Source organism: Actinomyces sp. HPA0247 (assembly GCA_000411415.1).
Classification (GTDB): domain Bacteria; phylum Actinomycetota; class Actinomycetes; order Actinomycetales; family Actinomycetaceae; genus Pauljensenia.
In genome coordinates this window covers 45,055-160,397 of sequence record KE150450.1, presented here as the reverse complement: position 1 = coordinate 160,397, position 115,343 = coordinate 45,055, and the positions used below count along the sequence as shown (strand labels likewise).

General features: G+C 65.4%; 89 protein-coding genes, 1 tRNA gene, 1 other RNA gene and 1 pseudogene (1 of these 92 running past the window's edge). 68 read left to right on the top strand and 24 right to left on the bottom strand.

Annotation, left to right across the window (positions count from 1 at the left end; translation table 11 throughout):
• The 6 genes from HMPREF1478_RS00590 to galE all read left to right on the top strand — a co-directional run.
• Window positions 1–682: the 3' portion of an adenylate/guanylate cyclase domain-containing protein gene (locus HMPREF1478_RS00590; RefSeq protein ID WP_016460150.1), read on the top strand. 353 nt of this gene lie to the left of the window's left edge; the window shows 682 of its 1,035 coding nt (coding positions 354–1,035); its start codon lies off the left edge, out of view; the stop codon is at window positions 680–682.
• 93 nt (window positions 683–775) lie between these two features.
• Complete coding sequence (locus tag HMPREF1478_RS00585; RefSeq protein WP_003790196.1) at window positions 776–1,453, top strand: response regulator transcription factor; 678 nt, start codon at window positions 776–778, stop codon at window positions 1,451–1,453.
• A 22-nt stretch (window positions 1,454–1,475) separates the two neighbouring features.
• Window positions 1,476–2,804 (top strand): HAMP domain-containing sensor histidine kinase, encoded by a 1,329-nt coding sequence (locus tag HMPREF1478_RS00580; RefSeq protein WP_016460148.1) that lies wholly within the window; start codon window positions 1,476–1,478, stop codon window positions 2,802–2,804.
• Between the two features lie 32 nt (window positions 2,805–2,836).
• Window positions 2,837–3,991: a 5-(carboxyamino)imidazole ribonucleotide synthase gene (locus tag HMPREF1478_RS00575; protein ID WP_016460147.1), complete on the top strand. Its 1,155-nt coding sequence runs from the start codon at window positions 2,837–2,839 to the stop codon at window positions 3,989–3,991.
• A gap of 65 nt (window positions 3,992–4,056) precedes the next feature.
• Window positions 4,057–4,611 (top strand): 5-(carboxyamino)imidazole ribonucleotide mutase, encoded by a 555-nt coding sequence (gene purE, locus HMPREF1478_RS00570; protein WP_016460146.1) that lies wholly within the window; start codon window positions 4,057–4,059, stop codon window positions 4,609–4,611.
• Window positions 4,612–4,674: 63 nt separating this feature from the next.
• Window positions 4,675–5,670 (top strand): UDP-glucose 4-epimerase GalE, encoded by a 996-nt coding sequence (gene galE, locus HMPREF1478_RS00565; protein ID WP_016460145.1) that lies wholly within the window; start codon window positions 4,675–4,677, stop codon window positions 5,668–5,670.
• Window positions 5,671–5,765: 95 nt separating this feature from the next.
• Here galE and HMPREF1478_RS00560 read toward each other — a convergent pair whose 3' ends face one another.
• The 4 genes from HMPREF1478_RS00560 to HMPREF1478_RS00545 are packed head-to-tail and all read right to left on the bottom strand — an operon-like array spanning window position 5,766 to window position 9,616.
• Window positions 5,766–7,160, bottom strand: a complete 1,395-nt coding sequence (locus tag HMPREF1478_RS00560) for an LCP family protein (RefSeq protein ID WP_016460144.1) — start codon at window positions 7,158–7,160, stop codon at window positions 5,766–5,768.
• Entirely contained in the window at window positions 7,157–8,476 is a 1,320-nt protein-coding gene (locus tag HMPREF1478_RS00555; protein WP_016460143.1) for an LCP family protein, read from the bottom strand. The genes HMPREF1478_RS00560 and HMPREF1478_RS00555 overlap by 4 nt, the downstream gene beginning before the upstream one ends.
• Window positions 8,469–8,939, bottom strand: coding sequence for a DUF2304 domain-containing protein (locus tag HMPREF1478_RS00550; protein ID WP_016460142.1), 471 nt, complete (start codon window positions 8,937–8,939; stop codon window positions 8,469–8,471). Before HMPREF1478_RS00550 ends, HMPREF1478_RS00555 begins: the two co-directional genes overlap by 8 nt.
• Window positions 8,936–9,616: a glycosyltransferase family 2 protein gene (locus HMPREF1478_RS00545; RefSeq protein WP_193393950.1), complete on the bottom strand. Its 681-nt coding sequence runs from the start codon at window positions 9,614–9,616 to the stop codon at window positions 8,936–8,938. Before HMPREF1478_RS00545 ends, HMPREF1478_RS00550 begins: the two co-directional genes overlap by 4 nt.
• Window positions 9,617–9,710: 94 nt before the next feature.
• On the opposite strand from HMPREF1478_RS00545, the gene HMPREF1478_RS00540 reads away from it, so the two are divergent.
• From HMPREF1478_RS00540 to HMPREF1478_RS00530, 3 genes are read left to right on the top strand one after another with little or no spacing between them, the layout of a single operon-like run.
• A complete protein-coding gene (locus HMPREF1478_RS00540) occupies window positions 9,711–10,379 on the top strand; it encodes an acyltransferase (RefSeq protein ID WP_016460140.1) in 669 nt (222 codons plus the stop codon).
• The gene (locus tag HMPREF1478_RS00535; RefSeq protein WP_016460139.1) at window positions 10,376–11,476 is read left to right on the top strand and encodes a DegT/DnrJ/EryC1/StrS family aminotransferase; all 1,101 of its coding nucleotides are present in this window, start codon (window positions 10,376–10,378) and stop codon (window positions 11,474–11,476) included. The genes HMPREF1478_RS00540 and HMPREF1478_RS00535 overlap by 4 nt, the downstream gene beginning before the upstream one ends.
• Window position 11,477: 1 nt before the next feature.
• Complete coding sequence (locus HMPREF1478_RS00530; protein WP_016460138.1) at window positions 11,478–12,461, top strand: Gfo/Idh/MocA family protein; 984 nt, start codon at window positions 11,478–11,480, stop codon at window positions 12,459–12,461.
• Between the two features lie 9 nt (window positions 12,462–12,470).
• On the opposite strand, the gene HMPREF1478_RS00525 is transcribed toward HMPREF1478_RS00530, so the two are convergent.
• The gene (locus tag HMPREF1478_RS00525) at window positions 12,471–13,577 is read right to left on the bottom strand and encodes a glycosyltransferase (RefSeq protein WP_016460137.1); all 1,107 of its coding nucleotides are present in this window, start codon (window positions 13,575–13,577) and stop codon (window positions 12,471–12,473) included.
• A gap of 90 nt (window positions 13,578–13,667) precedes the next feature.
• On the opposite strand from HMPREF1478_RS00525, the gene HMPREF1478_RS00520 reads away from it, so the two are divergent.
• A complete protein-coding gene (locus HMPREF1478_RS00520) occupies window positions 13,668–14,948 on the top strand; it encodes a lipopolysaccharide biosynthesis protein (protein WP_016460136.1) in 1,281 nt (426 codons plus the stop codon).
• Window positions 14,949–15,153: 205 nt separating this feature from the next.
• Here HMPREF1478_RS00520 and HMPREF1478_RS00515 read toward each other — a convergent pair whose 3' ends face one another.
• The gene (locus HMPREF1478_RS00515) at window positions 15,154–16,299 is read right to left on the bottom strand and encodes a glycosyltransferase (protein ID WP_016460135.1); all 1,146 of its coding nucleotides are present in this window, start codon (window positions 16,297–16,299) and stop codon (window positions 15,154–15,156) included.
• A 45-nt stretch (window positions 16,300–16,344) separates the two neighbouring features.
• On the opposite strand from HMPREF1478_RS00515, the gene HMPREF1478_RS00510 reads away from it, so the two are divergent.
• The 3 genes from HMPREF1478_RS00510 (at window position 16,345) to HMPREF1478_RS00500 (ending at window position 21,105) form a co-directional block, all read left to right on the top strand.
• Window positions 16,345–17,649: a nucleotide sugar dehydrogenase gene (locus HMPREF1478_RS00510; protein ID WP_016460134.1), complete on the top strand. Its 1,305-nt coding sequence runs from the start codon at window positions 16,345–16,347 to the stop codon at window positions 17,647–17,649.
• Entirely contained in the window at window positions 17,643–18,842 is a 1,200-nt protein-coding gene (locus HMPREF1478_RS00505) for a glycosyltransferase (RefSeq protein WP_016460133.1), read from the top strand. The genes HMPREF1478_RS00510 and HMPREF1478_RS00505 overlap by 7 nt, the downstream gene beginning before the upstream one ends.
• A gap of 202 nt (window positions 18,843–19,044) precedes the next feature.
• Complete coding sequence (locus tag HMPREF1478_RS00500) at window positions 19,045–21,105, top strand: N-acetylmuramoyl-L-alanine amidase (RefSeq protein WP_016460132.1); 2,061 nt, start codon at window positions 19,045–19,047, stop codon at window positions 21,103–21,105.
• Between the two features lie 614 nt (window positions 21,106–21,719).
• Here HMPREF1478_RS00500 and HMPREF1478_RS00495 read toward each other — a convergent pair.
• Complete coding sequence (locus tag HMPREF1478_RS00495; protein ID WP_016460131.1) at window positions 21,720–23,147, bottom strand: sugar nucleotide-binding protein; 1,428 nt, start codon at window positions 23,145–23,147, stop codon at window positions 21,720–21,722.
• Between the two features lie 195 nt (window positions 23,148–23,342).
• Here HMPREF1478_RS00495 and rfbA point away from each other — a divergent pair, with 195 nt between their 5' ends.
• From rfbA to HMPREF1478_RS00480, 3 genes are read left to right on the top strand one after another with little or no spacing between them, the layout of a single operon-like run.
• Window positions 23,343–24,215 carry a glucose-1-phosphate thymidylyltransferase RfbA gene (rfbA, locus tag HMPREF1478_RS00490; RefSeq protein ID WP_016460130.1) on the top strand — a complete coding sequence of 291 codons (873 nt, stop codon included), beginning with the start codon at window positions 23,343–23,345 and terminating at the stop codon, window positions 24,213–24,215.
• On the top strand, window positions 24,216–24,971 hold the full coding sequence (locus HMPREF1478_RS00485; protein WP_016460129.1) for a glycosyltransferase family 2 protein: 756 nt from the start codon (window positions 24,216–24,218) through the stop codon (window positions 24,969–24,971).
• Window positions 24,968–25,360, top strand: coding sequence for a DUF2304 domain-containing protein (locus HMPREF1478_RS00480; RefSeq protein ID WP_016460128.1), 393 nt, complete (start codon window positions 24,968–24,970; stop codon window positions 25,358–25,360). Before HMPREF1478_RS00485 ends, HMPREF1478_RS00480 begins: the two co-directional genes overlap by 4 nt.
• A gap of 118 nt (window positions 25,361–25,478) precedes the next feature.
• Here HMPREF1478_RS00480 and HMPREF1478_RS00475 read toward each other — a convergent pair whose 3' ends face one another.
• A complete protein-coding gene (locus tag HMPREF1478_RS00475) occupies window positions 25,479–26,660 on the bottom strand; it encodes a phosphotransferase (RefSeq protein ID WP_016460127.1) in 1,182 nt (393 codons plus the stop codon).
• A gap of 144 nt (window positions 26,661–26,804) precedes the next feature.
• Here HMPREF1478_RS00475 and HMPREF1478_RS00470 point away from each other — a divergent pair, with 144 nt between their 5' ends.
• The 16 genes from HMPREF1478_RS00470 to ssrA all read left to right on the top strand — a co-directional run bounded on the left by HMPREF1478_RS00470 (window position 26,805) and on the right by ssrA (window position 42,935).
• Window positions 26,805–28,019, top strand: coding sequence for a TadA family conjugal transfer-associated ATPase (locus tag HMPREF1478_RS00470; protein ID WP_016460126.1), 1,215 nt, complete (start codon window positions 26,805–26,807; stop codon window positions 28,017–28,019).
• Complete coding sequence (locus HMPREF1478_RS00465; protein WP_016460125.1) at window positions 28,016–28,882, top strand: type II secretion system F family protein; 867 nt, start codon at window positions 28,016–28,018, stop codon at window positions 28,880–28,882. The genes HMPREF1478_RS00470 and HMPREF1478_RS00465 overlap by 4 nt, the downstream gene beginning before the upstream one ends.
• Window positions 28,879–29,775 (top strand): type II secretion system F family protein, encoded by an 897-nt coding sequence (locus tag HMPREF1478_RS00460; RefSeq protein ID WP_016460124.1) that lies wholly within the window; start codon window positions 28,879–28,881, stop codon window positions 29,773–29,775. The genes HMPREF1478_RS00465 and HMPREF1478_RS00460 overlap by 4 nt, the downstream gene beginning before the upstream one ends.
• Before the next feature lie 16 nt (window positions 29,776–29,791).
• Window positions 29,792–29,962: a hypothetical protein gene (locus HMPREF1478_RS10660; protein ID WP_016460123.1), complete on the top strand. Its 171-nt coding sequence runs from the start codon at window positions 29,792–29,794 to the stop codon at window positions 29,960–29,962.
• Between the two features lie 28 nt (window positions 29,963–29,990).
• The gene (locus HMPREF1478_RS00450) at window positions 29,991–30,335 is read left to right on the top strand and encodes a hypothetical protein (RefSeq protein ID WP_016460122.1); all 345 of its coding nucleotides are present in this window, start codon (window positions 29,991–29,993) and stop codon (window positions 30,333–30,335) included.
• A complete protein-coding gene (locus tag HMPREF1478_RS00445) occupies window positions 30,332–30,730 on the top strand; it encodes a hypothetical protein (protein WP_016460121.1) in 399 nt (132 codons plus the stop codon). Before HMPREF1478_RS00450 ends, HMPREF1478_RS00445 begins: the two co-directional genes overlap by 4 nt.
• A complete protein-coding gene (locus tag HMPREF1478_RS00440) occupies window positions 30,723–31,163 on the top strand; it encodes a hypothetical protein (RefSeq protein ID WP_016460120.1) in 441 nt (146 codons plus the stop codon). Before HMPREF1478_RS00445 ends, HMPREF1478_RS00440 begins: the two co-directional genes overlap by 8 nt.
• A gap of 72 nt (window positions 31,164–31,235) precedes the next feature.
• Window positions 31,236–32,597 carry an NADP-specific glutamate dehydrogenase gene (gdhA, locus tag HMPREF1478_RS00435; protein WP_016460119.1) on the top strand — a complete coding sequence of 454 codons (1,362 nt, stop codon included), beginning with the start codon at window positions 31,236–31,238 and terminating at the stop codon, window positions 32,595–32,597.
• A gap of 135 nt (window positions 32,598–32,732) precedes the next feature.
• Window positions 32,733–33,854, top strand: coding sequence for a peptide chain release factor 2 (prfB, locus tag HMPREF1478_RS00430; RefSeq protein WP_016460118.1), 1,122 nt, complete (start codon window positions 32,733–32,735; stop codon window positions 33,852–33,854).
• A 191-nt stretch (window positions 33,855–34,045) separates the two neighbouring features.
• Window positions 34,046–34,735, top strand: coding sequence for a cell division ATP-binding protein FtsE (ftsE, locus tag HMPREF1478_RS00425; protein WP_016460117.1), 690 nt, complete (start codon window positions 34,046–34,048; stop codon window positions 34,733–34,735).
• A gap of 5 nt (window positions 34,736–34,740) precedes the next feature.
• Window positions 34,741–35,655: a permease-like cell division protein FtsX gene (gene ftsX / locus HMPREF1478_RS00420; protein ID WP_016460116.1), complete on the top strand. Its 915-nt coding sequence runs from the start codon at window positions 34,741–34,743 to the stop codon at window positions 35,653–35,655.
• Between the two features lie 5 nt (window positions 35,656–35,660).
• Window positions 35,661–36,935, top strand: coding sequence for a M23 family metallopeptidase (locus HMPREF1478_RS00415; RefSeq protein ID WP_016460115.1), 1,275 nt, complete (start codon window positions 35,661–35,663; stop codon window positions 36,933–36,935).
• 85 nt (window positions 36,936–37,020) lie between these two features.
• Window positions 37,021–37,548 (top strand): SsrA-binding protein SmpB, encoded by a 528-nt coding sequence (smpB, locus tag HMPREF1478_RS00410; RefSeq protein WP_016460114.1) that lies wholly within the window; start codon window positions 37,021–37,023, stop codon window positions 37,546–37,548.
• Between the two features lie 18 nt (window positions 37,549–37,566).
• A complete protein-coding gene (locus HMPREF1478_RS00405) occupies window positions 37,567–40,257 on the top strand; it encodes a YhgE/Pip domain-containing protein (RefSeq protein WP_016460113.1) in 2,691 nt (896 codons plus the stop codon).
• The gene (locus tag HMPREF1478_RS00400) at window positions 40,254–42,458 is read left to right on the top strand and encodes a YhgE/Pip domain-containing protein (protein WP_016460112.1); all 2,205 of its coding nucleotides are present in this window, start codon (window positions 40,254–40,256) and stop codon (window positions 42,456–42,458) included. Before HMPREF1478_RS00405 ends, HMPREF1478_RS00400 begins: the two co-directional genes overlap by 4 nt.
• A 99-nt stretch (window positions 42,459–42,557) precedes the next feature.
• Window positions 42,558–42,935: a transfer-messenger RNA gene (ssrA, locus tag HMPREF1478_RS10145) on the top strand.
• 139 nt (window positions 42,936–43,074) lie between these two features.
• Here ssrA and HMPREF1478_RS00395 read toward each other — a convergent pair.
• Window positions 43,075–43,335 (bottom strand): hypothetical protein, encoded by a 261-nt coding sequence (locus HMPREF1478_RS00395; protein ID WP_034474755.1) that lies wholly within the window; start codon window positions 43,333–43,335, stop codon window positions 43,075–43,077.
• Window positions 43,336–43,784: 449 nt separating this feature from the next.
• On the opposite strand from HMPREF1478_RS00395, the gene HMPREF1478_RS00390 reads away from it, so the two are divergent.
• From HMPREF1478_RS00390 to HMPREF1478_RS00365, 7 genes are all read left to right on the top strand, one after another.
• On the top strand, window positions 43,785–45,179 hold the full coding sequence (locus tag HMPREF1478_RS00390) for an SNIPE associated domain-containing protein (RefSeq protein ID WP_016460110.1): 1,395 nt from the start codon (window positions 43,785–43,787) through the stop codon (window positions 45,177–45,179).
• A 172-nt stretch (window positions 45,180–45,351) separates the two neighbouring features.
• On the top strand, window positions 45,352–47,028 hold the full coding sequence (locus HMPREF1478_RS00385) for an FAD-dependent oxidoreductase (protein WP_016460109.1): 1,677 nt from the start codon (window positions 45,352–45,354) through the stop codon (window positions 47,026–47,028).
• Window positions 47,029–47,242: 214 nt separating this feature from the next.
• The gene (locus tag HMPREF1478_RS00380; RefSeq protein ID WP_016460108.1) at window positions 47,243–47,422 is read left to right on the top strand and encodes a DUF8730 family Cys-rich protein; all 180 of its coding nucleotides are present in this window, start codon (window positions 47,243–47,245) and stop codon (window positions 47,420–47,422) included.
• 123 nt (window positions 47,423–47,545) lie between these two features.
• The gene (locus HMPREF1478_RS00375; protein ID WP_016460107.1) at window positions 47,546–47,911 is read left to right on the top strand and encodes a hypothetical protein; all 366 of its coding nucleotides are present in this window, start codon (window positions 47,546–47,548) and stop codon (window positions 47,909–47,911) included.
• Between the two features lie 273 nt (window positions 47,912–48,184).
• The gene (locus tag HMPREF1478_RS00370; protein WP_016460106.1) at window positions 48,185–48,406 is read left to right on the top strand and encodes a hypothetical protein; all 222 of its coding nucleotides are present in this window, start codon (window positions 48,185–48,187) and stop codon (window positions 48,404–48,406) included.
• 194 nt (window positions 48,407–48,600) lie between these two features.
• Window positions 48,601–49,245 (top strand): DarT1-associated NADAR antitoxin family protein, encoded by a 645-nt coding sequence (locus HMPREF1478_RS10140; RefSeq protein ID WP_016460105.1) that lies wholly within the window; start codon window positions 48,601–48,603, stop codon window positions 49,243–49,245.
• 312 nt (window positions 49,246–49,557) lie between these two features.
• On the top strand, window positions 49,558–50,169 hold the full coding sequence (locus HMPREF1478_RS00365) for a class I SAM-dependent methyltransferase (protein ID WP_016460104.1): 612 nt from the start codon (window positions 49,558–49,560) through the stop codon (window positions 50,167–50,169).
• On the opposite strand, the gene HMPREF1478_RS00360 is transcribed toward HMPREF1478_RS00365, so the two are convergent.
• Window positions 50,166–50,660, bottom strand: coding sequence for a hypothetical protein (locus tag HMPREF1478_RS00360; protein WP_016460103.1), 495 nt, complete (start codon window positions 50,658–50,660; stop codon window positions 50,166–50,168). The genes HMPREF1478_RS00365 and HMPREF1478_RS00360 overlap by 4 nt on opposite strands.
• A 215-nt stretch (window positions 50,661–50,875) precedes the next feature.
• Between HMPREF1478_RS00360 and HMPREF1478_RS00355 the strand changes: the two genes are divergently transcribed.
• Complete coding sequence (locus HMPREF1478_RS00355) at window positions 50,876–51,193, top strand: YbjQ family protein (RefSeq protein ID WP_016460102.1); 318 nt, start codon at window positions 50,876–50,878, stop codon at window positions 51,191–51,193.
• Between the two features lie 313 nt (window positions 51,194–51,506).
• Window positions 51,507–58,019, top strand: a complete 6,513-nt coding sequence (locus HMPREF1478_RS00350) for a leucine-rich repeat protein (protein ID WP_016460101.1) — start codon at window positions 51,507–51,509, stop codon at window positions 58,017–58,019.
• 104 nt (window positions 58,020–58,123) lie between these two features.
• On the opposite strand, the gene HMPREF1478_RS10765 is transcribed toward HMPREF1478_RS00350, so the two are convergent.
• Together HMPREF1478_RS10765 and HMPREF1478_RS00345 are read right to left on the bottom strand one after the other, a co-directional pair.
• The gene (locus HMPREF1478_RS10765; protein WP_016460100.1) at window positions 58,124–58,423 is read right to left on the bottom strand and encodes a transposase; all 300 of its coding nucleotides are present in this window, start codon (window positions 58,421–58,423) and stop codon (window positions 58,124–58,126) included.
• Window positions 58,353–59,140 (bottom strand): annotated as a pseudogene (locus HMPREF1478_RS00345) (IS256 family transposase). Before HMPREF1478_RS00345 ends, HMPREF1478_RS10765 begins: the two are co-directional and overlap by 71 nt.
• On the opposite strand from HMPREF1478_RS00345, the gene HMPREF1478_RS10960 reads away from it, so the two are divergent.
• The 6 genes from HMPREF1478_RS10960 to HMPREF1478_RS00315 all read left to right on the top strand — a co-directional run bounded on the left by HMPREF1478_RS10960 (window position 59,060) and on the right by HMPREF1478_RS00315 (window position 78,128).
• Window positions 59,060–59,812: an integrase core domain-containing protein gene (locus HMPREF1478_RS10960; protein ID WP_353579737.1), complete on the top strand. Its 753-nt coding sequence runs from the start codon at window positions 59,060–59,062 to the stop codon at window positions 59,810–59,812. The pseudogene HMPREF1478_RS00345 and the gene HMPREF1478_RS10960 sit on opposite strands and share 81 nt — an antisense overlap.
• A 253-nt stretch (window positions 59,813–60,065) precedes the next feature.
• Complete coding sequence (locus HMPREF1478_RS00335) at window positions 60,066–63,497, top strand: S8 family serine peptidase (RefSeq protein ID WP_016460096.1); 3,432 nt, start codon at window positions 60,066–60,068, stop codon at window positions 63,495–63,497.
• A 187-nt stretch (window positions 63,498–63,684) separates the two neighbouring features.
• On the top strand, window positions 63,685–66,477 hold the full coding sequence (locus tag HMPREF1478_RS10910) for a leucine-rich repeat protein (protein WP_016460095.1): 2,793 nt from the start codon (window positions 63,685–63,687) through the stop codon (window positions 66,475–66,477).
• 519 nt (window positions 66,478–66,996) lie between these two features.
• The gene (locus HMPREF1478_RS00325) at window positions 66,997–69,612 is read left to right on the top strand and encodes a leucine-rich repeat protein (protein WP_016460094.1); all 2,616 of its coding nucleotides are present in this window, start codon (window positions 66,997–66,999) and stop codon (window positions 69,610–69,612) included.
• Between the two features lie 201 nt (window positions 69,613–69,813).
• Window positions 69,814–73,728 (top strand): S8 family serine peptidase, encoded by a 3,915-nt coding sequence (locus HMPREF1478_RS00320; protein WP_016460093.1) that lies wholly within the window; start codon window positions 69,814–69,816, stop codon window positions 73,726–73,728.
• A gap of 443 nt (window positions 73,729–74,171) precedes the next feature.
• Window positions 74,172–78,128, top strand: coding sequence for a S8 family serine peptidase (locus HMPREF1478_RS00315; RefSeq protein WP_016460092.1), 3,957 nt, complete (start codon window positions 74,172–74,174; stop codon window positions 78,126–78,128).
• Window positions 78,129–79,177: 1,049 nt separating this feature from the next.
• Here HMPREF1478_RS00315 and HMPREF1478_RS00310 read toward each other — a convergent pair.
• The gene (locus HMPREF1478_RS00310; RefSeq protein ID WP_016460091.1) at window positions 79,178–81,118 is read right to left on the bottom strand and encodes a solute carrier family 23 protein; all 1,941 of its coding nucleotides are present in this window, start codon (window positions 81,116–81,118) and stop codon (window positions 79,178–79,180) included.
• A gap of 595 nt (window positions 81,119–81,713) precedes the next feature.
• On the opposite strand from HMPREF1478_RS00310, the gene HMPREF1478_RS00305 reads away from it, so the two are divergent.
• On the top strand, window positions 81,714–81,995 hold the full coding sequence (locus HMPREF1478_RS00305; RefSeq protein ID WP_003790058.1) for an HU family DNA-binding protein: 282 nt from the start codon (window positions 81,714–81,716) through the stop codon (window positions 81,993–81,995).
• Between the two features lie 209 nt (window positions 81,996–82,204).
• On the opposite strand, the gene HMPREF1478_RS00300 is transcribed toward HMPREF1478_RS00305, so the two are convergent.
• The 4 genes from HMPREF1478_RS00300 to HMPREF1478_RS00285 all read right to left on the bottom strand — a co-directional run bounded on the left by HMPREF1478_RS00300 (window position 82,205) and on the right by HMPREF1478_RS00285 (window position 87,998).
• Window positions 82,205–84,256, bottom strand: a complete 2,052-nt coding sequence (locus tag HMPREF1478_RS00300) for an ABC transporter ATP-binding protein (protein WP_016460090.1) — start codon at window positions 84,254–84,256, stop codon at window positions 82,205–82,207.
• Window positions 84,257–84,266: 10 nt separating this feature from the next.
• Window positions 84,267–85,166 carry an ABC transporter permease gene (locus HMPREF1478_RS00295; protein ID WP_016460089.1) on the bottom strand — a complete coding sequence of 300 codons (900 nt, stop codon included), beginning with the start codon at window positions 85,164–85,166 and terminating at the stop codon, window positions 84,267–84,269.
• Window positions 85,163–86,122, bottom strand: coding sequence for an ABC transporter permease (locus HMPREF1478_RS00290; protein WP_016460088.1), 960 nt, complete (start codon window positions 86,120–86,122; stop codon window positions 85,163–85,165). The genes HMPREF1478_RS00295 and HMPREF1478_RS00290 overlap by 4 nt, the downstream gene beginning before the upstream one ends.
• A gap of 79 nt (window positions 86,123–86,201) precedes the next feature.
• Window positions 86,202–87,998, bottom strand: coding sequence for a peptide ABC transporter substrate-binding protein (locus HMPREF1478_RS00285; protein ID WP_016460087.1), 1,797 nt, complete (start codon window positions 87,996–87,998; stop codon window positions 86,202–86,204).
• A gap of 249 nt (window positions 87,999–88,247) precedes the next feature.
• Here HMPREF1478_RS00285 and HMPREF1478_RS00280 point away from each other — a divergent pair, with 249 nt between their 5' ends.
• The 7 genes from HMPREF1478_RS00280 (at window position 88,248) to HMPREF1478_RS00250 (ending at window position 95,511) form a co-directional block, all read left to right on the top strand.
• Window positions 88,248–89,396, top strand: coding sequence for an ROK family protein (locus HMPREF1478_RS00280; protein WP_016460086.1), 1,149 nt, complete (start codon window positions 88,248–88,250; stop codon window positions 89,394–89,396).
• Window positions 89,393–90,850 (top strand): M81 family metallopeptidase, encoded by a 1,458-nt coding sequence (locus HMPREF1478_RS00275; protein ID WP_016460085.1) that lies wholly within the window; start codon window positions 89,393–89,395, stop codon window positions 90,848–90,850. Before HMPREF1478_RS00280 ends, HMPREF1478_RS00275 begins: the two co-directional genes overlap by 4 nt.
• Entirely contained in the window at window positions 90,847–91,779 is a 933-nt protein-coding gene (locus tag HMPREF1478_RS00270; RefSeq protein WP_016460084.1) for an ROK family protein, read from the top strand. The genes HMPREF1478_RS00275 and HMPREF1478_RS00270 overlap by 4 nt, the downstream gene beginning before the upstream one ends.
• Complete coding sequence (locus HMPREF1478_RS00265) at window positions 91,776–92,456, top strand: copper homeostasis protein CutC (RefSeq protein WP_016460083.1); 681 nt, start codon at window positions 91,776–91,778, stop codon at window positions 92,454–92,456. Before HMPREF1478_RS00270 ends, HMPREF1478_RS00265 begins: the two co-directional genes overlap by 4 nt.
• A 75-nt stretch (window positions 92,457–92,531) precedes the next feature.
• Window positions 92,532–93,305 (top strand): glucosamine-6-phosphate deaminase, encoded by a 774-nt coding sequence (gene nagB, locus HMPREF1478_RS00260; RefSeq protein ID WP_007590223.1) that lies wholly within the window; start codon window positions 92,532–92,534, stop codon window positions 93,303–93,305.
• 134 nt (window positions 93,306–93,439) lie between these two features.
• Window positions 93,440–93,772, top strand: a complete 333-nt coding sequence (locus tag HMPREF1478_RS00255) for a DUF3039 domain-containing protein (RefSeq protein ID WP_009647810.1) — start codon at window positions 93,440–93,442, stop codon at window positions 93,770–93,772.
• Window positions 93,769–95,511, top strand: coding sequence for a DEAD/DEAH box helicase (locus HMPREF1478_RS00250; protein WP_016460081.1), 1,743 nt, complete (start codon window positions 93,769–93,771; stop codon window positions 95,509–95,511). The genes HMPREF1478_RS00255 and HMPREF1478_RS00250 overlap by 4 nt, the downstream gene beginning before the upstream one ends.
• Before the next feature lie 106 nt (window positions 95,512–95,617).
• Here the strand turns inward: HMPREF1478_RS00250 and HMPREF1478_RS00245 are convergent, their stop codons facing one another.
• Complete coding sequence (locus tag HMPREF1478_RS00245; RefSeq protein WP_016460080.1) at window positions 95,618–96,961, bottom strand: nicotinate phosphoribosyltransferase; 1,344 nt, start codon at window positions 96,959–96,961, stop codon at window positions 95,618–95,620.
• 81 nt (window positions 96,962–97,042) lie between these two features.
• Between HMPREF1478_RS00245 and clpS the strand changes: the two genes are divergently transcribed.
• Genes clpS through HMPREF1478_RS00225 form a run of 4 tightly spaced genes read left to right on the top strand, consistent with a single transcriptional unit; the run spans window position 97,043 to window position 99,551 of the window.
• Entirely contained in the window at window positions 97,043–97,330 is a 288-nt protein-coding gene (gene clpS, locus HMPREF1478_RS00240; protein ID WP_016460079.1) for an ATP-dependent Clp protease adapter ClpS, read from the top strand.
• A 3-nt stretch (window positions 97,331–97,333) separates the two neighbouring features.
• Window positions 97,334–97,906 (top strand): DUF2017 family protein, encoded by a 573-nt coding sequence (locus HMPREF1478_RS00235; RefSeq protein ID WP_016460078.1) that lies wholly within the window; start codon window positions 97,334–97,336, stop codon window positions 97,904–97,906.
• 17 nt (window positions 97,907–97,923) lie between these two features.
• Entirely contained in the window at window positions 97,924–98,754 is an 831-nt protein-coding gene (gene murI, locus HMPREF1478_RS00230) for a glutamate racemase (RefSeq protein WP_016460077.1), read from the top strand.
• Window positions 98,751–99,551 (top strand): MBL fold metallo-hydrolase, encoded by an 801-nt coding sequence (locus HMPREF1478_RS00225; protein ID WP_016460076.1) that lies wholly within the window; start codon window positions 98,751–98,753, stop codon window positions 99,549–99,551. The genes murI and HMPREF1478_RS00225 overlap by 4 nt, the downstream gene beginning before the upstream one ends.
• Before the next feature lie 48 nt (window positions 99,552–99,599).
• Here HMPREF1478_RS00225 and HMPREF1478_RS00220 read toward each other — a convergent pair whose 3' ends face one another.
• The gene (locus HMPREF1478_RS00220; RefSeq protein ID WP_016460075.1) at window positions 99,600–100,517 is read right to left on the bottom strand and encodes a LysR family transcriptional regulator; all 918 of its coding nucleotides are present in this window, start codon (window positions 100,515–100,517) and stop codon (window positions 99,600–99,602) included.
• A gap of 86 nt (window positions 100,518–100,603) precedes the next feature.
• Between HMPREF1478_RS00220 and HMPREF1478_RS00215 the strand changes: the two genes are divergently transcribed.
• Both HMPREF1478_RS00215 and HMPREF1478_RS10905 read left to right on the top strand, forming a co-directional pair.
• On the top strand, window positions 100,604–100,936 hold the full coding sequence (locus HMPREF1478_RS00215; protein WP_016460074.1) for a CBU_0592 family membrane protein: 333 nt from the start codon (window positions 100,604–100,606) through the stop codon (window positions 100,934–100,936).
• Between the two features lie 280 nt (window positions 100,937–101,216).
• Entirely contained in the window at window positions 101,217–101,339 is a 123-nt protein-coding gene (locus HMPREF1478_RS10905; protein ID WP_016460073.1) for a hypothetical protein, read from the top strand.
• 75 nt (window positions 101,340–101,414) lie between these two features.
• Here HMPREF1478_RS10905 and rdgB read toward each other — a convergent pair whose 3' ends face one another.
• Window positions 101,415–102,029: an RdgB/HAM1 family non-canonical purine NTP pyrophosphatase gene (rdgB, locus tag HMPREF1478_RS00210; protein WP_016460072.1), complete on the bottom strand. Its 615-nt coding sequence runs from the start codon at window positions 102,027–102,029 to the stop codon at window positions 101,415–101,417.
• Complete coding sequence (rph, locus tag HMPREF1478_RS00205; RefSeq protein ID WP_016460071.1) at window positions 102,026–102,793, bottom strand: ribonuclease PH; 768 nt, start codon at window positions 102,791–102,793, stop codon at window positions 102,026–102,028. The genes rdgB and rph overlap by 4 nt, the downstream gene beginning before the upstream one ends.
• Window positions 102,794–102,829: 36 nt before the next feature.
• On the opposite strand from rph, the gene nudC reads away from it, so the two are divergent.
• Together nudC and HMPREF1478_RS00195 are read left to right on the top strand one after the other, a co-directional pair.
• Window positions 102,830–103,765 (top strand): NAD(+) diphosphatase, encoded by a 936-nt coding sequence (gene nudC, locus HMPREF1478_RS00200; protein ID WP_016460070.1) that lies wholly within the window; start codon window positions 102,830–102,832, stop codon window positions 103,763–103,765.
• Between the two features lie 26 nt (window positions 103,766–103,791).
• Entirely contained in the window at window positions 103,792–105,807 is a 2,016-nt protein-coding gene (locus HMPREF1478_RS00195; RefSeq protein ID WP_082157761.1) for an ATP-dependent DNA helicase UvrD2, read from the top strand.
• On the opposite strand, the gene HMPREF1478_RS00190 is transcribed toward HMPREF1478_RS00195, so the two are convergent.
• On the bottom strand, window positions 105,785–106,687 hold the full coding sequence (locus HMPREF1478_RS00190) for a hypothetical protein (RefSeq protein WP_016460068.1): 903 nt from the start codon (window positions 106,685–106,687) through the stop codon (window positions 105,785–105,787). The two genes, HMPREF1478_RS00195 and HMPREF1478_RS00190, sit on opposite strands and share 23 nt — an antisense overlap.
• A gap of 110 nt (window positions 106,688–106,797) precedes the next feature.
• Entirely contained in the window at window positions 106,798–108,264 is a 1,467-nt protein-coding gene (locus HMPREF1478_RS00185; RefSeq protein WP_016460067.1) for a zinc-dependent metalloprotease, read from the bottom strand.
• A gap of 136 nt (window positions 108,265–108,400) precedes the next feature.
• Between HMPREF1478_RS00185 and HMPREF1478_RS00180 the strand changes: the two genes are divergently transcribed.
• Complete coding sequence (locus HMPREF1478_RS00180; RefSeq protein WP_016460066.1) at window positions 108,401–109,579, top strand: YlbL family protein; 1,179 nt, start codon at window positions 108,401–108,403, stop codon at window positions 109,577–109,579.
• A gap of 99 nt (window positions 109,580–109,678) precedes the next feature.
• Here HMPREF1478_RS00180 and HMPREF1478_RS00175 read toward each other — a convergent pair whose 3' ends face one another.
• The gene (locus HMPREF1478_RS00175) at window positions 109,679–110,248 is read right to left on the bottom strand and encodes a PPA1309 family protein (RefSeq protein WP_034474752.1); all 570 of its coding nucleotides are present in this window, start codon (window positions 110,246–110,248) and stop codon (window positions 109,679–109,681) included.
• A 176-nt stretch (window positions 110,249–110,424) separates the two neighbouring features.
• Here HMPREF1478_RS00175 and HMPREF1478_RS00170 point away from each other — a divergent pair, with 176 nt between their 5' ends.
• The 4 genes from HMPREF1478_RS00170 to HMPREF1478_RS10750 all read left to right on the top strand — a co-directional run.
• Entirely contained in the window at window positions 110,425–113,466 is a 3,042-nt protein-coding gene (locus tag HMPREF1478_RS00170; RefSeq protein WP_034474995.1) for a UPF0182 family membrane protein, read from the top strand.
• 483 nt (window positions 113,467–113,949) lie between these two features.
• Complete coding sequence (locus HMPREF1478_RS00165) at window positions 113,950–114,576, top strand: hypothetical protein (protein WP_232207393.1); 627 nt, start codon at window positions 113,950–113,952, stop codon at window positions 114,574–114,576.
• A 103-nt stretch (window positions 114,577–114,679) separates the two neighbouring features.
• Window positions 114,680–114,756 (top strand) — tRNA-Met (locus HMPREF1478_RS00160).
• A 147-nt stretch (window positions 114,757–114,903) separates the two neighbouring features.
• A partial coding sequence (locus HMPREF1478_RS10750; protein ID WP_016460062.1) for a variant leucine-rich repeat-containing protein occupies window positions 114,904–115,343 on the top strand: 440 nt, incomplete at its 3' end.

Here is a 115,343-nt window from a genome sequence, read left to right as displayed (position 1 = left end):
GCGTCGTTTCATGCTGGATGACACGACGGCTCGCATGTACGTGCTCGACCATATGCGTGAGTACATCGATGTCTTCCAGGAAATGTTCACCTACGCGTGGCGGCGTCAGCTTGAGGCGACGCTGTCCCGTTTCGACCGCGAGGTGTCGCAGCGTGGGCACGAGGAACGCCATAATCGTTTCCCGCTCAACCGCTGCCTTGGTTTCGTGGACATGGTGTCCTACACGTCCTCCTCGACGATCCTCGGTGACGCTCTCGTGGGGCTCATTGAGCGCTTCGAAGAGGAGAGTCGTAACGCCGTCATTGAGGAGGGCGGTCGCGTCGTCAAGATGATCGGCGATGCTGTTCTCTATATTGCGGACGATCTGTCGACGGGCCTGCGGGTGGCGACGTCCCTGGTCGAACGCCTCAATGCTGACGATGAGATGCTGCCGGTGCGCGCCTCGTTTGTGCGCGGCGATGTGTTCTCGCGTTCGGGCGATGTCTTCGGCCCCACCGTCAACCTTGCATCTCGCCTCGTGGACATCGCGCCGGTGGGTAAAATCCTGACGGATCCGACCACCGCCGCCGCCATTGCCGCCGGCGAGGTCGGTGACGGTTATGAGCTTGAAGAGTTCCCGACCGCGGACTTGCGCGGTTTCGGTCCGGTCTCGCCGTACCTGCTATCAAGCGTTGTTAACTAACGTTCATCTCGCAGTGTGAACGAGTGCCGGATTGGCTCGGAGAACGGGTCAAGAAAGGTGCAAGTTTTGGTTCGGAATTGCTAAGATGAACGCGTGACTACAGTTCTCCTCGTTGAAGACGATCCGGCCATCTCTGAGCCCCTTGCCCGCGCACTGGGCAGGGAGGGTTACGACGTGCGTGCGCACGCGACGGGCGCTGAGGCCCTCGCGGATGTCCGTGGTGTTGACCTGGTCGTCCTGGACCTCGGCCTGCCGGACATGGACGGCCTGGATGTCGCTCGCGAGATCCGTTCCTCCGGCAACCGAGTCCCGATCCTGATCCTCACTGCCCGCACGGACGAAGTTGACATGGTCGTCGGCCTCGACGCCGGTGCAGATGACTACGTGACGAAGCCCTTCCGTCTGGCCGAGCTTCTTGCCCGTGTGCGTGCGCTGCTGCGCCGCCAGGCCGCGGAACCGGTCGAGGGTGAGCTGCGTGCGCAGGACATCCGCATGGATGTCGCCGCGCATCGTGCCTTCGTCGGTGATGTGGAGCTGAGCCTGACGGCGAAGGAGTTCGATCTTTTGCGCGTCCTGCTGCGTGAAGCCGGTTCCGTCGTCGCTCGCGACACCCTCATGCGCGAGGTGTGGGGTTCGGATCCGACCGGCTCCACGAAGACCCTCGATATGCACGTGTCGTGGCTGCGCCGCAAGCTCGGCGACGATGCGACTGACCCGCACTACATCACAACCGTCCGCGGGATGGGTTTCCGCTTCGAAAACGCTCGCTGAGCGTCGCTGAGGGAGGCTCGTCATGCGCGCACGCGCGGTGAGGATGATCGTCTCGGTCGTCGCCGTCGTGTGCCTCCTGATGGGGCTTCCCGGCGCGTTTTTCGCGTCGGTATCCATCTGGACCTCCGAACAGCGTAGCCTCGACGTTCAGTCGCAGCTCATCCTGCAAAATATTGAGCGCCGACGCGCTGCGGGGGAGGGGAATGACCCTGCGACCCTGGCGTCGCTGGTGGCGGATCAAGCGAATAGTCGCGGTGGTGAACTGAGCTATCGCATCAAGGTGCCCGACTCCAACATCGCGACCAACGGCAAGGTTATTTCGGGACGCACGTTGACCGCTGTGGCGTCCTCACCCTCTGGAGTGTCTGTCCAGCTCACAGCATCGGCATCCAACGCGCTGGGGCGCATTGTGTGGACGTGTTCGCTCTTTGGCGGTGGCATGGCCCTGTCGATGCTGATCGGCTGGCTCATGGCGCGTGCCTTGTCGCGTGATCTGTCCGCACCCCTCATCTACCTGGCTGCACAGGCCGAGCAGATCGGATCGGGTGGCGTGCGCGCCCGCGTGGAAAAGTCCGGCATTGAGGAAATCGACCTGGTCTCCGAGGAACTTGCGCGCACCGGCGAACGCATGGCCGGACGTCTGGCGGCAGAACGCCAGGCGGCCGCCGATGCGTCGCACCAGCTGCGTACCCCTCTGACGGCGCTGTCCATGCGCCTGGAGGAGATCGAATTGATCTCCACAGAGGACGAGGTGCGTGCCGAAGCCCGCACCTGCCTCGAACAGGTTGAACGCATGACGAACGTCGTGACGGAGCTTCTCGACGTCTCCAAGCGCCAGACCAGCCAGACCGAAGCCATCCACATTCTCGAGGTCTTCAACACGGCCCGCGAGGAGTGGGAGGACCAGTTCGAGGCGGCCGGGCGCTCGCTCGTTTTCCTCGACGAAGCTGAGCGCCCGATCCTCGCTGACGCCGGGAAGCTCGGTCAGGTCCTGGCCACCCTCATCGAAAACTCGCTGCGCTACGGCGATGGGACGACGCGCGTGTGGGCGCACGCGGGCACGTCCAAACGCGGAGTCGTCATTGAGGTGAGTGACGAAGGCGAGGGCATCGATGAGAGCCTCGCCCCCGATATCTTTGAAAAAGGCGTCTCTGGGCATGGCTCGACCGGCATCGGCCTAGCCCTCGCCCATGACCTTGCGCAGGCGATGGGCGGGCGCCTCGAGCTGAAGACGAACAAGCCCCCCGTTTTCACGGTGTCGGTCGCGGCGATCCCCGCATCGCTGGACCCCGATCGCGTGATGCCCGAAGGGCCCCTCATGTCCATGGGACGCCGCTCGCGGCGCTTCTAGCGGCGCGGTAGATTGAAGGAGTGGAACACAAGATGCGCACACCTCCCACCGTTGCCGTCATTGGCGGCGGTCAGCTGGCACGGATGATGCAGGAGAGCGCGATCGCGCTCGGGATTAACCTGCGCCCTCTTGTCGAGGCCGAGGACGGCTCAACCGGACAGGTGACGGTTGATAAGGCCGTTGGGGCTCCCGCCGACCTGGACGCGGTTCGCGCGCTCATCGACGGCGCGGACGTCCTGACCTTCGAGCATGAGCACATTCCCGCAGCCACTATGGAGGAGGCCGCGCGTCTCGTCTCCGTTCAGCCCCCGGCGAGCGCCCTGCTGTATGCGCAAGACAAGCTCGCCATGCGTGAGCGCCTGACCGAGATGGGGATCCCGTGCCCTGCGTGGGCACGCGTCGAGGATGAGGCGCAGCTGGAGCAATTTGGCGCCACGATCGGTTGGCCGCTCATCGTCAAAACCCCGCGCGGCGGCTACGACGGGCACGGTGTGGCTGTCGCCCACAGTCCCGCGGACGTGGCCTCGTGGTGGGGCAATGGTCCCCTCTTGGCCGAAGCCCTGGTTCCCTTCACCGGAGAGGTTGCTGCTCTGCTGGCGCGCACCCCGTCGGGTGACATCGCCTCGTGGCCCGTGGCCTCCACCGTGCAAGTGGACGGCGTGTGCGCCGAGGTGAGCGCCCCCGCCGTGGGAATCCGACCTGAGACGGCTGCGCAGGCCCGTCGCATCGGCGAGCGTATTGCGTCCGAGCTGGGCGTCACCGGCGTCCTCGCCGTCGAAATGTTCGTCGTCGGGGAGGGTGCAGACGAGCGCGTCCTCGTCAACGAGCTCGCCATGCGTCCGCACAATACGGGGCACTGGACCATCGACGGAGCTGTCACCAGCCAGTTCGAGCAGCACCTGCGCGCCGTCCTCGACCTGCCGCTCGGTTCGACCGACCTGCGCGCACCGGAGACCTACTCCGTCATGGTGAATCTCCTCGGTTCCTCCTATGACCAGCCAGCGCGTGCCCTCGCCGAAGCCTTCAGGGCCGGGGGAGCGGGCGCGAAGATCCACCTGTACGGCAAGGAAGTGCGCCCGGGCCGCAAGCTCGGGCACGTCACCGTCGTCGATCAGGACCCCGCTCTCGCTCTCGAGCGCGCTCGGGCTGCCGTGAGTGCCCTGCGCGGCGACGCGCCCACCGACTGACCTTCTCCCCACTGACGGCTGAGGGATAGGTACCCCGGCCTCGTTCCCTCCCGAAAGGACCGCTCATGACCACCGAGCTCGACATTCAGCTGACCGCCACCGGCGAGGCCCCGCTCGTCGGCGTCGTTATGGGGTCCGACTCTGACTGGCCGACCATGGAGCCCGCTGTTGCTGCTCTCGCAGAGTTCGGCATCGCCTGCGAGGTCGGCGTCGTCTCAGCCCACCGCATGCCCGAGGACATGGTCGCCTACGGGAGGAGCGCCTCGGCGCGCGGTCTGCGCGTCATCATCGCCGGAGCCGGCGGTGCCGCTCACCTGCCCGGCATGCTCGCGGCTCTCACCGAGCTGCCCGTCGTAGGCGTGCCCGTGCCCCTCAAGCACCTCGACGGCGTGGATTCCCTGCACTCCATCGTCCAGATGCCCGCCGGCGTGCCCGTCGCGACCGTCTCCATCGCGGGCGCGCGCAACGCGGGTCTGCTCGCTGCCCGGATCCTCGGCGCGGGTGAGGGTGAGCAGGCCGAGGCCCTACGCGCGAAGATGCGTTCTTTCCAGAAGGACCTGCGCGATGTGGCCAGTGCGAAGGGTGTGGCCCTCGCCCAACGCGTCAGTCAGGCACGCTGAGCGAGGCGAACACAAGGACTGCGCGGGTAGCCCTGAAGGGGCGGCGCGTCGTATCCTGGAGCCATGAGCATTCTCGTTTGTGGCGGCGCCGGCTACATCGGCGCGCATGTTGTCCGTCTCCTGCGTCAGCGCGGGGATCGCGTCGTTGTCGTCGACGACCTGTCGAGTGGCAAGGCATCGCGCGTCGGCGACGCCAAGCTCGTGAAGCTTGACGTGACGCTGGACGAAGCCCGCTCCGCGCTGTCTACCCTCATGGTGGACGAAGACGTGACCGCGGTCATTCACTTCTCCGCACGCAAGCAGGTCGGCGAATCCGTCGAACGCCCCGCCTGGTACTACCAGCAGAACATCGGCGGTATGGCCAACGTTCTCCTCGCAATGGAGGACGCCGGAGTCGACCAGATGATCTTCTCGTCCTCGGCCGCAGTGTACGGAACTCCCGAGCTGCCGGTGGTCACCGAGGATATGGCCGGTCACCCCATCAACCCCTACGGCGAGACGAAGCTGATCGGCGAATGGCTGATGGCTGACTGCGAGCGCGCCTGGGATCTGAAGTGGATCGGCCTGCGCTACTTCAACGTTGCGGGTGCCGGGTGGCCTGACTTGGCTGACGACGCCGTCATGAATCTGATTCCGATGGTGCTGGACCGCGTTGAGCGCGGCGAGAGCGCCAAGATCTTCGGCACTGACTACGACACCCCCGACGGCACCTGCATCCGCGACTACATCCACGTCCTGGATCTGGCGGAGGCACACATCGCGGCCCTCGACGTGCTGGCCGAGGGGCGTCAGCCCGACCACCACACCTACAACGTGGGGACCGGCCTGGGCACCTCCGTCCGAGAGATTGTCGACGGCCTGCGCCGCGTTATCGGCTGGGACTTCCCCGTTGAGGAGCTGGACCGCCGCGCCGGCGACCCGCCCAAGCTGATCGGTGATCCGCTGTCGATTGGTGTAGACCTGGGCTGGAAGGCGAACAACGGGGTCGAGGAGATCCTCACCTCCGCCTGGGAAGGCTGGCAGGCGGGTCCTCGCCCGATCACCGTCCCCGGCGCCTGAGCGCGTTGTCGCACAGATAAAGCCCCCGGCCTCGTTCCCTCACAGAGGAACGAGGCCGGGGGCTTTTGTCACCCATTGGAGGACTGCAGGCCGACTTAGAACCCGTCGACCTGGTTGAGGTCCGACGTCGTCAGCGTACCGGCACGCAGCTTGGCGAAGAAGTCGTCGGCGGTCGTATCGCGCAGCAAAACAGCAGATGCTCCCGCGTTCGTTGTGAAGTTCAATGACTCGATCGGCGGGACGCCCATCATCTGATTCGACGAAGCGGAGCGCAGCGCCCACACGAGCGACGCCACCGTGAACACAGAGGAGTCTTCGTCAACCGTGAAGGACTTGGAGCCCGCGCGCTCCACACGCAGGGTCTTCGCGGGATTAATGAGGGTTGACGGCGAGGCCGCCGAGGAAATGACCTTCGAAATCACCTGGCGTTGACGCTTCGTGCGGCCGATATCGCCCTCGGGGTCCTGGTAGCGCATACGCGAGAACTGCAGGGCCGTCGTGCCGTCAACCGTGTGGCAACCCGCGGTCCACTTCAGGCCGGAATACTGGTCGTCGGCGTCGTTGTCGTAGCACAGCTCAACGCCGCCGACGGCATCCACCATGTCGGGCACGGCACCCATGCCGATCTGAACAAAGTGATCGACCGTCAGGCCCGTCAGCTTCTCGACGGTCTCGACGAGCAGCTGCGGCCCGCCATAAGCGTAGGAGGCGTTGATCTTGTCCCAGCCGACGCCCGGGATCTCCGCGTACGTGTCGCGGGGAATCGAGAGCGCAACCGTCTGCCCGTTCGGGGCGACGTTGACGAGCATGATCGAGTCAGCGCGCTCGGATTCGTCGAAACCATCCTTCACGGCGCCGTCCGCGCGCGAGTCCGAGCCAGCCAGCAGGTAGGTCGTGCCGGGCGTATCGGCGGCGCCCGACAGCGCGCTCACGCGACCCATGTACGTGTTGGCGTCCCACAACAGGAAGCCGCCCCACGCCAGGACGATGACCAGGAAGAGGCACAGGGTCTTCAGGATGGGGTGACGGCGCTTGCGTCGCCTCGGCTTCGCAGCCGGGACCGAAGGGCCCGCAGGGACAGCAGTCGGCGCGGGGGCGGCCGCGGGCGCACCCTGGGCGCGATTGATCGTCACCTGACGAGGCCCGTTCCCGGAGGGCGCGTAGGTGTTCGCACCCGAGGAACGGCCAGAGCCCGGCGCGTAGGACGGGGGATTGGAGGCCGACGCCGGCTGGAACGACGGCGGCTGCTGGGCGGGGGTGCGGCGCGGGAAAATCGACTGAGAGTCGCGCTGTGGCTGGTCCAGCGTGCGCGGCATCAGGGGACGCGAGGCGTCGGCCTCGTCGTCGGAGATCCTCCACATCTGTGGCGCGAGGGCCTCAGGTGGGGGAGTGGGGGCGCTGCCGCGCACCTCTTCACCGATGACGTGAGCGTCGTCGGATCCTGGGCGGCGTCGTTTCGGATCCGGTGTAAACGAGGGGGGAGTGCTCATTGGTCCTTCGGCGGGCAGGTGGCGGCTGTCTGCTTAGCAGCTTCCTCGTTCGCCGCGTTATTCGCGACGGAAGCGGACTGCTCGGTGTTATCCGTGGTGGTCTCCTCGGAGCTGGGATCGGTCGTGGGAGCCTGCGTCGGATTGGGCGTCGACGGTGCCGTTGTCGCGGTCGGATCGGGCACCACCAGCTGCGCGCCGTTGCCGTCCGTGAACGTCGTGCCCACGGGCAGAGCCTGATCGTTCTTCAACGCGGTCCACACGTTGCGAGCCATTGGCTCGGAGGGGATACGGCGATTCGGATCCCAGGACGGCTCCTCGACCGGCATGGTGATGAACTGGATGTTGGTGCGATCCACCTTTTGCAGCACGTTGATGAGCAGGGATGCGTCCGAGCTGGCGTTTCCGAGGTTATCGGAGACGTTCACGGCGGAAATCGCGGCCTGCAGGAAGTTAATGAGCGCGCCGGGATCGGTCACGTAGTTTTTCTCCTGCAGTTCGCGCAGCATCGCGGAAATCAGCTGCTGCTGGCGGCCGATGCGCGAAATGTCGGAACCGTCGCCCTGCCCCTTGCGCGAGCGCATGTAGGCCAGCGCGTGAGTGCCCGACAGCTTCCAACAACCCGCATCGATGTAGAGCTGGGCGGACTCATCTTCGATGTGCTCGGGGATGTTGAACCAGACGCCGCCGAGCGCATCGATCATGTTAATAAAGCCCGCGAAATCAACGACCATGAAGGCGTCGATGGACATACCAGAGAGCTTTTCAACGGTCGACTTCACGCAGGCGATGCCGGGGGCGATGTCCTCCTGATCATCCCCGCCGTTCGAACCATAGACCATCGCGTTGTTAAACATGTCGTCGCTGGTCGGCTCGCTGGTGGTGCCGTCGCGATGCTTGCACGCGGGGATGTCAACCAGCGTGTCACGGGGGATGGACACGATCTGCACGCGGGAGCGGTCCGCGCTGACGTGAATCACCATCGTCGAGTCATTACGCAGGCCGGGGACATCATCTGCGTCGCCTGCACCCAGCTCGCCGCTGGCGCCGTTGCGCGAGTCGGTTCCGACCACGAGGATGTTGACGGCACGCCCCTCGAAGGAATCGGGGGTCGCCTTGCTCTGCCCATCAACCGAGTATGCGTCGATGTTGACGACGCGGTTGGCGAACTGGCTACTCAAACTGGCGTACACGAAACCCGCCGATGACACCACGAAGAGCACGCCGGCCAGGAGCACGGCGAGCGCGCCGCGCAGGAGGCCGAAGCGTCCGTAGTTGACGGCCGAGTGCTGGATCGGTCGCAGATTCACGTTACTCATCGTTTGTAACCATATCGTTATCTGGAGGGTTTGTCGGGGAATCAGGGCCGTTAGCGGCGCGTTCCACTTCCGGGTCATCAGTGTGAACAAGAGGGTCGATGGCGTTTTCAGGGGTTGTGTCCTCGGGCGGAAGGACGTGTGCGAGGGCGAGCGAGCGGGCCAGCCTCGCCATGCGTGCCTCGGCCCGGGCCTCGCGCCGGTACCCGGTCACCATCTGCGCAATCAATGCGATGACGAGCCCGTAGACGATCAGGTTGACGCCACGCTCCACGCCGATGGCGCGGGCGACCGTGTTGGCCAGCGACGGCACGAGGATCGCCACGATGGCCGCCGCCACGAGGACGCCGATGCCGATGCGGCGCAGAGCCAGGGACGAGGCCGAGGATACCGGGCGCACGAGCCACCACGCGGTGAGTGCGAGGGCGAGGAGTAGGAGGACACGGATAGCGATGTAGGCGCTCATCGTCCCCCCAACGCCAGGTCGACGGCGATATTGACTGAGTTGAGCAGGGGCTGGCCCTTCGCCCGTGAATAGTCCGTGTAGGAGATCGTCACGGGGTGTTCCGCGCCGGGCAGGCCACAGGCCGCCAGCTGGGAGACGATCTGCGAGGCGTGGGCCATGCGTGAGTGGGTCAGGTGCACATGAGCGAGGGCATCGGCGCGTATCACGCGCAGCCCGTTATGTGTGTCCGTCAGAGCCATGCCGGTGCGCAGGCGGGCGATGAGGGCTCCGAGGCGCAGCATCGCGCGCTTGACGGAGCCGACCTGTGCATGCGCGCCGTCGCGGAAGCGAGATCCGAGGACGAAAGCGAGGTCCTCCTCGCGCGCCCGATCAACCATCGCCGCCGCATCCGACGGATCGTGCTGGCCATCGGCATCGAAAGTGACGACGTAGCGGGCCCCACGCGCGAGCGCCGCTTCGAATCCGGTCTGCAGGGCAGCGCCCTGACCGAGGTTGAGAGGGTGGGTGGCCGTGTAGGCGCCGGCCGCGCGGGCCAGGGCCGCGGTGTTATCCGTTGACGCGTCATCGACGACGAGGACATACGGGAAAAGGGTGCGAACGCCCGCGACGACGCCCCCGATGACGGGCGCCTCGTTGAACGCGGGGATGACGACCCACGTGTCGGAGCGCATCTGCATTCGATTAGTGTCGCACATCGGGGTGGGCACGCGCCTATAGTGAGGGTATCTGTGAGCGCGCCCGCGCGTGCAGCAACAAGGAGAGGGAAGCACCGTGATCGAGCCCAGCGCCGACGTGGCGCCCAGTGCGATGGTGGCCCCCAGCGCCCGCGTGTGGCATCTCGCCCAGGTTCGAGAAGATGCAACTATCGGCGAGGAGACGATCGTCGGTCGGGGTGCATACGTCGGCGAAGGCGTGTGCGTCGGGAATCGCTGCAAGATCCAGAACTACGCCCTCATCTATGAGCCCGCCTCCCTGGCCGACGGTGTATTCGTCGGGCCCGCGGCCGTCTTCACGAACGACCATTGCCCCCGCGCGATCAACCCCGACGGGAGCCTCAAGAGCGCGAGTGACTGGCAACGCGTCGGTGTCACTGTCGATCGAGGCGCTGCCATCGGTGCTCGCGCCGTGTGCGTCGCCCCCGTGCGCATCGGCGCGTGGGCGTCGGTCGGCGCGGGCGCGGTCGTCACGTCGGACGTGACCCCCTACGCCCTCGTCGTCGGCGTGCCCGCACGCCGCATCGGGTGGGTCGGCGAAGCCGGCGTGCCTCTCGTGGCCGCCGATGAGGAACCGACGAACGAGGCCGGGGACCGCACGTGGGTGTGCCCGGCCACGGGACGCCGCTACGTCGAGCGTGGCGGTGCCCTGTCGCCCAAGGAGGCCCACGCCTCGTCCCCGAGCGCACCCGCGACACCCGCCCAGACCCGTGAGGACCAGCCATGACGCAACCGTTCATCCCGCCCGCTCGCCCGCTGATCGGCGAGGAGGAGATCGACGCGGTCGCGGCCGTCATGCGCACCGGCATGATCGCCCAGGGCCCGCAGGTGGCAGCCTTCGAGGACGAGTTTGTGGCCGCCCTCGTGCCCGGAACCCGAGCCGTCGCGGTCAACTCGGGGACCTCCGCCCTGCACCTGGGCCTGCTCGCCGCGGGGATCGGGCCGGGCGACGAGGTCATCGTCCCCTCCTTCACCTTCGCGGCCACAGCGAACTCGGTGGCCATCACGGGCGCGACCCCCGTCTTCGCCGACATTGACCCGCTCACCTTCACGCTCTCCCCGGCCGCCGTCGAAGCCTCGATCACCCCGCGCACGCGCGCCATCATGCCCGTCCATCTTTACGGCCACCCCGCGCCCATGGACGCGCTCCAGGCGATTGCCACTGAGCACGGACTCATGATTTTCGAGGACGCCGCCCAGGCCCACGGCGCGACCCTGCACGGGACGGCGGTCGGCTCCTTCGGCAGCTTCGCTGCCTTTTCCTTCTACCCGACGAAGAACATGACCAGCGGCGAGGGCGGCATGGTCACCTCCGCCGACCCCGGCATCATCCGAGGCGTACGCCTCGCGCGCAACCAGGGCATGGAGACGCGCTACGCCAACGAAATTGTGGGCCTCAATAACCGCATGACCGACATCCATGCGGCGATCGGGCGCGTTCAGCTCACCAAAGTCGGGGCCTGGACAGCCAAGCGCCGCGAGAATGCCGCGTTCCTGAACGCGCACCTGCGCGGCGTCACCGTCCCTCACGTCGCTCCCGGCGCCGTGCACGTCTACCACCAGTACACGATTCGCGTGCCCGAGGATCGCGACGGCTTCGCCGATGCTCTGCGCGACGAATACGGCATCGGCTCGGGCGTCTACTACCCGATCCCGAACCACGAGCTGCCCTCCTTGGCCCGTTTCGCCCCCGACGCGGAGCTGCCCGCCACCCGTGAGGCCGCCGCCCAGGTCCTCTCCCTGCCGATTTACCCCTCGCTGACTCCCGGCGAGCTGGAACGCATCGCACAGGGCGTCAACGCGCTCGCGGAAGCGGGGGCCTGACATGACTATTCGCCTGGGAATCCTCGGTATCGGCTCGATGGGCCGGCACCACGTGCGCAACGCGCGCGCGACCGCCGGCGTGGACCTCATTGCGCTCGCTGACCCGGGCGGCGACCGCTTCGGCGTCGCCGGTGACCTGCCCGTCCTGGGCGGCGTCGAGGAGCTGATCGAGGCCGGTATTGACGCCGCGATCGTCGCCGCTCCCACCGCCCACCACGAGGCCGCAGCCCTCGCGCTCGCCGAGGCCGGGGTACACACCCTCGTCGAAAAGCCCCTCGCCACGAGCGTCGAGGCGGGTCGGCGCATCCGCGATGCCTTCGCGGCCGCGGGCCTCGTCGGCGCCGTCGGCTACGTCGAGCGCTGCAATCCCGCGCTCATCGACATGCGGCGGCGCATCGCGGAGGGCCAGCTTGGCGAGATCGAGCAGATCGCGACGCGTCGCCAGTCGCCCTTCCCCGCGCGCATTAGTGACGTCGGCGTCGTGAAAGACCTGGCCACGCACGACGTAGACCTGGCCGCGTGGGTTGCCGGCGCCCCGTACGAGAGCATCTACGCGCGCACGTCCGCGCGCTCGGGGCGCCCCCACGAGGACATGATGGTCGCCTCGGGCGTGCTTCGTGGCGGCATCCTCGTCAACCACCTCGTCAACTGGCTCACCCCCTACAAGGACCGCACGACGATCGTGACGGGGGAGCGCGGCGCGCTCGTCGCAGACACCGCGATGGGGGACCTGACCTTCTACGAGAACGGCCACGCGCCCCTGCAGTGGGACGCTATCGCCGCCTTCCGCGGGGTCAGCGAGGGACAGGTCGTACGCTACGCGCTTACCAAGCGCGAACCCCTCGCCCTCGAACACGAGCGCTTCCGCGACGCGATCCTCGGCGTGGGCGCCGAGCACGTCACGATGGACGAGGCCCTGGAGAACCTGCGCGTCGTCGAGGCCATTCTGACATCGGCTGACACCGGACGGTCCGTCGAGCTTTAAGATGCGGCGCTACCGTGTGAGGTCGTCGTAGATCGCACGGAGCTGGCGGGTTGCACCACGCAGTGATCGCTCGCGCGTCACCCACGCCCGGCACGCCGCCGCCCGATCCGCGCGTTCATCCTCCGACCAGGCCAAGGCCTCGTCGATCGAACGGACGAGGGCATCCGGCGAGCGTCCGGCCGTGAGCAGCGAGGCACCGGGCGCGACCATCTCCGGCGTGCCGCCCGTGGAATACGCGATGATGGGAACGCCGCACGCCTGCGCCTCAAGCAGGACGAGGCCCGCGGCCTCCTGCCGTCCCTGCGTCGGTTTCGTGGGCAAGACGAGGACGTGGGCGCGGCGCATCCAGCCGCGCACGCCCTCGCGATCCAGCCTGCCCGTGAACGTCACGTGGGTGGGCGCGTGCGCGCGCAGTGCGGGGGCCAGCGGTCCCTCGCCGACGAGGACGAGGCGATGCGGGCGGCGCCCCACGAGGTCGGCGGACGCCCGGGCCAGATCATCCACACCTTTCAAGTGGCTCAGAGCGCCCACGAACAGGACGATGGGCTTCTCGCGTAAATCCGTGGACTTAGGGGTGAACGGTGCCCAGAAGTCGGTGTCCACGCCCTGATAGTGCACGCTCAGCCGCTGCGGATCGGCCCCCGCTCCCAGTGCGACATCCGCCAGGTAGCTCGAGACGGCGAGTAGTCGCGACGCACCCTCGAAGGCCGCCCGCCGATTGCGCGCGTTCCACGCGGCACCCGCGCCGCGCCCGAGCCTCGGGTAGGCGTCCCCGCCGTGCAGCGTCACCACCAGGGGCACGCCCGTCTCCCGCGCCGCCGCCACGGCAGGCAGCGACCATGTTGCCTGGTGCTGGTGAATAACGTCCGGATCCCACGCGCTGATTGCGCGGCGCATCCGTCCCAGGCCTCGTGCCTGCGCGGCCACGCGAAGCGGGAGAGGGCCACCGAGTGCGCGCGGTGCGGCCTCGTCAATGGGAATCGTGACGGTCGGATCGGCGATGCGTGCCGCGAGCGCGAAAACCCGCCAATCGAGCTGGGGTATCGCCAGGGCGTGCGAGAGTGCGAAGTAGGTCGGGGGAACCAGCAGGGTTCCCTTCGTCAGGGCGACCCTCACGAGTTCCACCCGAGTGTGGGCGCGGAGCGGGGAGCGGGCATGCCACCATCCTAGGGGCAAGCCGCACGCCCCAGGTGATTAAATGAGTTCATGACGAACGCACCTGCCCGCCCCGCCCGCTCGGGCGTCCTCGCGCAGGTGCTCACCCTCCTCGGCGGCACTCTCCTCGCCCAGGTCATCGCCTTCGTCGCCCAGATCGGCATCGCCCGCCTCTATACGGACACGGACCTGGGCTACCTAGGAATCTTTACCTCCGCTGCCACGCTCGGCGCGGCCGTCGCGGGCGCCCGCTTCGACCTCAGCATCGTCCTGCCTGCTCCCGGCGACGAGGCCTCGGCCCGGTCCCTGGCCCGCCTCGCCTCGCGCTGCGTGCTGCTTACCTCCGCGCTGGCCACCCTCTGTGCGGCCGCCGCATGGCCGTGGGTGAGCGGGCGCTACGGAAGTGCGCTCTCGGGCTGGATGCTTGCCGTTGGCGTGTCCGTCCTGTTCCTGGCGCAGGGGCAGGTGTGCTCCTACTGGCTGACTCGCCACCGCCGTTTTCAGGCGATTGCGAGCTCGTCGGTCGTGCGCTCTCTGGGGATCGCAGCCCTGCAGCTGCTGTGCGGTTTCCTGGCTGGTGGTGGCCTGGGGGCCGCCATCGGTGCGACGATCGCTGGCCAGGGCCTCGCCGTCGCCTACCTGTCGTGGCGCGCCCGCGACGCCCGCGTGCGCGGGGCTACGGATCCGACCCTGCGCGAGGTGGCCTCGCGCTACCGGAAGATGGCGCTCGTCGGCGTGCCCAACGTTGTCGTCGATGCGGTGCGCACGAGCGCGATCCCTCTGCTGATTGCTACCTATTCCGTGGCCTCGCTCGGCCAATTCAACATGGCGTGGCTGGCCCTGCAGGCCCCGGTCGCACTCATCGCGGGGGCCTTGTCGCAGGTGTACTTGCCGCGCCTGTCGGATACGCCCGCTGGGCAGATGACCCGCGTGGTAGTGCGTATCGGTGGCATCGCCCTGGCTTGCTCGATCCCCGTCTTCGCGCTGCTCGCGTGGGCCAGCCCGGCGCTCTTTCCCCTCGTGTTCGGGGCTCGCTGGGAGGCAGCCGGATACTTCGCGCGCTCCCTGGCTCCGTGGCTGGCCTTGACGGTGGCGACCTCGCCGCTGTCAAACGTGTTCGTCGCGACCTACCACCAGCGGCGTATGCTGGCCTTCGCGTGCGCGTACTGCGCGGCGCCGCTGATCTGGCTCGCGTGCAGCCCCTACCGCGTCGAGACAACGGTCGCCGTGCTGGGGGCCCTGATGGCCGTGTTGTTGGTGGGGATGCTCGTGATGGCTGTCCTGACGGCGCGCGCTTACGACCGCGGGGATGGTGCGCGCCCGACGGCGTAGTGCGCGACCGCGTGAAACCTTTGTGAAACGAGCGATTGTGAAACAGGTGATCTCGTCGCCTCCTGACACGCCTCTCCCCCAAAAGTCGCATGCAATTCCCATGTGGTCCATTTCTGTGTAAGGTCAAAAACCTTGATATTCCGCCATTTTTAGGAATGCTAAGAAAAGTTAGTGAACCCAAATTGCATGCGAGATTTTGGGGGAACTATTGATGTGTCGCTCGCGCGGCGAGGGCTTGCTCGTAGGCCTGCCGCAAGCGCGCCGCGCCCTCCTCCCACGTCGGGATTTCCGGGGCTGAAAAAGCCTCGATGTCCTCTCGCGTGATGGATTCCAGGGCCCCAATGAGGTCGCGCTCCGGGTCCTCCAGCACCCACGTGTCGGCCTGATCGCCCAGGTAACGGCGGGCCTCGGCCAGGGGAGAACACAGCGCGGGCACCCCGGCCGCGAAGGCCTCCATCATCTTGTTGGGCGTGGACATGCGGTGCGACAGGCACCCGGACTCGATGAGGCACAACGCCACGTCAGCCCCGCGCGTCATCGCCAAGACCTGATCCGGCTCCACGGGAGGCAGACGGTGGATGTTCGCGTGTTCCGCTGCGGCCCGCTCGACCTCGGGCAACAGGGCACCCGCGCCGACGAAGACCACGTGCGCGCTCTTCACCTGCTCAAACGCCCGCAGAATCAAGGGAATGTTACGCCCAGGCGCCAGGTAGCCCGAATGGAGGTACAGGAGCGCGTCCTGCGGGATTCCCAGCTGCCCGCGCAGGTCGATGACCCCATCCGAGCCCGTCGGAGCGTTCGTCACGACCACCGGATCCACGCCCGGGTAGGCCTCGCGGTACCACTGGGCGATCGACTCGTTGACCACGGACACCACGTCCGCGCGGCGGATGTAGCGGCGCTCAATCACGCGCTGGAGGCGCTGGCGCAGCCCCGCCGACCCCACCGTCTCCGTCTCCAACTCGTGCGCGTTGTAGGCAAACACCGCGCCCGTTCGCCGCGCCAACGCGTGCGCGAGCGGCAGCAGGAACAGGTTCTGCGCGGAGACGGCCGCGACGCGTTGCCTCGCGAACCGCCGGTATACGCGCGCCCCCCACGCCACGACGACCCTCACCCCGCCCAGGTGCGCACCCAGGGACGCGCCCCGGATCCGGGTGAGGTGCACGGTGGGGGCCATGGCCTCGTCCGTAGGCAGACCGCCCTGATCGATGCCGACGACGTGCGTGCCCGAGAACAACGGGGACAGCGAACGCGCGATCTTCACCAGCCGGCCGGGCGAGGCCAGGTTCGACGGGTAGAGCAGGAGGTTGAGCGCGCGATCCACGCCCCCATTGTAGGTGGGGCGGGGCACTACACTGGAGGGGAACAACGAGGCCGGAGACGGAAAGGGGACCCCATGCGCATCGCGGTCGTCGGCATGGGCAAGATCGGTTTGCCGCTGGCGGTGCACTACGCGCGCGGCGGGCACACCGTCGTCGGCGTGGACGTGAACCCCCGAGTGGTTGACCTGATCAACGGGGGAGAAGAACCCTTCCCGGGCGAGGCGCACCTCGCCGAGTATCTGCCCTCGCTCGCTTCCTCCGGCGCCCTGCGGGCTACGACCGAGTACGCCGAGGCGATCCCCGGAGCCGACGCGGTCGTCATGGTCGTGCCCCTCGTCGTCGATGACGAGAGTCGACCCGACTTCACCATCATGGATGCCGCGACCCACTCCATGGCCGAGCACCTGACCCCCGGTACTCTCGTTTCCTACGAGACGACCCTGCCTGTGGGGACGACGCGCGGACGCTATAAGCCCCTCATCGAGGAGGTCTCCGGCCTGGTTGAGGGCCGCGACTTCGATGTCGTATTCTCGCCCGAGCGCGTCCTCACCGGCCGCGTATTCGCCGACCTGGCGCGCTACCCGAAGCTCGTGGGGGGCCTGAGCGAATCCGGCGAGGCACGCGGCGTTCGCTTTTACGAGGTCGTCCTCTCCTTCGACGAGCGCGACGACCTGCCGCGCCCCAACGGCGTGTGGCCCATGGGCAGTGCCGAGGCCGCCGAGATGGCTAAGCTCGCCGAAACCACCTACCGGGACGTCAATATCGGCCTGGCCAACCAGTTCGCACGCTACGCGGACGCTGTTGGCATCGACGTCGCGCGTGTCATTGAGGCCTGCAATTCCCAGCCCTACTCCCACATCCACCGGCCCGGCATCGCGGTCGGCGGCCACTGCATCCCCGTCTACCCGCGCCTGTACCTGGCCGGCGACCCGGAGGCGACCGTCGTATCCGCAGCCCGCGCCGCCAACGCCGCGATGCCCGCCTATGCGGTCGCGCGCGCCGCCGCCCTGCTGGGATCCCTTGCGGGCCTGCGCGTCGCGGTCCTGGGTGCCGCCTACCGCGGCGGGGTGAAGGAAACCGCGTTCTCCGGCGTCTTTGGTGTCGTCGATGCCCTGCGCGAGGCCGGGGCGCGGGTGCGCGTCCACGACCCCCTCTACAGCGATGAGGAGCTCGCCGACTTCGGGTGGGACGCCTACCACCTCGGAGAACCGGTGGATGTCGCCATCGTCCAGGCCGACCATGCCGGCTACCGGAACCTGATGCCCGCGGACCTGCCCGGCGTGCGCCTCCTCGTCGACGGCCGCGCGATCACCTCGCCCGAAGCCTGGGCGGGCACGCCGCGCATCACGATCGGCGGGGGAAGCGCTCCCGCATGCTAGTCACTCTGGCGACCCGCACCTTTACACCCGAGCCCACAGCCGCCGCGCTGCGCCTCGGGGCCCTCGCCCGCGCGCTCGCCGTGGGCGGCGATACGGTCCGTGTCCTCACCTCACGCCTGGCGTCCTCCGTCGCCCGCGACGCCCGAGAAACCGAGGAAACCCAGGCTCCCGAGGGCGTTAGCGCTCACGCAGGGGAGGGCCCCGGCCTCGTCGAGGTGCGCCGTGCCCCCGTCCTGCGCGACCGCACGGGTGCGGTGCGAGGATACGTCTCCTACATGTCCTTCGACCTGCCCCTCCTCGCCCGGCTCCTCGGCGGCCCCCGCCCCGATGTCGTCGTCTGTGAGCCCCCGCCGACGACCGGCGTCGCCGTGCGCCTTGCATGCGCGCTCCGCCGCGTTCCCTACGTGTACTACTGCGCCGATATTGTCTCGGACGCGGCCGCGCTCGCGGGGGTTCCCGGCTTGGTCGTGCGCACGGTCGCTGGCCTGGAGTCCTTCGCGCTGCGCGGTGCGCGCCGCGTCATCGCCGTCTCTGACGGGGTAGCGCTCCGTGCCCGTGAGTTGGGTGCCCGCGACGTCGCCGTCGTCCCCAACGGTGTTCGCGTGCCCGAGGCTGTGGCCACCGGCGTGCCCGACGGCTTTCCCGCCTGCTCGGGTCCCGTCTTCGTCTACGCGGGAACGGTCGCCCAGTGGCTGGCTCCCGAGGTCTTCGTCGACGCCTTCGAGCGTGCGCGAGCACAGCTCGGGGATGCGCGCCTGGTGTTCGTGGGACAGGGGAGTGGATGGGACGGCCTCGCTGAGCGTGCGAAGGGCGTGGCCGGCGTTGATCTGATTCCTGCCGTCAGTGCCGACGAAGCTGACCGGTGGATGGCGCGAGCCACCGCCACGCTCGCCTCGCTGCGCCCGGGCGGATACGACTACGCGTACCCCACGAAGATCCTCGCCTCCCTCGCGCAGGGAACTCCCGTCATTTACGCCGGGCCCGGGCAGGCGGCTCGAGACGTCGAGGAGAGCGCCCTCGGTGTGGCGTGTTCTCTCGACGTCGATGAGATTGCCGAGGCCATGGTCGCCCTCGCATCGGGGGCCGCCTCGTGGGTCGGACGCGATGGTGCGCGCGCGTGGGTGCGCGAGCACCGGTCGGTCTTAGCTTCGTCGCGCGCGGCGGCTGCGGTGGTGCGTTCGGCGCTCGCGTAGGACTGGCGGTTTCTCTTCTCTGTGACGCTGACACGGCGGCGATGCCGCGCGGTGTTCTCTGGGGGACTCGGCCTCGTCTCACATGCGGAAAAGCAATCGTTTTAGTTCGTATTAGTTCATGCATGTAACCATTCTCATGTTTACAGTTACATCATAAGTACCTACAATCACGACTGTCACATCAGCAACTCGAAGGATCACTATGCGCTCCTCGTGGAGGACCATCGTCGCCGGGCTCGTCCTGGCCCTCGGTGCCGCCGTATCGGCCCTCGTGCCGCCGGCGCACGCAGCTGGCATCACGATCGCCATTGACCCCGGTCACGGCGGCTCAGACCCCGGTGCGGTCGCCAACGGCCTGCGTGAAAAGGACCTGACCCTCGCGGTCTCCCTGGCCCTGAAGGAAGAACTGGAAAGCTACGACGGCGTGCGCGTCGTCATGACCCGCACGACGGACACCCGTCCCTCGGAAAACACCAGCGCCGACCTGTCGAGCCGCGTCGACATGGCAGCTGCGGCGGATGCGGACGCCCTCGTCTCCATCCACTTCAACTCGGGCTCGCCCATCGCGAAGGGCGCCGAGGTCTGGTACGGAAACTCTTCCTCGTACAATTACGCCACCCACACGCAGGGACGTACCTTGTCCAACGCCATCCAGAAGCAGCTCACCAGCCTCGGGCTGGCTGACCGCGGCATCAAGACACGCGACAACCCCTACTACGACTACCCGGACGGCTCCACTGGCGACTACTACGCGATCATCCGCCAGGCCCGCGAAGAGAACATGACCGGCATTATCGTCGAGCATGCCTTCGTGACCTCCGCGTCCGACGCCGCACTCCTGCACGACGCGAACTTCGTGCGCTCACTCGGCATCGCCGATGCCACCGGCATCGCCCAGGCGTACGGCCTGAGCAAGGGCACCTGGCGCGCAGACGGCAACTCCTGGAGCTTCATCTCCAATGGCACCGCTAAGACCGGCTGGTTCTCCACCGGCGGTCGCTGGTACTGGGCGGGTGCTGACAAGCGGACGATCCGCGGCTGGTCCACGATCAATGGACGCCGCTACTTCTTCGACGACTCCACCGCCATGGTGACGGGTTGGAAGCAGGAAGACGGCAAGTGGTACTACCTGCGTCCCGACGGCGATATGGCCACTGGATGGGTGAAGGACGGCGGCTCCTGGTACTTCCTCGGCTCCGACGGTGTCATGGCCACCGGCTGGCTCAAGGACGGTAACAACTGGTACTGGCTGCGTGCCAACGGCGCGGCAGCTATCGGTTGGGCCAACGTCGGCGGCGCCTGGTATCTCTTCGAAGACGACGCGCGCATGCTCACCGGCTGGCAGCTGACTGAGGATGATAACCGCTGGTACTACATGCGGCCCAATGGTCAGATGGTCACCGGCTGGCTCCTCGACGGCGGCACGTGGTACTACCTGGACGGGGACGGCGCCATGGTGACCGGCTGGGTCAAGGTCGGCGGCACCTGGTACCACATGCAGTCCTCCGGCGCGATGAGCACCGGTTGGCTCCTCGATGGCGCCTGGTACTGGCTGGACCCGAACTCGGGTGCTATGGCGACCGGCACGGTCACCGTTGAGGGCCGCGCATCCAACTTCGCGTCCTCCGGCGCGTGGTTGGGCTATGCGGATGGTAGCGGTGCTCCTGCGGCTTCTCGTTCGGCCGATCGTAACGCCTCCGTGACGAACGCCGCGGGTCAGCGCCTCATCATGAGTGCACCCACCGCCTCGCGCTCCGAGGTCATCGATGAGATGGAAGACGCCTGGGATCAGGCGGGCTACAGCTATCCGAGTGCGCTTGCCGCTGGCGGTGCGCCGACGATCCGTGACTTCGCGTCCATCGTTTACGACGAGGCCGTGGCCGAGGGTGTGTCCCCCGAGCTGGTCTTCGTGCAGGCCATGAAGGAGACGGGCTGGCTGCGCTTCGGCGGTGACGTGAGCGTGAGTCAGTACAACTTCTCCGGCATCGGCGCTGTCGGCGGCGGCGCGACGGGGGCCTCCTTCCCAGACGTGCGCACCGGCATCCGCGCCCAGGTCCAGCACCTGCGCGCCTACGCGGACTCCTCGGTGACCACGGCGTCGCTCGCGAACGCGGTCGTCGACCCGCGCTTCACCTACGTGCGCAAGGGTGCGGCACCCGTCGTCGAGTACCTGGGCATCCAGGAGAACCCGAGCCATACCGGTTGGGCCGCTGCCAAGAACTACGGCTACGACCTGGTGTCTATGATGAAGGCCTACTTCTGAGAGTTGTTCCGTGACGAGGCCGGGGCCAGCCGCGCGTGTGAGTGCGGCTGGCCCCGGCCTCGTTGGTGTATGTGCAAGATCCCTCGCGCTTTATGCCGCCTCCCATTTCGCATGCAATTCCCATCAGGTCTGTTTTGCAGTATCGAGAAAACGTTGGAATACCAACGTTGTGATTTCAAAAGTTGAAAGAGGTGTCGGGGAATTGCATGCGAAATTGGTGGGGACGCGTAGTGGTGCTCTGGAGTGTCCCGGTGTTGTGGGGTGCTCCGGTGATGCTGCGCTCCGGTGGTTGAGCGTCCACAGCTACCCCTCGATCGTGTGCATCCGGATAGGTTGTGCGCATCCGGATAGGTTGTGCGCATGCGGATAGGTTATTCAGATGTGGATAGGTTACTAACCTATCCGCATGCTTCTAACCTATCCGTATCGTCGTTACCTATCCGGATGTTGGGTGCACATCCGCGTGTGTGCGCCCGGCTGTGCGACAGTCGGCGTTCAGACGCGTGTGGGGCAGCGTCAACGGTGAGAACAGGCGAGCGGGGGCAACACTGAGCCACATACAGCGAGGCCCCGAGTGCTCGCCGTGAGCAACCGGGGCCTCACTGCAACACAAGTCAGCCGCGCAGGGATGCGACGTAGGAGTCGATGTGCTGCGAGGAATCTTCGGGGGTGAAGCCGGTGGCCTTGATCTTCGTCAGGTCCAGGACGGAGGACAGGGGACGCGGTGCCACCTCGCGACCAGCGAAGTACTCTTCCGTGGTCACGGGCGTGACGTCTTCCGGATCGCGGCCGCACAGCTCGAACACCCGCTTGGCGACCTGCGCCCAGCTCATGACCGGGCCTTCACCAGAGAGGTTGTAGGTGCCAAACTCGGCGCCGGTGGTCAGCAGGTGAATGATGCCGCGCGCCAGGTCGGACGTGAAGGTCAGGCGACCCACCTGGTCGGACACGACCGAGGGGGAGATGCCCTGATCTGCCAGGGATGCCATGGTCTTCAGGAAGTTCTTGCCGTCGCCCACGACCCAGGAGGTGCGCACGATGTAGTGCTTCGGCGTCGAGGCCACCGCAGCGTCGCCGCCCGCCTTCGACTGGCCGTACGCGCCCAGGGGAGAGGGGGCCTCATCCTCAAGGTGCACATCCTGAGTGCCATCAAAGACATACTCAGTCGAAATGTGGACCATCGTCACGCCGTGAGCCGTCGCCTCGCGCGCCAGGACGGCCGGGCCGGTCGAGTTCGCCTGCCAGGTCGCACGGCGTCCCTCGGGCGTCTCGGCGCCGTCCACGTTCGTCCACGCGGCAGCGTTGATGACCACGTCGATGTCGTCCCACGGCAGCGCGGCCACCTGCTCGGCGTCGGAAATCGAGACCTCGGGCAGGTCCACGCCCGTGACCGTGAAGCCGGCCTCGGGCAGGGCGCGCATGAGCTCGCGGCCCAGCTGACCATTCGCACCCGTCACGAGCGCACGGCGACCCACCGGGGCGGGAGCCGGGAAGGGGGTCACCTCCGCCATGCGCGGGTGAGCCTTATCTTTGTCCGACAGGATGGCGCGCTCAAGCGGGATCGGCCAATCCACGGCGGCCGTCTCGTCAGCCAGGTTCAGGAAGGTGTAGCGCGCGTCCGGCGACCAGTGGTCGTTGACCAGGTACGTGTATGCCGTGTTCGGCTCCAGGGTCTGGTAGGAGTTTCCTACGCCCTTAGGCACGAAGACCGCGACACCCGGATCAATGATCGTCGTGTAGACGGTGCCGAACGAAGGGCCTTCGCGCAGGTCCACCCATGCGCCGAACACGCGGCCGGTTGCGACCGACACGAACTTGTCCCACGGCTCCGCGTGAATGCCGCGGGTTACCCCAACCTCGTCGTTGAACGAGATGTTGTTCTGCACGGGGCCGAAATCCGGCAGGCCCAGCGCGACCATCTTTTCGCGCTGCCAGTTCTCCTTGAACCAGCCTCGATTATCGCCGTGAACAGTCAGATCAATGCGCAAAAAGCCGGGGATCGGCGTGGTCGTAATCCCCAGGGGCTTAGCGGTGGGCGCCATGGTTCTTCCTTACGTGCGTGGATTGTGTGCGGACGTAACATTCCATGTAAATACTATCCGATCTACACCCTCGCGGCGGTGTGCGCCGCCCCATGGGCGCGCGCAGGGGCAAAGTTGTGGAAAAATACTCGGTGATAGGGATAATTGTCAACGACGCGCGACCCACTCGAGGGCGCGCCGGGAAGCGGAGGCAACATGAAAGGCATCATCCTGGCGGGCGGCTCGGGCACCCGTCTGAACCCGATCACGCTGGGGACATCGAAGCAGCTCGTCCCCGTCTATGACAAGCCGATGATCTACTACCCGCTGTCAACCCTGATGCTGGCGGGTATTTCCGAGGTGCTCGTCATCACCACGCCGCATGACGCGCCCTCCTTCCATCGCCTGCTGGGCGACGGCAGCCAGCTCGGCGTCAACATCTCCTACGCGGTCCAGCACGAGCCCAACGGCCTCGCGCAGGCTTTCGTGCTCGGTGCCGATCACGTGGGCAATGACAGCGCCGCCCTGGTCCTGGGCGACAACATCTTCTACGGCCCCGGCATGGGCGCCCAGCTGCGTCGCCACGTCGACCCCGACGGCGGCGCGGTCTTCGCCTACCACGTGTCCAATCCGCGTGCGTACGGTGTCGTGGAATTCGACGAGGAGTACAATGCTCTGTCGATCGAGGAGAAGCCCGAGAACCCCAAGTCGAACTACGCGGTGCCCGGCCTGTACTTCTACGACAACGACGTGGTCGAGATTGCCCGCAACCTCAAGCCGAGTGCGCGCGGCGAGTACGAGATTACCGATGTGAACCGCTCCTACCTCGAGGCCGGCAAGCTTAAGGTCGAGGTCCTGCCGCGCGGCACCGCGTGGCTGGACACGGGCACGTTCGACTCCCTCGCCGACGCCACGGCTTTCGTGCGCACGGTTGAGGCCCGCCAGGGCATGAAGATCGGCGCCCCCGAGGAGGTCGCGTGGCGCATGGGCTTCATTGACGACGAGGGGCTGCGCCAGCGCGCCGAACCCCTGGTGAAGTCCGGCTACGGTGCGTACCTGCTTGAGCTGCTTGAGCGCGAGGGGCTCTGAGTGAGCCGTCCCAGCGCTCAATCCCGCCTGCTCATCGTCATCCCTGCGTGGAACGAGGAGGAGGTGCTCGGTGATGTCCTCGAGATGGTGAAGGTTGAGAAGCCTTCTTTCGCGGACATTCTCGTGGTCTCCGACGGGTCGACGGATGCGACCGCCGATATCGCGCGCGCCGCGGGCGTCGCCGTCCTTGACCTGCCCCTCAATCTGGGTGTCGGCGGCGCCATGCGCGCCGGCTTCCAGTACGCCCAGCGCATGGGGTACGAGTACGCGTGTCAGCTCGACGCGGATGGCCAGCATGATCCGCGCGAGATTGAGACCCTGATCGAGACGGCTTCGCGCGAGCATGCGGACGTCGTGATCGGTTCGCGTTTTGCGGGCAAGGGCGACTATCGTGCGCGGGGTCCTCGTAAGTGGGCAATGAACCTCTTCTCGTTGATCCTCTCGCGCGTGTGCAAGACTCGCCTCAGTGATACGACGAGTGGCTTCAAGCTCTACGGTCCCCGGGCGTTGGCGCTGTTTGCGCACAATTACCCGGCTGAGTACCTGGGTGACACGATTGGTGCGCTCGTCATTGCGGCGCGCTCGCACCTGGTCGTGCGTGAGGTTGGCGTGCAGATGCACCCGCGGGCCGGCGGGGAGCCCTCGCATAATCCGATTAAATCGGCGCTGTTCCTGGTGCGTGCGACGATGGCCCTCGCGGTTTCTCTCTCGCGCCCCGGTGAGAAGGTCGCCCAGGCGCCGGAGGAGAACGCATGAGCCCCACCTATGTGCTTGGACTGGTGTTCGCGATCATCATCTTGGTGATGGTGTTCGTCAAGATGCGTAACTCGGGTCTGAAGGAGCGCTACGGTCTGTGGTGGTATTGCATCGCGTTCTTTACCGCGCTGCTCTCCATTTTCCCGCAGACACTGAAGTGGACGGCGATGCAGCTGGGTGTCGTTGTTCCGCTGAATTTGGGCTACTTTGTGGCCGGCGTGGTGTTGCTGCTCCTGTCGCTGCGTTTTTCGGTGGATCTGTCGCGTTCGGATGAGGATCGTCGTCGCCTGACGGAGGAGGCTGCGATCTTGCGCCTCCAGCTGGAGGATCTGCAGCGCCGTGTTGATGCTCTCGAGGCATCGGGTGAGGGGGATGATCGCTCCCGCTGAGGCGCTCGCCTTCAAGGCAATCAACGAGGTCGGGGCCCGTCAGGTGGAAACCTGGCGGGCCCCGGTTTGTGACGTCGGAGCGCTCCCGGGCGGGTGGTCCGCGGGCGGCTCGGTGCGGTTAGCGCAGCAGCGTGCCGTCAGGGCCGAGGCTGAGGCGCTCGGTGGGGGCTGCGGGGTCGACTTCGCCTTGTGCGAGCTTGCGCCTGAGTGCGGAGGCGGGGCGCGAGACGGGGACGGTGGGTTCGCCGGTGGCGTCCTCGTCGGCTTCGTCCGCTGCGCTCGGCGTGGGTTCCGAGGCCTCGATCGGCGAGGCGGAGGGAGACTCGACGGGGGTCAGGGAGATGCGGGCCCCCATCGCGGATGCGTGCGAGGGCAGGAGGGGTTCGCCGTCGAGGTCCTTGGCGAGGTCGTCGAGCATGGCGCGTGCCTCGTCGACGACGGAAGCGTCTTCGGCGTGGAGGCCGTGGACGAGCCAGCGGACGAGGGCGATCTCGCTCATGAGCTGTGCGCGTGTAAAGACGTGCAGGTCGGTAGCGCGGCGCTCGTGGCCGTAGGTTTCGCGGAAGCGTTCGAGGAATGCATCGGATGCGGTGGCCTGGATCCATGCGATGTCGAGGGCGGGGTCGCCCACGTGCGCGCTGGTCCAGCCGCTGATGGCCAGGAGTGAACCGCGTTTGACGGACAGGCAGTGTTCTTGGATGTCGCCGTGGACGGGGGCGGCGGGGAATCGCCAGAGGGAGACGTCTTCGAGGGCGGCTTCCCAGCGGCTCCACAGGGCGGCGGGAATGGTGACCTCGCGGGCGGCCTCGTCGAGGAGTGCGAGGTTGCGGTCGCGGCATTCGATGGCCGTGTAGGTGGGCAGTCCGATCGCGGAAAACACGGTCTCGGGGAGGTTGTGGAGAGCTGCGAGGGCGCGTCCGAGAGAGGCGGGCAGGAGCGGGTCCGTGTCGAGGTCCTCGTCCGTGGGGGCGGTGCCGCCCGGATCGCGGTGGACGTAGACGCTTCCGCCATGTGCAAGCTTGGCTTGCCCGGCCAGTCGGGGCACGTCGAAGGGGATGTAGTCGTGGTCGTGTGCCTGCCCGAGGCGGTCGAGGATTCCGGAGGTCGCTTCGAGGGCGGGGCCGGAGACCTCCTCGTGGGGGCAGGTGACGATCCAGCGGTTGCCTGCGGCGTCTTCGATGCCGGTCACGGTAGAGAGCTCGTCGCTGTAGGAGGGCGGGCGCAGGGCGGTGACGCGCATACCGGGGACGGCGGCGGTGGCCAGGGCTGCCAGTTCGAGGGGGCTCTTCGGGGAGGTCATTGACTTAACGTATCGCGTGTGGGGGCGCGCGAGTGCTTCCCCGCGCGGAGTCGGGGGAGATTGGGTGGGTGTGGGTTTGCTCCTTTCCGAAAAACTCTGTTACTTTCGACACATTGGCTTGGTCTGTAGCAAGGAGGCGCAGCGATGGAAGCCATGACGCGTTCTCTCGCGGCACGTGTCCGAGAGGGATTGGCTGCGGGCGGCATTGACGCGGCTCGCGATCCTGCGGCGGTGCGCGCGCTCATCGAGCGTGCCATCGATCGGCATGCACCCGACCTGTTGCCCGCTGCGCGCGCGCAGATCGAGGCAGACCTCATGGACGACATCTGCGGCCTCGGGCCGCTCCAGGCGCTCATGGACGATCCGTCGGTGGAGGAAATATGGATTAACGCCGCCTCGCGTGTGTTTGTCGCGCGCGGCGGTGTGGCCGAGTTGACCAGCCTCATCCTCACGGACGAGGATGTGCGGGCCCTCGTGGAGAGGATGCTCCACCATTCGGGACGCAGGCTCGACCTGTCGAGTCCCTTCGTGGACGCGATGCTCGCGGGCGGCGAGCGCCTCCATGTCGTCATTCCGCCGGTGACGGGTGCGTCGTGGAGCGTGAACATCCGCAAACATATCCAGCGGGCACGCACCCTGGAGGATCTGGTTGCGGTCGAGATGGTCGCTGCCCCGATGCGCGACTTCCTCTCGGCCGCCGTCAGTTGCGGGCTGTCCGTGCTCGTTTCGGGAGGAACTCAGGCGGGCAAGACGACGCTGCTGCGCGCCCTGGCGGGGGAGCTTCCGCGTTCGCGCCGCGTTATCTCCTGCGAGGAAGTCTTCGAGCTGGGGCTGGCCAACTGGGACCACGTTGCGATGCAGACTCGTCCGGCGGGCGCGGAGGGGACGGGTGAGATTACCCTGCGTGATCTCGTGCGCGAGTCCCTGCGTATGCGCCCCGAATGCCTGATCGTCGGCGAGGTGCGAGGCCCTGAGGCCCTCGATCTGCTGGTCGCTCTCAACGCAGGCGTGCCGGGCATGGCGACCGTGCATGCCAATTCGGCGCGCGAGGCCCTCGATAAACTCTCGATTCTGCCTCTCCTCGCGGGAGAAAACGTCACGACGGCGTTCGTCACACCGACCCTGGCCTCGTCGATCGACCTCGTGTGTCACGTTGAACGAGGAGCCGATGGGCACCGCCACGTCGCCGAGATTCTCGCGGTTCCCGGGCGCGTTGAAGGTGATCGGATCGAAACTGCGTCGCTCTTTACGTACGACGGGATCCGCTGTGAACGCGGCAGCGGCGGACTGGACCTGCATGATCGTTTTGCTGCGGCCGGGTTCGACCTGGCGTCCCTGCTCGAGTGGGGGACGCTGTGATCGCCATTGTGTGTGGGCTCGTATTCGGGATCGGGATCGTTGTGGCCCTGTCCCCGTGGTTCCTCCCCGCGCCCGTGTGGAGGCCGTGGGGGCCGTGGAAGCGCGTGCGTGAGGACGTTGCGCGCGCACGCGTTCCGGGGCTGACGGCGGGGCGCCTCGTCTTGCTCAGCGGTGCGATCGGGGCGGTCGTCGCGGTGCTCGTCCTCGTTGTTACCAGCGCATGGCCGGTCGCCCTCATTGTGTCGCTCGGCGTGTCGTTCCTCCCCTACGCCTGGGTCGTCTCCCGGGTGCGTGCCCACGCCAAGACCGTTCGTGCCGCATGGCCAGAGGTCATCGATGCGATGGTGTCCGGCGTGCGCGCGGGCACCTCGTTGCCCCAAGTGCTGTGCGACCTCGCGCAGGAGGGCCCCGTCCCCATCCGCTTTGCCTTCGAGGCCTTCTCCCGGGACTACAGTGCTCACGGGCGTTTTGCTCCCGCGCTCGATCGGATGAAAGAAGAAGTCGCAGACCCCGTCGCCGATCGCATTATCGAGGCGCTGCGGATTGCGCGTTCCGTCGGCGGTGCCGACCTGACGCGCCTCCTGCAGGACCTGGCCACGCTCCTGCGCGAGGATGCGCGCGTGCGCGGTGAGCTCGAGGCCCGCCAGTCCTGGACGGTTGGGGCGGCCCGTCTCGGAATCGCCGCGCCGTGGGTCGTCCTCCTGCTCCTGTCGGGAGGAGGCGCCAGCGCGAGCGTCTGGAACTCCCCGGGAGGCATCGCCGTCCTGTGCTCCGGTGCCGGGATCTGCGTCATCGCCTATCTGGCGATGAAGGCAATGAGTCGGCTGAGCTCCGATCCGCGCAACCTGGGGGGTGGATCGTGAGCCCCTGGACCGCGCGCATCCTCGACGTGGCAGTCAGTGCGCTATTCGTGGGAGGCATTGCCCTCCTCGTGGCGGCATGGTTCGCACGCCGTCCCTCCTTCGCGGCCCGAGTGGCGCAGGGGCGCGTCAGCGAGGAGGCCCCGTCCCCCGTGAGCGCATGGGCTCGGCGCGTCAGTGCGGCCGCCCTCGAATCCCTGGGGTCGACCACGGATTCCGTCTCGCGCCGTCTCGCCCTGGCGGGAATGACACCGGAGGTCTCCGTCTTCCGGCTACACCAGGCACTGGCGGGTATCGCCGGTTTCATCCTCGCCTGCCTCACCCTCACGGCGCGCCCAGCCTCCTCGCTGCGCGCCTCGCTCGTGCCCCTGTGCGCGTGCGCTCTTGTCGGCACACTGCTGGGAGTCGCGGGGATGGACCGTTTCCTCACGCTGCGGGCCCACGCCAGGCAGCGCGCGATCGACGTCGCCGTTCCCGACTGTGCGGAGCTGCTGGCGCTCGCGGTTGCGGCGGGGGAGTCGATTCCTGCTGCCATCGAGCGGGTTGCGGGGTGTGCGGGTGGGCCACTGGGGGTGGAACTGTCCCTCACCGCTGGTCATATCCGCAACGGTACGCCCTCCGTGCGTGCGCTCTCTGACCTCGTTGAGCGCACCGAATCGCCTGCTCTCACGCGCCTGAGTCGAACACTCACGACCGCGATTGAGCGTGGCTCGCCCCTGGCCTCGGTCCTGCATGACCAGGCGCGCGATCAGCGAGAACGATCCCTCGCCGCCCTGATGGAGGAGGGAGGCAGGCGTGAGATCGCCATGCTGTTGCCCGTCGTCTTTCTCATCTTGCCCGTCACCGTCATGTTCGCCCTCTACCCGGGACTCATCGCCCTGGATTTCACACCGTGAAGGAAGGAAAACAGTCATGAAGAAACTATTCCTGAGGAAAACTCCCCTCGGGGAGCGCGGTGACGTGCCCGGATGGGTGCTTATCACGCTGATGACGGCCGCCCTCGTCGTCCTTATTTGGGGAGTCGCCTCGGAGCGCCTCGTGGAGATATTTAATCGTGCGATGGATTCGATTTCAGGAATCTGACGCGCATCCCGAGCGAGGCTCCGAGGTCGTGTCGACAGTCCTCGTCCAGGGCCTCGTCGTCCTCGTGATTCTCCTGCTCGCCCAGATTGCCTTCGCCTCGCACGTGCGCACGATGAGTGTGAGCGCTGCGTCCGAGGGTGCGCGCCGCGGCGGTCTCCTCGGCGGCGATGAAGACGAGGCGAGGGCTCGGACGGGAGAACTCCTCGATTCTCTCGTGGGTGCTCCGAAGGATCGTGAGATCGACGTCGGGCGCGAGGATGACGGCGGAGTCGACGTGCTCGTTGTCACTGTTCGTACGCGCCTGCCCCTCGTTGGAGGCTTTGGGCCGCGGTGGCTCACCGTGCACGGTCGTGCTCTCGTGGAGGGGCCGTGAACGAGCGCGGGGACGCCAGCGTGGAATTCCTGGGCATCCTGGTCGTCCTCGTCATTCCAGTCCTCTACATTGTTCTCGCGGTTGGGCAGGTGAGTGCCGGTGCGATGGCGGTGGACGCGGGGGCGCGTGAGGCCGCGCGGATTCTCGCTGAGGACCCCGCTCGCGAAGCCGACGCGTCCCATGCCGTTGCGCTCATCGTGGAGGACTTTGGGATCGATGCTCAGGCGGACGTGTCCCCAAATTGCGTTGGGTGCGAGGGCGATGGGGGCGTCGTCGACGTGCGGGTGTCCGTGCGCGTCCCCCTGCCCTTCGTGCCCGCGTGGCTGGGAAGCGCAGGTGTGGGTGTGTCCTCGAGTGCGCGCGTGCCCGTCCGGGAGGTGGTGGCCCATGGGTGATGAGGGGCGCGTCGGCGTGGTGATGGGGGCAGGTTGTGCGTTCGTCTGTCTGTTTCTCTTCGTCTCCCTCGCGCTGACCGAGGTCGCGATGCAGGATCGCAGGCTTGTGTCGTGCGCTGACGCCCTGGCGAGCGTTGGAGGTGGCAACGCCTCAAGCGGCTCGTTCTTCGTGGAAGGGGACGCGCTCGAAGTCGACGAGGCGGGGGTGCGTTCTCGGGTCGAGGAGGGCCTTGCGGCGCTGTCGGACACCACGTGCAAGGTGGGTGATGGCGTGACTGTGAGCGCGGTGAATGTCAGTGATACCGAGGTGGAGGTCACAGTGAGTGCACGGCCGACCGTGTCGTTGGTGCCTCCTGTCCTGCGTACGACGGCGGTTCCCGAGCTGATGCGGACCTCGAGTGCGCGTCTTCGAGAGGCTCACGGGCAGCGCTAAAGTGGCGTCCGCTACGGTCACATTGTGGGACGGCGAGGGACGCTCGGGTAAACGAAACGTAAACTTTAGGCCATGAGCAGCTTTGATACATCTCGTCTTTCCCCCGCGCTGGCCTCCGTTTTCGAATCCGTTCAGCGCCGTGATCCCGCCCAGGCCGAGTTCCACCAGGCCGTCTACGAGGTCCTCCTGACCATCGCGCCCCTCGCCGAGCGTCACCCCGAGTACGCCGACCTGGCCATCATCGACCGCATCGTGGAGCCCGAGCGTCAGCTCCAGTTCCGCGTCCCGTGGGCAGACGACAAGGGCAACATCCACGTGAACCGCGGCTTCCGTGTCCAGTTCAACTCTGCGCTCGGCCCCTACAAGGGCGGCCTGCGCTTCCACCCCTCCGTGAACCTGTCCATCATCAAGTTCCTCGGTTTCGAGCAGATCTTCAAGAACGCCCTGACCGGCCTGCCCATGGGTGGCGGCAAGGGTGGCGCGGACTTCGACCCCAAGGGCAAGTCCGATGCCGAGGTTATGCGCTTCTGCCAGTCCTTCATGACTGAGCTCTCCCGCCACATCGGCCCCGACACCGACGTGCCCGCTGGCGACATCGGCGTGGGCGGCCGCGAGATCGGCTACATGTTCGGCCAGTACAAGCGCCTTAAGAACCGCTTCGACGCGGGCGTCCTGACCGGCAAGGGTCTGACCTGGGGCGGTTCGTTCGCGCGTACCGAGGCCACCGGTTACGGCCTCGTCTACTTCGCCGCCGAGATGCTCGCCGCGAAGGGCACCAGCTTCGACGGCAAGCGCGTCGTGGTGTCCGGCTCGGGCAACGTGGCGATCTACGCGACCGAGAAGGCCCAGCAGCTGGGCGCGACCGTCGTCGCCGTCTCCGACTCCTCCGGCTACGTCGTGGACGAGGCCGGCATTGACGTCGCGCTGCTCAAGGACGTCAAGGAGGTGCGTCGTGGACGCGTCTCCGACTACGCTGCCGAGCGCCCCGGAGCCGTCTTCGTGGCCGACGGCTCCATCTGGGACGTCCCCTGTGACGTGGCCCTGCCCTGCGCGACCCAGAACGAGCTGCCGCTGTCCGGCGTTCAGAGCCTCATCAAGAACGGCGTCCAGCTGGTCGCCGAGGGCGCGAACATGCCGACCACCCCCGAGGCGATCGAGGCCCTGCAGGCGGCGGGCGTCGCCTACGCCCCCGGCAAGGCTTCCAACGCGGGTGGCGTGGCCACCTCCGGCCTCGAGATGCAGCAGAACTCGGGCCGCACCCAGTGGCCTTTCGAGGAGACCGACGCCAAGCTCCACCAGATCATGGTCGACATCCACGCGAACACCGTCGCCACCGCCGAGGAATACGGTGTGGCTGGCGACTACGTGGCCGGCGCGAACCTGGCGGGCTTCCGCAAGGTGGCCGACGCGATGGTCGCGATGGGTCTCATCTGATCCGCTTCTTGTTGGTGCCCCGGCGTCTTACTGGCGTCGGGGCACCGTCGTCTCTGCCGCTGGCGGGGGAGTAAGCCCTGCCACCACAGCGCCGTAGCATTCCTCGTTGGCGGCCCGATCCGCTACCCTGGATGGGTGGCCATTGAATTTTCTGAAGAGATCCCGTCCCTGCGCACCACCATGGAGAACATCCTCGCGGTCGTGCAGCCGGACAAGCTGCGCGCGCAGATCGCCGAGCTGAATGAGAAGGCGGCCGCGCCCGACCTGTGGGACGACCCGAGCGCCGCCCAGGCTGTCACGAGCGCGCTCAGCCACCGCCAGAGCGAGCTCGATCGCGTCACGCAGATGAGCGAGCGCATCGACGACCTGGAGGCCATGGTGGACATGGCCGCCGAGGACCCGGACGAGAGCGCCGACATCCTGGCCGAGGCCGAGGCTGATCTGGAGAAGCTCCGCAAGGACTTGAGTGACCTGGAGATCCGCACGCTGCTGGACGGCGAGTACGACGAGCGCAATGCCGTCATTACGATCCGAAGCGGCGCGGGCGGCGTGGATGCCGCCGACTTCGCCGAGATCCTCCTGCGCATGTACCTGCGTTGGGCGGAGCGTCACGGCTACCCGACGAAGGTCATGGATACGTCCTACGCTGAAGAAGCCGGCCTGAAGTCGGCGACCTTCGAGGTCCAGGCCCCCTATGCCTACGGCACGCTGAGCGTCGAGGCCGGCACCCACCGCCTCGTGCGTATCAGCCCCTTCGATAACCAGGGCCGCCGCCAGACGTCTTTCGCTGCCGTCGAGGTCATTCCTCTGATCGAGACGACGGACCACATCGAGATTCCCGAGTCGGAGCTGAAGGTCGACGTCTTCCGCTCCTCGGGCCCCGGTGGTCAGTCCGTGAACACGACCGACTCGGCCGTGCGTATGACCCACATCCCGACGGGCATCGTCGTGTCCATGCAGGATGAGAAATCGCAGATCCAGAACCGCGCGGCCGCTCTGCGCGTCCTGCAGTCCCGCCTCCTCGTCCTGCGCCACGAGGAAGAGCAGGCGAAGAAGAAGGAGCTCGCCGGCGACGTCAAGGCGTCGTGGGGCGACCAGATGCGCTCCTACGTCCTCCAGCCGTATCAGATGGTCAAGGACCTGCGCACCGAGTACGAGTCCGGCAATCCCCAGTCCGTCTTCGACGGCGACATCGACGGCTTCATCAACGCCGGTATCCGCTGGCGCAAGAACGAGCAGAACGCCGCCCAGGACTGAGCAGCGCGTCAACGCATCACCCGGCCCCGGCCTCGTCAATCTATGCACGAGGCCGGGGCCGCGTGCGTGTCCAAGGCATCCCAGGCGGAGGGCTGAGTGACACACCGGCGGTTTTCCGCGTGTCGCAGCCGGGTCGTGACACGATCGTTACCTAATCTGACAGGGACTATTGACCCCGATCGGACGGTCCCATGATTCGTTTTGAAGATGTCACCATGGTGTACACGCCAGGTGCCCAGCCCGCGCTGGACCACGTCTCGCTGGAGGTGGAACGCGAAGAATTCGTGTTCCTCGTCGGCAAGTCGGGTTCCGGCAAGTCCACGTTCCTGCAGCTCGTCATGCGCGAGATGAAGGCGACCAGCGGCAAGGTGTGGGTGCTCGGCAAGGACGTGTCCAAGCTGTCCACGTGGGCGGTCCCGAAGCTGCGCCGCCAGATCGGCACGGTCTTCCAGGACTTCCGACTGCTGCCTTCTAAGACCGTGTACGAGAACGTCGCGCTGGCCATGCAGGTCATCGGAAAGCCGCGTCATGCGATCGAGACGGCCGTCCCGGACGCCCTCGATCTCGTGGGTCTGTCCGGCAAGGAGTCGCGTCTGCCGCACGAACTCTCCGGCGGTGAGGAGCAGCGCGTCGCTATCGCGCGCGCCATGGTGAATCGTCCCGAGCTGCTGCTGGCGGATGAGCCCACCGGCAACCTGGATCCGGAGACGTCGCTGGGCATCATGCGTCTCCTGGATCGAATCAATCGCACGGGCACGACCGTCGTCATGGCCACCCACGACGCGGACATCGTCAACCAGATGCGTAAGCGAGTCATCGAGCTTGAGGCCGGCGACGTCGTTCGCGATCAGAACCGCGGCGTCTACGGGGCCGGGAGGTAACACCAGTGAAACTTCGTTTTATTCTGTCCGAGGTCGGCAAGGGCCTGTCGCGTAACCGCGCGATGAGCGTTGCCGTCATCCTCGTGACCTTCGTGTCCCTCCTCTTCGTGGGCATCGCGGGCCTGACCCAGATGCAGGTGTCCAAGATGAAGTCGGAGTGGTACGACAAGATCGAGGTCACCATCTACATGTGCGCCATCAACGACGCAGCCCCGAATTGCAACGCAACCGAGGCGACCGATGCGCAGATCGACGCGGTGCGCCAAAAGCTGGCTTCCGCCGAGATGAGCCCGTACGTGGCGAACGTGTACGAGGAGACGAAGGAAGAGGCCTACGAGAACTTCAAGCGTCTCAACGGTAACGATGCGCTGACCCAGTGGACCACGCCGGACATGCTCCAGTTCGCGTTCCGCATCAAGCTGGTCAACCCCGAGCAGTACTCGGTGGTCAAGGAGGAATTCTCCGGGACTCCCGGCGTGTCCGAGGTCCGCGACCAGCGCGAGGTCGTTGAGCCCCTGTTCCGCGTCCTGGGCGCCGCTCGCACGGCCGCCCTGGGCCTCGGCGCGATCATGGTCGTCGCGGCGATCCTGCTGATCTCGACGACGATCCGCCTGAGCGCGATGAGCCGCGAGCAGGAAACGCAGATCATGCGATACGTCGGTGCCTCGAACCTGTTCATTCAGGCCCCCTTCATGATTGAGGGCGCGCTGGCCGCGCTGGTGGGCGCTGTGTTCGCGATCGGCTCGCTGTTCGCCGGCGTCCACTTCATCGTCCAGGGGTGGATGGCCCCCTCCTTTAAGTGGACGAACTTTATCGGTATGGGCGAGGTGGCGATCATGACGCCGATCCTCGTCCTGGCAGCGGTTGCGCTGGCGGTTATCGCGTCGGCGTTCTCGCTCGCGAAGTACACGAAGGCGTAAGTCTCATGTCCCGTTTCCTGCATCATCGTGGCCGTCGCGCGCTGCGTGTCGGCGCGCTCGCTCTGGCGGTGGCGTCCTTCGCGGCGATGAGTCAGGCGTTGCCTGCTCGTGCCGACGACGAGCGCGACGCCGCCGCGAACGCAGCCGCAGAGGCTGAGGCGACGGTCAATGCTTTGCAGTCACAGCTGGAGGGCATCGACGCGTCGCTCGCGCAGGTCTTCATCGACCTGCAGGCTCTCAACGGGCAGATTCCGGTGGCGCAGGCCGCCTACGAGAGTGCGACCGCGACGTACGACGCGAAGTCGCGTGAGCACGCGACGATCCTGGGCGAGCTGAATGCCGCCCAGGGCGAGCAGAACCGCATCGACCAGTCGCTAACTGCGGCCACCACGCAGGCCGACGACGCTCAGCGTGCGATTGCCGATCTGGTGCGTCGCAAGTACCGCGAAGGCAACGTTGATCCTGTCGCCGTGGCCCTGACCGCGGGTGGTACGGAGTCGATTACCGACCGTGCGGCGGCCGCCGACATGGCGCTGCGCACGGAGAGCCAGACGATGACCGCCGCGCTGGATGTCTCCTCGTCCCAGCGCACGCAGGCCACTCGTCAGAACGCGATCACGGACCGTATTTCCGACCTGGAGGAGAAGGCCGCGCAGGCCGAGGCCGAGGCGAAGGCTGCGAAGAGCGAGGCTGACTCCAAGCTCACGGAGCTCAATAACCTGAAGACGCAGGCGCAGGCCAAGCAGGCCGAGTGGGATGCCCAGAAGGGCCAGGTTCAGGCCTCGCTCGACCAGGCCGAAGCGGACTATCAGGCGCGCAGCGCGGAGCTCGCGGCGATTGATGCCGCAAACATCGCGTCGGGGGCCTCCTACGTGTCGGCCTCGGGCTTCCGTAGCCCGCTCGACATTCCGATCGTCGTGACCAGCCCCTTTGGCATGCGCTACCACCCGGTCCTGGGCGTCATGAAGGGCCACTCGGGCACCGACATGGCCGCCGACTGTGGCACGATCATTCGCGCCGTGGCCTCGGGCTACGTCAACGCGGTGTCCTCGGACTACTCGGCGGGCAACTACGTGGACATCAACCACGGCCTCGTCGGTGGTAACTCCGTCATCACCGAGTACCTGCACATGCAGGCCCAGTACGTGTCTCCGGGGCAGTACGTGAACGCGGGCGACGCGCTGGGTGAGGTCGGCTCGACCGGCTACGCGACCGGATGCCACCTGCATTTTGGTGTCATTCAGAACGGAAGCTACGTTGAACCGATGGATTATTTGTAATCCGCGTTAGGATGGACCCTCGTAGCGTTTTGCTACGGGGGTCTTTCCGCACGTTGCGCGGAAAACGAGTCTGAAAGGAGGCAGCATGCCCAAGGATTGGAAGAAGCCCAAGCCCACGGAGGGGCAGCGCGCTAAGGCTGCCTCCGACGCGAAGAAGACGATTGCCCGCAACAAGAAGGCGCGCCACGACTACACGATTGAGGACACGTGGGAGGCCGGCCTGGCTCTCATGGGCACCGAGGTGAAGGCGCTGCGCATGGGGCGCGCCTCCCTCGTGGATTCGTGGGTCGAGATCAACGGGGGAGAGGCGTGGCTCTACGGCGCCAATATTCCCCTGTACTCGCAGGGCTCGTGGACGAACCACGCGCCCACGCGCAAGCGCAAGCTGCTGCTGCACCGCGCGGAGATCGACCGTATGCAGGACCGGGTGGCCGCGAAGGGCTACACGATCGTGCCCCTGGAGCTCTACTTCATCGGCGGCCGCGTCAAGGTCGAAATCGCCCTGGCCAAGGGCAAGCAGGAGTGGGATAAGCGTCAGGCGCTGCGCGAAAAGCAGGATCAGCGCGAGGCCGAGCGGGCGATGCGCCGCTACGTGAAGCAGGCCCGCCGATAGGGGAAAGAAGGCGATTCCGTGCGGGGTCCCGTCAGGATTTTTCGTCGTGATCTGCTGAGGCTGGTACGTGTACCGGCCGCATGGATTGTCATCATCGGTATGGCGTTCGTGCCCGCGCTCTACGCGTGGTTCAACATCGTCGGGTTCTGGAATCCGTACTCGCAGACCTCCCACATCCGCGTGGCGGTGGCGAACGAGGACGAGGGCGCGACCAAGGACCGGATCGGCACCGTGAACGTGGGTGCGATGCTGGAAACTCAGCTGAAGCAGAACGATCAGCTGGGCTGGCACTTCGTGAGCGCGGACGAGGCCCGCGCGGAGGTCGAGCGCGGCGATTCCTACGCGGCCTTCATCATCCCGGCGTCTTTCTCGCGCGACCTGACGGGCATCGTTGACGGAACCTACGTCAAGCCAAATATCCAGTATTACGTCAACGAGAAGAACAACGCGGTCGCCCCGAAGATCACGGGGGCGGGTGCGACGGCGCTGGATCGCCAGATCAATTCCGCGTTCGTCTCGACGGTGGCCAAGGTTTTGTCGGAGAAGGCGTCCGAGGCCGGGGTGAGCATCGCGAACAACGCTGACCAGAAGCGTTCGGACGTGTCCGCGTCGGTGTCCGAGGCCTCGGCCAAGCTCGGCAGTGCCTCGCAGACCCTGGACGGCATGGGGGAGAAGATTGACGCGGCGAAGGCCTCGGTGGCCTCGGCGCGCGGCACCCTGGGTGAGCTGGATAGCGCGGCTTCGGATCTGTCGGCGTCGCTGGACCAAGCGGACCAGCTTGTGAGCGACTCGCGCACGTCGCTGGCCTCATTCTCGAGCCAGATGGGCGGGGCTCTTGATGGCCTGTCCTCGAATGCGGCGAGCGCCCTGGCGGGTGTCTCGGCCGACGCAGGCACCCTTGACGGTGCCGTGCAGGGCGCCACCGGGCGCGTCGGTGGGCTGCTCACTGAGGGTGCGTCGATTAACGACTCGGTGGGCGAGGTGCTCGCGGATCTGAACGCCCTGGGGATCGGGAACCTGCCCGCTGCAGGCACGGCACTGAACGACCTGACGAACCAGAACGCTGCGCTGTCCACGGCCCTGAGTAGCCTGACGACCCTCAACTCGGATCTCTCGTCAACTTCCTCGTCGATCACGACCGCGCTCACGTCGGCGTCCGACGCGTCAGTGGCCGTGTCGACCGCTGTCACGAACGCGCGCAGTGGCGTCTCCGCCCAGCTGCCCGCCATTTCCTCGGCGCTCGATGATTTTTCGAGCGCGTCCTCCTCGATGCGAGGCTCCCTCGATACACTGCGCAGCCAGCGCGACCAGGTGTCGGGCCTGCTTGACCAGCTCGACTCCCTCCTGGACGGGGCAAAGACGGCGACCCAGACGAGCGCCACGAACGTCGCTGCGATCACGACCGACCTGAACTCGGTGGCCACGGACATCTCCTCGCTGTCCTCCTCGAACACGCTGCGTGACCTCGCGGATTCCCTGGGAGTCAACGCCGAGTCGATCGCCTCCTTCATGGCCTCGCCGACGCAGATCGAGACGAAGGCCGTGTACCCCGTGGCCGCCTACGGTTCGGCGATGGCCCCGCTGTTCACGAACCTGGCGCTGTGGATCGGCGCGTTCTCGCTCGTCCTCCTCCTGAAGCTCGATGTGGATGAGGAGGGCATCGGCCCCACGTCCTCTGCCGCCAAGTACATGGGCCGGTGGATGCTTCTCGCCTTCTTCGGGGTCATTCAGGGGCTCGTTGTGTCGATCGGCGACCTGATTATCGGCGTGCAGACGGTGTCGCGTCCCGCGTTCGTGGGGACGGCGATGATCATCTCGCTGGTGTTTGTGTCGATCGTCTACATGCTCTCGACCTGCTTCCAGCACATCGGCAAGGGCCTGTGCGTCATCATCATGGTCATGCAGATTCCCGGGTCTGCCGGCCTGTATCCGATCGAGATGCTCCCGTCCTTCTTCCGCTTCCTGCACCCGCTGTTCCCCTTCACCTACGGCATTAACGCGCTGCGTGAGATCGTGGCCGGGTTCTATGGGCACACCTACCTGTCGTGCCTGGCGGTTCTCGGTGCCGAGGCGCTGGTTGCCTTCGCGATCGGCCTCGCGCTGCGCCCGTTCCTGGTGAATCTGAACGCGATGATCACCCGCGACCTGGCGTCCTCCGGGCTCTTCCTGGCCGAGGCCACGCGCGTTCCCTCCAACCGCTATCGCCTGACGCAGATCGTGGCGGCCCTGGCCGATCACGACGGCTTCCAGCGCTCGGTGAGCGGCCGTGCCGCGCGCTTCGAACGTCGTTACCCGACGATTCGCCGCATCGCGATCATTCTCGGGGTTATCGTGCCGGTGGCTCTGGCGGTGCTGTCCGTCGCGAATGTGGCGGAGGTGCCGATCATTCTGGGCGCCTGGATCGTCTGGGTCCTCCTCGTCATCACTTTCCTGATTGGACTGGAGTACCTGCGCGAGGCTTTGGCGCGTCAGCAGCTCCTCGGTGCCATGGACGAGCAGGACGTGCGTTCCCTGCTCACCCGCCGCGTGCAGGGCGCGCGATCGCGTCTCGCGCTTGGCGCGGCCGCCGTGGGGGCGTCGATCTCGTCGGCGCTTGCCTCAACCCTGGGTGAGCGCGGGGGAGAGGACGCGGACGAGGCCGGCCCCGGCCTCGTCGATGAGGACGGCGCGGGCGAAGCATCGGAGGCGGCGAAGGGAGAGCAGCAGTGAGGACCATCTGGGCTATCTACCGCGCCGACCTGCGCCGCGCGCATCGTTCCCTGATCGCGAGCGTCGTTGTCTTCGGCCTGGTCGTCATTCCGTCGCTGTTCACGTGGTTCAACGTGGCGGCGTCGTGGGACCCGTTCGGGAACACGAAGAGCCTGCGCATCGCGATTGCAAACACGGACGCGGGCTACAAGTCGGACCTGGTACCGCTGCACGTCAACATCGGCGATTCCGTGGTGTCCGCGCTGCGTAAGAACGACAACTTCGACTGGGTCATCGCGTCCGAGGACGAGGCGGTCGAGGGGACGCGCTCGGGTGAGTACTACGCGGCCATCGTCATCCCGTCGGACTTCTCCCAGGAGATGCTCACCTTCTTCGACGGGGGAGCCTCCTCCGCGCCGATGACCTACTACGTCAACGAGAAGAAGAACGGCATCTCGCCGAAGATCGCCGGGCAGGGTGCCGAGGCCGTGAGCGCCCAGGTGAACCAGATCTTCGTGCAGACGCTCTCCGAGGTTGCCCTCGATACGGCGACGTCGGTGGGGGACGCGCTGTCGTCGCCGACCGCAGTCAACACGGTGACGGCCCTCGATAATCGCGTGCAGACGGTCGCCTCGCGCCTGCGTACCGCGGCCGATAGTGCGGATGCCTACGCGTCCCTCGTGGGCTCCTCGGTGACGCTCATCGACTCGACGACCACGCTCGTGAACGGGCTGGGCAGCGCGAAGGGTTCCGCGCAGTCCGCGGTCTCGAGCGCTCAGGCCGGAGCGAGCGGACTCAGATCCGCTGCGTCGGCGGCGGTCTCCGCGGTATCCGACGCGATCTCCTCCTCGCAGTCCTCGCTGTCCTCCCTGTCGAACGCCGTCGAGAACGTGTATGCGAACGGCTCGACGAGCGCATCGGACGCAGCCTCGACGCTGCGCTCGCAGGCCTCCGTGCTGGACACGCAGGCCGCCAGCTTCGCGTCGATCAAGTCGACGCTCGCGGCGCTGCCGGGCTCGCCTGTCTCCCAGTCCTCGCTGGATCGCTTGCAGGCCGCTTCCGACCGTCTGACGGCGGTTGCGAACGGGCTGCGTTCCTCCGCCTCCGAGCTGGACTCCAAGGTCGCGAACGCGCAGGCCGGGCATGACACGGTGAACGGCCTGATTGCTCAGGCGCGCTCCGCGGTCGACGGCCTGTCCTCCGACTACGAGACCAACCTGCGGCCCCAGCTCGAATCGCTGGCCTCCACCCTGGCCTCGGCCCAATCCTCGCTGAGCGCCGCCCGCACGTCCCTCGAGGGTGCGACGTCCACGGCCTCGAACGGGAGCGGGAGTGCGCGCGAGGGGCTCACCCAGCTGCACGATAACCTGGCTGGCGCGGCCACGAGCCTGCGCGAGGCCGCCGGAAAGCTCGACTCCCTGCACGCTTCGATCAGCGAGGCGCTTGCCAGTGGCGACCTGACAACGCTCGGGACCATCATCGGGAATAATCCCGAGGCCCTGGCGGCGGCCATCGCGGCCCCTGTCGGCGTGGAGAAGACTCCCGTTTACCCGGTCGCGAACTTCGGCTCCCAGATGGCGCCCTTGTACACGATCCTGGCGCTGTGGGTGGGCTCCATCCTGATGGTCGTGTCGCTGCGCTCGGACGTCACGGACGCCACCGTCGCCGACGGTCTGCCGGAAGGCGACCCGCTGCGCGCGACCCTCACCGCGAAGCCCGTCGGCCTGGCCGCCGGATACCTGGGGCGCTACCTGATCTTTGGGACAATCGCTCTCACGCAGGCGACCCTGGTGGGATTGGGGGACCTGTACTTCCTGAAGGTGCAGCACGCTCACCCGCTGCAGTTCATGGGCACGCTGTGGCTGACCGCCGTCGTGTTCTCCTTCCTCATGTACACGCTCATCGCGACGTTCGGAAATGCGGGTAAGGCCCTGGGCGTGCTGCTCCTGGTCCTGCAGATTTCGGGCGCCGGGGGAGCGTTCCCGCTGGCGATCCTGCCCTCCTTCTTCTCGTCCGTTTCCCCGTTCCTGCCGGCCACGCACGCGATCACGGCGCTGCGTGCGTCGATCGCCGGATACGCGGGCCACGAGTACGGGGACGCCATGTGGTTCCTGGCTTCCTTCATCCTGTTCACCGCGTTCCTGGGGCTGGCTCTGCGCCCGCTGCTGGTGCGCAACAATCGGCGCATGGTGGAAAAGCTGGAGTCGACGAAGCTGCTCTGAGGCTTTGGTTTTCCCTTGACGGGTGGGGACTGCGGGCGTAAACTGATGTGTCCGACGGTCTGCGGTAACGCTGGGCGTCGGGGAGTTGAAAACTCAAGAGGGGATGATCGGTTTCGACAGTGGTCGTCGATCGAAGTGAAGCGAGCCGAGAATGTACGCTCATCTCGTTAACGATGCGTGCAAACCAATAGGTGCCGAACAGAATCGCACCGACTACGTTCTCGCTGCCTGATATCGCAGCCTGAACCTTTAGTCCGTCAGCCCGGGAGTTGCTTCCGGCCCGGTGTCTGGCGTCGTCTAGGGAGCCACTGGGAGTCGCCCATGTTGGTGGGGCGCCTCCGACACTTCATCAACTGAGCCTATCTGGCGGTGTGTCTACGCAATGCTGGGGGCTGAGAAATAAAACCGTAGACTGCGCTCGGAGAAGAATTCGGGGCCGGCTGCTGGACGGGGGTTCGATTCCCCCCATCTCCACAATCACCACCCCGGGCTTCCGTTGGAAGCCCGGGGTTTGTGTGCGTCTCGGGCGCTCCTGTCTGGCGCGACGCGAGCCTCGGTGCCTGTCCGCCGGCGTGCGGCATGGCCTGATCAGGGGTCTCTCTGGCGTGTAGCGAGCCTAGGCGCCCGAGAGCCCCTCGCGCAGTTCCGCCAGTTCTTCGTCGAAGAACCCCACAGATTCTTCGTTGATCGCTGCGAGCCGCTCAACCCAGGCGACCGTGACCGCGCCGTATTTGACGAGCGACGAGACTGCGCCGTCAACGTCGGGGCCGTCGCACTCGAGCATCATACGCAGGTATTCAGCTTCCTCGAGCGCGTTGCGCTGCTCGAGCTCTTCGATGGCGTCTTCAACAAACGTCGTCACTGTGCCGTGGTCCATGCGTTGACGCTAACTGATGAACTACTTTCCCGCATGGTGGCGTACGCGCATCATGCGCGAGGACGTTTGGTACTTTCGTGGATGGAGCGAGGATTCCCCCTGGGCTAGTTGTGAAATAATCAACCGTCAGAAGGCCCGGAAGTGGGCCTCGCTCCTTGTTCGTCTCGAAGAGGAGTCTCTCCACAGTTCTTCGCATCGGCATCTATGAGGAACAAGCGTCGTATCAGCTGTGTTCAACTCGCTTGGGGGTTAGTTTGGGGAAGTGCGGCGAATTCTCTTATGTCGTGATACCTCAGGTCCGCCCCGACTCCCCTCAGTGCGGAGCTGCGCGATCCGCGGTCAGTGCAACGAAGCGATACTCATGCTCAGCACATGGGTATGCTTATACCTGAAAACTATCACTGATAAGGTAAGCTGCGTCATACAACTTATGAGGAGGCGAAGACGCCATGCCCATCTTCGGAGGCAAACAAATCGCAGAACTGCAGCAGAAACTCGCGATTGGTGAACAGCAGTACAACGACGCGCAACGCACCATCGCCGAGTTGTCGGGCCTCATCGAGCGGGCAGGTGGCGGCGAGATTACGAGAATGCGCGCCCTTGTCGAACAGACGCGCCGAGAGCAGGAAGCCGCTATCGCGTCTCTCCGCCAGCAGCATGAGCAGCATGCCAAGCAACTCGCTCAGGGGCAGGCAGCTGCGGAGAAGCGCCTTCGCGATATCAACATGGAAGTTGAAAGGAGCGCGGCGAAACTCGAGCGCGTCAAAGCGAAGACCATGGAGCAGAAGGCGGAGCTGCACGCCCTAGGGATCCGCTACGACGAGGGTATCAAGATGCTTGATGTTGGGTGGACCGACTACGAAAGTCCCGCCGCCTCCTCGGTCGCTCTGAAAGGTCAGCTTGATGAGGTTCGAGCCACGATCAAGGAGATGATCCGTACAGGTGCCGCAGTAGATGCGAGTGAAACCTTTACCTTCAACGACTCCAAGGCGAAGGGCCGCAAGTTCGTCCACGACATGGCGAAAATGATGCTCCGCGCCTACAACGCCGAGGCGGAGAACTGCGTCCTCACCGTTAAGGCAGGTAACGGGAACGTTGCCCGCAACCGACTCGAAAGAGCCCGGGATCAGATAGTCAAACTTGGCGCACTCATCAACCTCCAGATCAATTTCCACTACCACCGGCTGCGCATCAAGGAACTTGAACTCACGCTCCAGTACCAGAATGCCAAGAAAGCTGAGAAAGAAGCTGAGCGGGAAGAGCGCGCACGGCTACGCGAACAAGCGCGCGCTGAGAAGGAACTCCGGGCCGAACGCGAACGTCTCGAAAAAGAACGCCAGCACTACCTCAATGTCCTCAAAGCCGTTGAGGAGGCGGGCAACAGTACCGAAGCGGAGAAGTTGCGCCAGCAGCTCGCCGAGATCGAAGAAGGCATCAACGATGTCGAAAAACGGGAGGCCAACAGCCGTGCTGGATATGTCTACGTCATCTCGAACATTGGGTCTTTCGGCGAACGTATGGTCAAGATCGGTATGACACGCCGCCTCGACCCCATGGATCGTGTCCGTGAACTCGGAGATGCGTCCGTGCCATTCAACTTTGATGTCCACGCCTTGTTCTTCTCCGATGACGCTGTAAGCGTCGAAACTGAGCTGCACCACCGCTTTGCAGCCAAACGTGTCAACCGCATCAACGCGCGGCGCGAGTTCTTTTACGCTACCCCCGCAGAGGTTCGTGAAGCCCTCAAAGACATTGCCGGGAACCTTCTCGAATTCACTGAAGAACCAGAAGCGGAACAGTATCGACTCAGCCTTGAAGAAGCACGAGCATCTGCTCGACGCTGAGGCGGCACAGCCGTGAGAACCTGGAACCCCGGGTTTCCGTTGGAATCCCGGGGTTTTCTGTGCCTGGAAGCGGTAGAAGAGCTTGCCGAGACCTCGCGTTTTCAGATTCTCCAGCGGGTATCATCGAAACAGTCAAAGAAGACCCGTCCTCAAGCCAGAAAGTGAGCCGCACATGCGAGTAGTAGTCGTCGGAGGAGTCGCCGGTGGCATGAGCGCGGCAGCGCGCCTGCGCAGGCGCGACGAGGGCGCCGAGATCATCGTGCTGGAGCGCAGCAAATACGTGTCCTTCGCGAACTGCGGGCTCCCGTACTACGTCGGCGGCGAGATCGAAGACCCCGCCAAACTCCTCCTCCACACCCCGCAATCACTCAAGGCTGCCCTCAACCTCGACGTGCGCATCAACTCCGAGGCCACCGCGATCGACCCCGGAGCCCACAGCGTCCAGGTCACCAACACGGAGACGGGCGACACCTACGAGCTCACCTACGACTACCTCATCCTCTCCCCGGGAGCCCTCGCAAGCAGGCCCCCGATCGACGGCCTCGACTCCCCGCGCGTGCACACCCTGCGCACGGTCGACGACGCCCTCGCCCTGCGCGAGGCCTCGGGCATGCGAGCGGTCGTCCTCGGCGCCGGTTTCATCGGCATCGAGGCCACCGAAGCCCTCGCACAGCGAGGCTTCGAGACCCACCTCGTCGAGTTCGCCGAACACGTCCTGCCGCCCCTCGAAGTCGAGATGGCCACGCTGGTCACGCAGGAGCTGCGCGCCCTCGGCGTGTACGTTCACGCCGGCGTCGCCGCCCAGTCCATCACCCGCGGCGACGACTACGACTCCGTGACACTCTCCGACGGCACCGTGCTGGACGCCGACGTCATCGTCCTGTCGACCGGCGTCCGCCCCGACACCGCCTTTGCCGAGGCCGCGGGCATCGAGACCAGCCGCGGCTACATCCTCGTTGATGAGCATGGGCGTACGAGTGCAAGCGACGTCTACGCGGTCGGTGACGGCACGATCAGTCGCGACCACGAACGCCCCGTCGCCCTGGCCGGACCCGCGAACCGCGGGGGACGCCTCGTCGCCGACGCGATCGCTGACGCGCAGCACGGCGAGGCCACCGCGCGCCCCATCCCGCGCCCCCAGGGCACGGCGATCGTCCGGATCGGGAGCCTGACCGTCGCCATGACTGGCGCCAACCGCGAGACCCTGGACGCCTCGCGCACGGAGTACTTCACGGTGCATACGCACGCCAACCAGCACGCGGGCTATTTCCCCGGTGCCAAACCCGTGCACATCCTCATGCATGTGGGCACCGACGGACAGATTCTCGGCGCGCAAGCCGTGGGCGCCGACGGCGTGGACCGCCGCATCGACGTCATCGCGACCGCCATGCGAGCGGGCCTGAAGGCGACGGACCTGATCGACCTGGACCTCGCCTACGCGCCGCCCTACGGCCAGGCCAAGGACCCCGTCAATCAGACCGGCATGGTCGCCCACAATGTCCTGACTGGCCAGCTTGTCCTTACCGGCCCGGAGGCCCTCATCGAAGAGATACCGGTTCTGGACGTGCGCACGGTGGGGGAGTACGCGGCGGGGCACATGCCGAACTCCCTCAACATCCCGCACACGCAGCTGCGCGACCGCCTCGATGAGGTTCAGGCCTGGGTCGACGAGAGCGTCGGCGACCAGCCCTTCGTCGTGATGTGCGCCGCGGGCGTGCGCTCCTGGATCGGCTACCGCATCGTGCGCGCGGCGGGCTTCAACGTCACCATGGCGTCGGGCGGCATCCAGACGCTGCGGGCATGGCTCGGAGAGAAGGCCGAGGCCGTGCTGGTCACCGGGAAGGAATAAGCATGAGGATTCCTGCCTCGCAAACGACCCCGCGTCGGAGATCGAAGCAGTAGAATCTCTAGTCACAACCGGGAGCGTCCCGATCAACAAACCCGAGCACTCGGTCCTCCGACTGGCCTCATGCGATGGTGCAACCAGCCTGAGAGCGCAAGCTCGCAACACCATGCACCGGGTCCAACGAGGGGCTCGAGGCGCGACAACGAAGGAGACAATCATGTGTCGACCCACTACCTGCGAGGTATGCGGAAAGATCACCTGGAAGGGCTGCGGCAAGCACATCGACTCGGTGAAGGAAGAGGTTCCCCCGGATCAGTGGTGCGATAAGAACCATACCGACGAGGAGTACGCCCTCGCTGAGAAAAAGAGCGGTTTCTTCGGTAGTTTCTGCAGCTAGCCTGTGGCCCTGTGGCGGCCTCGTGTGCGCCGCGACGTTCGATGTCGTGCGCCTTTCTCAAGGCATACATGATTGATGTGTCAAAACGGATTATTCCTCGCAGAACGCGGATATGATTGAGCCATGAGGTGGGCGACAAAATCAACGTGGATTCGTATCGCCGTGCTGTTCGGCATCTACCTGCTGGTACCCGCAGCGTGGTTTGGCGTCTCGCGCGTCTCGGACTCGATGGAGATCGTGAAGAGCCTCGCGTTCCTGATCCTGCTCGCGATCAATCCACTCCTAGCGATGGGGTTTGGCGCTTGGGACGGAGCCAAGGAGGGGTTCAGCCTCCTGTGGCTGCTCGCGCCTTTCGTGTGTTTCCTCGCGCCGATGTACCTGTTCTTCAACGACAGCGCCCTCATCTACGGGGTCGGCTATAGTCTGCTCGGCTTCGTCGCCCACGGCGTCGGTGCCTTCATTCATACGCGCCGCGTGCAGCGGGCATAATCGCGCGCACGAGGCCGCTCCGCGCGCTGCACGCGACTACGCGGATAGGTGACGAACATGCGGATAGGTTATGACGATGCGGATAGCTTATTAACCTATCCGCATGCGAATAACCTATCCGGATCTGCACAACCTATCCGCGTGTGTCCTAGCGGATTTGTCCCCGCGCCTAGAAGCCCGTTTCGTCCCGGCCCCGCCTTCTCGGGCGTAGCATTCCCGGTATCGCGACGGCCTAAGGCTCGCGTCACGCACAAGCACACGGAGGTGCTGAGCATGCTGTGGGATTGGAGCGCCCCTCTCGATGACTTCTTCGACAACGCGTTCAACCGAGCCGCCTACGACGGTACGGGCGAGGCGGTCGCACGCGATGACTGCGTCCACGAAGGTGCGTGCGGCACCGGCGCGATCAGCGCCGACATCGTTCCGGTCTGTGCGCACCTCGGACTCGCGCGCCGAGCTATCGCGAATGCGCGTGAGAACAAATTGAGAGTCTGATACCTGGATGGGTACACAGAGGAACGAAGTGACTTGTTTGTGAGGCACACATTCGTAACAGGAGCGCAAGGTTGCGCAGTCTGAATAAGTGTGAAAGTATTTGTGGTCAATGGAAGTGAAAATTTTAATGAGTTTGAGTGTTTTTGCTTTCCTTGATCGTTGGGATACTGTGTTGAGCGAGAAAGGGGCTCATCATGGCTCGTAGGCCTGTCTTTGTACCTGACTCTGACAAACCGTATGTTTCGGAACTGTCTCTGGATTTTGAGTATTTTCCCGGATCTTCTATTGGACAGAAGCAGCGTTCGGTTGCAAGTTTGCATGCGTCGTATGTGGATAGGTTTCCTTCGTCGCGCGTTCTGGAGGTGTCGTCCAGGAGTAAAAGGGACATTGGAGTTCAGTTAAGCGCGTTCAATTTGATGATTGAGGATCCAGGTCGCGGAAGTTACAGTGTTGAATGTGCTTTCCAGGCTTCAAAAGTATTTCGGCATGGGGGTCCGTTTGTTGATCTTCTCAACGCCTCGAGTCGTGCAGCAAAAACAGATCGGCGATTGAGGAATAGTGGAGAGCTTGTTGGATTCAAGTATTTTTCAGATGAATTCCCGCTAGAGCCGAAGACATATTTTTACGACTGGTTGTATGCGTCTGCGCTCTGTCGTGATGAAAAGATCGTTGAGCAGGTTATGACGTTCGATGCATTCACCGATATTGAGCATAATCCGGAGCGGTCGATTAACTGTCAGGCAAGGACTGTGGCTAAAGTGGTCGGTCTTGCCCGGGCGGGGCTTCTGACAGATGCCTTGCAGTCGCCTCGAGCGTTTCTGGAACTCGGGTATCAATAGGTTTTTGTTGTCCTGTCACTTTGTTCGAGGGTGGAAGAATAATCTCATCTGGGATCGGGGCGCCGTAATCGCCTACGCGGATAGGTTACGAACATGCGGATAGGTTATGACGATGCGGATAGCTTATTAACCTATCCGCAAGTGAATAACCTATTCGTATCCGCATAACCTGTCCGCGTGCGCCTTCGTGGTTCTGTTCCTGTGCACAGAACCCCTTTCCGCCCCGGCATCTCCCACGCGGGCGTATCATGTCCAGCAGCGCGAAGCAGCGTCGGCCTCGTGCGATGCATGGGAATACGGAGGTGTTTAGCATTGTTCTGGGATCGGGTTGCCCCGCTCTACGACTTCTTCGAAAACACCTTCAACCGAGCTGCTTATGACGGCACGGGCGAGGCGGTCGCGCGCATGATCCGCCCCGACGATCGTGTCCTCGAATGCGCGTGTGGCACCGGCGCGATCAGCGCCGCCATTGCCCCGGTCTGCGCCCATCTGGTCGCCACGGACTACTCCGAGGGCATGCTCTCGCAAGCCCGTAAGAAGCTCACGACACACTCGAACGTCACCGTCGAGCAAGCCGACATTACGGCCCTGTCCTACGCCGCCGATTCCTTCGATGTGGCCGTCGCGGGCAATGTCATCCACCTGTTGCCTGACCCTGCGCAAGCCTTACGAGAACTTGCTCGAGTCGTGAAGCCGGGCGGCACGATCATCGTCCCCACCTACGTGAGCCTCGCAGATGGTGCGAACAACCCCATTCCGCGGCTGTTGTCCCGCCTGGGGGTGCGCTTTCAGGAGCACTTCACCCCGGCCTCGTACCAGGCGTTCGTCGAGGGGATGGGCTACGACGAGGCCCGCTTCCGCCTCGTGCGAGGACGCATCCCCTGCGCAATCGCCGTCTTTCCCAACCGGAAGCAGGAGGGCTAACGCCCCTCCGTGACGAGGTCGCGCAGCATTGCCCCGTAGGCTCGCGCGTCGCGGCTCATGCGCTCGCAGTGTCCCCAGCCGGGCCAGACGCGTAGCTCGGTCTCCGGGTAGAGGCGTGGGATCACGCGCCGCGCGAGCCGCAGGTCCGAGTCTTTCTGCCCGTACGCGAAGGTGCAGTGCCGCTGAATGGCAGGGGAGAGGGGCGGCAGGCTGACATGCGAGCAGTCGCGCACGATCGCGCGGATGCTCTCCTCACTCATCGCGGAGAAACTGGCGACCATCGCGTGAGCCGCCGCCTCGGCCGCAGCTGACACGTAGGGGGTCGAGGCCTCGTCCCCGTGAGCGGACAAGTCCGGAACGAGGAAACGCAGCCCGGGACCCATGTGGTCGCAGAGCGCAGCCTTCATGCTCGAGGCCGAGGACAGCATCGGGTGAATGATGAGGACGGTGGGGCAGTCCCGCCCGCCAGGACCGTAGACGTGCATTTTCATGTCGGCGCTCCGAATGAGCTGTGGGGCGCACCGCTGCGCCCGCGAACGTGGATGACATTCGGATGCTAGCACCGCCGTGTCTGACCGATTGGGTTTCAGGTCCCGATACGAGCGGGGCATCAGGCGCCCTGGGTTCGTGCGCGAGCGGACCTACTAGCCTCCGCGCGGGATGGCGGGTAATGTTGATCCGTTACCCCCGCATGAAGGAGTGAATGATGCTTGTTGTGACGACCCCGACCGTTGAGGGTGTACCGATTAAGCGCTACATCGGCATGGTGTCGGGCGAGACCATCGCCGGTGTGAACGTTTTCAAGGACTTCGGCGCGAGCCTGTCCAACGTGTTCGGTGGCCGCGCCTCCCAGTACGAGGAAGAGATCGGCAACGCCTCCGCGACCGCCGTCAACGAAATGTGTGCACGCGCGCAGTCCATGGGCGCGAACGCGGTCGTCGGCGTCAAGGTCGACTACTTTACGGCCGGCACCGACAACGGCATGCTTGCCGCCATCGCGACGGGCACTGCCGTCATCCTCTGATCTCATCACGCGCCGCAGCACGCGCAACTGACAACCCGCCAGGAGGGGATCCGGACCCCGCGTCCGCACCCTCCTCGGCGGGTTTGTCGTTTCCTGCCGCGACCAGCGCGATTTAAGGGCGACTATTGTAACTAAGGTGATACTAAGAGAAATAGTTTACGGCGGATAAATGTCCACGTAAAGCCCTTGACGGATGCTGAGAAGAAAACCGGGTGGGGCTTTTCAGTAAGGGTAGGGAACCCTACCCTAGACGCTGGGTTATGCCGTATCCACGGCCATGCCCTGACCCAGTTGTCAACCAAGTGAGCCATAGATGTCCCATCGCACAACCTCGGCATTGGTGCTGCTAACCGCGGGCACCCTTGCCATGACCGCCGTGACCACCCCGGCGGCTTTCGCGGCCAACAGCCCCGAGGAAAGCCAGTCGGGCACCCCCGCCCCCGCCTCGTCCGTCGACGCCCAGTCCGGCACCCCGCAGTCGGGAGCTGCCGACGAGGCCGGGGCCCCGAACCCGACCGCCACCCCCGAGACCGTCCCCGCCGACGACACCCCGACGACGATCATCGTCCAGCTCGAGGACGGCTCAGTCGGAATCCCGTGGTACCAGCGGGTCTTCGGCCTGTCGTCCTCAACCAAGCACGAGACGGTCAAGGACCGCATCGAAACCTCGGTCGAGGCAGTGGTCCCCGGTGCGGACATCACCGATGTGCGCGACTACACGCACGCACTGGACGGTTTCGCGATCCAAGCCCCGGCCTCGTCCCTGGACGCCATCAAGGCGACCGAGGGCGTCAAGGCCGCGTTCATTGAGCGCCACCACAAGCCCATGGTCGTCGAGGGGGACGCGGGCGCGCTGGGTTCCGAGGCCGTGGATCCCGCCCTGCAAAACGCCTCCTCCCTGGAGATGACGCGCGCGAACCAGACCACCCAGAAGGGGGATCATCAGGTCGTCGAGGTCATCGACACGGGCATCGAGGCCACCCACCAGGCGTTCTCCGGCTCCATGGATGGCGTCGACGTGCGCCTGAGCCAGGGGGACGTCGAGGCCCTTGTCGGCAAGCTGCCGCACGGCAAGACCGGTGCCTACCTCAACAACAAGATCCCCTTCGTCTTCGACTACGCGGATAACGACGCGGACGTGCTGCCCAAGTCCAGCAAGGACCTGTCGCACGGCACCCACGTCGCTGCGATCGCCGCCGCCAACGCGGCCGACCTGCAGGGCACCGCGCCCCACGCGCAGATCATCGTCGCTAAGGTCGCCTCCGACAAGGATGGATCGATCCCCGACAACACTGTCCTGGCGGCCCTTGACGACGCGGTCGTCATTAAGCCCGACTCGATCAACCTCTCCCTCGGCGAGGACGCGGGTATGGGCACCGAGGCCGGAACCATGTACGCGGAGGTCTACAAGAACCTCGCTGCCGCCGGCGTGACCGTCAACGCCGCCGCGGGTAACTCCTACTCCAGCGCATACTCCAACTACAGCGGCAAGAACAAGCCGTTTGCTACCGACCCCGACGCCGGCACGGTCTCCGAGCCCGGGTCCTACGCCTCGACCCTGGCCGTCGCCTCGGTCAACAACCAGGACGCCCTGCCCTACCTGACGGTGGGCGACCGCCAGGTCGTCTACCGCAAGTCGCGCGGCCTCAAGGACGCCGTCGTGCCGAGCCTCCTCGACATCCCCGAGGCCACCTACACCCTCGTCTACGCGGGCATCGGTGACGCGGCCGCACTCGAGAAGCTCGTCGCCGAGCACCCCGGCGACCTGTCGAAGGTCATCGTCCTCGAAGACCGCGGCGGCTCCGACAGTGCGACGGGCGCGGACATGACCCACGAGGCCAAGGTCAAGGGACTCACCCAGCTGACCTCCAAGCCCGCCGCCCTCATCATCGGCGACTCCGAGGTGGTCGAAAACCCCTACGTGGCGACCATTGAAACCACCCACACGATGCCGACCGTGACCATCACGAAGAAGGAGAAGGACGCGCTCATCGAGGCCATCAAGGCCAGCGAGTCCGGCTCCATCACGATCTCCAATCCGCACGCGGGCCTGAAGCTCGCCTCGACCAACCCGTCGGTCTCCGACTTCACCTCGTGGGGTGTCACGCCCGATCTCAAGCTCAAGCCGGAGATCGCGGCCCCCGGTGGCAACATCGTTGCCGCCGTCCTGGGCAACACGTACCGGTCCATGTCGGGCACGTCCATGGCGACCCCGCAGGTCGCGGGCATTGCTACGCTCGTGCGCCAGCGCGTGAACGACGACCCGGCATTCGCCGGCCTGTCGGAGGCGGACAAGGCCGCGATTGTCACCACCCTCATGATGGGCACCGCCCACCCGCTGCTCGACATCGACCAGAACGATGGCACCTACTACTCGCCGCGCCGCGTGGGTGCAGGCCAGGTGGATGCCCTCGCTGCCACGACCACGACCGTGTACCCGAGCGTCGCGGGCGCCGAGAACCCGTGGCGCCCCAAGGCCGACCTCGGTGAGGGTACGAACGGGTGGACCTTCCAGGTCACCCTGACGAACGTCTCCGACGCCGACCACACGTACACCCTGGGCGGCCAGGCGCTCTCAGAGATCGTCGAGGGTGGCCTGTTCACCGAGCACTCCAAGAACTGGGCGGGTCAGGGCATCGACCTGACCTACTCCGCCGACTCGGTGACCGTGCCTGCCAAGGGCACTGCGACCGTGACGGTCACCGTGACCCCGCGCTCGGCCTTTTCCTCGTACGCGAATGAGAACGCTCCCAAGGGCACGTTTATCGACGGCGCCGTCACCTTCACCAGCGCCGACGGACAGCCCGACCTGACCGTCCCCTACATGGGCTTCTACGGCTCCTGGGGCGCGCCTGCCGTTTTCGACGGTAAGTGGTACGACGGCACGACGAGCACGGCGCACGCATGCTCCTCGACCCTCATGAACCCCTCGACCGAGGTACCCCTGGGTGCCCTGAATCCCCTCGTCGGACAGGAAATCGACGACGTGCGCGCGGTCGACCCTGCGTACTTCATCATGTCCCGCTCCGCGCTGCCCGAGGCCCCCTCGCGCATCCTGCCGCGCACCTGCCTGCTGCGTAACTCCCCGAAGGTGACCTACACCTACACGAACGAGGCCGGCGAGGTGGTGCGTGAGTACACCTTCGAGCGCGCCCGCAAGTCCCTGTTCAACTACCACGCCAGCAAGGTCGAGCCCATTGAAAGCCAGGAAGGCAACAACCCGGTCTTCGACGGCTTCGACAAGGATGGCAAGGAGCTGCCCGCAGGCCGCTACAAGCTGACGATCGATGCGGCATCGGTCGCGCCCTCGAGTGTTGCCTCGCAGCTGACCTGGGACTTCACCCTGGATACCCAGGCTCCCGTCATCTCCAACCTGGCCGTGACCGGCGAGGGCGACGATCGTGTCGTCTCCTTCGACGTCACCGACAACTCGCCGCTGGCCGGCATCGCTTTCTCTGAGTCTCCGACCTCGCGTCGCTACTACGACGAGAAGGAGGCCGTGGGTGCGAACCGCCAGGCCGACGGTACTTACGCCAAGCACTACGAGATCAAGTGGGCAGACCTCATCGACCGCGCGGACTCCTCCGACCCGGCGACCGCCTACCTGTTCGCGTGGGACTGGGGTAAGAACCAGGCCCGCCAGGTGATCCGCTTCAGCACGATCCCGATGACCTCCCTGACCCTCACCCCGCAGGACTCCGAGGTCGTCGCGGGCGAGACGGTCACGCTGAGCCCCTCGTACGAGCCGGCGAACGCGAATGTCATCGACCTCGTATGGACGTCCTCGAACGAGGCCGTGGCCACCGTGAACGAAAACGGCGAGGTCCGGACCCTGGCCGCCGGCGAGGCGACGATCACCGCGACCGACGCGTCCCAGCCGACCCTGTCGGCCAGCGCCCAGATCCGCGTGCGCACCATCTCCGAGGATGCGGGCATCGAGCTCGCTGACACCCAGGTGAGCGTCAAGGTGGGCGAGACCGCCCCCGTGAAGGTATACCTGGCGCCCTCGCTGAAGGACCGCGCGGTGACGTGGAGCGTGGAGCCGGCCGACCTGGCCACGGTCGCCGCCGACGCAGACACGCGCAAGGCGACCCTGACCGCCGGCGATCACGCTGGTTCGGGCACGCTGACCGCCACCGTCACCACCGAGGCTGGCGCTACTAAGAGCGCGTCCATCCCGGTTACGGTGCGCGCCGCTGACGCCGACGACTTCGAGATCGACGAGGCCGGCGTCCTCGTGAAGTACAAGGGCTCGGCCACCGAGGTCACGCTGCCCGACACCGTGACCTCCATCGGCGAGCGCGCCTTCGCGAGCTCCACCGTGGAGTCCGTGACGGTCCCCGCCTCGGTGCGCTCGATCGGCCTGGAGGCCTTCATCTACAGCTCGCTGAAGAAGATCACCTTTGTTGACGACGAGGCCCACCCGGCCCAGCTGACCAAGATCGCCGACCGCGCATTCGCCAACACGAGCCTGGAGTCCATTGAGCTTCCGCGCTCCGTGGTGACGATTGGCGCGGAGGTCTTCGATTACAACTCGGCACTCACGACGATCAAGCTGGGGCCCAACGTCGCCGCCGACTCGGTGACCTCGGGCTACGCCGAGACCACCGCGCTGACCAGCGTCGAGGTCGATCCTGCGAACCCGAACTTCGAGAGTGTTGACGGTGTCCTGTACTCCAAGGACCACTCGCGCCTGATCCTGTACCCGGCCGCCAAGAACACGGGAGGCACGTACACGGTCCTGGACGGTGTCACGACGATCGCGCCCAAGGCATTCCAGAAGGCGGGCATCACCTCTGTGACCCTGCCCGACAGCCTGCGCTCGATCGGGGACGAGGCCTTCCGCCTCTCCGCGCTCACCGCCGTTGCCCTGCCCGAGAAGTTCGAGACGGTCGGCACCTGCGCCTTCTGCTCCGCCGACAAGCTCGCGCGCATCGACCTGGGTGGCACGATCTCCCTGGGCGGCAGCGCCTTCGAGTCCACGAGTGCCAAGGAAGGGGTCAACTTCCGGCCCGAGCTCGGCCGCCTCACGACGATCGGCGACTTTGCGTTCAGCCGCACGGCGCAGTCGTCTGTGACCCTGCCGGACTCGGTGACCACGGTCGGTGAGCAGGCCTTCTCGGAGAGCACAGCCCTGACCTCGTTCCATATCGGAGCGGGCGTCACCTCCTTCGCCGAGACCGCCCTGTACAACGACCGCAAGATCGCGACGCTGACCGTATCCGCCGATAACCCGGTGTACTCGGCCGAGCGCAACGTCCTGTACCGCAAGGCGGACGATGGCCTGCACCTGATGCTGTCCCCGGCCGCCAATACGCTCACCGACTACACGGTGCGCGCGGGCACGGTCGAGATCGGCGCGAGCGCGTTCGCCAACAACAAGACGCTCACCCGCGTCGTCCTGCCCGAGGGCCTGAAGGCCATCGGTGACGATGCCTTTGCGGGAACCACCGCCCTGACTGAGCTGGTCATCCCGGAATCGGTCGAGCGCTCGAGCGGCGTCGTCGGCAACTCCCTGGAGCTCGTCGAGTACGGCTCCAAGGTGACCTCGATCCGCATGGAAGGCAGCTGGGTTCCCATGCCTCGTCGCATCGTCGTGCGCGGCGGCGTGGACGGCTCCTTCGTGTACGACGGTCGCCCGACGAACGGACGCCGCCAGAGCGCCTACTTCGGCGAGGGCATGACCCGCGTGTCCTTCGGCGTGGACGTCCCGCGCGTCCTCGTCCTGCCCTCCACGCTCACCCGCCTTGACCTCGAGCCGGAGCTGAGCGACGAGAAGAAGGACGACACCCACGTGTACGTCGCCGCGGCCGAGGGGGAGCCGGCGTGGAATGTCGCCAAGGACGCCCTCGAGGCGGCCGGCATCGACGCCTCGCACCTGCACACGTTCACGGCTGCGTCGATGACCCTGTCCGGGGCTGGCATTGCCGAGGCCGGGGGAGCGTACACGTACACGGGCGAGGTCGGCGCGTCGGTCGACGTGACGGCTGAGATTGCCGGTGGCATCGCCGGGACGCAGCAGGTGCGCGCCGTGCAGATCAGCGCGGACGGCACCGAGACGCTCGTGCGCGACTGGACGACGGTGGCGGACGGCGGGGACCGTGCCGCGGCCTCCTCCGTGACCTTCCCGTGGACCCCGTCGGGAGCGGACGTGAGTCTGCGGGTTCAAGTGCGCGACGCCTCCTACCTGACGAGCACCCTCGTGATTAAGCTGCCGGGTACGCCGGACCCGACGCCCGCGCCCTCGCCGGATCCGACTCCGGCGCCTGAGCCGACGCCCGCGCCTGAGCCGACGCCGGACCCGTCTCCTGCTCCTACCCCGCAGGGAGGCCAGTGGATCAGTGACTCTGTTGGCTGGTGGTACCGCTATGCGGATGGCACCTATCCGGCGAACAAGACGGTACAGCTCGGAGGCTCCACCTATCGCTTTGGCGCGGATGGCTACATGCACACCGGCTGGGCGAGTGAGAATGGCGCGTGGTACTTCCACAATCCGTCTGGCGCTCAGGCGAGCGGCTGGATCAAAGACGGTTCCGCGTGGTACTACCTGGACCCGGCGACCGGACAGATGGCCAGTGGTTGGCTACTTGATGGTCCGACCTGGTACTACCTGACGCCGGGAAGCGGCGCGATGGCGACCGGCTGGGTCAAGGACGGCTCCTCCTGGTACTTCATGGCCCCCAGCGGTGCGCTGACGACCGGTTGGCTGAAGGATGGCGGCTCCTGGTACTACCTGAGCACTGACTCGGGCGCGATGTATACCGGTGGTCATTGGATTGGCTGGAAGTGGTACTACTTCAACGAGTCTGGACAGTGGAACGGCTGATAGAGCTGCGAGACTGCTCGCCCGCGCCCCCGGAGAATCTCCGGGGGCGCGGGCGCATATTCTCCGAGCTCAGTGCGAGCCTGTCAATTGTTCTGTGTATGGGGTTAGAGGTAGGGGGTGATTCGGTCGGGGTAGGCGGTGGTGAGTTGGGTGAGGGCTTGTTTCCAGTTGGTGGTGGTGTGTCCTTGGATGAGGCGTGTGGGGGCTGTTCGTTTGTTGGCGGGTTTTCCTGCGTCTGTGAGGCGCTGGGCAGCTCGTTTGTCTTCGATGTCGCAGATGGCGAGCCGCAAGAGTTTGACGGCGGCTTCTTCGCTGGGGAAATGCCCGCGATTCTTAGTGATTTTGCGCAGCTGGTAGTTCAAGGACTCGATAGCGTTGGTGGTGTACACGACGCGGCGCGCCATGGGCGGGAACGCTAAGAACGGCGTGAAACGCTGCCAGGCGCGCTTCAATGGCTTCGAGCAGACCAGCCAATCCGTCGAAGCACACGATCAGGACATCGCGCACGCCCCGGTTGGCCAGCTCGGCGCACACGTGGGCCCATAAAGCCGCGCCTTCATCGGCTTGGACCCAGATGCCCAGCACGTGCTTGACGCCCTCCATGTCCACTCCGACCGCCAGGTGAGCGGCCCGGTTCTCCACCGTGTGATCGCTTCGGATTTTGATGCGGATCGTGTCCAGGTAGATCACCGGGTAGAACGCTTCTAAGGGGCGGTGCTGTCACTCCAAGACAGCGTCGCACACCGCCTCAGTGATCGTGGAAATCGTTGCGGCACTGACCTCCACGCCGATGGTCGAAGCCAGGTGATGGCGGATATCGCGTACCGTCATCCCCCCGGCGTACAAGCTGATAATCATTGAATCCAAGCCATCGAGGCGCCGCTGTCCTTTGCGTACCAGGCGCGGGGTGAATGAGCCTGCCCGGTCCCGGGGACCTCGATCTTGAAGGCTCCCACCTCCGACATCACGGTCTTCTTCGTCGTGCCGTTCCTCGTGTTCGAGCGCGCCTGCGCGCTGGTCTGGCCCTTCTCATACCCCAAATGCTCAGAAAGCTCAGCAGCCAACCCGCACTCCAACGCCTCCTTGAGCAACGCGGGCAACAATCCCTGGCTGCCCGTCATCTCGACCTCGCCAGCATCAAGACGTTCAAACAACGCATCCAACGCCCCCGAGCGACGCAGGTCCTCCATAGCCTCACGCCCACTAGCGCGAGCCACAACAACATCATCATTCATCATGCATCAATCCTTTCAAACAAAAGACGGATACACAGACAATTAAACATGCCCCGCGATGCGCACTCGCGTAGAGTGCTCGGATACGCCATGGGTGAGCAGCAAAGCACCGACCTGGTCATCACCGCGCTCGACATGGCCGCTACCACCCGTGGTGGCTTCCCCCGTGGGGTCGTGCTCCACGCTGATCGGGGAACACAGTTCACCTCCCAGAAGCTAGCCGACTACATGCGCGCCGTGAAAGGAACCGTGTCGATGGGGCAGGCCGGAGTGTGCTGGGATAACGCCATGGCCGAATCCTTTTGGGCCACCCTCAAAACCGAGTACTACTACCGGCGCGCCTTCACCACCCGCGACCAGGTCTACACCGGGGTCGCCACCTGGATCGAAGACTTCTACAACCGCCGCCGCATCCACACCAGCCTCGGCGGCAAATCCCCATCGAATACGAACTACACCAAGCGGCCTGGAGAACAGCCGCACAAACAAACCGTCAACAACTTGCACACAGGCCCAGTGATACGGCTTTCTCCTCCTCCCCCAACAGGCCCTATTTAATACATTTGGTCAAACTTGTGGCAAGTCCTTGACAGTGGCCCGATGGAGTGACCGGGTAGATCTCCATCATGCTGGCGTGGGATTCAACAAGGTGATGCAGTATGCGACAAATGGGCGCGAGAACTGTTTGGCGGACGGTGTGAGAAATTCGCGACAACTATGCTTCGGCGGCTGATCAGGGCTTACTCTAAAAGCAGGAGAGCGGCGCCTATGCGCTCCCTATTGAACCAGCTGTTAAGGAAGTGAGTTGCAGATGTGTCATCGACGTTTGTCGGCGCTGGCGTTAGTCGCCACTGGCGCCCTCGCTATCACGGCCATGAGCGTGGCGCCCTCGTTTGCGGCCGATACGGACAGTACCGAGGCTGCGGCGCCCGGTGCGACCGCGGCGGATGGGACGTCCACCGTCATCGTCCAGCTTGCGCCGGGCGTTGTCGGCGACGATCAAGCGGGCGCGTACAGGGACGTCAAGCAGCGTATCGCGCGCTCCGTCAGCCAGGTGTCCTCGGGGAGCACCATCGGGGATGTGCGCGATTACCACCACGCCCTGGACGGTTTTGCGATCACCGCTCCCGCGTCTGCACTCGGGGCCATCAAGAGTGTGCAGGGGGTCAAGGACGCGTTCTTCGACGGGGAGCGTGAGCCGGTCTTCTATCCCGAAATGTGGGGGGACGGCGGCGTGGCAGTTGTCGATCCGGCGAAGGAAACTCGTTCCGATCAGGTAGCTGGTCGGGGGCGCGGGCGCGTCATCGAAGTCATTGACGCGAGTTTCGATACCTCGCACGAGGCCTTCGCCGGGACGATGGACACCGCCGCGCTGCGCCTCCCGCAGGCCGAGATGGAGTCCCTCACGTCCCAGCTGGATGCCGGTCAGGGTGGCGCATGGGTTAGTGACAAGATTCCTTTCGTCTACGACTATGCGGACCGTGACACGAACACATCCATCGGCTATGGCTATGGTCCGCAAGACTTTACGGTGCACGCTCATGGCACTCGGATGGCGGCGCTCGCGGCAGCCAACGGAGCGACCTATCAGGGGAGTGCGCCCGATGCGCAGCTCATCCTCGCCAAGGTTCTCTCTAATAGCACTCGGACCGTGCGTGACAGTGACCTGTTGGCGGCCCTCGATGATGCGATGGTTTTGAAGCCGGACACGGTCTGCGTGTCCTTCATGGCGAATCGTGATCTCGACGGTGAAGCGTCGGCACTGTACGACGACGTCTTTGCCCGGCTTTCCGGCGCGGGTATCACGGTTGACGCGCCAGCGGGAGACAGTGGGCGAGCCGAGTGGCGCACGGGCGTGCGTGACTTGGGTGCAATTGGTGCACCCGCTTCCTATTCCTCTGTACTCGCCGTGGCTGCCGTCGGCGGATCCACGCTGCAGGGGACAGATGGCCTCGCGCCGTGGAGTTCCTCCTCGTGGGGTCCAGGCCCTGACATGAGGCTCAAGCCGGAGATCGCCGCGCCCGGCGGCAACGTCAACGCTGCCATCCCCGGCAATGACTATCGACGGATGCCGGGTACCGGCGAGGCGTCGGCTCAAGTTGCCGGTGTCGCTGCCCTCGTGCGTCAGCGCATGGCGACCGATCCGATGTTCGCGGGGCTGAGCGACGAGGACAAGTCCGCGTTGGTTCCCAGCTTCCTGATGGGGACCGCGCGCCCGATCGTCGATACGTCTGCAGCGGATGGCGCCTTCTGGTCCCCGCGCTGGGTCGGCGCAGGCATGGTGGACGCGCAGGCAGCCACGACCTCGTCGGTGTACCCGAGCGTTGTGGGCGCCTCGGACCCGTCGCGACCGAAGGCTGAGCTGGGCGAGAGCACCAGCGGGTGGACCTTCCAGGTGCGGCTGACCAATCTGTCCGACACTGCCCACACATACACGCTGGGCGGACAGGCGCTCTCTGAAAACGTGACCGGTCTGCTCTATGCGAAGCATTCGACGAACTGGGCCGGCAGGGGAATCGACCTGACCTTCTCTGCAGACACGGTCACCGTGCCCGCGGCGTCGAGTGCGACCGTGGCCGTCAGCGTGAACCCGACGCCGCAGTTCGCCTCGATCGTCTCTGAGAAGACGCCCAAGGGCACGTTCATTGACGGCGCGGTGACCTTCACGAGCGCGGATGGGCAACCCGACCTGACGGTCCCGTACCTCGGTTTCTACGGGTCGGCGGATGAGACCCCGATCTTCGACAGCCCCGTGTACGGCGAGGGAACGATCGGCACGTCCACGATGACTTTCCACGGGCTGACTCTGGGGCAGTTGAACCCGTTCGACGTCGAAGAAGCTGCGGCGATCAGCACGAATGATCGTCATCTGTACATCGTCTCGCGGTCGACGGAAGAAAACGCCCGGACGTACGCGACCCCGGCGACGGTACTCCTGCGCGACGTCATGTCGTTGACCTACACCTACCGGAACGAGGCTGGCGACGTCGTGCGTTCATACACGTTGGGCGGAGCGCCGAAGAGCCGGACTGTCTTCAATGGACGCTACTCTGAGGTGAGCACCGCGGAAGCTACGTTCGGTAGTCAACCGATCTTCGACGGGTATGACGAGCAAGGCCGTGCGCTGGCCGACGGACGCTATACGCTGACGATCGAAGGCACGACCGGCGGCGCGTCGCCTCGTACCGAGCGCCTCACCCATGTGGTGACGGTGGATACGGCCCCGCCCGTTATTTCCAACGTGAAGATATCGGGCGAGGGAGACGACCGTAAGCTCTCCTTCGACGCCACCGATTCCTCGCCTATCGCCGCGTACGGATTCTCGTGGAGCGCGGACGGCGAGCCATTCATGCGCGAGAAGGTCTACGGTTCGGACGAACACGGGGACGATGGGCAACACGGCGGTCACTTCGAGGTGCCGCTGTCTCAGATTGCCGAGCGTTCGGGTGGCGATCCTGCGACCGTGTACCTGCAGGTGTGGGACTGGCCGGTGAACAAGGGGACGGTGAAGGTGGATCTGAAGCCCGTTCCCATGACGTCGCTTGCGCTCTCGCAGACTGACGCGACCCTGTCGGTAGGGGAGAGCGTCGGGCTGAGCGCCACCCACGAGCCCGCGGATGCGAGCGTGACCGATGTGGTGTGGTCCTCGTCGAACGAGGCCGTGGCCACGGTCAGTCAGGACGGCACCGTGACAGCGGTGGGCGCGGGGGAAGCGACGGTGACCGTCTACGACCCGACGCAGCCTTCGCTCGTATCGGCGAGCGCCACGATCCACGTCAGCGCCCCGGCCCCCGCGCACAAGGCGGGCACCTGGAAACGCAATGGTCGAGGCTGGTGGTACCGATACGACGACGGTTCCTACCCCTCGGGAGAGTCAGTCGTCATCGACGGGAATGTGTACCGTTTCGATGCTTCGGGCTACATGCGTACCGGTTGGGTGCTCGACGGCGGGCAGTGGTATTACCACGCGGCTTCCGGGGCGCAGGCCAGCGGCTGGCTGCTCTCCGGTGTGCACTGGTATTACTTGAGCCCGCAAACTGGCGTCATGGCCACTGGATGGGTGAAAGTTGGGGCCACCTGGTACTACCTGTCGCCCTCCAATGGTGCGATGGCGACGGGCTGGCTCAAGGAGGGCGGGCACTGGTACTACCTGAATCGCCCCTCCGGCGCGATGGCAACGGGCTGGCTGCGCATCTGGGGTACCTGGTACCACTTTGCTGATAATGGTCAGCTGATCGCGTAGTCAGCGACTGAGATGGCTGATCCTGCCCCGCGCCCCCGGACACTGCGTCCGGGGGCGCGGGGCAATTTCCACGAAAACAACCAAAAGACTTACGGAGGAATCTTTGGCGTCCTATTGTGAGAGAGTGGCCGCATAGTCGCGGTTCACGCCCATCCTTGACCCACGTGTAGCACAAGGGGAGACAACGATGTCCCAACGAACATTGAAGGCGCTGGCGCTCGCCGCGGCCGGTGCTCTAGCTTTTACCATTGTCGGTGTCCCGGCGGCCAATGGTGCCGCTATTGAAGACGACGATCCGGTCGGTCACCGCACAGCGGAATGCAAGATCCCATTTGATCCGGACTTCTATCCGTCTTTGCAGCTATGGCCACACAGCACGGCATTGGCCCCGGGCCAGAGCGTCGCTGTCGAGCCCCTCGGTCATGAGAACCCACGTCAGAATTCCGACTTTCTCACCTGGGAGTCTGCGAACGAGTCCGTGGCGACCGTGGATGCGAACGGTGTCGTTACCGCCCTCACCCCGGGCGATGCGCAGGTAACCGCGATCTACGACGGGGCCCATGACGTAACAGACACTGTTCACATCCAGGTCCGTTCCGTATCCGAGGAGACTGGGATCGAGCTGCCGGAATCCACGTTGACGGTCGCAGGGGGCCGCAAACTGCTCGTCAACGCGCTTTTAGCCCCTTCACTTCAAGGGAGTCACGTGTCTTGGGCACTTGACTCTTCCTCGGTGGGGACGCTGACCACCGAGGAGGACCGGCCGACCGCCACGCTGTATGCCCCTCGCGGGCCGGCGAGCGCGACGCTGACTGCTAGCGTCACGACCCCCGCAGGTGAGGTCAAAGTCGCCTCGGCCGTGATTGACGTGCGTCCCTCTTCGGCCGACGACTTCGTGATTTCGGGCGGCGTCCTCACTGCCTACACGGGTGAGGCGACGGACATTGCGATCCCTGACGGCGTGACCGTGATCGGCAAAGAAGCCTTCAAGAAGAAGGACGTCGAACACGTCTGGGTTCCCGCTAGCGTTCAGGAGGTGAGAGAACGCGCATTCAGCGGTTCCGAACTGAAGACGATCACTTTCCAGGACGACGATGAACATCCATCCCAGCTGAGGCGCATCGAGTACAGGGCATTCGATTTTACGGGGGTTGAGGACCTCGTGCTGCCTCGCTCGGTCGAGCAGCTCCAACAGGGCGCGTTTTACGGCATGGGGTTGCTGAACTCCCTTCATGTTGGGCCCAAAGTTGAAATGGGTTCGCTGAGCGTTAGTTTTGACATGTTCTGGTGTCTGTCCCACCTGGAGGTGGATGCGGATAATCCGAACTACGAGACTGTCAACGGCGTCCTCTACACGAAGGACCATAAGCACTTAGTTTTTTTCCCGAGACGCTTGGACATCGGTAGCTCCTACGAGGTCCTGGATGGGACCGAGAAAATAGACGATTATGCGCTTTCGTACACGAATCTCACCTCTATCACGCTGCCTTCCACGGTGCGTATTCTTGGCGAGTCGAGCCTGGCAGGAAACAGGTTGCTCACGAGCATCAACCTGCCCGATGGCTTGACAACCATTGAAAACACGGCGTTTGAAGGCTGTACCAAGTTGAGTCACATTGTCATCCCCGACTCTCTGCAGGTCGCCAACGGCTTTCATGATGTGGGGGTACAGACCCTTGTGTTTGGGCAGCAGATCAAGGAAATCCAGATATACGATTTGCTTGTGCGACAGGTTCCTCGCCTCGTCGTACGAGGCGGTGTCGATGGCTCATTTGTGCACACTGGGCCAGCAGATGGCAAGCGCGGAGAGAGTGCCTTCTTCGGTGAGGGAATGACGAGTATTTCCTATTTGGGTATCGCCCCGCGCTTCATCATCCTCCCGGCGAGCCTCACGACTTTTGACCTCAGTGGCTACGAGAACCAGGAATTCCGAGACGACACGCACGTCTATGTGGCGGGAACCGAAGGATCTCACGCGTGGTCAGTTGCAAAGGCCGCAATGGTAGCTTCGGGTTACGACACGTCGCAGTTGCGCTCCTTCGCTCCTGCGTCTCTGACGCTGTCTGGTTCAGGTATTGCCGAGGCGGGGGCAGACTACGCCATGAAGCCACCGTCGGGTGCGCCTGCGACCGTGACAGCCACCGTGGCGGGCGGTGTTCCGAGTGGACGACAGGTGCGCGTCGTGCAGATCGGTACGGATGGCGCTGAATCTGTCCTTCAGGACTGGACCGACATGCCGGATAGTGAGGCGGATACAGCCTCAATGGATGTGACGGTGACGCCAGCCGTGACAGATGTTCACCTGCGCATTGACGCGCGTGACGCCTCGTACCTGGTGGCTTCGGCGAACCTGACGATGAGCGGTGCTCCGACTCCTGCGCCCGAGCCGACTGTGGATCCGGTTCCGACTCCTGCGCCCGAGCCGACGCCGGCTCCCACGCCTGCTCCGACTCCGGATCCGACGCCTGCGCCCGCGCCGCAGGGTGGGGCGTGGATCAGTGATTCGGTCGGCTGGTGGTATCGCTACGCGGATGGTTCGTACCCGGCTGGTGTGTCGGTGCGGATTGGCGACTCGGTCTATCGTTTTGACGCCCGCGGGTATATGCGTACTGGTTGGGTGAGCGAGGACGGTGCGTGGTTCTACCATCATGCGTCGGGTGCTCAGGCGAGTGGTTGGGTCAAGGATGGTGGTTCTTGGTACTACCTGGATCCGGCGTCGGGTCGGATGGCCACGGGTTGGCTGCTCGATGGTTCGACGTGGTATTACTTGATGCCCAGTGGTGCGATGGCGACCGGCTGGGTCAAGGATGGCTCTACCTGGTACTACCTGGGGTCCAGTGGTGCGATGGCGACCGGTTGGCTGATGGATGGTGGTTCCTGGTATTACCTGAGCACTGATTCGGGAGCGATGTACACGGGTGGTCACTGGATTGGCTGGACGTGGTACAACTTCGCCGATTCGGGGCGCCTCATGAGCTGACAGATAAGGCGCAACACCGAGCTGTGAGACTATGCGCCCGCGCCCCCGGATGACCTCCGGGGGCGCGGGCCTTTTCTCACCCATGCACCAAGCCATCTGGTCGATGGATGTCAGGGGAGTCTGCGCGAGGAAGAGTGGGCAGGGGAGGGACTCGTTCATTGCCTCTTCGACCATTAGGTCGATCCATCGACAAGGGGGACACTTGTATGCGGCTAATCGTTGGACTCTATCAGCATAATCTGCGCGCCTGGTCGATTTGTCAGATGCGTTGGAAAGATGCTGTAAAACCCTAGATAAATCGGGTGAAATCGTCCCCGTGCCCGATCCCTGCGTGTTCCCCGATTGCGTGGGTTGATGCAGGGTACTCCATGCAAAGAAGCAATACACTCACCGACACATGGTGAGAAGGTGCGTCTCAGGGGGTATCTGAAAACCCTCCAAAGGGATATGTTTGACACCGGGGATCGTGTTGTGAGCACGGAGCCCGCCCTTACCAGCTGTCAATAGAAGGGGTCTCATATGTCCCATCGCAACTCAATTGTGCTGGCGTTTGCGCTCGCCGGCGCCCTGTCCCTGACCGGGGTAGGTGTCCCTGCCGCGCTTGCGGCCGACACGGGCGCATTCGGTCAGGTCAATGCTGCCGCCCCGCTGCGCGCCGATGCCGATGGCTTCACCATCGACGACGGCGTCCTCGTGTCGTACACGGGTAGCGCAACGCAGGTGCGCATCCCCGAGGGGGTGACCGAGATCAGCACGAACGCCTTCAGTGGTGCGCAGCTGACCAGCGTGTGGATCCCCGCGAGCGTGCGCGCAATCGACGACTCTGCTTTCGCGGGCCAGCCGCTGACCCAGGTGACCTTCCAGGATGACGACGCGCACCCCTCGCAGCTGGAGACGATCGGAGAGCGCGCCTTCGCCTACACCCCTCTTGAGAGCGTCACCCTGCCTCGATCTCTTAAGACGGCAGGCCTCGAGACCTTCAGCGATATGGACAAGCTGCGCTCCGTCCACGTCGGCCCGAACGTCCAGGCCGACGGCCTGTTCGCAGCATTTGCGCGCACCCCGCTCCTGGAGAGCATCGAGGTTGACGCGGCGAACCAGAACTACCAGAGCCTCGACGGTGTCCTGTACACGAAGGATCTGACGCACCTGGCGACATACCCGCAGGCGAAGAACTCGGGCGGCTCGTACACCGTTGCCGAGGAAACCGCATTCATCGACGAGGGTGCTTTCGCCTCTGCGCAGATCACCTCCGTGACCCTGCCCTCGCATCTGCGTAACGTTGGCAAGGGTGCGTTCGTGGGGGCGCGGATCACGTCCCTGACCCTGCCTGACGCCTTCGAGTCCATGGACGACACGGCTTTCTGGTACATGCCCAAGCTGGAGCGCGTTGACCTGGGTGGTGCCACGATGCTGCCGGATAGTGCCTTCCGCTACGACAAGTCCCTCGCCGAGGTGAATTTCCGTCCCGACCTGAATCGCCTGGCCGAGGTCGGCGACAACGCCTTCGATACCACCGCGCTCACCTCCGCCACACTCCCCGACTCGGTGACCTCGATCGGTAAGGGTGCCTTCTCCAACGACACCGCGCTGACCTCTGTCCACCTGGGCTCGGGCATTGCCACCATCGGAGAATCCGCATTCGTGGACGCGAACAACCTCGCCTCGCTGACCGTGGACCCCGCCAACACGGTGTACTCCGTGGAAGACGGTGCCCTGTACGGCAAGGGCGACGCTGGCCGTACCCTGGTCCTGTACCTGCCCACGAAGACGGACACAGACGTGACGGTTCCCAAGGGGACGACCGCTATCGCTGATGCCGCATTCGCGCACAACACGTCCCTGCGTCGCGTCGTCCTGCCCGAGGGCCTGACGACCATCGGCTACGGTGCTTTCGACGGCGACGCGAACCTCACCGACCTCGTCATCCCTGACTCGGTGACGGTGGCCCGCGGCCTCGTTGGCAACGGCCTGGACACGATCGAGCTGGGTTCGAAGGTCACGGAACTGTGGATGACCCCGCGCGAGAGCGCAGCCCCGCGCCACATCATAGTGGGCGGCGGTAACGACGGCGAGTTCTACTACGAGGGCAAGGCCTCCAACGGGCGCCCCGACAGCGCCTACTTCGGTGAGGGGATGACCCGCTTCACCTTCTGGTTCGACACTCCCCGCGTCCTGGTCCTGCCCTCGACCGTCGAGGAGATCAAGCTCGCCGCCGACATGGACGATGACCTCAAGGCGGGCACCGAGATCTACGTCGCCGCCCCCAAGGGCTCGAAGGCGTGGACGCTCACCGAGACTGCCATGAAGGACGCCGGCTACAACACGGCCAACCTCTTCGAGTACACGACCCCCCAGGTCACGGTCTCGGGCACCGGCATCAACGAGGCCGGGGCCGGGTACACGCTCACCACCACCATGGGCACGCCGACGACCATCAACGTCTCCGCGCAGGGCGGCACCCTGGGCGGACGCGAGCTGCGCGTCGTGCAGATCGGTGCTGACGGCACCGAAACGGTCCTCCAGGATTGGGACTCGATGCAGGGCAGCTCGGACGAGAGCGCGTCCACCGACTCCTACACGTGGACCCCGACCAGCGCTGATGTTTCCCTGCGCGTCGACGTGCGTCAGGACCCCCACGCCGTCACCTCGACGACCGTGACCCTCAAGACCTCGTCTGATACGACGCCTGCCCAGGGCGCGTGGGCCTGGGGCGCTCGCGGCTGGTGGTACCGCTACGCGGATGGCACCTACCCGACCAGCACCACCAAGACCATCGACGGCCAGGTGTACCGCTTCGACGCGGATGGCTACATGCGTACCGGCTGGGTCTTCGAGCAGGGCAACTGGTACTACCACACCCTCTCGGGCGCGCAGGCCAGCGGTTGGGTCCTTGATGGCGTCTCCTGGTACTACATGGATCCCGCCACGGGCACCATGGTCACGGGATGGGTCAAGGATGGCGTGCACTGGTACTACCTGAACCCTGCCAACGGCAAGATGCTGACTGGCTGGGTGAAGGATGGCGACGCCTGGTACTACCTGAAGCCCGGAAGCGGCCAGATGGTGACGGGCCGCGTCTGGATCGGATGGAAGTACTACCGCTTCTCTGACTCGGGCCAGTGGATCCACTAAGCGCCTGACGACAATGCATACCCACGCGTCGCGCCCGCCCTCACCGGACTCGTTCCGGGGGAGCGGGCGCGCCCGCGAGGGGAACACGTGAGGCGCAACCTCTCGCTGCGCCCGCCACATCGTGCGTCCACGGGGATGTGCCGCGCGATCACTTACCCTCATGCAGCTCAACACTTTAGGTGTGAAGAAAGTGAGCCGACAATGTTCCACTACCGACGCGTAGCGCTGACGCTGATAGCGGCCGGCGCCCTCGCATTCACGACGACCGGCGTGCCCGCGGCCTTCGGGGCCGACGCCGACGCAACCCAGGCCTCGTCGTCCCAGCAGGCCGGCGATGACTCGCCCAGCACGATCATCGTCCAACTCGACGCGCGTGATGACGGAGTCGACCGCGCCGCGTACTACGCGCAGATGAAGACGCGCATCGGCGAGGCCGTGGCTGCGGCCAGTCCGGGCGCCACCATTTCCGATGTGCGCGACTACCTCCACGCCTTCGATGGATTTGCCATCCAGGCACCTGCCTCGACTCTCGGTGCGATCCGGGCGACGGCTGGCGTCAAGGGCGCTTTCCTCGATGGAGACAACTCCTTCGTCACCGACGAGGAGATCAACGGACAGTACCGCGCCGCTGCCGGCGGTGGAGACTCCGGCATCACGCCCGGGGCGGCGGCGCAGATGATGCGAGCCAACGCGGCCTCCCAGAAGGGGCAGGGCCAGGTCATCGAGCTCATCGACAGTGGTATCGACACCTCGCACGAGGCCTTTGCCGGCGACATGGATGCCGCGTCACTGCGCCTCACGCAGGATGCGGCAGCTTCCCTGACCTCCCAGCTGGGCGCGGGCAAGGCGGGAGTCTGGGTCAGCCCCAAGATTCCTTTCGCCTATGACTACGCTGACGGGGACACGAACGTGCTCGCCACGGACGAAGGAGACGACCATGCGCGCGCTGCGAACACCCAGGGCACGCGCGTCGCCGCGCTCGCGGCGGCCAACGGGGGACAGTTCTCCGGGGCGGCACCCCAGGCGCAGCTCATCGTCGCGAAGGTAACGAAGGATCCGGGCAATCACGCCAGCGATGTCGACCTGCTGGCGGCGCTCGACGACGCGATGGTCCTGCGCCCCGACGTCATCTCCGTGTCTTTTTCCAAGACCGAAGGAATGAGTGACGCCGCCGCGTCTCTCTATTCCCAGGTCTATGAGACCCTCGGTGCGCAGGGCACGACCGTCTACGCGCCCGCCGGGGACGTTGAGCGCTATGGGCGCGCGGACGACCCGGACAATGGCGCGCTCGGTTTCCCCGCCGCCTTCTCCTCGACCCTCGCGGTCGCCTCGGTCAACGAGCAGGAGATCATGGGAGCCATCACCTTCGGCGATCACCTGATCGGATATCGTCCCGTGACCCGCATGGGCAAGGGCGACGGACCGGGCTTTGACTCTCTTGCCGCGGGAACCTACCGCGTCGTCTACGCCGGAAACGGCTCGAGCGAAGACCTGACGAAGTACCTGGGCGCGGACTATGGGGACCTGTCCCACACGATCCTCCTCGAAGAACTGGGAGGCACCGACTCGCGGGGCAAGGACGTGGAACTCCCGCATAAGATCAAGGCCCTGAAATCCCTGACGAGCAAGCCCGCCGGCGTTCTGCTCGGCCACTGGTACGACACCGAAACCCCCGTGAAGTGGTCGGTCGACCGCTGGTTTAGCATCCCGATGGGGACCATCACGACCTCGGATCGCAACCGGCTCTACGACGCTATCAAGGCCTCCGGCACTGGATCGATCGAGGTCAGTGTCTCTCCCTCCACGACCCTCACCGTGCCCGAGGGCCTGTCCGCGTCGGACTTCTCCTCGACCGGCGCCACCCCTGACCTGCGGCTCAAGCCCGAGGTCGCAGCCCCCGGCGGCAGGGTCGCCTCCGCCACGCCCGGAAACGACTACGACAACGAGTCCGGTACGGCCGAGGCCTCGGGTCAGGCCGCCGCGGTCGCTACCCTCGTGCGTCAACGCGTGGCATCCGACCCTGCCTTCGCGGGTCTGTCGGACGCCGAGAAGAACGCCGTTGTCACGAAGCTCCTGATGGGCACTGCCCGCCCGATCGCGGACGCGCAGCAGGATGACGGTACCTTCTACTCGCCTCGCCGAGTGGGTGCCGGCCTGGTTGACGCTGCGGGGGCCACGACCTCGTTTGTGTTCCCGACCGTCGTTGGTGCGGCGAACCCGTCGCGTCCCAAGGCCGACCTGGGTGAGGGCACCTCCGGCTGGAGCTTCCAGGTCACCCTCACGAACGTCTCCGACAGTGCGCGCACCTATACCCTGGGCGGCCAGGCGCTGTCCGAAAAGGTCGAGAGCATGCTGCTGTCGCACCACTCGACCAACTGGGCGGGGAAGGGCATTGACCTGACGTTCTCCGCGGACTCGGTGACCGTGCCCGCCAAGGGGGAGGCCACCGTGACCGTCACCGTGACCCCGCGCGAGGCCTTCGCCTCGTACGCGGCCGCGAACACCCCCAAGGGAACGTTCATCGACGGTGCCGTGACCTTCACGAGCACCGACGGAGCTCCGAACCTCACCGTCCCCTACATGGGCTTCTACGGCTCCTGGGGCGCGCCCGCCATCTTCGACCAGGTCACCCCGAACAACCACATCAGCGGCTACGGGTCGACCTTCATGGACGGAAACCTCCCGTTCGGACAGCAGAGCCCCTTCGATGTCGAGGACGAGCGGATGATCAACGGGGTCGATCCCGACCTCTTCATCATCACCCGTTCGACGGGCGAGAACGCGCGCAGGGGTGTGCACCCGGGCACCGTGCTGCTGCGCTCCGTGTCCTCCCTGACCTACACCTTCGCCAACGAGGCCGGACAGACCATCCGTACCTTCACGTGCGGGCGCGCGGATCGGTCCATCTACGACGTGCAGGAGCGCTCGCCGCGCACTGTCGAGGACTCTGTGCCCGGATGCGACCCCTGGTTCTCCGGCTACGCGCCCGATGGAAGCGAGCTGCCGGACGGACGCTACACGCTGACGATCGAGGGCACGACCGAGGGACCCTCGCCCTCAACCCAGCAGATCAGCTACGGTCTCACGCTGGACAGCAAGGCCCCCGTCATCTCGAACGTGACGGTGAGCGGTGACGGTAACGACCGCACGCTCTCCTTCGACGTCGCTGACTCCTCGCCCATATCGGCCGTCGGTTTCTCGGCCACCGCTGATGGTCCCATCGTCGAACGCGGAGCCGAGGTCTACCCGACCGAACGCGGGGAGGACGGGCTGGTTCACCGCCACTTCGACGTCCCACTGAAGGACGTGCTGACGAGCATCGGCGGGGACCCATCGTCCATCTACCTGCACGTGTGGGACTGGCCCGCCAACAAGGGGACGGCTCCGGTTGCCCTCAAGGCGATCCCCATGACGTCGCTGGCACTCTCCCAGACGTCCGCGACGCTGCGCGTCGGTGAGACGCTGACGCTGAGCGCCACCCACGAACCCGCGGACGCCAATGTGACGGAGCTTTCCTGGTCCTCCTCGGACGAGGCCGTGGCAACCGTCAGCGCGACCGGCGAAGTCAGTGCGGTGGGCGCGGGCGACGCGACCATCACCGTGACCGACCCGACGCAGCCCAGCGTGTCCGCCAGCGCCACCATTCACGTGAGCGCTCCCGCCCCCGCCGCGAAGGCGGGAACGTGGAAACGGGATGGCCGCGGCTGGTGGTACCGCTACGAGGACGGGACCTACCCGGCCGACACGACCCTTGCCATTGACGGGGCCACCTACCGCTTCGATGCGCGCGGCTACATGCGTACCGGCTGGGTCAAGGAACAGGGCTCCTGGTACTACCACAAGGCCTCGGGCGCCCAGGCGAGCGGATGGGTCCTCGACGGCGTCTCCTGGTACTACCTGGATCCCGCTACGGGCGTTATGGCGACCGGCTGGGTCAAGGACGGTGAGACCTGGTACTACCTCAACCCCTCCACCGGCAAGATGGTGACGGGGTGGCTCAAAGACGGCGGCGCCTGGTACTACCTGAAGACCGGAAGCGGCGCGATGGCCACGGGTCGGCTGCGTATCTTCTGGACCTGGTACACATTCTCGGAGACGGGACAGCTGATCAGCTAGATCACCTCTGAGCCTGCCCCAGGCCCGCGAACCCAGCGTGACGCCGGGTTCGCGGGCCTGGCGTCTGTCAAGGGCGTGAGCGCTAAAATTCCCAGGGTTTTTTCAGGTTGTCTTGTCGTTGTCGCAAGGTTCGCCCTTTACACTGAATGTCATCACAAGGGAATACGGCACGGACCACGAGGGTCCGGGATATGCCGACGAGACTTTTACGAGGAGCTTTCTGGGAAAACTTGCACTGTGTTGATGGGATAGGCTGAGGGGTCGACCGCGAGGTCGGCCCCTCAGCTTATGCGCTGCCGTGCACAAAATGTCAGTGGGTGGACACGACGATGGTCTAGCGGACATGCATACTGCACAACTGGCAGAACTTACGCATAATGGGACGGCGCGCCACACGGACGCGCATGTCATCGCCACCTTGTCGATACGTAAGTGAGCCATTGATGTCCCATCACTCCACCCCGGCACTCGCACTCGCCGCCGCCCTCGCCCTGACCGGCGTGAGCGTCCCGGCGCTCGCAGCGAGCCCCCAGCCGGGCGGCGTCCTCCCCGCCAACCCCACCCAGGCCTCGTCCCCCGAGGCGCGCACGGGCACGCGCGTCGAGGACCCGCTCCTCTCCATCCGTCAGGCCGAGGCCGGGGGAGTGACCCTGCCTGACGCCGCCTCTACGCAGGAGGCGGCTGACGACACCCCGACGACGATCATCGTCCAGCTCGAGGACGGCGCGGTCGGCGGCTCTGCAACGGCCACGCGCGACGAGGTCAAGGCCCGCATTGCCTCGGCGGTTCAGGCGGCCGTGCCCGGCGCGCAGGTCACCACCGTGCGCGACTACACGAATGCGCTCGACGGCTTCGCCATCGAGGCACCCGGTTCCGCCCTCTCCGCCATCCAGAAGACCCAGGGCGTGAAGGTCGCGTTCATCGAGGGTGTGCACAAGCCGCTGGAAACCAGCGCGGATGGCGCGGGTGCGCCCGTCCTCAAGAACGCCTCGTCCCTGGCAATGACGCGCGCGGCCGAGGCTGCCCAGAAGGGTGACCGTCAGGTCATCGAGGTCATCGACTCCGGACTGCAGACCGACCACGACGCCTTCGACGGCTCGATGGACGGCGTTGACGTGCGCCTGAGCCAGGCCGACGTTCAGGCCTTCGCGAGCAAGCTGCCGCACGGTAGTTCCGGCACGTACGTCAACAGCAAGATCCCCTTCGCCTACGACTACGCCGACAACGACGCTGACGTCGTTCCCCACTCCGAGAAGGACCTGTCCCACGGCACGCACGTCACCGCGATCGCAGCCGCCAACGCCGACGTCCTGCAGGGCACCGCGCCCCACGCGCAGATCGTCGTCGCCAAGGTGGCCTCCGACGCGGACGGATCGATGCCCGATAGCGCCCTCCTGGCCGCCCTCGATGATGCCCTCGTCATCAAGCCCGACGTCATCAACCTCTCCCTGGGCGATGACGCCGGCATGAGCAGCGACGCCGGCAGCGTCTTCGCGGGCGTCTACGAGGCGCTGAACGACGCCGGAATCACCGTCAACGCCGCTTCGGGCAACGCATTCTCCAACGCGTACGGCAACAACAGTGGCCAGAACAAGCCGTTCGCGACCGACCCCGACACGGGCACGCTCGGAGAGCCTGCCTCCTACAAGTCCACGCTGGCCGTTGCCTCGGTCGACAATCAGGAGGCCCTGTCCTACGTGACCCTAGGGGACCGTAAGATCGCCTACCGCACCGCGCTCGACGGTCAGGGAGAGGCCGTGCGCGGCCTGCGTGACATCCCCGAGAAGAGCTACCGTGTCGTCGATGCCGGCGCGGGCGGCGGTGACGAGCTCGACAAGTACGCGGGCACCAACCGACTGAGCCTCGCCGACGCGATCGTCCTCGAAGACAAGGGCGGCACCGACACCCGGACCGGCACGGCAATGACCGACGACCTCAAGGCCTCGTACCTGACGGGCTTCCCGTCAACACCCGCGGCCCTCATGATCGCCGACACTGACGACTCGGCCACGCCCTACCAGTCGATCCTGGGTGCCACCACCTCGATGCCCACGGTGACCATCACCAAGAAGGACGGCGAAGCGATCCGCGAGGCGCTGGCCGCCGCGGGCGGCGCGGACGTGTACCTCACAGTCACACACTCCGGTATCGTCCTGGCCTCGAACAACCCGACGGCCTCGGAATTCTCGGCGTGGGGTGTGGCCCCCGACCTGACGCTCAAGCCCGAAATCGCGGCCCCCGGCGGCGACATCATGTCCGCCTACCTCGGTAACGAGTACCAGCGCCTGTCGGGCACCTCGATGGCCTCCCCGCAGGTCGCCGGCATCAGCGCGCTCGTGCGCCAGCGCATCGCGGGTGACCCCGCATTCTCCGGCATGAGCGCCAAGGAGAAGAATGCCGTCGTTACCAACCTCCTCATGGGCACCGCCCACCCGCTCATCGACGTCGAGCTGGGGGACGGCACCTACTACTCGCCGCGCAAGGTTGGTGCGGGTGCCGTTGACGCGGTCGCTGCCACCACCGCGACCGTCTACCCGACCGTCGTCGGAGCCGCCGATACCTCCCGACCCAAGGCCGACCTCGGCGATGGAACGAACGGTTGGACCTTCCAGGTGCGCCTGACCAACCTCTCCGACGCCGCCCACACATACACGCTCGGTGGCCAAGCGCTCTCCGAAATGGTCGAGGAGGGCCTCTTCCTCGAGCACTCGCAGAACTGGGCGGGCGCGGGCATCTCGCTGTCCTTTTCCGGCGATGGCGTGTCCGAGGCCGGGGACGCCCAGCAGATCACGGTCCCCGCAAAGTCGACCGCCACCGTGAGCATCGCGGTGACCCCCGAGTCCGAGTTCGCGGCCTTCGCCTCGGCGAACACGCCCAAGGGAACCTTCATCGACGGCGCCGTGACCTTCACGAGCGAGGACGGGACGCCGAGCCTGACCGTCCCCTACCTGGGCTTCTACGGCTCCTGGGGCGCCCCGAATGTCTTCGACGGCAAGTGGTCGGATGACGAGACGACGCCCGTGCACGTCTACCGTTCCGCGCTGGTCAACGCCCACTCGTCCATCCCGCTGGGCGCGCTCAACCCGCTGTCGGACAAGCAGGACTCGAACCTGGTCACCACGATCAACACGCAGCGCCTCATCACCTCGCGCGCCAAGTGGGCGGGTGCCCCCGACAAGATCGCGCCGATGACCGGCATGCTGCGCTCCGTCCCCTCGATGACGCTCACCTACCGCAACTCCGCGGGCGAGTCTGTGCGCTCCTACACGATCAACCGCGTGCGCAAGTCCCTCTACGACCTCGAGACCGGCTGGACAAAACCGGGCGAGTTTTCCGGTGAGGAACCCTTCTTCGATGGGCTTGATGAATCCGGTCACGCGCTGCCCGACGGTCGCTACACCCTGACGATTGAGGCCGCGACGGACGGCCCGTCCTCGCAGACGCAGCAGATGAGCTACGAGTTCACGCTGGACACGAACGCACCCGTCATCTCCAACCTGACGGTGAGCGGCGAGGGCGATGCCCGCACCGTGTCCTTCGACGTCACCGACGCCTCGCCCGTGGCCGGCATCGACTTCCACGAGGATGCCGACGGCGCCTGGTACTACCGCAAGCTCGTCGAGGACGACGGTGAGGTCCTGGCCGACGGCACGCACCGCTACCACTTCGACGTGCCCGTCTCCGAGCTCACGAGCGCGTGGGCGAAGCAGGGGCGCACCGACGAGGCCCCGGGGGCCCCCTACCTGTACGCATGGGACTGGGGCGTCAACCCCGTGAAGCAGGAGGTTCGCCTCCAGGGTGATCCGATGCCTGCTCCGAGTGTGGACCCGACTCCGGCTCCCACGCCCGATCCGACGCCTGCTCCGACTCCGGACCCGACGCCTGCTCCTGCCCCGCAGGGTGGTGCGTGGATCAAGGATTCGGTCGGCTGGTGGTACCGCTATGCGGATGGGACCTATCCGGCGAGCCAGGCGGTGCAGATCGGCAATTCGACGTATCGCTTCGGTGCGGACGGTTACATGCGTACTGGTTGGGTGAGTGAGGACGGTTCGTGGTTCTTCCATGACGCGTCGGGTGCTCAGGCGAGTGGTTGGGTGAAGGACGGTGCGTCCTGGTATTACCTGGATCCGGCATCGGGTCGGATGGTGACCGGGTGGCTGCTCGATGGCCTCACCTGGTACTACCTGATGCCCGGTAGTGGTGCGATGGCGATTGGCTGGGTCAAGGACGGTTCCTCTTGGTACTTCATGGCTCCCAGTGGGGCACTCACCACCGGTTGGGTGCAGGACCGTGGTTCCTGGTATTACCTGAGCACCGACTCGGGTGCGATGTATACCGGCGGCCACTGGATCGGCTGGAAGTGGTACAACTTCGCCGATTCGGGGCGCCTCCTGAGCTGACCTCGCTGCGAGACCGTGTGCCCGCGCCCCCGGATGACCTCCGGGGGCGCGGGCCTTTTCTCACCCAAACACCAAGCCATCTGGTCGATGGATGTCAGGGGAGAACACTCGTTCTGTGTCCAATTATCTGTGGGGTCAAAATCCCAGGATTTTCTCAGCTGCCCTTGCTGTTGCCGCAAGGTTGGGTGCCTACAGTAGATGTCGTCACAAGGGAATACGGCACGGGCCACTCGGGCTCGGGTAATGCCGACGAGAGACGTTTTGAGGAGCTTACTGGGACTACTTGCACTGTGTTGATGGGATACGCCGAGGGGCCGACCGCCAGGTCGGCCCCTCGGCGTATCTGCATCTGGAGCGACTCGTGGGAACTGTGGGTGAAGAGCGTGATGTGTTGGCGGTGGCTTCGTCGTCCGTGCAGCTGAGTGTGTGCGGTGGGGTTTTGTGTGACGGGTCTGTAGTACGGAGTGTGGTGAGGAGCCTGCGCCGCGGAGTGTCGTGAGGAGTTTGCGCTGCGGGAAAACCCTGTTGTGGATCTGTTTCCCAGTGCCACCAATTTCGCACGTAATTCCCTCGCGACTGCTTCAAACATTGAATTGTGGTCGTTGGAATTGCAACGTTTCTGGATGTTGTTGAATGTTCACGCAGTCGAATTACGTGCGAGTTTTGTCTGGTTGTGGTTATGGCGGGGGTGTTGTAGGCCTATCGGTGGCCTCCGCGCTGGGCGCCGTTGGGGGTTTTGCACGACACGAAGCCCTCTGACGGCGTGTCGTCGTGTCGGACCCTTGTGTAGCGCAATTCCCCCCGTCTCGGTCTCCTCCAGCAATTTCGCATGCAATTCCCCTGAACGATCTTGTTCGTCTGTATCAGTACGTGTCGCCGTGTCACTTGTGTTTTGGAATTGCATGCGACTTTGTATAGCTAAGGCCGCATGAGGTGAGGGCTTTGCTGCGGGTCTTGCTGCGGGCTGTGCTGGGCATGAAAAACCGGGGCGCGCCAGGCGTATTGCCCGACGCGCCCCGGCCTCGTCAGTGGGAGACGCTGCGTACTACTCAGAGGCGCTCAAAACCCGCGTCCCACGCGGCGCGCATGGGGTTCGCATCGGCAACCAGCTGGTCGAAACGCAGGTCGGCGATGTCGATAACCTCGCCGAGCGCGAAGCGAGCCTCGCGGGCGGGGGAGTGCTCGACGCGGCGCCAGCCCGACGACAGCAGGTGCTTGCGGTCCACCACGTTATCCACGCATATGACCAGCGGACGATTGAACTTCTCGCGGTAGGCGGCTGCCAGAGCGCGCAGCTCGTCGGCCTCCTCGGAGGACACATCGCCCACGGACAGGGATGAGGTATCCGAGCTCGCCTGCTCGTCGCCCGCGCCGTCGAGGACCAGGGAAACGACGTCCGTGTAGGAAGCGATGAGCTCCTCGGCCTCCTCGGGGGAAGCCGACAGGACCGCGTCCTCGAAGGAGGAACGCAGCTCGGACACGGAAGCGAAAGGACGGGACTCCCAGGCGCGCTCGACCGGCCACGTGTGAGCGGAGAACATCGAGGAGAAGGTCGCGACGAACTGGTCGCGATCCATCGCGTTGACGTCGTCCAGGTTGATCTTCCTGCCGTCCACCACGGCCACGTCCGGCGAGGCGGGGCGTCCGATGTGGAAGAACAGCAGGTTCAAGATGATCGCCGTCAGCGAGCCGATGGTGACACCGGAACCGAAGATGATCTGCAGCCAGGAGGGCATGACCGTGACGATGCCGGGCTTGAGCGTCACGAGGAGGGCCAGGCCGATTGACGTGGAGACGATGACCGCGTTGCGGTTGTCTCGCAGGTCCACCTTTGACAGGGTCTGGATGCCGACGACGGCAACGTTGGCGAACATGGCCAGGGAGGCGCCGCCGATGACGGGCTGCGGAATCGCCGCGACGATGGCTGCCGCCTTGGGCAGCAGGCCGAGGACGATCATGAAGACACCCGCGGCGGTCACGACCCAGCGAGACTTCACGCGGGTCAGGCGCACCAGGCCGACGTTCTGCGCGAAGCAGGTGTAGGGGAAGGAGTTGAGGACGCCGCCCAGCAGGGTGGACAGGCCGTCGGCGCGCAGGGCGTTGGCGATATCGCGTGGGGCGATGCGCTTGCCCACGACCTCACCGGTGGCGAAGACGTCGCCGGTGGTCTCCACGGCGGTCACTGCCATGACGATGATCATCGCGATAATGGCGGTCACCGAGAACTTCGGGATGCCGAAGTAGAAGGGGGTGGTAATAGCGACCCAGCTGGCCTCGCCGACGCCGGAGAAGTCGGTCTTGCCCATTGCGAAGGCAACGGCCGTCATGATCAGCAGCGCGAGGAGGACGGAGAGCGTTCCCATGAAGCCCTTGAAGAGGCGCTGAATGATGATGATGATGGCGATCGTGCCGAATGCAAGGCCGAGACCCTCGTACGTCAGGGCCGTCTTCGCTGCGTCGTCGGTAGCCTTGTCCGCCCAGGCGACGATGTCTCCGGCGGAGACGGACAGGAGGGTCGTGCCCATGACCGTCAGGAGGGTGCCCGTGACGATCGGCGGGAAGAAGCGTAGGAGCTTGGCAAAGAACGGGGCGACCAGGAAGACGATGAGGCCGACGGCGATGATGGAGCCGTACATGGTGGCCAGGCCGATCCTGGGGTCTGCGCCGGCGGGCGTGGCCGCCGCGCCGATTGCGATGAGTGGGGAGACGGCAGTGAAGGTGACGCCCTGAATAAGGGGGAGCTTCACGCCGATGAATCGGCCGATGCCAGCCGACTGGATGATGGTGGCGATGCCACAGGTGAGCAGGTCTGCGTTGATGAGGTGGACCAGCGTGTGATTATCGAGTCCGAGTCCGGAAGCGATAACGAGCGGGACGACCACGGCACCCGCGTAGAACGCGAGGACGTGCTGAATGCCCAGAATGGTGAGTTTTCCAAAGGGAGGAACTTGATCGACGGGATGGGGAGCGGACGAGGGGCGTGATGCCATCTGTGTCTCCTGGACCTTTATCCAAGTGTTGAAGGGACGCATCCATTCTCTGTGATCGGGCAGCAGATTTTACGAGTTATTTAAAAAGTGTGGCGAGTTATATCTTGTATCTGCTCGTCGTGGCTGGCGTGAGGCGGGCCAGTTGTTGGAGGTGGGGGCTGAAATGTCGCGCTTTGTCCCTCCGCCGATGGTCGTGAAGGTGGTTGATTGAGTCGTCGCCCGTCGTTGGCCTTCGTCTCGCTTCGTGAACGATGAGGCGGGGAGTTGGGGATGTTCGGATGCCCTCGGGGGAGTGGTCGACACTGGATGTTTGTCAGGTGTTATGAGAGGGGTTTAGCCTCGGTTGCGGGAGGTCTTGCCTTTACCGGGAAACGTGCCGGTGGAGCCGTATTTGGACGCCGTGGAATGAGGACCACCCGGCAAGTTTGAGTGATCTGATGCACAGAATTGACGGTTTTCGAGCAAAAAATTGAGAATTTTTCGTGAAATCCGCGAAATCTGGCCCTAAAGTCGGCGAAATCGTCGAAGATTTCGTAGTGTGTCATTCGTGGCCACGAAAGTGGTAACCAAGAACGAACAGGAATGAGGTTTCTCAATGTCCGTGAACCGTACCGAGCTTGTCGCTCAGATTGCCGAACGCGCCGACCTGACCAAGGCGAAGGCTGACGAGGCCCTGGCCGCCTTCCAGGCTGTCCTCGTTGAGTCCCTGGCTAAGGGCGAGGCCGTCAAGGTCACCGGCCTGCTCTCGGTCGAGCGTGTCGAGCGCGCCGCCCGCACCGGCCGCAACCCGCGCACCGGTGAAGAGATCAAGATCCCCGCTGGCTACGGCGTCAAGCTCTCCGCTGGCTCCACCCTGAAGAAGGCCGTCTCCAAGTGACGCGCTGACGACAGCGAAGCGTGTGGGGCGTGACCGCGTGGTCGCGCCCCACACGCGTCTTTGTGGCCATGATGCCGCCGCGATGGGCAGTGGCGCCCCGGCGCGGTCGTGGCCGTTGGAAGCGCATCGTGTTCTGCCCTGCATGACGGTGCCCCCGGCCTGATGACTCAGGCCGGGGGCACCGCTTGGAGTTCGCATGAACGTATGTGTCAGGCGTCCACCTTTTCCTTCACGCTCAGCGACAGGAGCGGGTGGTGGCAGGCCACGCGGTGCGTCTCATCCGTGAGCATGGGCTGCACCTTGCACTCCTCGCCCGCAAACGGGCAGCGCGGGCGGAAACGGCAACCCTCAGGCGGGTTGACGGCGCTCGGCGGCTCGCCGGTGAGCTTGATGGCATTCTCGTCGTGCTTGAACTCCGGGTCGGGCACGGGGATCGAGTCGATGAGCGCCTTCGTGTAGGGGTGCTTCGGATTCTTGACGACCTCGGAAGCCGGGCCCTCCTCGACGATACGGCCCAGGTACATGACGCCGATACGGTCCGCCATGTACTGGACGACCGCCAGGTCGTGACTGATGAACAGGTAGGACAGGCCCAGTTCCTGCTGCAGGTCCTTCATGAGGTTGAGGACCTGTGCCTGGACGGAGACGTCCAATGCGGAAACGGGTTCGTCCGCCACGATCAGGTCGGGTGCCAGGGTCAGCGAACGGGCGAAGCCGATGCGCTGGAGCTGTCCGCCCGAGAACTCGTGCGGGTAGCGGTCGAGGATCTCCTCGGTCAGGCCGACCTGCTCGAGGATCTCCATGATGCGCTCGGCGATCTGGCGAGCGTTGCCGGTCTTCTGGATGCTCATGGGCTCGGCCAGGATCTGGTCGATGCGCATGCGCGGGTCCATCGCCGCGTAGGAGTCCTGGAACATCATCTGCACGTCGCGGTGGATGCGTACGGCGTCGCGTCCCTTGAGCGTGGCCAGGTCGCGTCCATCGAGCTCGATGGCGCCACCCGAGGGCGGCTCGAGGCCGGCGATGAGTCGGCCCACGGTGGACTTACCGCAGCCGGACTCGCCGACGAGGCCGTAGGTCTCGCCCTTCTTCACCGTGATGGAGACGCGGTCGACGGCGGAGACAACGCCCTTTTCGCGCTTGAAGAAGCCCGATCCGGCCGACTCGTACTCGCGCGAAGCCTCCTTGACGTCGAGCAGTGTTTCGTGGGAGATCTGCGGGACGTTCTCGGCCGCACCGTTGGTCTTGTTGGAATCCAACTTGCCCTGGAGGACCGCGGGAGACTCGTCGCCCTCCTGAACCGGGTGGAAGCAGGAGAAGGTGTGGGTCTCGTCGCCGCTGAGGTCCGGGTATCCCGCGCGGCACTCGTCAGTGGCCCACAGGCAGCGGGCTGCGAAGCGGCAGCCCACGGGCAGGTTGGTCAGCGACGGGGGAGCGCCGGGGATGGAGAAGAGCTTGGTGCCGGCCGCGAGGGCGCGCTCGGGTAGGGCCGCCATGAGCGAGCTCGTGTAGCGGTGCTTCGGCTCGGTGAACAGCGTCTTCGTTGGGGCGGTCTCAACGATGCGTCCGGCGTACATGACGGCAACGCGATCGGTGTGACCGGCCACAACACCCAGGTCGTGGGTGATGAGGATGACGCCCATCTTGTATTCGTCGCGCAGCTCGTCGATGAGGTCGAGGATCTGCATCTGCGTCGTCACGTCCAGGGCCGTCGTGGGCTCGTCCGCGATGAGGATGCGCGGCTTGCACACGAGGGCCATGGCGATCATGACGCGCTGACGCATGCCGCCGGAGAGCTGGTGCGGGTAGTTGTTGATAACCACCTCGGGACGAGGCATACCAACGCGCTTGAGGATCTCGACGGCGCGCTCGAGAGCTTCCTTCTTCGAGAGGCCCTCGTGCACGCGCAGCGGCTCGCACACCTGAAGGCCGATCTTCATGGTCGGGTTCAGAGAGGTGAGAGGATCCTGGAAGATCATGCCGACCTTGGTGCCGCGCAGCTTGCGCTTCTCCTTGAGCGGCAGCTGGGTGAGGTCCTGCCCGTCGAGGATGATCGAGCCGGAGGAGACCTTGCCACCCTGGGGCAGGAGCCCCATGAGGGATAGGGCGGTCATGGTCTTACCGGAGCCGGATTCGCCCACGATGCCGAGGGTTTCGCCGGGGTTCACGTGCAGGTCGACGCCGGAGAGGGCGCGGACGACGCCGGAACGGATCTCAATGTCGGTGTGCAGATCTTTGATCTGAAGGAGTGGAGTATTCATAGTTCAGTGCTCACCTCTTGCGCAGTCGAACTTCGAAGGCGTCACGCAGGCCGTCGCCGATGAAGTTGAACGACAGGACCAGGAGGATGATGAGGACGCCCGGCGGGTAGAGCAGCCACCAGTTGCCCGAGTAGACGTGCGACTGGCTGTTGGAGAGCATGGCTCCCCAGTCAGTGGCGGGAGGCTGCGCGCCCAGGCCGAGGAACGACAGGTAGGCGACGTAGAGGACGGCGTCGGCGACCTGGAAGGTCGCGTTGACGATGACGGTGCCGATCGTGTTGCGCACGATGTGCGTGCGAATGGCTCGGGGCATCGATCCGCCCATACCGCGCATTGCGACGACGTACTCGCGCGTGCGCAGGGAGAGGGCCTCGCCTCGAATCAATCGGGATGTGCCCAGCCAGGACAGCGCCGACATGATGATGATGAGGACCGGGACGGTCGGGGGGATCATCGTGGCGATCAGCATGAAGAGGAACAGGACGGGCACGGACATGAGTGCGTCAACGATACGCATCATGACCGCATCGATCCAGCCGCCCACGAAGCCGGCGATCGCACCGTAGAGGGTGCCGATCGTTGTCGCGAAGATGCCTGCGAAGAGGCCGACGATAATCGAGGTCTGGCCGCCCTTCATGAGGCGTCCGAGCTGGTCGTAACCGACCATATCGGTGCCGAGCGGATGCTCTGCGGAGGGGGCCAGCGCTGAGTTCGCCAGGTCGGTGTGGACTTGGTCGGTCACATAGAACATGGGGCCGATGAACGAGAAGGCCATCAGGATGAGGATCAAGCACACGCCGAAGACGGCGAGCTTGTTTTCCATGAAGACCTGCAGGCCCTGAAGCTTCGTCGACTTCCGGGCGGTGCGCGCCTTCGCTGGCGCGCTCACTGGTGCGGTTGCTGTGGTCATTTGGCACGTCCTGCCAGTCGGATGCGGGGATCAGCGAGGGCGTAGAGGAAGTCTGCCAGGAGCGCGCCGATGACGGTCGCGAAGGAGACGATGAGGGCGACGCCGAGGAGGATCGGGTAGTCGCGCCTGCCGGTCGCCTGGTAGTACAGGTAGCCCATGCCGTTGAAGTTGAAGAGCGTCTCGATGACCAGGGCGCCACAGAACATCGCGGGGATGTACAGGCCGATCATCGTGATGACGGGGAACATGGCGTTGCGCAGGGTGTGCACGAAGACAACGCGAAACTCCGACAGGCCCTTCGCGCGGGCGGTGCGCACGTACTGCTCGTTGAGGTTGTCCACCATGGAGGAGCGCACGTAGCGCGCGTAGGCGGCGATCGTTCCAATCGAGAGGGCGCACACGGGCAGAATCAGGTGATCCCACTGCTCCCACATGACCGCGAGGTCCTCGCCCTGTGGCGCATCGTTGGGCAGGATGGGCCACACCTGGGAGAAGAGGACGATCAGCAGAAGGCCCGCGAAGAAGATGGGGGTCGAGTAGGCGAGCAGACACGCGATCGTGACCACGTAGTCGGGCGCTTTATTTCTTTTCACTGCCTGCCATACGCCGAGGGGAATCGCGACGATGAGGGCGAGGATGGTGGACAGGAGGGACAGGAAGATGGTGCGCGGCAGGCGGGCGGCCAGCAGGTCGTTCACGGACTGGTTGTGCTGGTAGGAGTATCCGAAGTCGCCGTGCGCAATTTTGTTCAGGTAGGTGACGTACTGCTCGGGGATCGGGCGATCGTATCCATTCTCATGGTCGAAGGCCGCGAGCTGTTCTTGGGTCGCATCCTTACCGAGGGCAGCTCGGGCTGCGCCGCCCGGCTGGGACTGGAGAAGGATGAAGGTGATGATGGTGACCAGGAAGACGACGATGACTGCCTGGCCGAGGCGTTTGAGGATGAATTGGATCATTGCGAACTCCACAGTAAGGGGGCAGGCGCCCGCATGTGCGGGTGCGGGCGCCTGCCCCATGAGGCGTCAAGGCGAAGGGTTACTTACCTTCGGTCGACCACGACCAATCCTCGGGCCAGGTGTCGCCGGTGGCGTCGATGTCGCCCAGGTTGAGCGTCTTCTTCACCGCGGTGATCTGGTAGTACGGGTTGGGCATCCACAGAACGGGGAGGTCCTCCGCGAGGTAGTCGTTGTATGCCTGGAGGGCGTCGGGCTCGGAGGAGCGGGTCGACTCTTCGATCAGCTTGTCGGCCTCGGGGTTGGAGTACTGGCCGAGGTTGACGGGTGCGTCAGTGGCGAAGAGGCGCTCGCCGGAGGCGTAGATGGGGAAGCCCCACGAGGTCTGGGAGCCGAAGAAGGACATGTCCCACGTGCAGGGGGTCTCGTCGTCGCATGCCTGCGAGGCGCCGACCGAGTCGGGAACTTCGCTCATGTCGATCTTGATGCCGACCTTGCCGAACTGGGAGATGATCTCTTCGAACATCTGGTGCGTGGAGACGAAGCCCGACTGGGAGACGAGCTTGAAGTTCAGCGCGTCGCCGGCCGCGATGCCTTCACCGCACTGGTTGTCACCGGTGCCGGGGTTCTCGCAGGTGCTGGCGCCGTCGGGGTTGATCTTCCAGCCGTGGTCCTCGAGGAGCTTCTTGGCGTTGTCCGGATCGAACTTGTAGGCGCAGCCCTCGGTGGTGCCGACCTTGTCAGCCGCCATGGGGACGGGGCCACAGGTCGGGGAGGCGGTGCCGGACCAGATCTTGTCAGACAGGGTCGGCTGGTCGATGAGCTCCTGCATGGCCTGGCGGATGTACTTCTGCTTGATGAACTTCGAGCCGGGGGCCTTGTCGTAGAAGTTCAGGGCCAGGTAGGTGATGGAGTTGCCGGGCCAGAGGAAGACCTGGTAGCCCTTGTCCTCAACGGCCTTGCGCTGGTTGTACTGAGCAGCCGGGATGTAGCCGAAGTCGATGGCGCCCGAGCGCACGGAGTTGAACTCGGCGTCGTCACCCGTGAAGGCCTTGTAGATCAGCTTGTCGATCTTGGGCTTGTCCTCGCCCCAGTAGTTCTCGTTGGGAACGAGCTCGAGGCCCTGGTCGGGGGTGAAGGAGGAGAGCTTCCAGGGGCCGTTCACCGTCTGCCATAGCGGGTTGGTGGCGTAGGAGGAGAGGTTCTTGGCCTCGCCCTGCAGGTAGGAGAAGACCTTCTGGGCGCCCTCGGGGGTGCGGTCGAGGTCGGAGACGGCCTCGTCGGCGCTGGACTTGTCCCAGGCGTGCTGGGGGAGGAGGGCAACCTTGTTGATCTGGTTGTCAATGAACCAGGCCGGTGCGAACTTCTCTTCGGTGGTGATGGAGAAGGTGTGCTCGTCGATGATCTTCAGCTCGGCGCCGTCGGGGAAGAAGCCCTTCTTGTAGGAGGCCCACTCGTCCTTGTTGTTGGTGACGAGGTTCCACCAGAACTCAACGTCGCGGGTGGTGACGGGGGTGCCGTCGGACCACTTGGCGTCGTCGCGCAGCTTGATGGTGAAGGTCTTACCGTCTTCGGAGACCTCGGGGACCGTGCCCAGGGACTTGGGCAGGTTGATCTTGTAGGGGGTGTCGGAGGTGGACTTGTAGGCGAAGAGGGGACGGTACATCGCCTGGATGAACTGTCCGTTTTCGCCCTGGGTGTAGCCCTTGGCGGAGACCGGGAAGATCCAGTTCGGGGTGCGCGAGGCCATCGTGACCTCGTTCTTTCCGGTTTCCGAGGTGGCCGCGCGGTTGCTGCCGCCGCAGGCGGACAGGCCCAGAGTGGCGACCATTGCGAGCGCCGCTCCGGTGGCGATCCACCGCTTCTTACTGAGATTCATGACTGCTCCAAATCAACGTTGATCGGGGGACACTGACGGGAGTGGACCCTGCCAGATGGCATACATCATATGACAGTTTGTCGGCCGATGTTGCCACTATGACCAAAATCCGGAATGTTGCGAAAAAATAACGAAGAATGTTGGCGAAAGAAGTGCCACACTTTCTTCGATGGGGCATAATTAAGGTGTTCTCGACGATGAGCGCTGTGTAACGTTGGAGTTACCGCATATCTATGTGAAGGAGGTGTCATGGCCACGCATGACGTCGATGAGACCGTCCTGACGCTGATCGGATCCGGTCAGGCGGATACGCGTCCCGCAATTGTCAAGCAAACTGGCCTTGCACCGTCAACGATTTCGGCGGCCGTCTCCCGCCTCGTTGAGGCGGGCAAAGTCGCGGAAGCGGACGAGTCTGTCTCGACCGGCGGGCGCAGGGCGCGTCGACTCGTTACTTCTGACGGAGCCGGCGCTCTCGCTCTCGTTGAACTGGGAGCCCACCACGGCCTCGTCGCCCTGACGGATCCCACGCGCGGAATAGGTGTGGCGAGCAGCCTCCTCATCGATATTGCGGAAGGCCCCCAGGTGGTGCTGGACGCCGTCATGGAGGAAGTGGCGCGCCAGGAAGAAGCTGTCGGCGTGCGGGTCGGCGGCCTTGCCCTGGCGGTTCCAGGCCCCGTGGACGCTGACCGTTCGCGCGTCATCCGCCCCGCCCGCATGCCCGGGTGGGATGGAATCAACGTCGCCGAGGCCGTGACGGAGCAAAGCGGTCTGCCCGCCCTCATCGAAAACGACGCGCGCGCGGGAGCCATCGGCGAATCCGTCTACCGGCGCCGGCTGGAAGGCGTCGCCCCCATCGACACGCTCATCTACATCAAGGCTGGCTCCGCCATCGGTGGCGCCTACCTCGTAGAGGGCGTGCCCCAGGTGGGTCAGGGCGGACTGGCCGGGGATATCTCGCATATCCCCGTCGAGGCCGCCGCCGGACGCCCCTGCAAGTGCGGTAACGTCGGCTGCCTCGAAACAATCGCGTCCGCCGACTCGATCCGGGCAGACCTGGCCGCCACCGGCCTCGTCTATGAGAACAACGCACAGCTTCTCGCCGCCGCACGCGACGGTATTCCCGAAGTTGCGACGGCCATCCGCCAGGCGGGAACCCTTCTGGGCCACAGCGTCGCCCACCTCGTGTCCTTCCTGGCGCCTCAGGGAGTCATCGTCGGAGGAGCACTCTCCGCCGTCGATGCCTTCACCGCGGGAGTGCGCGCCGCACTCCACCAATCCTGCCTCCCCTCGATCATGGAACACCTCGTGATCGAATCGTCTCGATCAGGGCGCGAAGCCGCGCTCTGGGGACTCTCCACACTTACCCCCTCGAAGATCTCAAAGGAGAATCGCTCATGACCAAGCCCCGCATCGCGGTTGCCGGCATTCACATCGAATCCTCGACGTTTACCCCCTACATCTCGACGGCCGACGACTTCATCGTCACGCGCGGCGAGGAACTGATGGATCGCTTCTACTGGCGCGACGAGGACTGGGCCACCCAGATCGAGTGGATCCCCGTCCTGCACTCGCGCGCCCTGCCCGGCGGCGTCGTCGAGCGTGGCGCCTACGACGCCTGGAAGGCCGAAATCCTCGAAGGCCTCGCAGCTGCCGGTCCCCTCGACGGCCTCTTTTTTGACATCCACGGTGCCATGAGCGTCCAGGGCATGGACGACGCCGAAGGCGACCTCATTAACGCCATCCGCGGTGTCATCGGCCCGGAGCCCATGGTCAGCGCCTCGATGGACCTGCACGGAAACGTCTCCCAAGACCTCTTCGACGGCTGTGACATCCTCACCTGCTACCGCCTCGCACCCCACGAGGATGCCCTCGAGTCGCGTCGTCGTGCCGCCTACAACCTGGGCATGCGCCTCCTGAACGGGCAGCCCAAGCCCGTCAAGGCCCTCGTCCACGTCCCCGTCCTGCTGCCGGGCGAGAAGACCTCGACCCGCATCGAACCCGCCAAGTCCCTGTACAAGATGATCGACCCCATCGAAGCGATGGACGGCATCCTGGACGCCGCGATCTGGATCGGCTTTGCGTGGGCCGACCAGCCGCGTTGCAAGGGCGCGGTCGTCGTCACGGGTGATGACGCGGAGCTCGTCAAGGAGCAGGCCGAGCGCATCGGCCAGTACTTCTGGGATGTGCACGACCGCTTCGAGTTCGTTGCCCCCGTCGCTTCCATGGAAGAGTGCCTGGCCGCCGCCGAGGAGGGGCCCAAGCCCTTCTTCATTTCCGACTCCGGCGACAACCCGGGTGCCGGTGGCGCCGACGACGTGACGGTCGCGCTCGCGGCCCTCCTTGCGTGGAAGCCCGTCCAGGAAGCGACGCTCGATGTCATCTACGCCTCGATCATCGACCCCGCCGCGGCCGCGGTCGCGTGGGAGGCCGGTGTGGGTGCTGAGGTGGACCTCGAGGTCGGTGGACACATTGACACCCGCGAGCCCGGGACCCTGAACGTGCATGCCACGGTCGAGGCCCTGGCCGACGACCCGATGGGTGGCCACACCGCCCTGCTGCGCACTGGTGGTCTGCGCTTCATCGTCACCACGAACCGCAACCAGTACACGATGTACTGCCAGTTCGAGCTGCTCGGCGTGGACATCACGACCGCCGACGTCGTCGTCGTCAAGATCGGCTACCTTGAGCCCGACCTGTACGAGACCCAGAAGGGCTGGCTCATGGCGCTGACTCCGGGTGGTGTTGACCAGGATCTCATCCGCCTCGGGCACCACAAGATCGACCGCCCGATGTTCCCCTTCGATCCCGATATGGCAGATCCTGATCTGCATGCACAGGTCGTTGAACCATGAGTGCCGTGAAGGATTCCCAGGGCCCGGTATTTGCCGGCATTGACATCGGCGGCACGTCCATTAAATGGATGATCGTCGATGAGGCGGGATCGATCCTCACGCAGGGAAACGAACCCACCGATCGTGAGGCCGTGGCCGAGCAGGTGGGGCGCATCGGTGCCCGGCTTGCCAGCGACTACCCGGGACTGGTCGGTTTCGGCCTGATCTGCCCCGGCCTCGTCGATGAGGAGAGTGGGACCGTCGTGTATGCGGCGAACCTGGAGCTGCGCGGCGTCCAGCTGGCGCGCGCAGTCGAGGAGGCCACGGGAGTGCCCGCCGCGCTCATGCATGACGGGCGCGCCGCCGGCCTGGCCGAGGGGCTCCTCGGTGCTGGTCGCGGAGCCTCCTCCTTCCTCATGATGCCCATCGGCACCGGTATCTCCGTGGCCCTCATGCTGGGCGATCGCCTGTGGAGCGGCGCGACGTTCAGCGCCGGAGAGGTCGGGCACGCCCCCGTCTTCCCGGGCGGTGAGTCCTGTCGCTGCGGTTCGCGCGGCTGCCTGGAGGTCTACGCCTCGGCGAAGGGCATTGCCCGGCGCTACGAGCAGGCGACCGGCGAGGATATCGGCGCGAAGGCCGTCGAGGACGGTATCGGCACCGATCCCGTGGCGACCGAGGTGTGGAACACCGCCGTGCGCGCCCTCGCCCTCTCGCTGACCCACATGACCCTCACCGTCGACGTCGAACGCATCATCATCGGCGGCGGCCTGTCGCACGCGGGTGAGCACCTGCTGGCGCCGCTGCGCGAAGAGTTTGCCTCGATGCTGACATTCCGTGACGCCCCCGAGATCGTCCGTGCTTCCCTTGGGGGAGCGGGCGGCCGTTGGGGTGCGGCGATCCTGGCCGCCCGCGTGGGTGGCTCGACGTGCTACGAAAGGTGGCAGCCGTGACCGTTGTTGAGATTTGCGTGGAAGATGCGCTCGGCGTGCGCCGTGCGCGCGACGGGGGAGCGGATCGCATCGAGATCTGCACTGACCTGTCGTGCGGTGGCCTGACCCCCGCATTCGACGAGGTGGCGGCCGCCCTCGAGGTGGCTCCGGCCGGGGGCGTGCAGGTGCTTGTGCGCCCGCGCCCCGGGGACTTCGTGCACACGCGTGAAGAGGTGGACCGAATCGCCTCGGACATCGTGACCCTGGCGTCGATCGGTCGGGGAGCGTCGGTGCCCCTCGGCTTCGTCGTCGGAGTCATCACGCGTGACGGGCAGATCGACGTGGATGCGGCCGCACGCCTGCGCGATGTGGCCGAGGATGCGCCGCTGACCTTCCACCGTGGCTTCGACCAGGTCGTGGACCAGGATCGCGGCCTCGACGTGCTGATGGAACTTGGCTACGACCGAGTGTTGACGACGGGCGGTGATCCGGCGGTCGCGCAGCCGGGGGCTCTCGCTCGGCTCGTTGAGCGCGGGGGAGACGACATCATCATCCTGGTGTCGGGTGGCCTGCGTGCTCACAATGTCGCCGAGGTTGTGGCAGCCTCGGGCGCTCGCGAGGTCCACATGCGTGCTCCGGGGACCTCCGGTACCGATCAGGCGGAGGTCGAGCGAATCGTCGCTGCCCTGCACGGATAGCCCAGCTCACACATTTGTGGAAAATCATCATCGATTCGTCTGACAAATCGACGTCAGCAGTGTAAGGTTAAACACATGAGAATTGGAATTTTCAACGACGAAGATCAGATCGCATCCCTCGCAGCGGACCGCATCCTCGAGGTCTACCGCGCTAAGCCGAACTTTGTGCTCGGCCTGGCCACCGGTTCCTCGCCGCTGAAGCTCTACGCAGAGCTCGTGCGCCGCTACGAGGCCGGTCAGATCTCCTTTGCCCAGGTTCGCTCCTACAACCTCGACGAGTACGTAGGCCTGCCCCGCGACCACTACGAGGGCTACGCGAACTTCATCCACCGCAACCTCGTCGACCTCGTCGACATGCCCGAGGGCGCGGCACACGGCCCCGACGGCTGGTGCGATGACCTCGAGGCCGGCGCTGCCGCCTACGATGAGGCCATCAAGGCCGACGGTGGCATCGATATCCAGGTCCTCGGCATCGGAAGCGATGGCCACATCGGCTTCAACGAGCCCGGCGGCACCCTCGCGTCGCGCACCCACGTGGGCGTCCTGACCGAGCAGACCCGCCGCGACAACGCACGCTTCTTCGATGGCGACATCGACCAGGTCCCCACGCACTGCGTGACCCAGGGCCTGGGCACGATCATGGACTCGCGCGCCCACATCTTCATCGCCACCGGTGAAGGCAAGGCCGACGCGGTCAAGGCCATGATCGAGGGCGGCGTGACCCAGCGCTGGCCCGCGTCCATCCTCCAGCACCACCCCGATGTCACCGTGCTCCTCGACGAGGCCGCCGCCTCCAAGCTCGAGCTCGCAGACTTCTACAAGGAGGTCTGGGAGAAGGAACACCTGTGAGATAGGTTCCCCATCCGACCGTGCCCCGGCCTCGTGAATGCGAGGTCGGGGCCTTATTGTGAGCGTTGCTTCTTCGCTTCGAGCGCACGCGTGCCACCCGTTGGAAGCACCCCCAGGCACGTACAATGGACACCATGCGTAATGCCCTCGACGAACCCACCGGCCCCTCCGCGCCCTCCGGTCCCTCCACCGCGTCCTCGACCGGTCTGCTGGAGCGTACCGAGACCCGCAAGGAGCGCACGGACGGGGACGGCGACCGCTTTGCCCACTTCGTGCGCAAGGACAAGGCGAACTCCTCCATGGTGACGGGCCAGCCCGTCGTCGCCCTGTGCGGCAAGGTGTGGATCCCCACCCGCGACGCCTCGCAGTACCCGGTGTGCCCCACCTGCAAGGAGCTGCGTGATTCGATGGGTAAGAACGGGCGTAACTGGCCCTTCTCCGATGGAGGAAAGGGCTCCGACAAGTGAGCGAGACGACCCGGCGCGCACCCGTTGGCAGGCTGCGCGCCTGGCAGGCCGCTGCCTTGGACCGCTACATGGCCTCGTCCCCGCGCGACTTCCTGGCGGTCGCGACCCCGGGCGCAGGTAAGACGACTTTCGCCCTGACGCTTGCGACCGAGCTGATTGCGCGCGGAGTTGTCGACAAGCTGACCGTCGTGTGCCCCACCGAGCACCTCAAGGGGCAGTGGGCCTCGAGCGCCGCGCGTTTTGGCATCCACATCGACCCCGACTTCACGAACTCCCAGGGCGTGGCCGGCTCGCACTTCGACGGTGTGGCCGTCACCTACGCGCAGATCGGTTCCAATCCGGCCGTCCATGCCGCCCGTACCCGCGCCTACCGCACCCTCGTCATCCTCGACGAGATCCACCACGCCGGCGACTCCCTGTCGTGGGGCGATGGCGTGCGCGAGGCCTTCACGGACGCGACGCGCCGCCTGGCCCTGACGGGCACGCCCTTCCGATCTGACACCTCGCCGATCCCCTTCGTCACCTACGAGGAAGACGAGGAGGGTATACGACGTTCGCGCGCGGACTACACCTACGGCTACGGCGACGCCCTCAAGGACGGCGTCGTGCGCCCCGTCCTGTTCATGTCCTACTCCGGACAGATGGCCTGGCGTACCAACGCGGGTGATGAGGTCAGTGCCCGCCTGGGCGAGCCCCTCACCAAGGACATGATGAAGCAGGCGTGGCGCACCGCGCTCGACCCCAAGGGCGAGTGGATCCCCGCCGTCCTGCGCGCCGCCGATCTGCGCCTCGAGGAGGTGCGCCGCGCCGTGCCTGACGCGGGCGGCCTCGTCATCGCATCGAACCAGGAGCACGCGCGCGCCTACGCCCGCCACCTGCGCCTCATCACCGGCAAGGCCCCCACGATTGTCCTCTCCGACGATGCGGACGCCTCCGACCGTATTTCCGAGTTCGCGGACTCCACCGACAAATGGATGGTCGCCGTGCGCATGGTGTCCGAGGGTGTCGACGTTCCACGCCTGGCCGTGGGCGTCTACGCCACGAATGCGTCCACGCCCCTGTTTTTCGCCCAGGCGATCGGTCGCTACGTGCGAGCGCGCCGCCGCGGTGAGACCGCCACCGTCTTCATCCCCTCCGTCGTGCCCCTCCTGACCCTCGCCGGCGGCATGGAGATCGAGCGCGACCACGCGCTGGATCGCCCCAAGCGCGAGGAAGCCAGCGAAGACGACATGTGGAACCCCGAGGATGCCCTCGTCGCGGCCGCAAACCGCGAGGAAAAGGCATCTTCTGACCTGCTCTCCCAGTTCGAGGTCTTGGGAGCGGACGCCGAGTTCGACGGCGTCCTCTTCGACGGCGCCGCATGGGGCGCCGGTGCCGAGGTCGGATCCGAGGAGGAGCAGGAATACCTGGGCATTCCCGGCCTGCTGGACGCCGACCAGGTAACGACCCTGCTGCGCGCCCGCCAGGCCGACCAGGTTGCCGCCCAAAAGAAGAGCCGCGCCGCCCAAAAGATGCGTGAGGAGAACGCGGGCATCCCGGCTCACAAGCTGCGCGCCGCCAAGCGCAAGGAGCTCCAGCACCTGGTCTCCACGTGGTCGCGCCGATCCGGCGAAACCCACGCGACCATCCACTCGCGCCTGCGCTCGCGCTGCGGCGGCCCCGAGGTCGCCCAGGCCACGACCGAGCAGATTGAGGCGCGCATCGCCCTGCTGCGCGAATGGTTCGTCGGCCGCCACTGACGCGCGGCCGCGTCGCACTCGGCGCACACTGACGTATCACGAGGCCCCGGCCTCGTCCCTCTGAGCGAAGGACGAGGCCGGGGCCTGGCCGCAGTGCGTGAAGCGGTCAGTCGACCTTCTCGTAGCGCGTGGGGATCGCGGCCTCGCCCTCGGAGAGGCGCCACGCCTGGTAGGGCAGCTCGTTGCGGGCACGCAGGTGGTGCTCCTGGGCGCGGGACAGAGCCTCGGAACCCCATGCAGCGGCGTCGATCTGGCCGCCGCGAACCAGCTGGACCTGCAGCGGGCGGGCGCCGCGCTCGGCGAGGAGTGCCTGGCCTTCTTCGAAGGACGTGCCGACGAGCAGGAGCTCCTCGGTCGCGTAGCCGTCCTCGCCCAGGACGCGGCCGGCGACCTTGCGCCCGCCGACCGTGGACTTCGACTCGGCCTTCTTGGCAACGAGCACGGTCTCGCCGTTGGAATCCTCGCGCTGGACGACCTTGTAGACCAGGGCGGCCGTCGGGACGCCAGAGCCCGTCACCAGCTTGGTGCCCACGCCGTAGGAGTCCACGGGGGCCGCGCCGAGGGCGGCGATCGCGTACTCGTCCAGATCGGAGGTCACCGTGATCTTGGTGGTCGTGGCGCCCATCGCGTCGAGCTGTCCGCGCACCTTGAAGGCCTCAGCGACCAGATCGCCAGAGTCCAGGCGAACCGCGCCCAGCTCGCCGCCCGCAGCGCGCGCGGCCTCGACCGCGTTGATGACGCCCTGCCTGATGTCGTAGGTATCCACGAGCAAGGTCGTGCCCGCGCCCAGCTTGGCGACCTGGGAATCGAAGGCATCGCGCTCGGTGTCGTGCAGGAGCGTGAAGGCGTGGGCGGCCGTGCCGATGCAGCGGATCCCGTAGCGCTTCGCGGCCTCGAGGTCGGAGGTGCCCTGGAAGCCACCGATGACGGCGGCGCGCGCGGCGGACACCGCGGCGCGCTCGTGGGCGCGGCGTGCACCCATGTCCATGCAGGGGCGGCCGTGGGCAGCGATCGTCATACGCGAGGCAGCCGAGGCCACCGCGCAGTCGTGGTTGAGGATCGACAGGAGCAGCGTCTCCAGGAGCGTGCAGTCCGCGAAGGTGCCCTCAACGGTGAGCAGAGGCGATCCGGAGAAGTAGCACTCGCCCTCGGCGTAACCCCAGATATCTCCGGTGAAACGCCACGAGGACAGGAACTGGGCGGCCTCCTCGGAGATGATCCCCTGGTCGCGCAGCCAATCGATCTGCTCGGCGTCGAACTCGAAGCGTTCCAGGGCCTCGAGAATGCGACCGGTACCGGCCACGACGCCGAAGCGACGCGTGGCGGGCAGGCGGCGCCCAAACAGCTCAAACGTGCAGCGACGATGCGCGGTGCCATCCTTGAGGGCGGCGTCGAGCATCGTGAGCTCGTACATATCAGTCAGCAATGAAGTAGATGTCGATGCAGGCATACTGTGAGCCTACCCTGAGAACCGTGTCACCGGGGTGCGAATTCGCTTCCCAGACACGTTCATTGCCCGTAGTGTTGACATATGACAACGATCCTCCAACCAGCGTCCCGCGCGCAGGAAGCACCCACCGCGGTGCCGCGCTGGCGTGCCGTCGTGTGGGACGATCCCGTCAATCTCATGAGCTACGTGAGCGCCGTTTTTCGGCAGTATTTCGGCTATTCCGCCGCGCGCGCGGAGGAGCTCATGATGGCCGTCCATACGCGCGGGCGCGCCACCGTCTCCACGGGAGTGCGCGAGCGCATCGAAGCCGACGTCATGGCCATGCATTCCTACGGGCTGCGCGCCACCATCGAAGAAGACAGAGACTAAACGATGGAAGGTTTCGCTCCTCGAGACGGCGGCTTTGCTTCGTCGATGAGTAGTGGCGAAGCGCTTCTCCTGCGCCAACTTGCCACCGAGGTCCTCGTTGTCCTTGATGACCCGGGAGACTTCGGCGTGACTCCGTCGACGCTGAGCGCGTTGACGGAAACCGAACAGCGTCGGGAAGCTCCGCCAGAACGAACGTTGCGGATGCTCCTTCCTTCCATGAGCGAGGACGGGGACGATGCCGCCCGGATGCGTGCCCTCACCGAGGATCTCCTGCGTCGTGAGAAGTCGGTGCGACTGCGCTCCATCGTCAGCGATCTTGACCACATCGTTCACGGCGAGACGGACACCCTCGTGATACGGCCCGGTGACGTGTGGTCGTGGCTGGGCGCCCTCAATGACATTCGGCTCGGCTTGGCTGGTGAACTGGACCTATCCGATGAAAGTGACGCGCAGCGGATTGAAGAACTGGCGATGAGTGAACCGACCGGGGAGCGTTCGCAAACTGTCGCCGCCATCTATATGCTCATCACATGGTGGCAGGACTCACTCCTGGAAGCCGTCAATAATTCGCAGTAACGCATAAGGTCGGATACATGAACAACGCCCCGATCGGAATTTTCGACTCGGGCCTAGGTGGGCTGACGGTTGCGCGCGCAGTCATCGATAAACTGCCCGATGAAGAGATCATCTACCTGGGCGACACCGAGCACACGCCTTACGGTCCTCGCGCTATTGCGCAGGTGCGCTCGCTGACGCTCTCCGCTCTCGACGAGCTGGCCTCGCGCGGCGTGAAGGCCCTCGTTATCGCTTGCAATACAGCGACGGCAGCTGCCCTCGCGGACGCTCGCGAACGCTACTGGATCGACGCCGGCATCCCCGTCATCGAGGTCATTACTCCGGCTGCCCGACAGAGCGTTATCGCCACCCGCAACCATCATGTTGGCGTTATCGGAACGAAGGCGACCATCCAGTCCGAGGCATACCTGCGTGCGCTCGCGGCCGTGCCTGGGCTGACGGTGAGCCAGCAGGCGTGCCCCGCTTTCGTCGACTTCGTCGAGGCCGGGGTGACCACGGGCGAAGAAATCGAGTCTGTGGCGCGCGAGTACCTCACTCCGCTGAAGGAAGCGGGCGTGGATACGCTGATCCTGGGCTGTACGCACTACCCGCTTCTCACCGGCGTGATCGGGCGCGTCATGGGTGAGGGCGTCACCCTGGTCACCTCCTCGGAGGCGACAGCGAACGTGACCTACAACGAGCTGGTGGACCGGGGGCTCTTGCATGACCCATGGCCTGCCGGGCAGGGGCCGCAGCATCAATTCCTGGCGACGGGTGCATCCGACGCTTTCCCGCGCTTGGCCAGGCGATTCCTCGGCCCCGAGGTGGGATCCGTTGTGCGCGTGAGCACCGGCGGTGGTGTCGCGTGAAGCTGACCGTCATCGGTGCGACAGGCTCGATGTCGGGGCCCGAGTCCCCCGCATCCTCCTACCTCATTCAAGCGCGCGGCATCGACCCGCAATCGGGCGGGGAGCGCGTGTTTTCGCTCGTGTGTGACCTGGGACCTGGTTCTTTTGGGGCGCTGTGGACGCACCTGTGTCCGTGTGACCTGGATGCGTTGGCCCTGTCGCACTGCCATGCCGACCATATGGGTGACATCATTTCGCTGCAGGTGTACCGCAAGTGGGGTCCCGGCTCCTGCGCCCTGCGGCCCGTGTCCCTGTTTGGGCCCGCGGAGACGATGCATCGTGTCCGTCAGATCGAGGGCGCCGCGCAGGATGAGTGCTACGAGGCTGAATTCGCTTTCACTCACCTGCAGGTGGGGGAGTCCTACCAGGTTGGCCCGATGACGATTCGTCCGTTCCGCGCCCTGCACCCGGTTGAGGCTTTTGGCCTGCGTATTGAGGGGCCTTCCGAGGATGATCCCTCCCGCCGTGTGTCCCTGTTCTATACGGGCGATACCGATCTGTGCGACACGATCGTCGAGGGGGCATCCGGTGTCGACGTCCTCCTGAGTGAGGTTGGCTTTACCTCTGAAGCCACCGAGCCCGACATGCATATGGACGGTGTGCGCGCGGGGACTCTCGCGACGAGGGCTGGGGTCGGGCGCATGATCGCCACCCATATTCAGCCGTGGACGCCCCGTGAGCAGGTCTCTTCGGAGATTCGTCAGGCGTGGAGCGGGCCTCTCGAATTCGCGGTTTCCGGCATGGAGGTCAGCCTCTGAGCAGTCCCTCGCCCCGTCGATCGGCGGGGCGAGGCCTGTGCGCACGTGTCAGTCCGAGGGCGTCGAGTAGGTGGCGTTGTGGCGCTTCCACTCGGCCAGATAGGCGGTGACGCGCGCGGGGCCTGCGGCCTTCGACCAGCCGTGATTTTTGTGCCGCAGCAGGATCTTGCGAGTGCCCAGTGACGGGAGGGGCGTGATGCGCATGCCCTCCGTATGTGCTCCCGCCAGTGCCATCGCGGGAAGGATTGTCGAGCCCGTGCGTGCTCGCACGAGGGAGCGGGCGGCCTCGTAGGTCGTGTACAGGTGCGGGGCCCAGCGTGTATCTGGGAATGCCTTGGTGATACGGCGCATGACGTGATCGCCGCTGGTCCCGGGATTGACGCGTAGCCATGTCAGGTCGGCCAGGTCTTCGATTGACCCGATCGGGGGAGCGGAGTCGGGGGTGACGAGCACCCAGGGTTCGTCGAGGAATGGAATATCCGTGTATCCGCGCGGGGGTAGGCCCGGGTCCTCGTCTCGTTCGATGACGAGGATGTCGTAGTGGCCGGTGCGTAGCGCCGCCATGCCGGGGGTCTCTTCGGTTTCCTCAATGCGCAGGTCGACGCCCGGGAGAGCCTCGACGAGGTCGGGGAGTGCGGGAATCAGGGTGGAGCGGCAGATCGTCAGGAAAGCGCCGATAGTGACCGTTCCCGTGACCTGTCCCGTCAGGGGGCGCAGGGCCTTGAGGGCTTCGGCGATGTCTGCGTTGATGCGTTCCCCGGCCTCGGCGACGATGGTGCCGGCGGGGGTGAGGATGGCTCCCGAGGTGGTGCGCTCAACGAGCTTGAGGCCGACTTCTTCCTCGAGTTTTTGGATCTGCTGGGATACTGCTGAGGGTGAGACCATGAGGATGTCTGCGGCGGCAACGATGCCGCCCTCACGTGCGACGGACAGCAGGAAAGGCAGGCGGCGAGGGTCGATGTCCACGCGTACTCCTTTGTTAAGTGAAACTGTAAGATAACTATAGAACCATTCAATTGTGCTTGACTAGCGGAAGGTGCATCATATGAGTCATGACGATCTTCTCTCTCGCAATCACGATCCTCGGATGGGTTGGCGCGGCCGCCTCCATCGCCGCCTACTACCTGGTGTCCTCCAAGCGCTTCGCCCCTGACTCGCTGCGCTACCACTCCCTGAATGTCTCCAGCTGCGTCCTGCTGGCGATCGCCTGCGCCTCGACCGGCGCATGGCCCTCCTTCCTGACGAACGCCATCTTTATTGGCGTCGGCTGCACCATGATCTGGCGTGTGCGCGACCGCCTCGCGCGCCGCATCATGCAGGTCGTTCGCTTCTTCGATGTGCGCCGCTACCTGCCGCGCCGTGTGCGACTGGCGCGCGCCCGCTGACTCGACGTTGAATTGGGGGTAGTGAGGGGGTGGGCCCAGGGCCTGCCCCCTCACTGTGTCCACGGGAGCGTCTCCAACAGGGTGTATCCACCGGCGGATTAATTAAGACGATCAGCGTTTCATGGTCAAGACTTTCTCAAGTGTTATCAAGGGAAAGTCTGTAAGTTGCACTTCACAGAAAAATTAGAAAATGTCGATGGAAAACGCGCGATTTTAGGCGCACTATATCAGTACGACGCGGTGACAGATCCATCGCACGGTACTCAAAGAGGAGCACACCATGTCTCGTTTTGTCGCAGATATCCTTCGTCGCTTCGCCCATCACTTCAGGGTGCGTCAAGAGACCAATCCCCTGCAGTTCTCGATGGACCGCCCCATCTTCGGTAACCTCGTCGCCCGTTGATGGCGCGCCTGCGGGCGCATCACACAAGTGCCGGACACCCTTGGGTGCCCGGCACGATTGTGTCTGCGCTGCGTGTCAGCCGCGCAGATACTCCACGATGTGGGGCATGAGCGCCCGGAAGGCGATGCCGCGGTGGCTGATCGCGTTCTTCTGCTCGGCGCTCATCTGCGCGGTCGTGACCTCGAAGCCGTCGGGGACGAAGATTGGGTCGTAGCCAAATCCGCCTTCGCCGCGCGGGGTGCGCGTCAGGGTACCGCGTACCTCGCCGCGCTTGATGAATTCGCGGCCATCGGGGGTGACGAGGACGGCCGCCGACACGAAGGCGGCGCCGCGGTGGCGGTCGGGCACATCGGAGAGCTGATCAAGCAGAAGATGCAGGTTCGCTTCGTCGTTCCCGTGGGATCCGGACCAGCGCGCGGAGAAGATGCCGGGTGCTCCACCCAGCACGTCCACGGTGATTCCGGAGTCGTCGGCGATGGCCGCCAGGCCGGTGGCGCGAGCCAGGGCGTGGGCCTTGATCAGCGAATTTTCTTCGAAGGTCACTCCGTCCTCAACCGGGGAAGCCACGTCGAAATCGCTCATGCGAGCCACGCAGCCTGTCTCGAAGCCTTCCCACGCGGGGGCCAGAATGGCCTCAAGCTCGCTGACCTTGTGAGCGTTGGAGGTCGCGAAGACCAGGCGCGCGCTCACGGGCGCACCTCGACGCGTTCCATGAGGGGTGCCTCGAGCGCGAGCTTCTGCGCGCGGGCGAGCTCGGCATTGCCCAGAGTTGCCAGGTCGAGGAGCTCGCCCAGCTCATCGCGGTTGAAAGGCGCGTGCTCGGCGGTGCCCTGCACCTCGATGAAGCGACCGTCGCCGGTCTGGACGACGTTCATGTCGGTCTGCGCGCGCACGTCCTCAACATAGGGAAGGTCCAGCATTGGGGTGCCGTCGATGACACCCACGGAGATCGCGGAGATCGAGTCGGTGAGGACCTTCGCGGAGGGCTTGAGGATGCCCTGGTCCTTCGCCCAGGACACCGCGTCGGCCAGGGCCACGTAGGCGCCGGTGATAGCCGCGGTGCGGGTGCCGCCGTCGGCGCGCAGAACGTCGCAGTCCAGGACGATGGTGTTCTCGCCGAGAGCGGCCACGTCCACGATGCCGCGCAGGGAACGTCCGATGAGGCGTGAAATCTCCTGGGTGCGTCCGCCCACCTTGCCCTTGACAGATTCGCGGGAGGAGCGCTGCTCGGTCGCGCGCGGGAGCATCGAGTACTCGCCGGTCACCCAGCCCTCGCCGGAGTCGCGCTTCCAACGCGGCACGCCCTCAGTGAAAGAGGCGACACACAGGACACGGGTGTTGCCGAACTCGATGAGGGCAGAGCCCTCGCCGGTACCCGACCAGCCGCGGGTAATGGAGACGGGACGGAGCTGGGACGGGGTGCGCCCATCGGCGCGCAGGGGAGTATCAGTCATAGTGCCTAGGGTAGCCCACCGCGTTACCGTGGAGTTATGAGTCTTGATCTACCTCTCGTTCGCGGTCACGTTGATCCGGCGGTCGCGCTGCGCGATTCCGTGGCTCCCGCCGCCCTCGTGCGCGCCGGTGAGGCCGACGTTATCGTCGTTGACGCTGCCGGTTTCGTCCTCCTCGACGAGGCCGGGGCGCGTCGCACGGATACCCCGGTCCTGCGGCGCCTGCGTGGGGATGAGGCTGCGCGCGGCCTCGAGGGGGCCACTGCCTCGTTCATCGGTGTGGCGGGTGGACGCAGTGTCGTCGCGATCGAGACCAGCCGGGACGAGGTCCGAGGTCACTGGGAGCACCTGCGTGCGGTTGGGTGGTGCCTCGATGGCGACGACGCGGCCCTGGCGCTGACCGCGCTCGCTCTGGCGGGGTGGCATGCGAATTACCGGCACTGCCCGCGCTGTGGGGCGCCGGTGCACCTGGTGTCCGGCGGGTGGGCCGCGCGATGTGAGACGTGCGACCGCCTGGAGTATCCGCGCCAGGATCCGGCAATCATCGTCCTGGTCCAGGACCACGATGGGCGCGTGCTCCTCGCGCATAACGCGCTGTGGCAGCCCGGTTTTGTCTCGATCATCGCCGGCTACGTCGAGGCCGGGGAGTCCCCGGATGTGACGGTTGCGCGTGAGGTTGCCGAGGAGGTCGGCGTCGATATCGAGACGCCCACGTACGTTGCGACGCAGCCCTGGCCTTTCGGGCGGTCGCAGATGATGGGATACCGCGCGCGAACACTCGAGGCGCACCCGACACCGCAGGCGGACGGCGTGGAAATCGAGTGGGCGCGCTTCTACAGTCGCGAGGAGCTGACGCGCGCGCTCGAATCCGGTGAGATCAGCGCGCCGGGTCGCGCCTCAATCGCTTACGCGCTCCTTCGGGAATGGTATGGCGCCGACCTGCCGAGCGGGCCCGAGGGTGCGGGACGCAAGTGAGCGTGGGCGATGAAAGAATGGGGGCCATGAACCCCGAGGAACTGCTGAACGCCCTGGATCCTGATCAGCGCGCCGTCGCCACGCAGGTAGCCGGACCGCTCGCCGTTCTGGCCGGTGCGGGCACCGGCAAAACTCGCGCGATTACGTACCGCATCGCCTACGGGGCAGCCGTCGGCGCCTTCGATCCATCGAACGTCTTGGCCGTGACCTTCACGCAGCGCGCGGCCTTCGAAATGCGCCATCGCCTGGCGCAGTTGGGGGTCCCGAAGGCGCAGGCGCGCACCTTCCACTCCGCGGCGCTGCGCCAGCTGCGCCACTTCTGGCCCACCGTCGTGGGCGGGCCGCTGCCCGACGTCATCCCACATAAGGCATCCCTCGTTGCGGCCTCAGCCGCTCGCCTGGGGATCACGATCGACCGCACGAACGTACGCGATATCGCGGCCGAGGTCGAATGGGCGAAGGTGTCGATGGTCGACGCCGCGCACTACGCGTCGCGTGTGGCTCGCCTGCGACGTGACGTGCCCGCCGGGCTGGACGCGGCCGACATGGCGCGCCTCCTCGACGTGTATGAGGATGCGAAGAACGAGCGCGGTGTCATCGACTTTGAGGACATCCTCATCTACCTGTGCGGCATGCTGCAGGAACGCGCGGACGTCGCCTCCATCGTGCGCAAGCAATACCGCTCCTTCGTGGTCGATGAGTTCCAGGACGTCAACCTCCTCCAGGCCCGTCTGCTCGACCTGTGGCTGGGCGGTCGCCACGATGTGTGCGTCGTCGGCGATGTCGCGCAGACCATTTATTCCTTCACGGGGGCGTCCCCGGATTACCTGACGGGTTTTGGACGCAAGCATCCGGGTGCTCGCATCGTGGAGCTGACCCGCGACTACCGTTCGACTCCGCAGATCGTGAGCTTGGCGAACGACGTCCTGGCTCGCTCATCCCAGCGCGAGGGTACGGTGCGCCTGTCGAGCCAGCGCGACGGCGGCGCCCAGGTCACCTATCGGACCTACGACGATGATCGGGCAGAGGCGGAGGGTGTTGCGGCCGCGATCGCCGACCTCATCGACGCGGGGATGGCGCCCCATTCGATTGCCGTCCTCATGCGCACCAACGGCCAGTCCCAGGCTTTCGAAGAGGCGCTGGGTGCGCGCGGAATCCCCGTGGCCGTCGCAGGAGGCAAGCCCTTCTTTGCGCGCGACGACGTGCGCACCGCCATCTCGCGTCTGCGTGCCGCGGCGGCGGCAGCAACCGATGAGGGGAGCGTGGGCGAGATCGTGCGCGACGTCCTGTCGGGCGTCGGCTGGGCGCCCGAGGCCCCCTCCGGTCAGGCGGGTTCCGAGCGCTGGTCGAACATGAACGCGATCGTCGGCTGGGCGGACGACAGTCAGGCGCAGACACTGCCAGCCTTCGTCGCCGAACTCGACGAGCGCGTCGCCTATCAGGTCGAACCAGACAAGGCAGGAGTCGAGCTCGCCACGATCCATGCGGCCAAGGGCCTCGAGTGGGACGCCGTTTTCCTCGTTGGCGTCGCCGAGGGCCTCCTGCCGATCTCCTACGCAAAGACAGCCGCGGCGCGTGAGGAGGAACGTCGCCTGCTGTACGTGGCGATCACGCGTGCGCGCGACCTACTGACCGTGTCGTGGGCGCGCTCGCGGGGGGCCGATGGGCGCGGCAAGCGCAAGCGTAGTCGCCTGCTCGACGGTATCTGGCCCGAGGAGGCGCGTGTGGGCGCCCCCAAGAAGAGGGCTCGTGCCTCCACGCGTGCCCTCAACCAGGCCTTCGAAGAGGAGGCCTCACCCCAGGCGATCGAGCTGTTTGGGCGCTTGAAGGCCTGGCGCCTCGAGGTGTCACGCCAGGCGGGGGTGCCTCCCTTCGCGGTCTTCACCGATCAGACGCTGCGCGACATCGCGCAGGCCATGCCAAAGAACACGACGCAGCTGCGCGTCATTCGCGGCATCGGAGACGTGAAGGTGCAGCGCTTCGCCGCCCCCGTTCTCGCACTTGTGCGCGGCGAAGAAGTCATCGTCGACGAAGGGGCGTGAGCGAGGAAGCGAGCCCGTCGATGCCACACACGCACTCGGTTGCGGGCTCCACCTCTTCGACGCGCACCGACCCGTCCTCGCCAATCGTCGCGACCTGCGCGCACTGCGATTCGGTGAGCGTCCCCGAGGCGAAGTCCATGACCAGTTGGCCGATGCGTTGAGCGGCCGCAAAGTGAGCGAGCAGAGCCAGTGGCGCGAGCGGCCAGCTTTCCAGCTCGCGCAGGTGTGCCAGGTGGAACGGGTCCGCTGCAGCGCGTGCGTGCTGTGAGCACTGGTAGCAGGGGGTGACGCCCGGGATAACGAACGGACCCACTTCGTAGGAGTGTTCGCCGCGCGTGACGATGAGGTGCGCAGCATCGTGCGCGGTCAGCTCGAAGGGGATACCTGGGTCGACGACCCGATCCGCGGAAACAATCGAAAGCTCGGGTGTGCCCTGTGCGTAGAGCTGCGAGAGTGGGATGAGATCGCGCAGGGTGCGGCGTACTGCCCGATGGCGCGGTGTGCCCGTGTAGTGGCCTCCGAACACGCGGTCCCAATCCTCGTCGACCAGGGTGTGGGTCTCGATCGATAGCGACAGTGAGAACGTGTCGACGAGGCTGTGGAGGGCAAGGAGGGTTGCGGGCACTGCCCCGACGATGCCGAGTGCCAGGTGGGGGAGTGCTTCGCTGGAATCCGTCAGGCGCGCCTGGGTCAGGGCCGCGAGAAGCTCCGGCGAGGCCTGGGTCTCCTCACGCTCGTGGGCGGGGTGCGCCTGATTGCTGAGCCAGATCTGGTCGCCCGCGTGCAGGTTGTCGAGCAGGACGTGTCGGCTGCGGTCGCCGCCGACCTGGACGCTGCCCGGGCCGCGCCAGAGGATCGCCGTATTGTGTGCCAGGTTCATGTTAGTCTCCTTCGGTTTGTACCTGATGGAGCTATGATGAACCTCAATGGCCATCGTGTGTGGGCGTTTGGAAAATCTGTGGAAAACTTGTCAGATCTCTTTAGAACGTCTCAGTTCGTCTCGTCCGGATCGTCCGCTTCCCCCGCGTCCGATGAGGACTCATCCGAACCGGCCGAGGCCTCGTCCCCGGGCTGCAGTCCGTCCGCCCAACCGAGCGTCCCGTCGAGAAGAGAGGTCAGCGCAGCGTCGATATCCGCGTCCTCCTCCGCAGCCGCACGGCGCAGGGTCAGGAACGTGTCGGGCGTGGCCAGCTCAGTCTCCGTGGGCACCATGTCCGGATGCGACCATAGGGCTTCGCGGGCCTCGCGACCGCCGTCTGCCTCCACCAGGGTGAAGATGGACGCTGCGCCGCGAGCCTGACGCGGGCGCATCTTCAGTCCCATGAGAGTCCCCAGGATCTCTTCGGCGGGACCGCCCGAGGCGCGGCGACGGCGCATCATTTCGCGCAGCGCATCCGCGTGGGGCAGGTAGGGCAGGGTGGCCTGGGCCGTGACGACCTCGACCCAGCCCTCAATGAGGGCGAGCATTGTCTCCAGGCGCGTCAGGGCACGGCGCTGGTCCGGCGTGGTCGATAGCGCAAACACGCCGCCGCTGAGCGCCGATTCCACGGACTGCGGATCCGAGGGGTCAACTGATCGGGCGGCCTCGGTGATCGCCTCTGTGTCGATCGCGATCTGAGAGGCGTAGCGCTCGACAGCGCGCACAAGGTCGCCCTCGAGCCACGCCACGGACGCGAAGAGGCGCCGGTGCGCAGCCTCGCGTACGGCGAGGAACTGGCGCACCTCGTCGAAGGGCACGTCAAGCCCCTCGGAGAACTGGGCGATGTTGTGGGGGAGGAGAGCCGCGTGCGAGGTATCCGACAGGGGAATGCCCGTGTCAAACGTGCCGAAAGATTCGCCCGCCAGAGCAGCCAGGACGCGTGAAATCTGAGCGGAGAACATCATCGCCGACAGGCGCGGCATCATCTCCTGAGTCTTGCCGAGCATCGCCGCCATGCCGTCGGGAAGCGAAGCGGAATCGTCGAGGCCGCCCTGCCCGAACTGCTCAGACAGCGCTGCAGACAGCGCGCGCGACACGTTCAGGGCAATTGGCTCGCAGATGCGCTTCCAGGTGGGGATCGTGTTTTCGACCCACGACACCCTGCTCCACACATTGCGCGTCACCGGGCCCGATGCGAAGTCCGTGACCGCGTCGAGCCACAGGTCCGCGACCGTCATCGCCTGACGTGCAGCCTCTGCCTCGGTGGCCGTGGGGGCAGGGTCGCCGCTGGCGTACGCGGCCTGCTTCGCGCCGTCCTCCACCAGGCGCCAATTGACCGGACCGGCCGTCGTGTTCATGAGGAACTGGAACTGGCCCATCGCGGCGCGCATGCGCGCAGGATCGGAAAACTCCGCGGGCAGGTTTGCGGGGTCAAAGCCCTGCGCCTGTAGCGCGCGAGCGGCCTCGGCCGCGGCCTCGTCGCCCAACACGGAGCGCAGGAAATCCTCAAAGGGGGTGCCGGACTCGTTCTCGTTCATGAGCTCAGCCTAGCGAGCGCTCGTGCGACTCAGCTGGCAAATCCCTGCGAAAACGCTGAGAGCTGAACGCGTTGGGCCCGGCGCGCGTGCAACCGCGCCCCGCGTGGGACACAATGACACGGTGAGTGACACGCACATGACCTCGTCAGTCGACAATATCCTGCCCTTCGAGCAGACTCCGACGAAACGTACACCGATCATCAGCTGGCGTATCCTCACAGCCATCCTGGCTGCTCTCGCGATGGTCGTGATCCTCTTCCTGGTCCCTGTTCCCTTCGTGGTCAATAGCCCCGGCCCGACGTTCAACGTGTTGGGGTCGGATAAGGGTGTCCCGGTCCTCGAGATCGACGGGACTGATCCGACGACGGGAGAACCGGTCGAGCAGGATGAACCCCAGTCCGCTTCGTATCTCGATCCCGCGAAGCCCGGGCAGGGTCAGCTGCGCATGGTGACGGTCTCCGAGTCGGGCAGTCCGGACTCCCGCCTGAATTTCGCTCAGCTGATCGCCGCCTACCTCGACCCTCACAGCAAGATCATGGACTACGAGTCGGTGTATCCCGAAGGAACCACACGCCAGCAGGTGAGCGACGCTCAGCTGGCCATGATGCGTAACTCGCAGACGACGTCCCAGGTCGCAGCCCTCGAGTACCTCGGCTGGAACGTTCCCGCGACCGTCACTATCGAGGGGGCGGTGGAGGGCTCGAACGCCGAGGGGATCGTCGAGCAGGGCGATATCTTGCGTGCCATCACTACTCCGGACGGGACCCGCCACGAGGTCGCGGACGCGGTCACGCCTTTCTCGCTCATGCGCACGGTCCCCGCGGGATCGACGATGACGCTGACGGTCGAGAGGAACGGTGAGACCCAGGAGCTCACCTTCGACTCCGTGGCAGCCTCGGCAACGGAAAGCGGGTCGAAGCTGGGTATCTACCTCTCCGTCGATCCTTCCCTGCCCGTCACCATCAGCGTCAACATCGAGGGTGTGGGAGGCCCGAGCGCCGGCATGATGTTCTCGCTGGGCATCATCGATCGCCTCACCCCCGGAGATATGACCGGCGGCAATTCGATTGCGGGCACCGGAACCATGTCCTATGACGGTCAGGTCGGCGCCATCGGAGGCATCCAGCAGAAGCTGTGGGGTGCGCACCGCGACGGAGCCCAGTGGTTCCTCGCCCCTTCCACCAACTGCGACGAAGTCGTTGGGCACGTCCCCGACGGCATGCACGTCGTCTCGGTGTCCACCCTCGACCAGGCAGTCTCCGCCGTTCACTCGATCGCCGACGGCACCGGGGATAGCTTGCCGACCTGCCAGTAGCGCTTGTTAGCCCACCCACCGCCTTCGGCCGGTAGGGTACGAGAGGGCCCCGGCCTCGTCCTTCTGGTCCGGGACGAGGCCGGGGCCTCCTCGTGATTCTCAGGCTTGCTCGTCCGTCACCGGCTCGAGCGACGCGCGCAGGGCGTCAACCAGGGCGGGAACGAGGTTCGAGCCCTGCCCGACCTTGTCATCGGAGTCGAAGGCGCGGGTGCGCAGCGCACACCAGGACTCACCGGTGCGCATGACGCCCACCGCCAGGCGCACGTCGGTGCGCAGCGGGTGGTTGGCCACGAATGCGAGGGCTTCCTCGGGGTCCTCGGGGGCCTCGTCCTCAACCTCCGGGGGGACGACGATGCGCTCGACCGTGATCGCCGCACCGGGCACCGTCTCGGGCCACGCCAGGTGCGCCAGGACCTGCTCGATGTCGTCGTCGGCCAGGTCCTCCTGGATGATGGCGCTCAGGTGATCATCGCTGCCATCCCAGCCAGAGCGCAGCTGTGCGGCGATGTCGGCGGGCAGATTCGGGTCAGCCAACAGCGTCGCCGTGGGAACCAGCGCATAGATGGAAGGCGCGTGATCCCAGCCCACCCGGGCAGCGCCCTTCTCGATATCGACAACCACGTTGGCCAGCGCGATCTCGCGCGCACTCGGCATCATCTCAACAGTCATGCCTCCCATAATCTCACGGAGAGCGAATAAGACCGAGGCGAAGTTAGACCTGTGCGCAGCTACACTGGATTGAAGCTATCGGTTTGACAGAGAGGAATGCCGTGAGCTTCGATTTTTCAGTCTTTCCCCCGGGCGGAGCGCGCGCTCCGCGAGACCCTGATCGTGCGCCCAGGCAGCTGACCGTCCGCAAGCCGGGTCCCGCCGGTATCACGATTGTGGCGCTGGCGATCATCGGAGCCATCATCTACGCGGCATCCATCGTGTGGACCGAGATCCTGTGGTTCCGTCAGATGAGCGCCACACGCGTCATCCTCACCCAGTGGGGAGCGCACATCGGCCTATTTGTCGTTGGCTTCGTCGTGGCGACGGCCCTGATCTTCTTCTCGATGTCCTTCGCCTACCGGCATCGTGCGTCCTCTACCCGCGGCGAGGCCTCGGCTGCCCTGCGCGGCTACCAGGAGGCACTCGAACCTATGCGTCGCCTCGCGTTCTGGGGCGTCGCTCTCTTCTTTGGCTTCTCCAACGGCGCGCGCCTGGCCACCGAATGGCGCACACTCCTGCAGTTCCTCAACCGTTCCTCCTTCGGGCAGGTTGACCCCCAGTTCGGGCTGGACATCTCCTTCTTTGTGTTCGTCCTGCCCGCACTTAAGGTGCTCGTCTCCTTCCTCATGACGGTCACCAGCATCGGCCTGGTCGCAGCAATCATCGTGTCCTACCTGTACGGGACGATTCGCCTCGCCCCGCGTCCTCACGCCTCCAAGCAGGCGCGCTTGCAGACCGGCATGATGGCGGCCTGCCTGTCCCTGTTTATCGGCGTGAACTACTGGCTGGGCCGCTACGAGCTGCTCACTTCGGATTCCGGCTCCATTCACGGCGCCATGTACTCCGATATCAACGCGACGCTGCCGGCGCACTCGATTCTGGCGGTCATCTCCGGCCTCGTCGCGGTCCTCTTCGTCGTCGCGGCCTTCAAGGGCACGTGGCGCCTGCCGGTCACCGGCGTGGCGGTCACTGTCGTCGCCGCCCTCGTTCTGGCTGGCGCCTACCCGGCCCTCGTCGAGCAATTCCGCGTGCGCCCCAACCAGCGCACCCTTGAGTCGCCCTACATTCAGCGAAACATTGATGCGACGCTGGCCGCATACGGGCTCGATAACGTCGACTACCAGACGAACTACGACGCGGCGACGACTGCCTCTGCCGGTCAGTTCGACAACGACGCACTGACCTCCCAGGTGCGTCTCCTGGACCCCAAGGTCATCACGAAGACCGTCCAGCAGCTCCAGCAGTCGCGCCTCTACTACGGCTTCAACTCCGGCATGAAGGTCGATCGCTACAACGTGGGTGGGGAACGGCGCGACACGGTGATCTCCGTGCGCGAGCTCAACCTCTCGGGCCTGTCCGCCGAGCAGCAGACCTGGGTCAACCAGCACACCGTCTACACGCACGGCTACGGCGCTGTCGCCGCCTACGGTAACCAGCTGACCAGCGACGGCCTGCCGTCCTACTGGGAGCAGTCCGTGCCCTCGGTCGGTGAAATGGGTGACTACGAGGAACGCGTCTACTTCAGCCCCGGTTCGCCCGACTACTCCATCGTCGGAGCCCCCGAAGGCGCCGACCCGCAGGAGCTCGACTACCCGGATGACACCGCGGTGGGCGGCCAGGTCTCCACGACGTTCACCGGCAACGGTGGCCCGTCCGTGGGCAACGTGTGGAATAAGCTCCTGTACGCGATCAAGTTCGGTTCCACGGACCTCTTCTTCTCCTCTCAGACGAACGAGGCCTCCCAAATCCTGTATGACCGCGACCCGCTGCTGCGCGTGTCCAAGGTCGCGCCCTACCTGACGCTCGAGCAGTCCGCCTACCCGGCGGTTGTCGACATGGACGGGGACGCCTCGACCCCCAAGCGCCTCGTGTGGGTCGTCGATGCGTACACGACCACGAACAACTATCCCTACGCCCAGCACGAGTCGCTCTCGGATGCAACGGTCGACTCGCAGTCCACGCAGATGGGCCAGTATGTGCAGGCGAACAAGATCAACTACATGCGTAACTCCGTCAAGGCCGTCGTCGACGCCTACGACGGGTCAGTGCGCCTGTTCCGCTGGGACGATCAGGATCCGATCCTGCGCACGTGGGAGAAGATCTACCCCGGCAGCGTCGAACCTATGTCCGCTATCTCCGGCGACCTCATGAGCCACCTGCGCTACCCCGAGGACATGTTCAAGGTGCAGCGCAACCTGCTGGCCACCTACCACGTGACCGACGCGGCTGGCTTCTACTCCGGTGGTGACCGCTGGCGTCTGGCCGAGGAGACCTCCACCTACGGCGCGGCTTCATCCACCGACTCGAGCCCGCGCATGGATGCGGCAGGCAACCCGCTGCCCGCACCGACCGCCCTGCAGCCCCCGTACTACCTGACCATGCAGATGCCCGGCCAGGATAGCGCCGAGTTCTCACTGACCTCCGTCTTCGTCCCCGGTGGCGGCGGCGAGGGGCGTCGCGAGGCCATGGCGGGCTTCCTCGCGGTGGACTCGGAGACGGGCAACACGCCGGGCCAGGTGCGTGAGGGATACGGCAAGCTCCGCTTGCTCGCTCTGCCCTCGTCGACGACCGTGCCCGGCCCCGGCCAGGTCCAAAACAAGTACGACTCTGACGAGAAGATCGCCACCCAGCTCAACCTGCTCAACCAGGCCGATTCGACGGTCATCCGAGGCAACCTCCTGACCCTGCCGGTCGGCGGCGGTCTGCTCTACGTGCAGCCCGTCTACGTGCAGGGCACCGGGTCGGCGTCATACCCCGTGCTTCGCTCGGTGCTCACCGCCTTCGGTGACAAGGTCGGATTCGCGCCGACCCTCGAGGAGTCGCTGCGCCAGCTTGTCTCGGACGATTCAGGCTCGTCAACCTCTCCCGGTACGACGACTCCACCGTCGGGGGACACCTCGCAGTCGGGTGCGAGCTCATCAGATGCGAGCACCCAGCTGTCCCAGGCCGTTAGCGACGCTGCGCAGGCCATGCGTGACGCGGATGCCGCGATGAGCAAGGGCGACTGGACGGCATACGGCGAGGCTCAGACGCGTCTGCACGATGCCCTGACTCGTGCGGAGGCCGCGCAGGCGGCGCTCGGTACATCCTCGTCGGCGACCCCGAACTCAGGTACGCCGACGCCCACTCCGAGCCCGAGCGCATCCGCCACGAGCGGAGCACAAAGCGGCTCATAGGCGCTCTCTGTGCGATGCGCGCCCGGCCCTGCCGATCACGTTGTGAGGTGGGCCGGGCGCGTCCCATGTGCGGTGGTGTTTGTGCACGGTCGGGAAAGCCCCTCCGTGTGTTTCGTCATGTCGGTAGTGCGCTGCCGATATGATGAAGATCATGCGTGCTCACGCGCCACCAACACACGTGGAAGGAACCTGACAGTGAGCAATTCTCAAATCCCGAATCCCCTGCCCAACCCTCCCGGCGGTGCACGTGGGGTTTTCACTGCTCCCGGTCAATTCTCCGGTGCTGCTCAGGGGGGCCCGTACCAGGGTGGCGCTCAACCGATGCCCGCACCGCAAGCCTGGGGACAGCCGGGCCCCTACGCGGCTGCGCCGAGTCCGAAGCGTCCACCGCTCTCCACGCGCGTGCGGGTCTGCCTGAGGCTTGTGCTAATCCTTTCGGTAATTGCGCTCGTTAACCAATTCACTCCCTATTTCATCGACGACTTGAGCATCTTCTTCGAGCGTTTTACGAGCGTCTGGTTCTATGAGTCAGTCATTATGTACATCGTGGCGATCGTGCTGTCCGCTGTCGCGCTCCAAAAACGAAGCAACGCAGTGCGCTACGCTCTGGTCGGCGTCGTTCTCGTGTCCTTCCTGCTCATTGACCCGGTGCTCGCCGTCCTGGAAGGCGGGCGCTGGTACTGGCTATTTATGCCTCCGACGCTCCATCCGTCGGTCTTTGGTGATGTTTGGTATGCCTCCTTGCTCGTTGTGCGTATGGTTCTGATCTGGCTGATCGTGCGCTCGATTGTCATCATTGCCATTGTCCTTGCTGTGCCCGACCGGCGTCCCTCTGCTTCCACCCCCGTCGGTGCCCCCTTCGGTGCTCCGGTCGGCTATTACCCTCACGCGGCAGCACCGGCGCAGACTGTGTCGCCGCAGGGAGCTCCGATGCAGGTGCCGACGAATCAGCCTGCACCCCCTCAGGGAGCTCCGATGCAGGTGTCGCCAACCCAGCCCGCGTCGCCCCAAGGGATGCCGGTGCAGACTTCGAGTCCCACCCTTGCGCCTCCGAGTGGAGCGCCCGTCGTGCCCGGGACTCCGGATGATTCCGCGTCGGCCCCGCAGTAGAGCTTCGGTTCGACTGCTCCTGACAGCGTCCCGTAGCTAGGACGTACATCACCGCGTTCGGTTTGTGTCCTCCCGTTGGATGCTCTAAAGTATCTAAAGCCGACGCGGGGTGGAGCAGTTCGGTAGCTCGCCGGGCTCATAACCCGGAGGTCGCAGGTTCAAATCCTGTCCCCGCTACCACCACAGACCCGGTCCCGTGAGGGGCCGGGTCTTTTGTTTGCCACCGGCATGTCAAAGGGTAAGCGCCTTGACTAATCCGCGTCTCGACGCGATAGTATTGGATGTTCGCCATCAGGAACTGCGCCTTCGGGTGCGAGAGGAATTGAGATGAGCACTATTGATCTGTCGCAGCTCACCGCTGCAGACATGAGCAATCCGGCGCTGACAGCACAGGATCTCGCCGATATCACCGCCGCTCGTGCGGATCTGCATCCGTATGTGGCGTCGCACCCGTCGCTGTACCCTGCGCTTGCCCAGTGGCTGGCTAACCGAGGTGTCGTTCCCGCGCAGCCCCCCGTGGCTCAGCCCGCTCCCACCTCCGCGCCCGTGCAGCCCTCCGACCCCTTCAGCCCGCAGGTCGCTGAGCCGACGGCGCAAAATGCTCCCGCTGGTGAGCCTGCGCCCGTGCAGGCTGAGCCGGTGCAGTCCGATGCGTGGGGTGCTCCTCAAACTGAGGCTGCTCCCGTGGTTGAGGAGGCTCAGCCGGTCGTTGAGCCTGAGCCGGTTGTCGAGCCCGAGCCTGTGGTTGAGCCTGTGCAGTCCGATGC

Bases quoted from the DNA above. Each gene is read 5' to 3' on its own strand.
- HMPREF1478_RS00550 (WP_016460142.1), bottom strand. From the start codon at position 8,939: ATGAGCGCCTACATCGCTATCCGTGTCCTCCTACTCCTCGCCCTCGCA.
- HMPREF1478_RS00375 (WP_016460107.1), top strand. From the start codon at position 47,546: ATGAGGTGGGCGACAAAATCAACGTGGATTCGTATCGCCGTGCTGTTC.
- HMPREF1478_RS00380 (WP_016460108.1), top strand. From the start codon at position 47,243: ATGTGTCGACCCACTACCTGCGAGGTATGCGGAAAGATCACCTGGAAG.
- HMPREF1478_RS00335 (WP_016460096.1), top strand. From the start codon at position 60,066: ATGTGTCATCGACGTTTGTCGGCGCTGGCGTTAGTCGCCACTGGCGCC.
- ftsE (WP_016460117.1), top strand. From the start codon at position 34,046: ATGATTCGTTTTGAAGATGTCACCATGGTGTACACGCCAGGTGCCCAG.
- HMPREF1478_RS00235 (WP_016460078.1), top strand. From the start codon at position 97,334: ATGGAAGGTTTCGCTCCTCGAGACGGCGGCTTTGCTTCGTCGATGAGT.
- HMPREF1478_RS00495 (WP_016460131.1), bottom strand. From the start codon at position 23,147: ATGGCGCCCACCGCTAAGCCCCTGGGGATTACGACCACGCCGATCCCC.
- HMPREF1478_RS00320 (WP_016460093.1), top strand. From the start codon at position 69,814: ATGTTCCACTACCGACGCGTAGCGCTGACGCTGATAGCGGCCGGCGCC.
- HMPREF1478_RS00185 (WP_016460067.1), bottom strand. From the start codon at position 108,264: ATGAACGAGAACGAGTCCGGCACCCCCTTTGAGGATTTCCTGCGCTCC.
- HMPREF1478_RS00175 (WP_034474752.1), bottom strand. From the start codon at position 110,248: ATGACTGTTGAGATGATGCCGAGTGCGCGCGAGATCGCGCTGGCCAAC.
- rph (WP_016460071.1), bottom strand. From the start codon at position 102,793: ATGACTGATACTCCCCTGCGCGCCGATGGGCGCACCCCGTCCCAGCTC.
- nagB (WP_007590223.1), top strand. From the start codon at position 92,532: ATGAGAATTGGAATTTTCAACGACGAAGATCAGATCGCATCCCTCGCA.
- HMPREF1478_RS00555 (WP_016460143.1), bottom strand. From the start codon at position 8,476: ATGAGTAACGTGAATCTGCGACCGATCCAGCACTCGGCCGTCAACTAC.
- HMPREF1478_RS00395 (WP_034474755.1), bottom strand. From the start codon at position 43,335: ATGGACCACGGCACAGTGACGACGTTTGTTGAAGACGCCATCGAAGAG.
- HMPREF1478_RS00270 (WP_016460084.1), top strand. From the start codon at position 90,847: ATGAGTGCCGTGAAGGATTCCCAGGGCCCGGTATTTGCCGGCATTGAC.
- HMPREF1478_RS00190 (WP_016460068.1), bottom strand. From the start codon at position 106,687: ATGAACCTGGCACACAATACGGCGATCCTCTGGCGCGGCCCGGGCAGC.
- HMPREF1478_RS00530 (WP_016460138.1), top strand. From the start codon at position 11,478: ATGACTATTCGCCTGGGAATCCTCGGTATCGGCTCGATGGGCCGGCAC.
- HMPREF1478_RS00505 (WP_016460133.1), top strand. From the start codon at position 17,643: ATGCTAGTCACTCTGGCGACCCGCACCTTTACACCCGAGCCCACAGCC.
- rfbA (WP_016460130.1), top strand. From the start codon at position 23,343: ATGAAAGGCATCATCCTGGCGGGCGGCTCGGGCACCCGTCTGAACCCG.
- clpS (WP_016460079.1), top strand. From the start codon at position 97,043: ATGACAACGATCCTCCAACCAGCGTCCCGCGCGCAGGAAGCACCCACC.
- HMPREF1478_RS00500 (WP_016460132.1), top strand. From the start codon at position 19,045: ATGCGCTCCTCGTGGAGGACCATCGTCGCCGGGCTCGTCCTGGCCCTC.
- HMPREF1478_RS00255 (WP_009647810.1), top strand. From the start codon at position 93,440: ATGCGTAATGCCCTCGACGAACCCACCGGCCCCTCCGCGCCCTCCGGT.
- HMPREF1478_RS00360 (WP_016460103.1), bottom strand. From the start codon at position 50,660: ATGAAAATGCACGTCTACGGTCCTGGCGGGCGGGACTGCCCCACCGTC.
- HMPREF1478_RS10910 (WP_016460095.1), top strand. From the start codon at position 63,685: ATGTCCCAACGAACATTGAAGGCGCTGGCGCTCGCCGCGGCCGGTGCT.
- HMPREF1478_RS10765 (WP_016460100.1), bottom strand. From the start codon at position 58,423: ATGGCGCGCCGCGTCGTGTACACCACCAACGCTATCGAGTCCTTGAAC.
- nudC (WP_016460070.1), top strand. From the start codon at position 102,830: ATGAGTCTTGATCTACCTCTCGTTCGCGGTCACGTTGATCCGGCGGTC.
- gdhA (WP_016460119.1), top strand. From the start codon at position 31,236: ATGAGCAGCTTTGATACATCTCGTCTTTCCCCCGCGCTGGCCTCCGTT.
- HMPREF1478_RS00545 (WP_193393950.1), bottom strand. From the start codon at position 9,616: ATGCAGATGCGCTCCGACACGTGGGTCGTCATCCCCGCGTTCAACGAG.
- galE (WP_016460145.1), top strand. From the start codon at position 4,675: ATGAGCATTCTCGTTTGTGGCGGCGCCGGCTACATCGGCGCGCATGTT.
- HMPREF1478_RS00560 (WP_016460144.1), bottom strand. From the start codon at position 7,160: ATGAGCACTCCCCCCTCGTTTACACCGGATCCGAAACGACGCCGCCCA.
- HMPREF1478_RS00390 (WP_016460110.1), top strand. From the start codon at position 43,785: ATGCCCATCTTCGGAGGCAAACAAATCGCAGAACTGCAGCAGAAACTC.
- HMPREF1478_RS00215 (WP_016460074.1), top strand. From the start codon at position 100,604: ATGACGATCTTCTCTCTCGCAATCACGATCCTCGGATGGGTTGGCGCG.
- HMPREF1478_RS00195 (WP_082157761.1), top strand. From the start codon at position 103,792: ATGAACCCCGAGGAACTGCTGAACGCCCTGGATCCTGATCAGCGCGCC.
- smpB (WP_016460114.1), top strand. From the start codon at position 37,021: ATGCCCAAGGATTGGAAGAAGCCCAAGCCCACGGAGGGGCAGCGCGCT.
- HMPREF1478_RS00470 (WP_016460126.1), top strand. From the start codon at position 26,805: ATGGAAGCCATGACGCGTTCTCTCGCGGCACGTGTCCGAGAGGGATTG.
- HMPREF1478_RS00475 (WP_016460127.1), bottom strand. From the start codon at position 26,660: ATGACCTCCCCGAAGAGCCCCCTCGAACTGGCAGCCCTGGCCACCGCC.
- murI (WP_016460077.1), top strand. From the start codon at position 97,924: ATGAACAACGCCCCGATCGGAATTTTCGACTCGGGCCTAGGTGGGCTG.
- HMPREF1478_RS00245 (WP_016460080.1), bottom strand. From the start codon at position 96,961: ATGCCTGCATCGACATCTACTTCATTGCTGACTGATATGTACGAGCTC.
- HMPREF1478_RS00305 (WP_003790058.1), top strand. From the start codon at position 81,714: ATGTCCGTGAACCGTACCGAGCTTGTCGCTCAGATTGCCGAACGCGCC.
- HMPREF1478_RS00440 (WP_016460120.1), top strand. From the start codon at position 30,723: ATGGGTGATGAGGGGCGCGTCGGCGTGGTGATGGGGGCAGGTTGTGCG.
- HMPREF1478_RS00285 (WP_016460087.1), bottom strand. From the start codon at position 87,998: ATGAATCTCAGTAAGAAGCGGTGGATCGCCACCGGAGCGGCGCTCGCA.
- HMPREF1478_RS00575 (WP_016460147.1), top strand. From the start codon at position 2,837: ATGCGCACACCTCCCACCGTTGCCGTCATTGGCGGCGGTCAGCTGGCA.
- HMPREF1478_RS00290 (WP_016460088.1), bottom strand. From the start codon at position 86,122: ATGATCCAATTCATCCTCAAACGCCTCGGCCAGGCAGTCATCGTCGTC.
- HMPREF1478_RS10960 (WP_353579737.1), top strand. From the start codon at position 59,060: ATGCTCAGAAAGCTCAGCAGCCAACCCGCACTCCAACGCCTCCTTGAG.
- HMPREF1478_RS00415 (WP_016460115.1), top strand. From the start codon at position 35,661: ATGTCCCGTTTCCTGCATCATCGTGGCCGTCGCGCGCTGCGTGTCGGC.
- HMPREF1478_RS10140 (WP_016460105.1), top strand. From the start codon at position 48,601: ATGGCTCGTAGGCCTGTCTTTGTACCTGACTCTGACAAACCGTATGTT.
- HMPREF1478_RS00280 (WP_016460086.1), top strand. From the start codon at position 88,248: ATGGCCACGCATGACGTCGATGAGACCGTCCTGACGCTGATCGGATCC.
- HMPREF1478_RS00480 (WP_016460128.1), top strand. From the start codon at position 24,968: ATGAGCCCCACCTATGTGCTTGGACTGGTGTTCGCGATCATCATCTTG.
- HMPREF1478_RS00580 (WP_016460148.1), top strand. From the start codon at position 1,476: ATGCGCGCACGCGCGGTGAGGATGATCGTCTCGGTCGTCGCCGTCGTG.
- HMPREF1478_RS00180 (WP_016460066.1), top strand. From the start codon at position 108,401: ATGACCTCGTCAGTCGACAATATCCTGCCCTTCGAGCAGACTCCGACG.
- HMPREF1478_RS00310 (WP_016460091.1), bottom strand. From the start codon at position 81,118: ATGGCATCACGCCCCTCGTCCGCTCCCCATCCCGTCGATCAAGTTCCT.
- HMPREF1478_RS00315 (WP_016460092.1), top strand. From the start codon at position 74,172: ATGTCCCATCACTCCACCCCGGCACTCGCACTCGCCGCCGCCCTCGCC.
- HMPREF1478_RS00535 (WP_016460139.1), top strand. From the start codon at position 10,376: ATGACGCAACCGTTCATCCCGCCCGCTCGCCCGCTGATCGGCGAGGAG.
- HMPREF1478_RS00275 (WP_016460085.1), top strand. From the start codon at position 89,393: ATGACCAAGCCCCGCATCGCGGTTGCCGGCATTCACATCGAATCCTCG.
- HMPREF1478_RS00370 (WP_016460106.1), top strand. From the start codon at position 48,185: ATGCTGTGGGATTGGAGCGCCCCTCTCGATGACTTCTTCGACAACGCG.
- purE (WP_016460146.1), top strand. From the start codon at position 4,057: ATGACCACCGAGCTCGACATTCAGCTGACCGCCACCGGCGAGGCCCCG.
- HMPREF1478_RS10905 (WP_016460073.1), top strand. From the start codon at position 101,217: ATGTCTCGTTTTGTCGCAGATATCCTTCGTCGCTTCGCCCATCACTTC.
- HMPREF1478_RS00325 (WP_016460094.1), top strand. From the start codon at position 66,997: ATGTCCCATCGCAACTCAATTGTGCTGGCGTTTGCGCTCGCCGGCGCC.
- HMPREF1478_RS00295 (WP_016460089.1), bottom strand. From the start codon at position 85,166: ATGACCACAGCAACCGCACCAGTGAGCGCGCCAGCGAAGGCGCGCACC.
- HMPREF1478_RS00300 (WP_016460090.1), bottom strand. From the start codon at position 84,256: ATGAATACTCCACTCCTTCAGATCAAAGATCTGCACACCGACATTGAG.
- HMPREF1478_RS00520 (WP_016460136.1), top strand. From the start codon at position 13,668: ATGACGAACGCACCTGCCCGCCCCGCCCGCTCGGGCGTCCTCGCGCAG.
- HMPREF1478_RS00385 (WP_016460109.1), top strand. From the start codon at position 45,352: ATGCGAGTAGTAGTCGTCGGAGGAGTCGCCGGTGGCATGAGCGCGGCA.
- HMPREF1478_RS00510 (WP_016460134.1), top strand. From the start codon at position 16,345: ATGCGCATCGCGGTCGTCGGCATGGGCAAGATCGGTTTGCCGCTGGCG.
- HMPREF1478_RS10660 (WP_016460123.1), top strand. From the start codon at position 29,792: ATGAAGAAACTATTCCTGAGGAAAACTCCCCTCGGGGAGCGCGGTGAC.
- HMPREF1478_RS00350 (WP_016460101.1), top strand. From the start codon at position 51,507: ATGTCCCATCGCACAACCTCGGCATTGGTGCTGCTAACCGCGGGCACC.
- HMPREF1478_RS00355 (WP_016460102.1), top strand. From the start codon at position 50,876: ATGCTTGTTGTGACGACCCCGACCGTTGAGGGTGTACCGATTAAGCGC.